This is a genomic window from Streptomyces sp. NPDC029159 (genome assembly GCF_055564055.1).
The window spans coordinates 394,450-506,318 of record NZ_JBVHWT010000004.1 but is presented as its reverse complement, the minus strand read 5'-3'; the positions used below and the strand labels follow the sequence as shown (position 1 = coordinate 506,318).

Sequence of the window (111,869 nt, the reverse complement as noted above, 5' to 3'; positions counted from 1 at the left end):
AGTCCGTGGGGGATTCCCGGCGGCTGACGTGGCGTCGTGCTGCCCGTAACGAGGGAACGCACCACTCAGGGGAGAAGTAATGACAGACCGGATACGGCGTACGCGGTACGCGGCGAGCGTCATGGTGGGCTGTGTTTCGCTGCTGGCGCTGGCCACCTCACCGGCCGCCGCCTCGGCGAAGGGGTGCACCGGCAATGCCGGTTCCACCGACGGCTCGGGTTCCGTCTGCCTCGACGTCAAGGGGACCAAGCTCAAGGTCAACACATTCACCCTCGACAAGAAGTCGAACAACCGCGCCTGGAAGGACAAGCCGGTTGTCACCGCGGGGAAATGGAAGTGGACGGGTGCGACCGTCAGCGCCCGCCGTGTCGAGAACAAGAAAGTCACCAAAACCATCAACAAGAGCTTCCCGAACAACACCGTGATGTGCGGTTACTGGAGCAAGTACCCGGGCACCAAGGCGTGCATCAAGATTCACAAATAATCCGGTGATTCCAGGCGGAATGTGATCCGGTAGTCTTGCCCGGCGGTGGGTGGGCCGCAGCCACCGCCGGGCGGACCCCGCCCACGCGCCGCAGGCGCCCGGAGCAGGTGACACGAGGAGGGCAGATGCTGACAGCCCGGAAGAGCGCGACGCCGACGACGCAGCCCCGAGGGGCCAAGCGAAAAAGCAGCCGCCTCCTCCTCCCGCTCGGCCTCGCCGTGTTCGCGGCGTGGATCGCCGTCGTGGTCGTGGGTATCGCGAAGGAGCCCGATCCCGGAGCCGCCTCGTACGAGAAACTCGCCTCCGGCGTGGCGGAGAATCTGCACAAGGGCGATGCGGAAAGCCTGGCCCGCTATGTCAACGGCGACGGCGCGGACGCATACGCGAAAAACCTGGTCGCCAAGGTGAAGGATTCCGGGGAATCCGGAAAGATTACGGTTTCCCGGGCGAGCGGGAAGCAGGTGCAGCTGAGTGCACCGCACCTCTGCCTGACATGGGACGTCGAGAAGAGCGACGGCCGTTTCTTTCTCGACCCCGTTCCGCCGGTGACGCCGGCGCCGTGCCCCGCGCCCTGACCCGCTGCATCCGGGAAATCCTCCACGCTTTTTCGGCCGGGCGAATTCCCGCAGCCCCGCCCCGCCCTGTACCCGCCCCGTCCCACCGGGCGCGGGCACCGGACCCGGGCACACAATGGAGGGGAGGCGTGCGGCAGGCGCGTCTCGGGGCAGCAGCCGACGTCGAGACGGCCCGGACGGGGGCGGGCGGCGGGGAGTGTGCCGATGCGGTACGTCACCGTGACCGCGCTCAGCCACACGGGGCTGGTCCGCGAGCAGAACGAGGACAGCCTGGTGGCCGGCCCCTGGACGCTCTGCGGCACCGTCACCGAGAACCCGCAGACCCTGGTCTTCCCGCTCGGCCACCCGCTGGTCGTGGCGGTCGCCGACGGGATCGGCGGCCAGCCGGGCGGTGAGGTCGCCAGCGAGCTGACCGTCCGCCAGCTCTCCCTGGCGGGCGCCTCGTTGCATTCCGAGGAGGCGCTGCGCGACGCGCTCGCCGTCTGCAACCGCGCGGTCTACGACGCCGCCGACCGCAACCGCGCCCTGGCCACCATGGGCACCACCGTCGCCGGGGTGGTCGCCCTGGCCGACTCCGTCCTCACCTTCAACGTCGGCGACAGCCGGGTGATCGACGCCGGCCCGGACGGCGCGCGGCGGCTGAGCGTGGACGACAACCCGCCGCTCACCCAGGGACGCCGCACCACCTCGCTCCTCACCCAGTCCCTGGGCGGCGGGCTGCACTTCACCCCCGTCGTCCCGCATGTCACCACCGTCCCGCACACCCCGGACGCGCGGTACCTGATCTGCACCGACGGCCTCACCGACCCCGTACCGGAGGAGGAGGTCGACGACGTGCTGCGCCGGTACCCGGACGACAACAGCAAGGCCGCGTTCGCGCTGTGGAAGGCCGCGATCGAGGCGGGCGGGCCGGACAACATCACCCTGGCGCTGGTCGGCATCGGCGGCCTGGACTGAACGTCCCCGGACACCCGTGAGGGCCGTCCGGGGACGGCCCTCACGGGTGGGACGGGGAAGGTCAGGCGCCGACGGTACCGGCGTGGTACAGCGCGTTCCAGGTCTCGGGGGTCACGGCGCCGTCCGGCACCAGACCGTAGTTCCGCTGGAAGTTGACGATGGCCACGAGGGTGGGGGCGTCGAACGTCCCGCTGAGGCGGTTCCAGCCCAGGTACTTGCGGTTGGCGAGCAGGCACTGGATCTGCGAGACGCGGTCGCCCTGATCACCGAAGGAGGTGGTCTGGCGGCCTTCGTAGAACGCGCAGGCGGCAGGACCGTCCACGAGGTTGTCGCCCATGGCGGCGAAGGCCGGGCCGGCGGAGAGGCCGGTGGTCAGCGCGCCCGCGGCGACGGTCAGCACGGCGGCGCGCTTGAGGGCGCGGCCGGAGCGGCGGATACGGGGGAGGGGGATACGGAAGGTACTCACGCCTGTCCCCGTTCCCCGCGACGCGCATTCCATGTGGCCCGATGGGCCAAGATGTTGATCTTCATGGTGATCTTTCTGTGGGTGATGTGCGGACGGTGTGAGCAGCCGCCGCGGCGGCCCCGGAAGCCCTCCCGGCGGTGCGCCGAACGGCACCCCGCCGTGGCCTCAGGAGGTGCGGTGGACCTTCGAGTTGGACGCCTGGGCGCGCGGGCGGACCACCAGCAGGTCGATGTTGACGTGCGGCGGGCGCGAGACGGCCCAGGCGATCGTCTCGGCGATGTCGCCGGCGTCGAGCGGCTCGGCCACGCCCTCGTAGACCTTCGCCGCCTTCGCGGCGTCCCCGCGGAACCGGGTGGTGGCGAACTCCTCGGTCTTCACCATGCCGGGCGCGATCTCGATGACCCGGACGGGCTGACCGCACAGCTCCAGCCGGAGCGTCTCGGCGAGGACGTGCTCCCCGTGCTTGGCGGCGACGTACCCGCCGCCGCCCTCGTACGTACCGTGCCCGGCGGTGGACGACACGACCACGACGGTGCCGTCGCCGGACGCGGTGAGCGCGGGCAGCAGCGCCTGGGTGATGTGGAGCGTGCCGAGGACGTTGACCTCGTACATGGCGCGCCACTCGGCCGGATCGCCGGTGGCCACCGGGTCGGCGCCGAGCGCGCCCCCGGCGTTGTTGACGAGGACGTCGCAGCGGTCGAGGGAGGCGGCGAACGCGTCGACGGCGGCGCGGTCGGTGACGTCGAGGACGTACGCCTCGGCGTTCGGCAGCGCGGCGGCCAGCTGCTCGATGCGGTCCCGGCGGCGCGCGGTGAGCACCACGCGGTACCCGGCGCCGGCCAGCTGCCGCGCGGTCGCGGCGCCGATCCCGCTGCTGGCTCCGGTGACGACGGCGGTACGGGCGCCGACGGCGCGCTCCTCGGCGGTCATGGGCACTCCTCGGGACGGGACGGCCGCACCCGTGGCGACGACGGGTGCACGGTGGGTGGTCCAGGATAGGCACGGCGATCTTGCGCCCGGGGATCCCGGTCGAGGGGTGAGACGCGACCGGCGGCCGGTCACCGGGCCTGCCGGGGAGGGGTGTTGGGCCGACGGCGGGCTTCCGTCCGGGCCCGGGTGCGCGGTGCCTTCCGACGAGGTCAGCGGCCCCGGGGCGCGTACATGATCACGGCCATGCCGGCCAGGCAGATGAGGGCGCCGGTGACGTCCCAGCGGTCGGGGCGGTAGCCGTCGGCGACCATGCCCCAGGCGAGCGAGCCCGCCACGAAGACCCCGCCGTACGCGGCCAGGATCCGGCCGAACTCGGCATCGGGCTGCAAGGTGGCGGCGAAACCGTAGATCCCCAGCGCGATGACGCCCGCGCCGATCCACAGCCAGCCCTTGTGCTCCCGCACGCCCTGCCAGACGAGCCACGCCCCGCCGATCTCGAAGAACGCGGCGAGGACGAACAGCAGCACGGAACGGGCGATCACCATGCGCACCAGCGTAGAAGCCGCCCCGCACCGGCCGGGACGGGCGGGCCCTGCGGCTACGGCCGCCGCGGGATCACGGCCACACCAGGCAGTACGCCTGGTGGCCCGCCTCGTGGAGGCGGTGGCTGAAGTCCTGCCACTCGTGGAGCAGCTGGTAGACGGTGTAGGCGTCGCGCGGGCCGCCGCGGTCGGGGACGGTGGACCATATGAACGCGGCGGCGCCGACGGACTCCTCGCCGATGCCGCGCAGCGGGTCGACGACCGTCATCGGCAGCTTGACCACCGCGTAGTCGGGGTGGAGGACGACGAGTTCGAGCGGCGGGACCTTGTGGAGCGGGACGCCCTCGATGCCGGTGAGGACCATGGCGGCCATGGTCTCCGGCTTGATCTTGGTGAACATGCCGCCCATGCCCAGCTCGTCACCGCCGAGCTCCTCGGGACGCATCGAGATCGGCACGCGGGCAGCGGTGGCGCCGTTGGGCGCGCCGAAGTACTTGTACGTCACCCCCATGCGGCCGCCTCTGCTGTCCCCACCCTTGATCCCGTCGCGCCGGTGGCGGCCGCGCTGGGCGCGCTCAGGACCCCGGTCATCGGTCCCCTCGCCCAGTCCGCCACCGCGATGCATATCTCCCACCCGACCACTCGCGGCCTCAGCCGCGCAACCCGATCATCGTCTCAGAATCTCCCCCGTCGCGGGCGCGCGAAACCGCCCCGCCGCACGCCCCCGCGCGCCTCTGAGACCATGGATGGCGTGACCCATTCGTACGATGCCCCAGTTTTGCAGACGCGCGGGGGCTGACGCCCGGCCGGGAACGGGAGGATTCCGAAGGGATCGGCAGGGGACGGCGAGGGCCGTACCGGTCGTGCGCCAGGGTCTCCCGCACCGTTGTCAGCCGGGCCGTGTCCGTGTGGCGCCGCCCTTCCCCACCCCGTATAGGCAGGTCAGGATCGCTGTGACTTTTCCTTATGAAGCCCCTGTTTCGCAGTCGCTGTTCGACCGTGCGTCCCAGGTGACGCCCGGTGGCGTGAATTCGCCGGTGCGGGCGTTCCGGGCCGTGGGCGGTACGCCCCGGTTCATGGTGTCCGGTACCGGCCCGTATCTGACGGACGCCGACGGCCGCGAGTACGTCGACCTCGTGTGCTCGTGGGGACCGATGATCCTCGGACATTCCCACCCCGAGGTGATCGCGGCGGTCCAGGAGGCGGTCGCGCGCGGTACGTCGTTCGGTACGCCCGGCGCCGGTGAGGTGGAGCTGGCGGAGGAGATCGTCGCCCGGATCGCCCCCGTCGAGCAGGTGCGGCTGGTGTCGTCCGGCACCGAGGCGACGATGTCCGCGATCCGGCTGGCGCGCGGCTACACCGGCCGGGCCAAGGTCGTGAAGTTCGCCGGCTGCTACCACGGCCATGTGGACGCGCTGCTGGCCGCGGCCGGTTCGGGCGTGGCGACCTTCGGTCTGCCGGACACCCCGGGCGTGACGGGGGCGCAGGCGGGCGACACGCTCGTGCTGCCGTACAACGACATCGAGGCGGTCCGGGCGGCGTTCGCGGCCTACCCGGGCGAGATCGCCTGTGTGATCACCGAGGCGTCCGCGGGCAACATGGGCGTCGTCCCGCCGCTGCCCGGCTTCAACCAGGGTCTGAAGGACCTCTGCGCGGACAACGGCGCGCTCTACATCTCCGACGAGGTGATGACCGGCTTCCGCGTCTCGAAGGCCGGTTGGTACGGCATCGACGGGGTCACCCCGGACCTGATGACGTTCGGCAAGGTGATGGGCGGCGGCTTCCCGGCGGCGGCGTTCGGCGGGCGCGCCGAGGTGATGGCGCACCTGGCACCGGTCGGTCCGGTCTATCAGGCAGGGACCCTGTCCGGTAACCCGATCGCGACCGCGGCGGGCGTCGCGCAGCTGCGGCTGCTGGACGATGCGGCGTACGAGAAGGTCGACGCGGTCTCCGCCGAGGTGCGGGCGCTGGTCGGTGCGGCGCTGACCAAGGAGGGTGTGGCCCACCACGTCTCGGTGGCGGGCAACATGTTCTCGGTGTTCTTCACGGACACCGAGGTGACCAACTACGACGAGGCGAAGGCGCAGGACTCGTTCCGCTTCACCGCGTTCTTCCACTCGATGCTCTCCCAGGGCGTCTACCTCCCGCCGTCCGCGTTCGAGTCCTGGTTCGTGTCGACCGCGCACGACGCCGCCGCGGTGGAGCGGATCGCCGCCGCGCTGCCCGCCGCGGCCCGTGCCGCCGCCGAGGCGACCGCCTGAGCCGGAGCGTGACGTGCGGCCGGCCGGCGCGTACCGGTCGGCCGCACGCCCCCGGCGGGGCTGTGCCTCCCTGCATGCACGGCCCTACGGCTCCACGGACCGACGATTGAATGAATGGGTGACATGAGCAGCGAAGACTTCACCGTTGTGCATCTGATGCGGCACGGCGAGGTGCACAACCCGGAGGGGGTGCTCTACGGGCGGCGTCCCGGGTACCACCTCTCGGATCTGGGCCGGAAGATGGCCGACCGGGTCGCCGAGCATCTGGCGGACCGCGACATCACGCATGTCGTCGCCTCGCCGCTGGAGCGTGCGCAGGAGACGGCGGCGCCGATCTCGGCGGCGCTGGGGCTGGAGACGGCGACCGACGAGCGGCTGATCGAGGCGGCCAACGTCTTCGAGGGGAAGACGTTCGGTGTCGGCGACGGCGCGCTGAAGAAGCCGGGCAACTGGAAGTACCTGACGAACCCGTTCCGCCCGTCCTGGGGCGAGCCGTACATCGAGCAGGTCGTCCGGATGATGGCGGCGCTCGGTGCGGCGCGGGACGCGGCGCGCGGGCACGAGGCGGTGGCGGTCAGCCATCAGCTGCCGATCTGGATCGTGCGCAGCTTCGCGGAGCGGCGGCGGCTGTGGCACGACCCGCGCAAGCGGCAGTGCACGCTGGCGTCCCTGACGTCCTTCACGTTCCAGGGCGACAAGATGATTTCCGTGGGTTACAGCGAACCGGCGCGGGACCTCGTCCCGTCTCACCTGCTGGCGGGCGCCAAGCCGGTCAAGGGGAAGGGCAAGGCGTTCGGCGCGTGAGCTGAGTGGAGGTGCTCGGGGCGGTCCCGCCGGGGGCCGCCCCGTCGCCGTTCCTGGGGTCGAATCCCCGGACGGGCTGACGGCTTGTCAAGGATGACTCGCCGGATGTGCCAAAAGTCATGAGATATAACCGAATAGCACGGAACCCCCTTGTTCGTCGGGCCATCTAACCGATTGTCCATTTATATGGAAATCGGAATCAGCGAGCACGGATGGGGACGACGTTATGCGCGCAATCAGTCGGCGGAACCTGCTGGGAATGGGTATCGGGGCGGCTGCGGCGCTGGGCGTCGCCGGCTGCTCGACCGGCACGGACACCGCCTCCGACAAACAACGGGCGAAGAACGCGATCCAGGCGCGGCCCAAACTCATCGGCGACGGCTCGACCGCCGACTACGGACGCCAGCCCAACCAACCCAAGGCCCCGGAACGATTGGAACCGGGCCAGACACCACCACAGTTCGTGATCTTCTCCTGGGACGGCGCGGGCGAGATCGGCAACGGCCTCTTCCCCCGCTTCCTGCAACTCGCCCGGGACCACGGCGCCGCCATGACCTTCTTCCTCTCCGGGCTCTACCTCCTCCCGGAGAGCAAGAAGCACCTCTACCTCCCGCCCAACAACGCACCCGGCGCCTCCGACATCGGCTACCTCACCGACGAGCACATCAAGGCGACCCTCCGGAACGTCCGGCAGGCGTGGCTCGACGGCCACGAGATCGGCACCCACTTCAACGGCCACTTCTGCACCGGGTCCGGCACCGTGCAGAAGTGGACGCCCGACCAGTGGCGCTCCGAGATCGACCAGGCCGTCGACTTCGTGACGAAGTGGCGGACGAACACCGGCTTCACCGACCTGGAGCCGCTCCCCTTCGACTACCGCAAGGAGCTGATCGGCGGCCGCACCCCCTGCCTCCTGGGGCAGGAGAACCTGCTGCCCACCGCCGAGAAGCTCGGCTGGCGCTACGACGCCAGCTCACCCGGCGGCCTCCAGATGTGGCCCCGTAAGAAGGGGAACATCTGGGACTACCCGCTCCAGCAGATCCCGTTCCCCGGCCACACCTTCGAGGTGCTGTCGATGGACTACAACATCCTCGCCAACCAGTCGAAGAACTCCACCCGGGCCCCGTCCGCCAACTACCCGGGCTGGCGCCGCCAGGCCACCGACTCGTACATCTCCGGCTTCCAGCGGGCGTACGAGACCAACCGGGCGCCGTTCTTCATCGGCAACCACTTCGAGCAGTGGAACGGCGGCCTCTACATGGACGCCGTCGAGGAGGCGCTCAAGCACATCGCCAACGAGCAGAACAAGGAGGTGCGGATGGTCTCCTTCCGGCAGTTCACCGACTGGCTCGACGCCCAGGACCCCGCGGTCCTCGCCAAGCTCCAGGCGCTCCAGGTCGGCCAGCGGCCCACCGGCGGCTGGAAGAGCTACCTCGCCGCCTGACGGCCGGCCCGAAACGGTGCGTGCGCGGCCCGTCCGACGGGCCGCGCACACGCCGTGACATGCCCTTTCGTGGCGGGATCCGTCCGGTGAGGGGGGCGCCAAAGATCCGGAATCCGCCCATGCGAAACTTTTCACATGAGTGCCTGCCGCGCCCCACGCCGCCTCACCGGCCGCCGTCGCCTCACCCTGCTCGCCGCGGGGACGGCGCTCGCGTCGCTGACGCTGAGCGCCTGCGGTGAGGGCACCTCGGGCGGCTCCTCGCAGACCCGGTTCGTCCAGGGCAAGAACGGCATCGCCCGGGTCGACGCGGCCGACCGGCAGAAGGTGCCGGACATCTCCGGCGAGACCACCACCGGCAAGCAGCTCGACCTCTCCTCCTACAAGGGCAAGGTCGTCGTCCTCAACGTCTGGGGCTCGTGGTGCGGCCCGTGCATCGCGGAGGCGCCGAACTTCGCGAAGGTCGCCAAGGACACCGAGAAGCAGGGCGTCCAGTTCGTCGGGATCAACACCCGCGACAACAAGACGCAGGCGACCAGCTTCGAGGACCAGCACAAGATGCCGTACCCGAGTCTCTTCGACCCGACCGGCAAGCTGATGCTCCGCTTCCCCAAGGGCAGCCTCAACCCGCAGTCCATCCCGTCGACCATCGCCATCGACCGGCACGGGAAGATCGCCGCGCGCTCCCTCGGCCCGCTCGCCGAGGACGATCTGCGCGCGATGCTCAAGCCGCTGATCGCCGAGAAGTGATCCCGTGATCACGCTCGCCGCCGCGTACAACGACACCGTCATGACCGGCGCCCTGCTGGCGGCGGTCCCCCTCGCCCTCCTCGGCGGGCTGGTCTCCTTCTTCTCGCCCTGCGTGCTGCCGCTCGTACCGGGCTACATGTCGTACGTCACCGGCGTCACCGGCACCGACCTCGCGGAGGCCAAGCGCGGCCGGATGTTCGCCGGGGCGCTGCTCTTCGTCCTCGGCTTCACCGCAGTCTTCGTCTCCGGCGGCGCGCTCTTCGGCTTCTTCGGGCAGCGGCTCCAGGAGAACAAGGAGATCATCTCCCGGGTCCTCGGCGCCCTGATGATCCTGCTCGGGCTGGCCTTCGCCGGTGTCCTCAAGCGGTTCGGCCAGCGCGAGATGCGCTTCCACAAGAAGCCCGCGATGGGGCTGGCCGGCGCGCCGCTGCTCGGTGCGCTCTTCGGCGTCGGCTGGACGCCGTGCCTGGGCCCCACCCTCACCGCCGTCAACACCCTGGCGCTCAACCAGGCGAGCGCCCCGCGCGGCGCGCTGCTCACCGTCGCCTACTGCCTGGGCCTGGGCTTGCCGTTCATCGCCGTGGCGCTGGCGTTCCGCCGGATGCTCGGCGCGTTCGGCTGGGTCAAGCGGCACTACGTGTGGGTGATGCGGATCGGCGGCGGCATGATGGTCGCGCTCGGCATCCTCCTGGTCACCGGCGTCTGGGACGGAATGATGTCCGGGCTGCAGAGCTGGACGCAAAGCTCCACCGTTGGGATCTGAACCGATGTCCACCACGACCGACACCTCTCGCGACGCGGAGTCCGGCGCCCCGCGCGACGGCGACGCGGGCTCCGACCTCGGCGCGGCCGGATCGCAGCTCTCCACCGCCCCCAAGGAGGAGATCAGCTTCCCCTCGCTCGGCCCGATCGGCTGGGTGCGGTGGTTCTGGCGCCAGCTCACCTCGATGCGGGTGGCGCTGCTGCTGCTCTTCCTGCTGTCGATCGGCGCCATCCCCGGCTCGCTGATCCCGCAGACCTCCATCGACCCCACCAAGGTCGACGCGTTCAAGGCCGACCACCCCTCGCTCGCGGGCATCTACGACAAGCTCGGGATGTTCCACGTCTACAGCTCGGTGTGGTTCTCCGCGATCTACCTGCTGCTCTTCATCTCCCTCATCGGCTGCATCGTGCCGCGCACCTGGCAGTTCGTCGGCCAGCTCCGTGGCCGCCCGCCGGCCGCGCCGCGCCGCCTGACCCGGCTGCCCGCGTACGCGACCTGGCGTACGGAGGCGGAGCCGGAGGCGGTGCTCGACGCGGCGCAGCGGCTGCTGAAGAAGCGGCGGTTCCGGGTCCACCGGGCCGGTACGGCGGTGGCGTCCGAGAAGGGGTACCTGCGGGAGCTGGGCAACCTCGTCTTCCATGTCGCGCTGATCGTGATGCTGGTGGCGTTCGCCGTCGGCAGCCTGTGGAAGTCCGAGGGCGGCAAGCTCGTCACCGAGGGCGACGGCTTCGCCAACAACCTCACGCAGTACGACGACTTCAAGTCCGGCCCGTTCTACGACCCGGACGCGATGGAGCCCTTCGGCTTCACCCTCAACAGCTTCGACGCGACGTACGAGCGCACCGGCCCGGAGCGCGGCACGCCGCGGACCTTCCGCGCCAACGTCACGTACTACACCGGCGCGGAGGGCACCGAGCACCGCACCAAGATCGAGGTCAACGAACCGCTCGACATCGCCGGCTCGCGGGTCTACCTCCTCAGCCACGGCTACGCGCCGCAGGTGAAGGTCAAGGACGGCCGCGGCAAGACCGTCTACGACGGCGCGGTGCCGTTCCTGACGCAGGACCCGAAGAACTTCACCTCCACCGGTGTGGTGAAGGTGCCCGGCGCGCAGACCAAGGACGGCAAGCGCAATCAGCTCGGCTTCCAGGGCTTCTTCGTGCCGACCTTCGGCGGCAAGGGCTCCGGCTCGATGTTCTCGACGTTCCCGGCGCTGGACTACCCGGTCCTCACGCTCACCGCGTACCACGGTGACCTCGGGCTGGACTCCGGGCTCTCGCAGAGCGTCTACCAGCTCGACCAGAAGCACCTCAAGCAGTACACGGTCAAGGACCGCAAGCTCGCGAAGATGATGCTGCCGGGCGAGACGATGAAGCTGCCGAACGGCGACGGCTCCATCACCTTCACCGGCGTCAAGACCTGGGCCAGCTTCAAGATCACCCACCAGCCGGGCAACGGTCTCGCGCTGACCGGCGCGGTGGCGGCGCTGCTGGGCCTGGCGGCCTCGCTCTTCGTCCAGCGCCGCCGGGTGTGGGTCCGCGCCGAGCCGGGTCCGGACGGCACCACCGTCGTCGAGATCGCCGGTCTGGGCCGCAGCGAGTCGGCCCGGCTCCCGGAGGAGCTGGCCGACCTGGCCGCCGCCCTGACCCCGGCCGCACCGGTCGCGCCGGACGCGGAGCCGGACGCCGCACCGGACCCGGACGCCGCTCCGGCCGAGGACGAGGCGCCCGCCGCGGACGAGGCCCCCGGCAAGGCCCCGGCATCCCCCGACGAGGAGGCCCCCCGAGGCCCCGAAGACCCGGCGCAGCCCACCGACTCCGCCGACCCCGCTGATCCCTCCGAAGGAGCGCGCGCGTGAACATCGCGGCCGCAGCCAACGAGACACTGGCGCACAACAGCAATCTGCTGGTCTACGGTGCGATGGCCGTCTACACCCTGGCCTTCCTCGCGCACATGGCCGAGTGGGTGTTCGGCAGCCGCAGCAAGGTCGGCCGCACGGCCGCCGCGCTGACCGCCGAGGCGGAGCAGCCCGCCACCGTCACCGTCCGCGCCTCGGCCAAGGGCGGCACCGCGGTGCTGGACCGGCCCGTGGTCCACGCCCGCTCCGCGCCCGGCAGCCGGGACGTCCCCGACGGCCCCGGCGCGGCCGGCGGCACCGAGCAGGGCGACCTCTACGGCCGGATCGCCATCTCCCTGACGGTGCTGGCCTGGGCGCTGCACGTCGGCGGCGTGATCACCCGCGCCCTGTCGGTGCAGCGTGCCCCCTGGGGCAACATGTACGAGTTCTCGACGACGTTCGCCGCCGTCGCGGTCTCCGTGTACCTGATCCTGCTGGTGCTCAAGAAGAACGTCCGCTGGCTCGGCCTGCCGCTGGTCACCACCGTCCTGCTCGACCTCGGCCTCGCGGTCTCCGTCCTCTACACCGCCAGTGACCAGCTCGTCCCGGCGCTCCACTCGTACTGGCTGTGGATCCACGTCAGCTGCGCCATCATCTCCGGCGCCGTCCTCTACATGGGCGCCGTCGCCACCCTGCTCTTCCTCTTCCGCGACCGCTACGAGGACCGGCTCGCCGACGGCCGGGTCGCCGCGCTGCACGAGCGGCTGGACACGCTGCGCCGCTCCGGCAAGGACAAGGAGCAGTCGACGTTCTGGCTGCGGGTGCGGATCGCCGGCAACGACGTGATGTCCCGGCTGCCCGCCGCCGCCTCGCTCGACAAGTTCGCCTACCGGGTCAACGCCACGGTCTTCCCGCTGTGGACGTTCACCATCATCGCGGGCGCCATCTGGGCCGAGGCCGCCTGGGGCCGCTACTGGGGCTGGGACCCCAAGGAGGTCTGGTCCTTCATCACCTGGGTCGCGTACGCCACCTACCTGCACGCCCGCGCCACCGCCGGCTGGAAGGGCCGCAAGGCCGCCTGGCTGGGCCTGATCGCCTTCGCCTGCTACCTCTTCAACTACTACGGCGTGAACATCTTCGTCACCGGCCTGCACTCGTACGCCGGGGTCTGACCCACCCGTACGCACACCTTCGGAGGCGGTCCCGGCACGGGGCCGCCTCCGGGCGTTTCCGAAAGGCCGCGCGCGGCCCGGGCACTCCGCCTACGGTGTCCGCATGGAGCAGCGCATCACCCTGATCACGCTGGGCGTCACCGATCTCGCCCGCGCCAAACGGTTCTACGAGGCCCTGGGCTGGCACGGCCAAGAGGTCGAGGAGACCGTGTTCTTCCAGGCCGGCGGCCTCGGCCTGGTCCTGTGGAGCCGGGCGAAGCTGGCCGCGGACGCCGGCCTGGCCCCCGGGACGCCCGGCGCCTTCGGCGGCATCGCCCTGGCCCACAACGTCCGCTCCGACACCGAGGTCGACGCCCTGCTGACAGCGGCGGAACGGGCCGGCGCCACGATCACCAAGCCCGCCGCGGTCAACCCGATCGGCTTCTACTCCGGCACCTTCACCGACCCGGACGGCCACCCCTGGGAAATCGCCCACAACCCGGGCTTCCCCCTGGCGGCGGACGGGTCGGTGACGTTGCCGGATTTCGGGGCCTGAGCCGGTGCGCACGAGAACGGACGCGGAGCGGCCGGCCCCGGGGAACGGGCCCGGCCGGCCGTCGCCCGCCCTACCCTGCGCCCCATGACGATCACTTACGCATGGCGCGACGACGTCGCCAACGTGGCCGTCGAGGCCCTGCACGCGGAGGCGTTCGGCCACGCCCCGACGGCCACCGACTGGCATACGCGGCTGCACCGCCACAGCCTCGGCTGGGTCTGCGCGCAGCGGGCGGGGCGGCTGGTCGGGTTCGTCAATGTCGCCTGGGACGGCGGCGTCCACGCCTTCCTCCTCGACACGATGGTCGCCCGGGACGTGCGCGCGGCCGGCGTCGGCACCGCGCTGGTGGCCGCCGCCGCCCGGGGCGCCCGCGCCGCGCACTGCGATTGGCTCCACGTCGACTTCGAGGAGCGGCTGCGCCCCTTCTACACCGGCGCCTGCGGCTTCCGGCCCACGGAAGCGGGGCTCCTCGCTCTGCGCTGAGCAGGCCCCGCCGGGCCGCCGCGCTCACTCCGCCCCCGTGCCCCCGATGTCCTCCCGCCACAGCTCCGGCCGGGAGCGGGTGAACTCCTGCATCAGCGCCAGGCACTCCGGGTCGTCCAGGACCACGATGCGGACGCCGTGGCGGGCCAGCCAGTCGTGGCCGCCGTGGAAGGTGCGGGCCTCGCCGACGACGAGCCGGGAGATGCCGAACTGCCGCACCAGACCGCTGCAGTACCAGCACGGCGAGAGGGTGGTGACCATCGTGGTGCCGCGGTAGCCGGGGCGGCGGCCGGCCGCGCGGAAGGCGGCGGTCTCGGCGTGGGCGGACGGATCGCCGTCCTGGACGCGGCGGTTGCGGCCGCGTCCCCAGAGCGTGCCGTCGGGCCCGTAGAGCGCCGCGCCGATCGGCACGCCGCCCTCGTCCCGCCCGGCGCGCGCCTCGGCCAGCGCGGTCGCCAGCATCGTCCGGGCCTGCTCCTGGAGGTGGCGCGGGTCGCCCGGCAGTGCGGGGGCGGGGTGGTCGGCCGTGCCGTCGCGCATCAGCGCGTCACGGTCGCGCGCCCATTCCGTACGGCCGGACTCCGAGGTGTCGTCCATGCCGTAAGGGTGTCAGTCCTTCGACGGCGGCGGGGTCTGGCCGGGGCCGTTCGGAGTGCCGTCGTCGTCGCGGCGGCGCAGCTCCTCCTCGCGGCGGCGCAGATCGGCCTCCCAGTCCTTGAGCAGCGCCTCGTCCCGCTCGTGAGCGTCCTTCTTGTTCCCGTCCTTGAGGGAGTCGAGGAACTCGGGGTTGTCGTCGGGGGCCACCCAGGTGGCGCGCCCGCGCGGCGCGCCGCCGCCGGCGGTCTCGCGGACCTTGCCCGCGACGAGCCAGGCGATCGGCCCGACCAGCACCTCGCCGAAGAGCAGGATGATGAGCACCCAGATGACCTTGGGCAGGCCGCGGATCTGCGACTCGGGGGTGTTCACGCAGTCGATGAAGGCGTAGATCCACAGTGCCAGGATCAGAAGGAACGGCAGATACCTGAGCATGGTGGAAGCGGCCCCCTGGACGCGGCGGCGGGCCCGCTCCGGGGCCCGGTGACCTGTCCAGGGTAGTGCGTACCCGATACTGGGACGTATGGCTTATGACGATCTTCGCTCGTTTCTGCGCGCGCTCGACCGGGAGGGCGACCTCAAGCGCATCAAGGCCGAGGTCGACCCCCATCTGGAGGTCGGCGAGATCGTTGACCGGGTCCAGAAGGCGGGCGGCCCCGCGCTCCTCTTCGAGAACGTCAAGGGCGCGGCGATGCCGCTGGCCATGAACGTCTACGGCACCGACCGCCGCCTGCTGAAGGCCCTCGGCCTGACGTCGTACGGCGACATCAGCGACAAGATCGGCGGTCTGCTCCGGCCCGAGCTGCCGCAGGGCTTCGTCGGGATGCGCGAGGCGTTCGGCAAGCTCGCGGGGATGACGCACGTCCCGCCGAAGAAGGTCAAGGGCGACGACGCGCCCGTCCAGGAGGTCGTGCTCCGCGGCGAGGACGTCGATCTGGACGCGCTCCCGGCGCTCTTCACCTGGCCGAAGGACGGCGGCTCCTTCTTCAACCTGGGCCTGACGCACACCAAGGACCCCGAGACCGGCATCCGTAACCTCGGTCTCTACCGTCTCCAGCGTCACGACAAGCGCACCATCGGGATGCACTGGCAGATCCACAAGGACAGCCGGAACCACTACCAGGTCGCCGCCCGCCGCGGCGAGAAGCTGCCGGTCGCCATCGCCTTCGGCTGCCCCCCGGCCGTCACGTACGCGTCGACCGCGCCGCTCCCCGGCGACATCGACGAGTACCTCTTCGCCGGGTTCCTCCAGGGCAAGCGGATCGAGATGGTCGACTGCAAGACCGTCCCGCTCCAGGTCCCGGCGCAGGCGGAGGTCGTCATCGAGGGCTGGCTGGAGCCCGGCGAGATGCTGCCGGAGGGCCCGTTCGGCGACCACACGGGCTTCTACACGCCGCAGGAGCCGTTCCCGGCACTGACGATCGACTGCGTGACGATGCGGAAGCGGCCGCTGCTCCAGTCGATCGTGGTGGGCCGCCCGCCGACGGAGGACGGACCGCTGGGCCGGGCGACGGAACGCTTCTTCCTCCCGCTGCTGAAGATCATCGTCCCGGACATCGTCGACTACCACCTGCCGGAGTCCGGCGGCTTCCACAACTGCGCGATCGTCTCGATCGACAAGAAGTACCCCAAGCACGCGCAGAAGGTCATGCACGCCATCTGGGGCGCCCACATGATGTCGCTGACCAAGCTGATCGTCGTCGTCGACGCCGACTGCGACGTCCACAACCTCCACGAGGTCTCCTGGCGGGCGCTGGGCAACACCGACTACGCCCGCGACCTGACCGTCGTCGAGGGCCCGGTCGACCACCTCGACCACGCCTCCTACCAGCAGTTCTGGGGCGGCAAGGCGGGTATCGACGCGACGAAGAAGTGGCCCGAGGAGGGCTACACCCGCGACGGCGGCTGGCCGGACATGGTCGAGTCGGACGCCCGGACGGCGGCGCTGGTCGACCGCCGGTGGAAGGAGTACGGCCTGTGAGCAGCGAAGCCCTCCCCGGCACCGGCGGCGCGCAGGCGCCCGCCGCGCCCCCGCGCCCCGGCCGGACCAGGGCCTTCCTGCGCCTGGTCATGATCGAGCACTCGGTCTTCGCGCTGCCCTTCGCCTACATCGCGTCGCTGACCGCGATGTACGAGTGGGACCGGAACATCCACTGGGGCCGGCTGCTGCTGGTGACGGTGGCGATGGTCGGGCTGCGGACGTTCGCGATGGCCGCCAACCGCATCATCGACCGCGAGATCGACGCCCGGAATCCGCGCACCGCCGGCCGTGAGCTGGTGACCGGCGCGGTGTCGGTCCGCTCGGCGTGGACCGGCGCGCTGATCGCCGTCGTCGTCTTCCTGGGCGCCGCGGCGCTGCTCAACCCGCTGTGCCTGGTGCTGGCGCCGGTGGCGGTGGTGCCGATGGTGGTCTATCCGTACGGCAAGCGGTTCACCAACTTCCCGCACGCGATCCTCGGGCTGGCGCAGGCCATAGGGCCGATCGGCGCCTGGCTGGCGATCACCGGCAGCTGGTCGTGGGACGCGGTCATCCTGGGCCTGGCGGTCGGCGTGTGGATCGGCGGCTTCGACCTGATCTTCGCCTGCCAGGACGTGCAGGCCGACCGGGCGCACGGCGTGAAGTCCGTCCCCGCCCGCTTCGGCATCCCGGCGGCGCTGCACGGCGCCCGCGCCTGCCACGCCGTCACCACCGCGCTGCTGGTCTGGTACGCGCTGGCCACCGGCGCCGGGGTGTTCTTCTGGATCGGCCTGGTGATCGTCGCCGGTGCCTTCGTCTACGAGCACACGATCGTCCGGCCGCACGATCTGTCGCGCCTGAACCGCGCGTTCTTCAGCGTCAACAGCTTCATCGGCATCGCGCTCTTCGTCTGCGCCCTGGCGGATCTGGTGGTCCGCGGTCTGACGGTGTGACGGAACGGGACCGACACGGCGTACGGCCCGGAGCTTTTCGGCTCCGGGCCGTACGTGTGTCCGGCGCCCCGCCGTCACCGGTGGGGCGGGCGGCTCACGGCTTGAGCATCGGCCAGGCGATCAGGCGGGGGTAGGTCCACCAGTCGCCGCGGTTGGCCTTCACGGTGGCGAGGATCGCGCAGACGATGCTGCTGAGGCCGTAGCCGGCCATCATCACGACGACCGTCAGCATCGGGATGGCGAGCCCGGAGGATTCGAGCTGCTCCGGGGTGGCCACCATGCCGTAGACGATCATCGTGCTGAAGTAGAGCACGGTGCCGATGACGGCCATGATCGCCTGGGTGAGGCCGAAGTTCAGCGCCTCGGTGGTGTGGTGGCGCAGGTACGGGTCGTTCTTGTTGCGGGCGTCGTTGCGCATCGACATCGGGCCGATCCAGCCGAGGAACGCGCCGATCCCGCAGCAGATCGCCGATCCGGCGGTGACCGTCAGCAGTGCGCTCAGATGCGCCCACATCGCGGTGGAGTGGGACGGCGCCGACGGCGGTGGCGGGGCGTATCCCGGGTTCGGGTACGGCCCGGCGGAGGGGTAGCCGTAGCCGCCGGGCGGGGCGGACTGCTGCTGCCATCCCTGGGCGCCGTAGGGCTGCTGCGGCTGGCCCTGCGGGCCGTAGCCGTAACCGGGCTGCTGGTCGGACATCTGCTCACCCCGTCGAACTGCGGCCGGACGGTCGTCCCCGCCCGGCGCTCTGCCTTTACCGAGAGATTACGGGACGGGTCCGACAGCGGGACGGGCGGTGCGCTGCGGCAGCGCGCGCAGCGCGAACGCGGCGAGCACCCCGCCGGCCAGTCCGAAGAGGTGGCCCTGCCAGCTGACGTCCCCGGCGCCGGGCAGCACGCCCCACAGCAGCGAGCCGTAGACGACCAGCACGCCGAGTCCGATGAGGACGTCGGGCAGCGAGCGGTCGGTGAAGCCACGGACGAGGAGGAAGCCGAGGATGCCGAAGATGACGCCGGAGGCGCCCGCGGTGTTGCTGTGCGGAAAGGCCGTCAGCCAGACGCCGAGTCCGCTGACGACGGTGATCAGCGCGACGACCCACAGGAAGCGGCGGACGCCGAGGCGGAGTGCGGCGAGGAAGCCGAGGACGAAGAGCGGCAGGGTGTTGGCGGCGAGGTGGTCGAAGCCGAAGTGGATGAAGGCGGCGGGCACGATGTCGGTCAGCTCGGACAGCTCCCGCGGCCGGATCCCGAAGGTGTCGAGGGCGTGGCCGCTGACGGTGTCGGCGATCTCCAGGACCCACAGGAGGGCGGTCCAGCCCAGCATCAGGAAGAGCGCGGGCTTCGCTCGGCTCACGTCCGGCCTCCTCGGTGCGCCCGCCCGGGCGGCGGGGGTCTTGGGGGAGAACGGCCGTGACGGGGCCGGTGGTTCCGCCGGATAGGGTCGATGTCGTGGAGTTCACGCCCAGCGACACCAGTTCATCCGGCGCCCCGGAGCCGGCTCCCGGCCCGCGCCGCCCGTGGGTCGTCGGGGTCTCCGGCGCCTCCGGCACACCGTTCGCCGCCTCGGTGCTACGCGCATTGCTCGCCGCGGGGGAGGCGGTGGATCTGGTGGTGAGCCGGGCGTCCCGGCTGACGCTGCTGGACGAGACCGGCATCGCCTTCCGTGACGCGCACTGGAAGGCGGACCTGCGGAAGTGGCTGACGCGCGGCGCCGACGGCGGGCCGGAGACGTTCCCGGTGATCGAGGCGGATCTGGCGGAGGTGCGGTGCTGGCCGGCCGGGGATCTGGCCGCGGGCCCGTCGTCGGGTTCGTATCCGGCGAAGGGGATGTTGATCGTCCCGGCGAGCACGGCGTGCGTCGCCGGGGTGGCGCTCGGGCTCTCGAAGGATCTGCTGCAGCGGACGGCGAGCGTGACGCTCAAGGAGCGGCGGCCGCTGGTGGTCGCGGTGCGGGAGACCCCGCTGAGCGGACCGACGCTGAAGCAGCTGGTGGCGCTGGACGAGGCGGGCGCCGTGGTGCTGCCCGCCTCTCCGGCGTTCTACGCGGGGGCGACGCACATCCAGGATCTGGTGGATTTCGTCGCCGGCCGGGTGCTCGATGCGGCGGGTGTGCCGCACGGCCTGTACCGGCGCTGGGAGGGGGAACTGGGGCGGGCCTCCCGTGAGGAGGGCCCCGGTGCCCGTCGGTGAGTGGTGGTCCGCGGGGGTCGGTCCGGCCGGTGGCGCGGCGTCCGCGGGGCGCGGATCAGCGCTTCTTGGCGGCGCGCAGCGTACGGCGCCGGGCCCGCGGGGCGGCGGGCTGGTGAGCACGGGAACGATTGGCCCGGTCCTGCAGCTCGCGCATGCGGGCGTAGGCCATCTCGATCGAGTACACGGTGACAGCTCCTGTGAAGATCGTCGTTGATCATTTTAGAGAATCGCAGGACATCGGGCCCTGTGTGCCTTAGATTCTACATGCAGGACTCGAAAATTCATAAAGATTGGAAGGCTAGAGGGCATGGACGCGGTGGATAGGCAGCTCATCCAGGCACTTCGCGAAAACGGGCGGGCCTCGTACGCGGAGCTGGGCCGGCTCGTCGGCCTCTCCGGGCCCAGCGTCACGGACCGCATCAACCGTCTGGAGGCGGCCGGAGTGATCACCGGCTACCGCGCGACGATCGACGCCAAGTCCCTCGGGCTCGGCGTCACCGCGCTGGTCGGCATCTCCCTCTCGGACGCCGCCGACCACGAGGACGTCGCCCAGCGGCTGCGCGACCTGGAGGAGATCGAGGACTGCTGGTTCATCGCCGGGGACGACTCCTACATGCTCAAGGTCCGCGTCGGCGACGTCGACGGCCTGGAGACCACGATCCGGCGGCTCTCCGGCACCAAGGGCGTCTCCCGTACGCGCACCACGATCGTGCTCTCCACCAAGTGGGAGAACCGCGTCGGCGAGCTGCCCGAGGAGCCCGCGTAGCAGACGCGGGGAGGGCGGGGGCCCGTCAGGGGCCCCCGTCCGCCTCGCGCGCGGGGGAGTAGGCTCGGTCCGGCTCGGCCCCTGGGGCCGGAACGGGGCAGGAACGGACACGGCAGGGACTGGGAGGCGACCGGATGGCTGCGTCGATGGATGCGGGGCTCAAGCGCGAGCTGGAGGCGAAGGTCCACGCCGGTGAGCGGCTGACCCGCGAGGACGGCATCGCCCTCTACGAGTCCGACGATCTGGCATGGCTGGGCGGGCTCGCCCACGAGGTGCGCACCCGTAAGAACGGCGACGTCGTCCACTTCAACGTCAACCGCCACCTCAACATGACGAACGTGTGCACCGCGTCGTGCGCCTACTGCTCGTTCCAGCGCAAGCCGGGCGAGAAGGACGCGTACACCATGCGCATCGAGGAGGCCGTCCGCCTCGCCAAGGCGATGGAGAACGACAATCTCACCGAGCTGCACATCGTCAACGGGCTCCACCCGAACCTGCCGTGGCGCTACTACCCGCGCTCCCTCAGCGAGCTGAAGAAGGCGCTGCCGAACGTCTCGCTGAAGGCGTTCACCGCCACCGAGATCCACCACTTCGAGACCATCTCCGGCCTCTCCGCCTCCGAGATCCTCGACGAGCTGATCGAGGCGGGTCTGGAGTCGCTGACCGGCGGCGGCGCGGAGATCTTCGACTGGGAGGTCCGGCAGCACATCGTCGACCACCGCACCCACTGGGAGGACTGGTCGCGCATCCACCGCCTCGCGCACGAGAAGGGTCTGAAGACCCCGTGCACGATGCTCTACGGCCACATCGAGGAGCCGCGCCACCGCGTCGACCACGTGCTGCGGCTGCGCGAACTCCAGGACGAGACCGGCGGCTTCCAGGTCTTCATCCCGCTGCGCTACCAGCACGACTTCGTCGACATGCAGGACGGCAAGGTCCGTAACAAGCTCCAGGCGCGGACGACGATGGCCACCGGCGCCGAGGCGCTGAAGACCTTCGCCGTCTCCCGGCTGCTCTTCGACAACGTCCCGCACGTCAAGTGCTTCTGGGTGATGCACGGCCTCCAGACCACCCAGCTCGCGCTCCAGCACGGTGCGGACGACATGGACGGCTCGGTCGTCGAGTACAAGATCACGCACGACGCGGACAACTACGGCACGCCCAACAAGCTGACCCGTGAGGACCTTCTCGACCTGATCCGCGACGCCGGCTTCCGCCCCGTCGAGCGCAACACCCGCTACGAGGCGATCCGCGAGTACCCGGGCCCGGACCCGGACCGCCGTGAGACGCCGCAGGCGATGCGCGTCTGACGCCGTTCACCGACAACGCCCCCCGGCCCCGGCCGGGGGGCGTTCTCCGTGGTCAGCGGCGTCCGCCCCGGGGTGCGGCAACGGCCGCCGGGGCCACGGAAGATCGCCCCTGGCGCTGTGCTTGACTGGTTGGCGACCCTTTGGTTGCCGTTGAGAAGAAGGTTCCGCACCGTGAGCAGCCCCAAGTACGCCACACTCCGCTACACCGCGCTTCGCCTCGGCCTCTTCCTCGCCTGCTTCGTGGTGGCGTGGGGGCTCGCCTGGCTCGGGGTCATCCCGCTCGCGACCAAGGGTTCGCAGGTGATCTGGCTGCTGCTGGTCGCCATCGTGGTCTCCGCGCCGCTCAGCCTGGTGCTGCTGCGCAAGCAGCGGGACGCGATGTCCGTGCAGATCGTCGACAAGGTCGACCGGCAGCGCGAGCGACTGGCCGCCAACCGCAGCCAGGAGGACGGCCTCCTCTGACGCCGCCGGGCCGCGCCCCGGCCCGTCCGCCACGGGTGTCGGACACCTCACACCCGCACCACACCGCCTTGGACGCCCCGCCCCGGAATTTCCTTTCCGTGGCGGGGCGTTCGGTATGTGTGACCGGTTCCGTGGGCGCTGAGACCAAAGATTTTCTTTGGGTTCCTCAAAGCTTGAGTGTTAACGTAATCGACATGAAGACAGCAGCCGCGCACACGTCCCCGCCGGGCCTCCGGCTCGTGGCGCGCCTGCACGTCGATCTTTGCCGCTGTGTCTCCGCGGCCTGTTGCCGCCGCTGACCTCTCCGAGCGGCCGGAGATCCGCGTACGGACCTCCGGGCGGCCTGACGCCCCCCACCTTCACTTTTCACCGACGCCTGACCTGTCCCAGGAGTGTGTCCGTTGTCCACGTCCTCCGAGACCTCCGCGCCCGTGGCGCCCAAGTCCCGCATACCGAAGATCCCGTTCTGGGCCCAGATCCTGGGCGGTCTGGTCCTCGGCGTCCTGCTCGGCTGGGTCGCCAAGAGCGGTGACGTCGCCTGGCTGACCTCGACGCTGGGGCACATCGGCGACCTCTTCGTGCAGCTGCTGAAGCTCGCCGTCGCGCCGCTGGTCTTCTTCGCGATCCTGGTGTCGATCACCAACCTGCGGCAGGTCAACAACGCCGCCCGGCTCGCCACCCGCACCCTGCTGTGGTTCATGGTCACCTCGCTGATCGCGGTCGCCATCGGCCTCGCGATCGGGCTGCTGACCCACCCCGGCGCCGGCACCGGCCTGACGCCGAAGGACGGCCAGGCGCCCGAGCACGCCGGCTCCTGGATCGACTTCCTGACCGGCATCGTCCCGACGGACGTCATCACGCCGTTCACCGAGCTCAAGGTCATGCAGATCGTCTTCATGGCCGCCGTCGCCGGTATCGCCGCCCTCCAGCTGGGCGAGAAGGCCGAACCGGTCCTCAAGATCAGCCGCTCCGCCCTGGAGCTGCTCCAGAAGACCCTGTGGTGGGTCATCCGCCTCGCCCCGATCGGCACCGTCGGCCTCATCGGCAACGCCATCGCGACGTACGGCTGGAACCTCATCGGCAAGTACGCGACGTTCACCGTCGACATCTACGTCGGCTGCGCCCTGGTCCTCTTCGGCGTCTACCCGCTGCTGCTCTCGACGGTCGCCAAGGTCAACCCGCTCCAGTTCTTCAAGGGCGCCTGGCCCGCGATCCAGCTGGCCTTCGTCTCCCGCTCCTCGGTCGGCACCATGCCGGTCACCCAGAAGGTCACCGAGCGCCTCGGTGTGCCCAAGGAGTACGCGTCCTTCGCGGTGCCGTTCGGCTCGACCACCAAGATGGACGGCTGCGCCTCCATCTACCCCGCCATCGCCGCGATCTTCATCGCCCAGATCTTCGATGTGCCGCTGGGCATCGGCGACTACGTCCTGATCGCCTTCGTCTCCGTCATCGGCTCGGCGGCCACCGCCGGTCTGACCGGCGCGACGGTCATGCTGACCCTGACGCTGTCCACCCTGGGCCTGCCCCTGGAGGGCGTCGGCCTGCTGATGGCGATCGACCCGATCGTCGATATGATGCGCACCGCCACCAACGTCGCGGGCCAGTCGGCGATCCCGATCATCGTCGCCGCCAAGGAGAAGATCCTCGACCGCGAGGCGTACGCCACCGCACACGGGAGCACGCTGGAGGCGGACGTGGTGGACGTCGTCGCCGAGCAGCCCGCCCCGGTGCCCGCCGCGGCCGCCGTGAGCTGACCCGCCCGCGCAGGCCGTCCGTCCCCCGGCCCGCGCACACGACGGCGCCCCCGGAACCCCACGGTTTCGGGGGCGCCGTCATGTCCGCACGCTCAGCCGGTCGCTCCGGTGTGCTCCAGAAGCGCCGCCACGAGCGGCCCCTGGACGGCCGGCGGCAGCGCATGGCCCATCCCCGCGATCTCCGTGATCCGCACGGCGTTGAGGCACTGCGCGAGGTGCTGCGGATGCGGCGGCGGGAACACCGGCTCCTCCGGGGCCACGATGACCTGCACCGGGACGCGGTTGGCAGCCAGTTCCCCGGTGCGCAGCAGCCCGTCGGGGTCGGCGCGGGAGTGGGCGCTCGGCGGGGTGTACGTCCCGGTGTGCGCGATGATCCGCCGCTCCAGGTCGCGGTACCACTCCGGGTCGAAGGGGAGCTGCCCGCCGGCGAGCAGCCGCCAGTGTTCGACGCGCCGGTCCAGTTCGGCCGCCTCGCCCAGGTCCTCGACCGGCCGCGCCCAGAACTCCAGGACCTCCGGCGCGATGCCCGGCAACTCCTCCACGGGCGTCTCGGTGCCGTCCGGTGCGGTGTACGGGCGGGTGCTGAGCGCGTTGGTGCCCATCAGGGTGGCGGAGCTGACCCGCTCGGGGTGGTCGGCGAGGACGAGCTGGCTCAGCATCCCGCCGAGGGAGAGCCCGGCGAGGTGGGCGCGGGCGATGCCCAGCCCGTCGAGCACGGCGACGACGTCCTCGGCGAGGACGGAGATCGGATAGGGATCGGTGTCGTACGCCCAGGTGGAGCGGCCGGTGTCGCGATGGTCGTAGCGGATCACGCGATGGTGCTCGGCGAGCGCGTCGACGAACGGCTCGGGCCAGCCGATGCCGGACGCCTGCGCGCCCATGACCAGCAGCAGCGGCGGCGCGTCGGCCGGGCCGCGCTGCTCGGTCCACAGGCGGATGCCGGGGGCGGCTTCGACGTACTGCTGCATGGGGGACCTCCGGGTCGGTTACGGGAAGGGGCGTGCGGGCCCGTCCGCAGGGCAGGGTGCGGCGGCACCAGGCGAGACGCGGCGTCTCGCTTCGCAACGAGACGTATCGTCTCGTTTAGTGGAGGCGACGTCAAGGGAATGGGTGTGCGAGCCGAAGATCGTAAACTTCGGTGCGGTCGAGGGGTGGGACGGAAGGGCGTTCGGCGTGGGTGCGGTGAAGGGGAAGCGGGTGCCGCGTGCGGTCCGCGAGCAGCAGATGTTGGACGCGGCGGTGATCACCTTCGCCCGGCACGGCTACCGCGCCGCCTCGATGGACGGCATCGCGGAGCTGGCCGGCGTCTCCAAACCGCTCGTCTACCTCTATCTGCACTCCAAGGAAGCGCTGTTCAGCGCCGTCATCCGGCGGGAGGCGGCGGCGCTGACCGCCGCGGTGACGGCGGCGGTCGAACCGCACGCACCCGCCGACCGCCAGCTGTGGAGCGGGCTGACCGGCTTCTTCGCGCACACCGCGGCGCACCCCGACAGCTGGGCGGTGCTCCACCAGCAGGCGCGCACCCAGGGCGAGCCGTTCGCGCACGAGGTGGCCGCGATGCGCGCCGGTCTCGTCGACTTCGTGACCGACCTGATCGGCGCCGCGGCCCGCGAGTCGGAGTGCACCGCCGAACTGCCCGCGCGCGAGGTGGCCGGCCTCGCCCATGCGCTGGTCGGCGCGGCGGAATCGCTGGCCGAGTGGGCCAACGTCCCGCCGGAGGGTGCCGGTTCGGACGGCGCATCCCCGGTGGACCCGCAGGTGGCGGCGGAGCGGACGGCCGCCACGTTGATGAACTTCGCCTGGACCGGGCTGCGTCGGATGATGGCGGGGGAGCGGTGGGGGGCCGGAGGCGAGGCCGGAGCCGGGGCCGAGGTCGCGGAGCGGCCGGGCGCTGACGGCTGAGGGGCGCCCGTAGGGGGCGTGGGGCGGCAGGGGTGCCGGTGGTTCGGCTCCCCGTCGCGTGCGTGGAGTTGAAGAGTCGCCCGCCCGGCGGGGGATCCGCCGGAGGTCCGACGCATCTCCGTACACGAAGGCGGTCACCAGGCATTGGCCAACGCGTCGACCTCACGTAAATTTACCGAGAAGTAAGGTTACCGTCCGGTCGGCGAGCGGGTGATCGGTGCGATGCTGCCCGGGGGCTGTGTCGATACCGGCGCCGACCTCATCAACTGCCTTGCAGTACCGGGGAGTTGGAGTCAGCCGACCGCCCTCCCGCGTGAGCCGAACGGGCTCCACGCAGGCACCCTCCGCTCCACCCGACCGCCCGCTCCCCGTACCCCCACCCCCTCCCCACGCAGCGCACCCGGCCACATCCCGCGTCCGTCCCCGCGTACGCGGTGGTGGCCGCCGCCGTCGGGTTCGTCCGTGCCCGGCGGCGACTCCACCACCGACGAGGAGCCGCTCGTGTTCAGCCAGGATTCCGCTCCGCCCCCGCCCGCCGCGCCCGCGCTGACGGTCCACGACGGCACCGTCCGCGAGGTCGCGGTGCCCCCGCTGGTGGCGCCGCTCGCCCGCGGCTGCCTGGGTGACCTGCCGTTCGTCAACGCCGCCCAGGCGCCCGGGGCGGTCGCGCTGGCCCGGCGGCAGGCCGACGGCGGCTGGACCGACCTGACCTGCGCGGCGTTCGCGGACGAGGTCCGGGCCGTCGCCAAGGGCCTGATCGCCCACGGGCTGCGCCGCGGCGACCGGCTGGCCCTCATGGCCCGCACCACCTACGAGTGGACCCTCATCGACTGCGCCGCCTGGGCCGCCGGACTGATCACCGTCCCCGTGCACCCCACCGCCTCCGCCCACCAGGTGGCGTGGATCCTGTACGACTCCGGGGCCGCCGCCTGCGTGGTGGAGGGCGTCACGGAGACCCGGCTGATCACCGGCGTCCGCGGCGGACTGCCCGGCCTCGTCCACCTGTGGCAGTTCGACACCGGTGCCGTCGCCCAACTCGTCGCCGCCGGACGGGAGGTGCCCGACGCGATGGTGGACGAGCGGCGCGCCGCCACCGGCCTGTCGGACCTCGCCACCCTCGTCTACACCTCCGGCACCACCGGTCGCCCCAAGGGCTGTGCGCTGACCCACGGCAACGTCCACGCCGAGATCGACAACGCGGCGGCGCTGCTGGGCCCCGTCCTCCGCCCCGACGGCGCCGAACCGGCGTCCACCCTCCTCTTCCTCCCGCTCTCCCACGTCTTCGGCAGGATGGCCGCGCTCGTCTGCCTGCGCGCCCGGGTGCGCCTCGGCCACGCGCCCAGCCTCCGCACCGCAGACCTCCTCGCCGACCTGGCGCACTTCCGCCCGACCTTCCTCTACGCCATCCCGTACGTCCTGGAGAAGGTCTGCCGCACCGCACGCTCCGCCGCCGAGACCGCGGGCCGGGCCGCCGCCTTCGACCGCGGGGTCCGCGTCGCCCGCGCCTACGGGGAGGCCGTCGCCGCCCGCGACCTGGGCACCGGAAAAGGGCCGGGTCCCGGCCTGAAAGCCGCCCGCCGCCTCTACGAGCCGGTGGCCTACCGCCCCTTCCGCGACACCCTGGGCGGCCGCGTCCGCCAGGTGATCTGCGGCGGCTCCCCGCTCGACCGCGACCTCGCGCACTTCTGCGCCGGTGCCGGCGTCGAGATCCTGGAGGGGTACGGCCTGGCCGAGACCTGCGGCGCCGCGACCGCCACCCCGCCGCTGCGGCCGCACCCCGGCACGGTCGGACAGCCGCTGCCCGGCAGTGCCGTACGCATCGCGGACGACGGCGAGGTGCTGCTGCGCGGCGGCCAGATCTTCGCCGGTTACTGGGAGGCGTCCCGCGCCGCGGCCGTCCCCGCCACCACCGACGGCTGGTTCGCCACCGGCGACCTCGGCACCCTGGACCCGGACGGCCACCTCACCCTCACCGGCCGCAAGACGGACATGATCGTGACCACCGGCGGCAAGCGGGTCGCCCCGGCGCCCCTGGAGGACCGCGTCCGGGCGCACCCCCTGATCGCCCACTGCCTGGTCACCGGCGACAACCGCCCCTACGTCACCGCCCTCCTCACCCTGGACCCCGAAGCCCTGGCCCACTGGCGCCGCCGCACGCGGAAGGCGGACGCCCCGCTCGCCGCCTTGGTCGACGACCCGGACCTCCGCGCCGCCCTCCAGCGCGCCGTCGACGACGCCAACCGCCTCGTCTCCCGCCCGGAGTCGATCCGACGCTTCGCGATCCTCCCCGTGGAGTTCACCGAGCGATCCGGCCACCTGACGCCGTCCCACAAGCTCCGCCGGTCGGCGGTGACGCAGCACTTCGCCGACCGGATCGAGGAGCTGTACGAGGCGGGGCCGGGGCCGGAGTGACCCCGCGGGATGCGCGGCGCGGCCGTACGCCCCCCGTACGGCCTCTGCGTGGCCCCCGTACGGCCCGGGCGCGCCCCGTCCGCTCCGATCGGGCGACCCGCGCGAGCCACCCGGAGTGACCCACGCGACCTGACTCTTCCGTAAGAAACCCGCCACCCCCTATGGAGCCACGGCGCGCGGCGCGTCAGACTGGAACCCCGTGTCACTTCTGTGGGGGAGGTGGCACGGGGCTTTCCGTAGCGGCCGGAGGGCACGAAACCCGAGGTCGGGGGCGTGCCTGGGGGGCCCGGGGGGCGGTGCCTAGGACGGGGAACGGCATGGACTGGGGAACGCTCGCGGGGGCGGTCAGTGGTGGGGCGTTGGCGATGGCGGGGACCGTGCTCGCCGATCGGTTGCGGCATCGGTACGAGGCCGATCGGGGGACCGGGGAGCGGCGGCGGGGCGTGTATCTGGAGTTCATCACGGCGGCGGAGGCGTGCCATACGCGGTTGCGGGCGCTCGCCAAGGAGCCCGGGGCCGCCGATCTGGAGGCGGCCGGGCGGGCGGCGCTGAGCGAGGCGGGGATCTACGAGGCGCGGGAGCGGCTGTTCCTGGAGGCGACCACCGGGGTGGCCGGGGCCGGGCAGGCGATGTTCGAGCGGCTGCGGGCGCTTCAGCGCGCGGTGTCGGGCGGCGCGGGGACGGACTCGGCCGCCTTCCACGACGCCCATCACCCCTACATCGGCGCGGTGTGGGCCTACCGCGTCGCCGTACGCGAAGAGTTGGAGGGTCAGCCGCTCGCGCCCGCCGATTTCGGCTGGGGCCGGTGGGACGGTACGGACCGGTGCCCGAGGTGCCGGGAGGTGGCCGCGGCGGGGGTGTGAACGGGCGGGCGTCGTACGGGCGTCGTACGGACGTTTCGGCCCCGCGCCGCCGGTCGCCAGGTGATGCTGGGGCGATGAACGAGGTGAGCGACGGTGCGCGTGCCCGGGTGTTCGACGCGGATGCCGTCCACTACGCGGTGAGCAGGCCCTCGTATCCGCCCGCGCTGTTCGACTTCGTGGCGGAGCGCCTGGGTCGCCCCCTGGCGGGCGTCCGGGTCGCCGATGTCGGGGCGGGCACCGGGATCGCGACCGCGGTGCTGCGGGAGCGCGGCGCCGAGGTGATCGCGGTGGAGCCGGGGGCGGCGATGGCGGCGGAGCTGCGCCGGGCTCTGCCGGACGTACCGCTGGTCCGGGGCGACGGCAACGCGCTGCCGCTCGCGGATGCCTCCTGCGATCTCGTCACGTATGCGCAGTCCTGGCAGTGGACCGACACCGCGCGTTCCGTACCGGAGTCGCGGCGGGTGCTGCGCGGAGGCGGGGCGTTGGCGGTCTGGTGGAACACCACCGCCTTCGACGTGCCGTGGCTGCACGCGCAGCACGAGCGGATCGCCCGCCACTGCGGGGTGGCACCGCGGTCCGCGACCCGGCCCGACGACGCGACGGCGACCCGGCTGGCGGGCCTCGCGGGTCTGCGCGTCGCGCGGCGGCTGCTCCCCTGGGGCCGGGCCGTGCCGCTCGGCACCCACCTCGCCAACATCGGCAGCCGCTCGGCCCTCCTCGTCCTCGAACCGGCCGCGCGCCGCGCTTTTCTCGACGCGGAGCGCGAGCGGTTGGAGGTGGAATTCCCCGGTGGGGTGGTGGAGGAGCGGTACGTGGTGGATGTGCTGGTGGCGGGGGAGCGGTGAGGGCCGGCCCGTCTCAGATCGCGCGGCGGGCCACGGCGCCGACCGCGCCGCCCGCGTCGAGGCGGGGAATGCGCTGCTGGGCGGCGTGGATGGCGGCGCGGTAGCGGGGGTCGGGGCGGAGCGCGTACTCGCGCAGGCACGCCTCGGTGAACTTGATGACGTGTTCGTCGCCGTGATCGGCGGCGCGTCCGGCCTGGTCGGCGAGGGGCGGCAGGTCGGGGACCTCGTCGCGCCAGGCGTCCGTGCCCTCGCCGCGCCGGTCGGTGGTGAACGCCAGCAGGAACGCGGTGTGGACCTGCCAGAGCCGGGCCAGCGTCGGTTCGTACAGCTCGTACGGGAGGTGGGGCAGGACGAGGCGGACGGCGGCGGGGGCGGTGACGCCGTGGATGAGGGGGACGGGTGGGACCTCGGGGTGGCCGAGGTAGACGTCGGCGAACTGGAGTGTCATGTCGCCGAGCAGGCGCGGTGCGTGCTCGGGGGCGAGGCGGTCCAGGCTCTCGTGGTAGCCGGGGTGGTCGGTGAGGGCATCGAGGCGGTGGCGGACGACGTCCGGGGTGAGGCCGCCGTTCCGCGGGTCGCGGGGGAGCGCGGCGACGGCGGACGGGAGGGTGAAGGTGCCGTGCAGGTGGGGCACGCCGGGGAGTTCGGTGTAGCGGGCGGCCCAGTAGGCGAGGCCGCGGGCGAGTTCGGTGAGCTGGAGGCGGGTGGCGTCGGCGCCGGCCGCGTGGAGGCCGCGGACGGCGTGGGCGGTGCGGATCAGGCCGTGCGTCAGGCCCGCGAACAGGCCGGGGAGCAGCCGCGGCCACCAGCGGACGAGGACGTCGCGCCAGGGGGCGTCGGTGAGTTCCCGGGTGAAGAGGGCTTCCCAGTCGCCGGCCCGGTCGAAGGCGCCGAGGGCGGGGCGCCAGGACGACGGGTCGGCGGGGTCGAGGGGGAAGCGGGCGGCAGGCGGGGCGTGGTGGTCGAGGGCGCTGCGGTAGCGGCCGACCCAGCGGGCGACGTCGTCCTCGTGGCCGAGTGCGGCGAGCGCCTCGGCGCCCATGGGGCCGTGGCTGGCGAGGTCGACGCCCTGCCCGCGCTCGTAGCCGAGGTCGTCCATCCGCTCCAGGGCGTCGTTGAGGGCATCGCGGTATCCGGTCGACGGCATGGTCTCCCCGTTCTGGGTGGTGGAGTGCGAGGCAACTTCATTCGGATTCCTGAATAGTTTGGATATCCGAAGCGTCTAGGATCGGAGTATGCCTCATACGCACGAGCCGGGGAAGAGTCCCCGGGTGCCGGACCCCGCGGAACTCGAAGTCATCGGTCTCGTACCGCTGTTGGCGCCGTTCTTCCGGGCCGGCGCCGTCGCCGACCTCATGCCGGAGAAGATGCGGGAGACGATGGCGGCGCACGGGCTGACCGCCCGGCACGGCGCGGTCCTGCCGCAGCTGCTGTCCGGCGGCCCGCTGACCGTCGGCGAGATCGCGCGGCGGCTCCAGGTGTCCCTGCCGACCGCGAGCGAACTGGTCGGCGCCCTCAACCGCGCCGGGATGGTCACCCGCACGGAGGACCCGGCCAACCGCCGCCGCATCCTGGTCGCGCTCGCCGACGCCTACCGCCCGGCCCTCGAAACGTTCGTCGCCCGCCGCTCCGAACCCCTCCTGCGCGCCCTCGACGGACTCACCCCCGAGGAACGCGCAGGATTCCTGGCGGGGTTGACGGGATGGGTGCGGGAGATCAGGGAGAGCTAGGGGGTTAGGGGGAGAACCGGCAGAGTGGGGAGAGGGATCAGGGAGATCTCGGGGTCCCGTCCGCCGTACCTCAACTCCCCGCCGGGCAGGGATCAGCCCGGGGGCCCACCCACCCCCTACGGGACATCCCGCACCCCCACCCCGCCCCACCCCCTCACCCCGTAAGGGCCCCTCGCCCCGCCCCCGTACGGGCCCCCGCTACACCCCCACATCCCTCCGCTGCACATCCTCCAGGCACTCCCGTCGCACCAGCAGCCGGGCCTCGCCGTCGCGGACCGCGGCCACCGGGGGCCGGCCCACCAGGTTGTATCCGGAGGCCATCGACAGCTGGTACGCCCCGGCGACGGGGACGGCCAGCAGGTCGCCGGGGTGGATGTCGGCGGGCAGCGGGACGCCGGCGGCGAGGATGTCGCCCGCCTCGCAGTGCCGTCCGACGACCGTGGTGGGCCGTACGGCGGCCTCGGGGCGGCGCCCGACCAGCCGGGGCGCGTACCGCACGCCGTACAGCGCCGGGCGCGGGTTGTCGCTCATCCCGCCGTCGACGGCGACGAAGGCCCGGCCGCCGGTGTCCTTGACGGCGAGGACGCGGTAGAGCGCGACGCCCGCGGGTCCGGCGACGGCGCGGCCCGGTTCGATGAGCAGGCGGGGCACGGTCAGTCCGGCGACCGCGCAGCTCTCGACGAGTTCGGCACGGAGCCGCCGGGCCAGCGTGGTCAGGTCGAGCGCGGGGGCGCCGGGGCGGTAGGCGATGCCGTGGCCGCCGCCCATGTCCAGCTCCGGCAGGGCCACGCCATGGGTGTCACGGACCCGGGCCATCAGGCCGACGACGCGGCGCAGCGCCGCGAGGTAGGGCCGGACGGAGGTGATCTGGGAGCCGATGTGGCAGTGCAGGCCGGTCAGTTCGAGCTGGGGCTGGCCGAGGATGCGGGCGATGGCGTGCTGCGCGGAGCCGTCGGTGAGGGAGAGGCCGAACTTCTGGCCGTCGGTGCCCGTACGGATCTTCTCGTGGCCGCCGGCGGAGATGCCGGGGACGACCCGCACCATCACCTTCTGGTGGCCCCTGGGGCCGACGAGGGCGGCGAGGCGGGCGATCTCGGACGGGTTGTCGATGACGATCCGGCCGACGCCGAGCCGCAGCGCGCTGTCGAGGTCGCGGGGGGATTTGGCGTTGCCGTGCAGCAGGATGCGGCGCGGGTCGAAACCGGCGGCGACGGCGAGTTCCAGCTCGCCGGCCGAGCAGACATCCAGGCCGAGCCCTTCCTCGTCGATCCAGCGGACCAGGGCGCGGCAGAGGAACGCCTTGGCGGCGTAGTGGACGTCGGCGTCGGGGAACGCGTCGCGGTAGGTGCGGCAGCGGGCCCGGACCTCCGTCTCGTCGAGGACGTAGACGGGGGTGTCGAAGCGGCGGGCGGCCTCGGTGAGGGGGACGCCGCCGACGGCGAGGTCGCCGTCGGGCAGGCGGGTGGTGGTGGACGGCCAGACGGAGAGGTCGTCGGCGTCGGCGGGGAGGACGGGGAGGGCCGCGGTGGTCATGGCGGCGCCTCTCAGACGGTCCGGGCGGCGCGGCGGACGGGCTGCGGCGGGACGCTCGCGCGGGTGGGCGGGGTGGCGCGGGGGGCGGTGAACGTCGGGTCGACGGTCAGCCGCGGGGCGCCGGACGGGGCGGCGAGGGCGCGCAGCGCGGCCTCGGACAGCCGGATCCAGGGCTGTGCTCCGCCGAGGGTGGCGGCCAGCCGGCCGGGGCTGGTGAAGCCGACGGCGGTCCGGGCACCGAGCGGGGTGCGGAAGAGGCGGAGTGCGGGCCCGGTGGCTCCCGGCCGGACGGGTACGCAGAGCAGTCCGGCCGGGGACGGTTCGTGCGGCTCGGCGTCGTCGTCGTACGAGTGCAGGCACATGCGTCGGTCCTCCGAGGTGTCGGGTGGCCCCGGACGCGGGGAGGCCGCCGGGGCGCACCGAACGTATCCCCGGGCGCGGCGGCCAACGGTCCTGCCCTGACGCCTCCTTGATGGTGGACGGCCCGGCCCTTGCGGATCGCTGACGGGGGGGGGGGGCGGCGGGGTGTCGTCGGGTGCGCTTCGTGGAAGCGGGTGTTAACACCCGGCCGGTACGGTGTGCTCACGTCAAGAGCAGGTCAGCGAGCGGGAAGAGTGGTGTACAAGGTGTTCGGTGACGTAGGGCCCTTGCTGGCCGTTGTGCTCGCGGTGGTGGCGTTGGTGATCTTCCTGATCCCGACGTACGTGGCGTTCCACCGCAAGGTCGAGAACCGCTGGTTGGTGCTGGCGATCAACGTGCTGCTCGGCGGCTCGCTCGTGGGCTGGGTGATCGCCCTCATCCTGGCGACCCGGAAGCCCGCCGTGCAGCAGCAGGCGGCGTGACGGGGTGACGGCGTGAGCGGGGCGCCGGTGCCGGGCGGGGCGTGTGACGGCTCCGCCCCGGGGCGCCCTGACGCGTGGCCCGTCCGGTGCCCGGTCGCGGACATGGGGCGCCGGGAACCATGACGGAACCTTTACGGAAAGGCCCGGGGGAAGAAGTGCGGCGGAGCGCTCCGCCCGGAAGATTCGGCTTCCCGCGGAACAGGGCCCGGGAACTCACCGGAATTCCGGCGGACACGCGCGTCGACTGACTCGGGAGTCAGGAAATCCTCTGCCGTCGGGCCGTCGGCCGCAGATCCGTTTCCGCGCCGGTTTCCCTTGGTGTTTCCATCCGGTGCATGCCCGGTTTGCGCGCCGTATGTCGCGGCTTCGGCGAGGGAATCGGAAATCCGGTGGCGGAGCGCGGGGAACCCGGGAAAGCAGAAAAAGCAGGAGCCCCACTCTCCGCCGAAGTGGCGGCGCGGGGCTCCTTGGGTACTGCTCTTGAGAACTCCTACCAATGGCCGTTACCGGCCGACCCAGGTGCTCAGACCGGGGTGACGTTCTCCGCCTGCGGGCCCTTCGGGCCCTGCGTGACGTCGAAGTTCACCTGCTGGTTCTCCTCCAGGGAGCGGAAACCAGAGGCGTTGATCGCGGAGTAGTGGACGAAGACATCCGGGCCGCCGCCGTCCTGGGCGATGAAGCCGAAGCCCTTTTCAGCGTTGAACCACTTGACGGTTCCGGTAGCCATAAGCCCTCCTTGGGCCAAAGGGTTGCCCTGCTCCAGAACCTGCAAACAAGTCTGAAAACGACAAAAGCCTGCGGGTCACATGCTCCGCAGGCTCTGTACTGCAAGGGAAACCAAACTGCAACTTGCGCTGAGCGTAGCATGGTGCGCTCGTGCGGTGGAAGAGCCAAAGATCACGTTTACCCGAAGGGGTCAGCAGCACCCATCCGGCGCCCGGCGAGCCATATGCGCCCCCGCCGTGCCCGTTCCCGACCCACGGGTCTAGCCTCCGCATGTGGACAATTCAACCTTTGGAGACGCCCCCGCCGAAGCCGCTGCCGAGGCCCGTCGCAGCCGGCCGCGGGTGGGCCACATCCAGTTCCTGAACTGCCTGCCCCTTTATTGGGGCCTGGCCCGTACGGGCACGCTGCTGGATCTGGAGCTGACCAAGGACACCCCGGAGAAGCTCAGCGAGCAGCTGGTCCGCGGGGAGCTGGACATCGCTCCGGTCACCCTCGTGGAGTTCCTGCGCGCCGCCGACGACCTCGTGGCCTTCCCCGACCTCGCGGTCGGCTGCGACGGCCCGGTGATGTCCTGCGTGATCGTCTCGCAGAAGCCGCTGGACCAGCTGGACGGCGCCCGGGTGGCCCTCGGGTCGACGTCGCGCACCTCGGTGCGGCTGGCGCAGCTGCTCCTCGCCGAGCGGATCGGCGTCAAGCCGGACTACTTCACCTGCCCGCCGGACCTGGGCCTGATGATGCAGGAGGCGGACGCCGCCGTCCTGATCGGGGACGCCGCGCTCCGCGCCAACCTCCACGACGGGCCCCGGCTCGGCCTCCAGGTCCACGACCTGGGGCAGATGTGGAAGGACTGGACGGGCCTGCCGTTCGTCTTCGCCGTCTGGGCCACCCGCCGCGACTACCTGGCGCGCGAGCCGGAGGTCGTGGAGAAGGTCCACGAGGCGTTCCTCGCCTCCCGGGACGTGTCGCTGGAGGAGGTCACCAAGGTCGCCGAGCAGGCCGCCCGCTGGGAGTCCTTCGACGAGTCGGTCCTGGAGAAGTACTTCACGACGCTGGACTTCCGCTTCGGCCCGGACCAGCTGCGCGGTGTCACCGAGTTCGCCCGCCGGGTCGGGCCGACCACCGGTTTCCCCGCCGATGTGGCGGTGGACCTCCTGGGCCGCTGACCGGCCGGGCCACCGGCGCGCGCCGTACCGCCGCGCGCCCCTGACGTCGGCGCCGCGCGGCCCTGACGTCCGCCGCCCGGCCCGCCTCCCGCCGCCCGCCCGGCGGGAGGCCCCCGGGCCGCCGCGGACCCCTGGCGTAGGCTGGGCCGGTCCGTCAATACCCCTCCGAAAGGGACGCTCCGGTGACCGAGAACGCCGACCTCCAGTCCGTACTCGACCGCGCCGCCGAGGGCGGCCGCATCACGCCGGAGGAGGCGCTCGACCTCTACCGTTCCGCGCCGCTGCACGCCCTCGGCCGGGCCGCCGACGCCGTACGCCGCCGCCGCTACGCCGGCACCGAGCACATCGCGACGTACATCATCGAGCGGAACATCAACTACACCAACGTCTGCGTGACAGCCTGCAAGTTCTGCGCGTTCTACGCGGCGCCGAAGGACACCAAGAAGGGCTGGACCCGCGACCTCGACGACATCCTGCGCCGCTGCGCGGAGACCGTCGAGCTGGGCGGCACCCAGATCATGTTCCAGGGCGGCCACCACCCGGACTACGGCGTCGAGTACTACGAGGAGCACTTCTCCGCGATCAAGAAGGCGTACCCGCAGCTGGTCATCCACTCGCTGGGCGCCTCCGAGATCGAGCACATGGCCCGCATCTCCAAGGTCTCGGTCGACGAGGCGATCCGCCGGATCCACGCCGCCGGCCTCGACTCGTTCGCCGGCGCCGGTGCCGAGCTGCTGCCGGAGCGGCCCCGCAAGGCCATCGCGCCGCTGAAGGAGTCCGGCGAGCGCTGGCTGGAGATCATGGAGATCGCCCACAACCTGGGCGTGGAGTCCACCTCCACCATGCTGATGGGCACCGGCGAGACCAACGCCGAGCGGATCGAGCACCTGCGGATGATCCGCGACGTCCAGGACCGTACGGGCGGCTTCCGCGCCTTCATCCCGTACACCTACCAGCCGGAGAACAACCACCTGAAGGGCCGGACGCAGGCGACGCTCTTCGAGTACCTGCGGATGATCGCCATCGCGCGGATCTTCCTCGACAACGTCGCCCACATCCAGGGCTCCTGGCTGACCACCGGCAAGGAGATCGGCCAGCTGTCGCTGCACTACGGCGCCGACGACCTCGGTTCGATCATGCTGGAGGAGAACGTCGTCTCCTCCGCCGGTGCCAAGCACCGCTCCAACCGCCAGGAGATCATCGACCTGATCCGCAAGGCGGGCCGCGTCCCCGCGCAGCGCGCCACCACGTACGAGCACCTCGCCGTCCACGACGACCCGGCGAACGACCCGGTCGACGAGCGCGTCGCCTCGCACATCTCCTCCACCGCGATCGAGGGCGGCACGGCGCACCCCGAGCTGAAGCTCGTCGAGGCGAACTGAGCGCGCGGTGCTGACCCTGCACGTCGCCGAGTCCTCCCCGCAGACCGCGGTGCTGGTCGACGGCGCATCCGTCGCCGCCGTCGGCCCGTACGAGGAGCTGGCCGCCGCCCGCCCCGCCGCGCGGGTGCGGCGGTGGCCCGGCATCCTCACCCCGGGGCTGCTCAACCCGTACGCGCCCGAGTTGCTCGAAGGCGCCTACCACCCGGACCCGCGCGAGGCCGGTGAGTTCGGTACCGAACCGATCACCGGGGAGCGCGCCCAGGCACTCTTCCGGGCCGACCCGGCGCGGCGCGGTGCCAGCGCCCGGCGCGGGGTGCAGCGGATGCTGGCGCACGGCACCGTCGCCGTCGCCGGGGAGCTGCGCCACCGGGCCGTCGTGGACGCGGTGCGCCGGGCCCATCTCGCGGTCGGGCAGCGCCCGGAGAATCTGCCGGGCCCGGCGTCCTTCTCGCCGTCCCCGCTGGTCCTGCTGCCGCCGCTGACGGCGGGCGGGCCCGCCCGGTTCGCGGTGTTCGACGTGCCGGACCGGGCCGCCCTGGTCCGGCTCGGGGCCGCCACCTGCGTCGCCACGGTCATCGACGGGCGGCTGGTGCACCGCCGCCGCTGACCGCCGCGGTGCCCGGCCCGGCGTCCCTTCCGTCCCGGTGCGTGCCCGGTGCCGGGGGCCGCGGGGCGACGGTGGACAATGGCCGGGTGACCCGAGCATCCCTGGACAAGCAGCCGCACGAAGTCGCCGCGATGTTCGACGACGTGGCGGCGCGCTACGACCTCACCAACGACGTGCTCTCCCTGGGGCAGGCCCGGCTGTGGCGCAAGGAGGTGGACCGGGCGGTCGCCGCGCGGCCCGCCGAGCGCATCCTCGACCTCGCCGCCGGCACCGGCACCTCCTCGCTGCCCTTCGCCCGCACCGGCGCCCACGTCGTGCCGTGCGACTTCTCCGTCGGCATGCTCCGCGAGGGCAAGAAGCGCCACCCGTGGCTGCCGTTCACCGCCGGCGACGGCACCCGGCTGCCCTTCGCGGACGAGGTGTTCGACGCCGTCACCATCTCCTTCGGCCTGCGCAACATCCAGGACACCGACGCCGCCCTCGCCGAGCTGTACCGCGTCACCAAGCCCGGCGGCCGCGTCGTGATCTGCGAGTTCAGCGAGCCGACGTGGGGCCCGTTCCGCACCGTCTACACCGAGTACCTGATGCGGGCGCTGCCGCCGGTCGCCCGCGCGGTCAGCAGCAACCCGGACGCGTACGTCTACCTCGCCGAGTCGATCCGCAGCTGGCCCAACCAGCCCGCGCTCGCCGCCCGCCTCCAGGGCGTCGGCTGGTCGAAGGTGGCCTGGCGCAACCTCACCGGCGGCATCGTCGCCCTGCACCGCGCCACCCGCCCCGCGCACTGACGCCGCCGCCCCGCACACTGACGCCGCCGGCCGGGGCGGTCACGACACCTGCCCCGGCCGCCGGCTCACCTCACAGCGTCAGCCGGTAGCAGTACGCCGTGACCCCCGGCTTCTCGTACGTCTCCGCCCGCCGCATGCCGAGCCGTTCGGCGACCGCGATCGACCGGGCGTTCCGGGTGTTGATCATCGCGACGACCTCGGGGACACCGGCCGCCCGGACGTCGTCCAGCGCCGCGCGTGCCGCGGCGGTCGCGTACCCCTTGCCCCAGTGGTCGCGCCCCAGCCGCCAGCCGATCTCGATCTCGCCGACCGGGCCCCACGCCTCCTGCGGCCAGGGCTGGGCGCCGGTGAAGCCGAGGACCGTGCCGACCGGATCGAGCAGCGTGTAGAAGCAGTAGCCGCGTTCGGCGTGGTGGCGGCGCTGGCGGGCCGTCCATTCGTCGTAGAAGGAGAGTTCGGCCGGGGCGCCGCCGTGGAACTCCATGACCTCGGGGTGGGCGAAGACGTGGTGCCAGTTCCAGGCGTCCTCCTCGGTGGGTACCCGCAGTGCGACGGCGGGAGGTGCGCCGTCCGTGCTCGTCTTCGTCATCGGCTTCACGGCCAACCCTTCAGGATCTGATCACCAAGGCCCCCATAGACTGCCCATGCCCGGTGCCGTTCGGCACCCGGATATGCAGAAATCCAGATATCGACTTCCCTGGAGATCCCCCGTGACCGAGTCCGCGCCCGTGACCGAGTCCGCGCCCGCCGCCGAGCGGCGCTCAGAGCACAGCGCGGATGTGATCGTCGTCGGCGCCGGTCCCGCCGGATCCGCGACCGCCTACCACCTCGCCCAGGCCGGACTCGACGTCCTCCTCCTGGAGAAGACCGCGTTCCCCCGCGAGAAGGTCTGCGGCGACGGTCTGACGCCGCGCGCCGTCAAGCAGCTGGTCGCGATGGGTATCGACATCTCCGAGGAGGCGGGCTGGCTGCGCAACAAGGGCCTGCGCATCATCGGCGGCGGCTCCCGCCTCCAGCTCGACTGGCCCGACCTCGCGTCCTTCCCGGACTACGGACTCGTCCGCAAGCGCGACGACTTCGACGAACAGCTCGCCCGCCAGGCGCAGAAGGCCGGCGCCCGGCTGTACGAGCGCTGCAACGTCGGCGCGCCGATCGTCCACGAACTCACCGGCCGCATCACCGGCGTCCACGCCAAGCTCGGTGAGGAGAAGACGCCGGTCACCTTCCACGCGCCGCTGGTCGTGGCCGCCGACGGCAACTCCACCCGCCTCTCCGTCGCGATGGGCCTGCACCGCCGCGAGGACCGTCCGATGGGCGTCGCGGTCCGTACGTACTTCACCTCCCCGCGCCACGACGACGACTACCTGGAGTCCTGGCTGGAGCTGTGGGACCGCCGCGGCGAGCAGGACCGGCTGCTGCCCGGCTACGGCTGGATCTTCGGCATGGGCGACGGCACCAGCAACGTCGGCCTCGGCATCCTCAACTCCTCGTCCGCCTTCAAGGAGCTGGACTGGCGCGAGATCCTCAAGGCGTGGTGCGCCTCCATGCCCGAGGAGTGGGGCTACACCCCCGAGAACATGACGACGACGATCCGCGGCGCGGCCCTGCCGATGGCCTTCAACCGCCAGCCGCACTACACCCGCGGTCTGCTGCTCGTCGGCGACGCGGGCGGGCTGGTCAACCCGTTCAACGGCGAGGGCATCGCGTACGCCATGGAGTCCGGCGCGCTGGCCGCCGAGGTCATCGTGCAGGCCCACGCCCGCACCACCTACCTCCAGCGTGAACGGGCCCTGGAGCGCTACCCGAAGGTCCTCAAGGAGACCTACGGCGGCTACTACTCGATGGGCCGCGCGTTCGTGAAGCTCATCGGCAATCCGAAGGTCATGCAGATCGCCACCCAGCGCGGGCTGACCCACCCGCTGCTGATGCGCTTCACCCTCAAGATGCTCGCCAACCTCACCGACCCCACGGGCGGCGACGCGATGGACCGCATCATCAACGGGCTGAGCAAGGTGGCCCCGAAGGCGTGAACCGCCGGGCGCCGCACGGCGCCCCGCGTCACCTCACCGGGTACGCCTGACCCCGAGAACGTCCTCTTCCGAGCAGGTCACGCATGGTCCGTGCGGGGCGGGGGGAGGACGGAGGGGATTCATTCGCCCGTGGAGTGTGAGGTCAAGAGTTGGACGCGATGATCAGGGACGCCGAGGGAGCGCGCGACGAGCTGCGGGCCGCGCTGCTGGGGGTCGGTGTCGTCCTGCCCACCCTGCGGCTCGACGCCGCGTCGGTCGCCGGGGAGGACCCCCGGCCGCTGGTGGAGCTGGGACGCTGCTCGCCGGACGTGGCGCGGCAGCTCGCCGCTGTACTCCGCCGCTGCGCGCTGCACAGCACGTACGAGCGGAACCGGCAGGGCGCGGGCAGCGCCCCGTGACCGCGGACGGCCCGCCCGGGAAACCAGGCGGGCCGTGAGCCGGGGCGGTGCGCCCGGGGACGGTCCGTCAGGGGCGCGCCGCCCCGCCGTCGGGGCGCCCGGCCGCGCCGCGCTCCCGGCGCCGGGACAGCAGATATCCGCCGGCCGCGGTCGCCGCGAGGACGGCGCCGCCCGCCGCCAGCAGGGTGGCGGCACTCCGGTCCCCGGCGGTGATCCGCGCCAGCTCCGCGAACCGCACCTCGGTCGTCGGACGGTGCTCCGCCGCGCCGCCGCCACCGGCGGCCACCGGTCCGTGCGGGGCACCGGGGCGTGAGGTGTCGGGACGTGAGGTGCCGGGGCGTGCCGCGTCCGGGCCGCCGGAGGCCGGGCCTTTCGGGCCCGGCTTCTTCGTGTCCCGGGCCCCGGGGCGCGGTGCCGTGCCCGGTGCCGGGGCGTTCCCGGCGGGCGGACCGGACGGGGTGGTGTGCGGCGCGGTGGACGGCGCACCGGACGGGGCGTGCGCCGGGGCGTGGTCCGCGACGGTGGTCCGTACGGTGACGCTCCAGGGCGCGCTGTCCGGACAGACGCCCTCGATCGCCCACGCCGCCCGGGCGTCGGCCCGCGCGGCGGCGGCCTCGTCGATCGGCCCGAGGCCCAGCGGCACCCGGGGGGCGGTCTGCGCCGCGCCCCGGTAGGTGCCGGTGTTCCCCTGGCGCTCCAGGGTGACGGTGCCGTCCCGCAGCACCCGCCCCTCGCCGCTGATGTTCCGCGGCATCCGCTCCTCGTCGCGTACCGCGCAGGTCACCGCCACGGTGACGGACCGGCCGCGGCGTACGGACGCCGGGCTGACGGAGGCGGACGGTCCGTCGGCGGAGGCGGCCGCCCGGGATATGGCGGCGTCGGCGGATATGGTCCGCGCCGGTGTGGCCGCGGCCGACGGGGCGGTGAGGGCGACGGCGGCCGCGCCGAGCGCGGAGGCGGCCAGGGTGCACGCGGCGCGGGACATGCGGGTCCTCCTGGGACGGCGTGGGGGAGCGCCCGGTCGGGCGCCCGGGCCCCGCACACCGCCGGTGTGCCGGGCCCGCTTCCGTAGCCATGTCAGCCGAGCCGCGGCCGGGGCGCACGCGGAGCGGCGCGGGGGAGGGGCGCCCGTGGGCCGAACGGGCGGTGTGCCGGGTGGGCGCGTTCCCCGGTGCGCCGCCCGGTGCCGCCCGTGGCCGTCCGTCAGCCGTCAGCCATCAGCCGGTGGCCGGGACCGTGGCCGGTGCGGACGGCGGCCCGGACCTGCGGGCTGATGGAGCGTTCGGCCGCGGCGTCGGCGGCGGCGTCGAGGCGGAGGCCGCCGCCGGGTCACTCGTGCGGGTGGAAACCGTCCGAAACTCTGCGGCCCACGGTGCGAAGAGCCCACCACGCACGCCAAGGGCCGCCCCTCCCGAGCGGTGGGAGGAGCGGCCCGAGCAGGACGCGCTACGGAGCGGTCGGTCCGTCAGAGAGGGTGACGGCGGTGCACCGGTGGGAGTGGGTGCCGGTGGGCGTCACGGACGGGTGTGCTCCGTGGGAGGTGCCGGTCTCAGAGGACGCGGACGGCACCGGTGGGCTGGTCGTAGCTGAGCGGGCGCTCGACCACGCCGGTGCTGGAGTTCTGGGCGCCGATGAAGTTGCCGTTCCCGACGTAGACGCCCACGTGGTAGGCGCTGCCCGCGCTGCCCCAGTAGAGGATGTCGCCGACCTGGAGGTTGCTCAGGCCGACCTGGGTGCCGGCGGTCGACTGATCCTGCGAGACGCGCGGCAGCTGGATGCCGATCTGGCGGAACGCGGTCTGGGTGAGGCCGGAGCAGTCGTACGCGGAGGGGCCGGTGGAGCCCGAGATGTACGCCTTGCCGACCTGGGCACGGAGGAAGGAGAGCAGCGTGGCGGTGGAGCCGGTGGCACCGGTGGACGGCGTGCTGTCGCCGGAGCCGGTGGAGCCGGAGTCCGAGGAGTCACCACCCGTCAGGCTGGTGCGGTCGGCGGAGCGGGAGGCCCGCACCTGCTCGGCCTCGGCGGCCTTCTTCTTGGCCTCCGCCGCCTTCTTCTTCGCCTCGGCGGCCTTCTTCTCGGCCTCGGCCTTGTCCTTCTTCGCGGCCTTGGCGGCGTTCGACACCGCCCGGTCCTGCGCGGCCTGACGCTCGTACACCTCGGCGACCTGCTGGGTCGCGTCGGCGCTCTCGGCGAGGTCGACGGTGAGCGCCGTCGTGATGGTCGGCAGCTCCTGCGTCTCGGCCACCGGCTTGTCGGCGGCGTTGGCCGGAACGGTCGCGCCGGTCACCGCGAGGGTGAGGAAGCCACCGGTCACGCCCGCACGCAGGGCCCGCGAGGACGCGGAACGGCGGGGCTTCCGGTGGCTGGGTATGAGTGCGTTCGGGGACATGGCACCACGGCTATCAAGAGTCACAGGTTGCTGCCAACAAAGGTGGCCTGTGCCACACTTGACGCGTTCATGGTGAACAAAAGGGATTTATTTCCGCGCGCAATGCCGCTCGAACGGTGTCCGAAAATCGCGATCATGCACCTAGCCACGGCTTTTACGGCCGATACGGGTGCGGAGGGGCGCCTATCACCTCTGCGGGCGCCACGCCAAGGCTTCCCGGCGGTCAAGGAGTTATGGCGCGAAACCGCGTGGGATAGCTCACTCGTGAGTGCCCGTTATGTTCCCGTGACCCGGCCGTGCCTCGGCGCTCGTGAAGGCGTGCACGTACGAACGATCACGAGCGGTCCACGGGATGGCCACATCATCGGCTGGGCGGCTTATAGCAGTTGGCCGCGTCCAGCACCAATTTGCTTGCACGGTCCCTGTCTTGATAGTGACGCAGCCGCTTTGACCAGCGGTAACCCGTATGAATGTCACCTCTCGTGATCACTCGCGCGCTTCACGTGCGTAGATCACCGCTCATCCGACTTCATGATCCTTCGTCAGGTGGTGGAGATCACAAAGGCGTTGGTGTACCCCGTGTCGCAGATCACAGGAGGACGGGCATAGGATGCAGGCGGTCCGGGCTTGTGAACTGCCTCACATGCGCACGATCTCTGTGGGGCGAGCCCGGGCGGACCGCCATCCAGTCATCGTCGACTGAAGGGAGCGAGGACGGTGAACGCCTATGCGCCCATCCTCGTACTGGGAGCCCTCGGGGCAGGCTTTGCGATCTTCTCCGTCGTGATGGCCACGCTCGTCGGACCCAGGCGCTACAACCGGGCCAAGCTCGAAGCGTACGAATGCGGAATCGAGCCGACCCCGCAGCCGGCCGGCGGCGGTCGCTTCCCGATCAAGTACTACCTGACGGCGATGCTCTTCATCGTCTTCGACATCGAGATCGTCTTCCTCTACCCCTGGGCCGTCACCTTCGACGCCCTGGGGCTGTTCGGGCTCGTCGAGATGCTCCTCTTCGCGCTCACCGTCTTCGTCGCCTACGCCTATGTATGGCGTCGTGGCGGCCTGGAATGGGACTAGGGGTCACCCATGGGACTTGAAGAGAAGCTGCCCAGCGGCTTTCTGCTGACCACCGTCGAACAGGCCGCGGGCTGGGTACGCAAATCCTCCGTCTTCCCCGCCACCTTCGGGCTCGCCTGCTGCGCCATCGAGATGATGACGACCGGCGCCGGCCGCTACGACCTCGCCCGCTTCGGCATGGAGGTCTTCCGCGGCTCCCCGCGCCAGGCCGATCTGATGATCGTGGCCGGCCGGGTCAGCCAGAAGATGGCGCCGGTGCTGCGGCAGGTCTACGACCAGATGCCGAACCCGAAGTGGGTGATTTCCATGGGGGTTTGCGCATCGTCGGGCGGGATGTTCAACAACTACGCCATTGTTCAGGGTGTCGACCACATTGTCCCCGTTGACATCTATTTGCCGGGATGCCCGCCGCGCCCCGAGATGCTGCTGGATTCCATCCTCAAGCTCCACCAGAAGATCCAGGAGTCCAAGCTCGGCGTCAATCAGCGGCAGGCGGCCCGTGAGGCGGAGGAAGCCGCGCTCAAGGCACTCCCGACGATCGAGATGAAGGGACTGCTGCGGTGAGCGAGCAGGACGACCCCAACGCACCCGGCCAGAACGTCCCGGCCCAGCGCGACGACACCGGCGACCTCATCGCCACCCGCCGCGGCATGTTCGGCGCCGCCAATGGCGGCGACACCTCCGGCTACGGCGGCCTCGTCCGCACCGTACGGCTGCCCGGCGCGAGCACCCGCCCCTACGGCGGCTGGTTCGACGAGGTCGCCGACGAGCTGGAGGGCGCCCTGGAGGAACAGGGTCTGGTCCCCGAGAACGTCATCGAGAAGACCGTCGTCGACCGCGACGAGCTGACCTTCCACATCGAGCGGGAGTACCTCCCGGCCGTCGCCCGCACGCTCCGCGACGACCCCGCGCTCCGCTTCGAACTGTGCACCGGCGTCAGCGCCGTCCACTTCCCGGATGACAAGGGCCGCGAGCTGCACGCCGTCTACCACCTGCGCTCGATCACCCACAACCGGCTGATCCGGCTGGAGGTCTCGGCCCCCGACGCCGACCCCCACATCCCGTCGGTCGTCGACGTCTACCCGACCAACGACTGGCACGAGCGCGAGGCGTACGACTTCTTCGGCATCGTCTTCGACGGCCACCCGGCGCTCACCCGGATCATGATGCCCGACGACTGGCAGGGCTTCCCGCAGCGCAAGGACTACCCGCTCGGCGGCATCCCCGTCGAGTACAAGGGCGCCCAGATCCCGGCTCCCGACCAGCGGAGGTCGTACAGCTGATGACTCCTTCCCCTTCCCCCGCCGAAGCGTCCGCCGCCCCCGGGCCGCGCGAGACGACCGAGGGCGCCGTCTACACCGTCACCGGCGGCGACTGGGACGAGATCGCGACGGCCGCCGCCGCGTCCGACGACGAACGCATCATCGTCAACATGGGCCCCCAGCACCCCTCCACGCACGGCGTGCTGCGGCTCATCCTGGAGATCGACGGCGAGACCGTCACCGAGGCCCGCTGCGGTATCGGCTACCTCCACACCGGCATCGAGAAGAACCTCGAATACCGGACGTGGACCCAGGGCACGACGTTCGTCACGCGCATGGACTACCTGACGCCGTTCTTCAACGAGACGGCGTACTGCCTCGCGGTGGAGAAACTCCTCGGCATCACCGACCAGATCCCCGACCGGGCCACCGTCATCCGCGTGCTGCTGATGGAGCTCAACCGCCTCTCCTCCCACCTCGTGGCCATCGCCACCGGCGGTATGGAGCTGGGCGCCACCACCATCATGATCTACGGCTTCCGCGACCGGGAACACGTCCTCGACCTCTACGAGTTGATCACCGGCCTGCGGATGAACCACGCGTACATCCGCCCCGGCGGGCTCGCCCAGGACCTCCCGCCCGGCGCCGTCGACCAGGTCCGCGCCTTCGTCAAGAAGATGCGCAAGAACCTCCCCGAGTACGACAAACTCGCCAGCGGCAACCCGGTGTTCAAAGGCCGCATGGAGGGCATCGGCTACCTCGACCTGGCCGGCTGTCTCGCCACCGGCGCCACCGGCCCCATCCTCCGCGCCGCCGGCCTCCCGCACGACCTGCGCAAGACCCAGCCGTACTGCGGTTACGAGACCTACGACTTCGAGGTGCCGACCGCCGACACCTGCGACGCCTACGGCCGTTTCCTGATCCGGCTGGAGGAGATGCGCCAGTCGCTGCGGATCGTCGAGCAGTGCCTGGACCGGCTGGAGCCCGGGCCCGTGATGGTCGCCGACAAGAAGATCGCCTGGCCCGCGCAGCTCGCCCTCGGGCCGGACGGTCTCGGCAACAGCCTCGACCACATCAAGAAGATCATGGGCACCTCGATGGAAGCCCTCATCCACCACTTCAAGCTGGTCACCGAGGGCTTCCGGGTCCCCCCGGGCCAGGCGTACACCGCCGTGGAGTCCCCCAAGGGCGAACTGGGCGTGCACGCCGTCAGCGACGGCGGCACCCGCCCCTACCGCGTGCACTTCCGCGATCCGTCCTTCACCAACCTGCAGGCCATGGCGGCCATGTGCGAAGGCGGCCAGGTCGCCGACGTCATCGTCGCCGTCGCATCCATCGACCCCGTGATGGGAGGCGTCGACCGGTGACCGAGAACGCTGCGACGAGCCTGGGCATGCCCTCGCTCCCCGCCCCCGACTACCCGGACGACGTCCGCACCCGGCTGGAGGCCGACGCCGCGGAGGTGATCGCCCGCTACCCCGGCTCCCGCTCCGCGCTGCTGCCGCTGCTCCACCTCGTCCAGGCCGAGGAGGGGCACGTCACCCGCACCGGCATCCGCTTCTGCGCCGACCGGCTCGGGCTGACCACCGCCGAGGTCACCGCCGTCGCCACCTTCTACTCCATGTACCGGCGCGCGGACGGCGGCGACTACCAGGTCGGCGTCTGCACCAACACGCTCTGCGCGGTGATGGGCGGCGACGCCATCTTCGAGCAGCTCCAGGAGCACCTCGGCATCGGCAACGGCGAGACCACCGGGGACGGCGCCGTCACCCTCGAACACATCGAGTGCAACGCCGCCTGCGACTACGCGCCCGTCGTGATGGTGAACTGGGAGTTCTTCGACAACCAGACCCCGCAGTCCGCCAAGCGCCTCGTCGACGACCTGCGCGCCGGACGCACCGTCGAACCCACCCGCGGCGCCCCGCTCTGCACCTTCAAGGAGACCTCCCGGATCCTCGCCGGTTTCCCCGACGCGCGCCCCGGCGCCGTCGAGGCCACCGGCGGCGCCGGACACGCCTCCCTCATCGGGCTCCGCCTCGCGAAGGGCGAGGCGGCACCGGGCCGCGGCGCCGACCACGTCATCGCGCCGCGCGGCACCGCCGACGGAGGCGACCACTCCGCCGAACACCCGCCGGGCGAACCGCCGTCGGGCGACCCGGGTGAGCAGGCGTCCCCGGCGCACCCCAGCTCCCACGACGCACCCCGGCCGACCTCGGCCTCCGACGAGGACCACCCGGCCGGGCCCGAAGCCGAGGAGGGGAAGTGATGACGGTGGCAGCCGAGGTCGACGAAACCAGCCCGCAGAAACTCCTCGCGCCGGTGCTCTCCGCCTTCTGGGACCAGCCCGGCTCCTGGACCCTGGACACCTACCGCCGCCACGACGGCTACGAAGGTCTCCGCAAGGCCCTCGCCATGGCCCCCGACGACGTCATCGCGTACGTCAAGGACGCCGGGCTGCGCGGACGCGGCGGTGCCGGTTTCCCCACCGGGATGAAATGGCAGTTCATCCCGCAGGGCGACGGCAAACCGCACTACCTCGTCGTCAACGCCGACGAATCCGAACCGGGCACCTGCAAGGACATCCCCCTCCTCTTCGCCAACCCGCACTCCCTCATCGAGGGCATCGTGATCGCCTGCCACGCGATCCGCTCGCACCACGCCTTCATCTATCTGCGCGGCGAGGTCGTCCCCGTCCTGCGCCGGCTGCACGAGGCGGTGCGCGAGGCGTACGCGGCGGGCTTCCTCGGCAAGAACATCCTCGGCTCCGGCCTCGACCTGGACGTCACCGTGCACGCCGGCGCCGGGGCGTACATCTGCGGTGAGGAGACCGCGCTGCTCGACTCGCTGGAGGGCCGTCGCGGACAGCCCCGGCTGCGTCCTCCCTTCCCCGCGGTGGAGGGCCTCTACGCCTGCCCCACCGTGGTGAACAACGTCGAGTCCATCGCGTCGGTTCCCGCCCTCATCCACCGCGGCAAGGACTGGTTCCGCTCGATGGGCAGCGAGAAGTCACCCGGCTTCACGCTCTACTCCCTCAGCGGCCATGTCGCGAGCCCCGGCCAGTACGAGGCGCCGCTCGGCATCACACTGCGCCAACTCCTCGACATGAGCGGCGGGATGCGCCCCGGCCACCGCCTGAAGTTCTGGACGCCGGGCGGCTCCTCCACCCCGCTGTTCACCGACGAACACCTCGACGTCCCCCTCGACTACGAGGGCGTCGGCGCCGCCGGATCGATGCTCGGCACCAAGGCCCTCCAGTGCTTCGACGAGACCACCTGCGTGGTCCGCGCGGTCACCCGCTGGACGGAGTTCTACGCCCACGAGTCCTGCGGCAAGTGCACCCCGTGCCGGGAGGGCACCTACTGGCTCGTCCAGCTGCTCCGCGACATCGAGGCGGGCAAGGGCAGGCCGAGCGACCTCGACAAGCTGAACGACATCGCCGACAACATCAACGGCAAGTCGTTCTGCGCCCTCGGCGACGGCGCCGCCTCGCCGATCTTCTCCTCCCTCAAGTACTTCCGCGAGGAGTACGAGCAGCACCTCAACGGCAGGGGCTGCCCCTTCGATCCCGCCAGGTCGACCGCCTGGGCCGACAACGACGCTCACCTGGGGGTGAACGCATGACCGTCACCACGAACGCCCCCCATGACGGGGGCGGCGAGGCGGCGAAACCGCCCGAGGACCTCGTCACGCTGACGATCGACGGCGTGCAGCTCTCCGTCCCCAAGGGGACCCTGGTCATCCGCGCCGCCGAACTCCTCGGCATCGAGATCCCGCGCTTCTGCGACCACCCGCTGCTCGACCCGGCGGGCGCCTGCCGCCAGTGCATCGTCGAGGTCGAGGGCCAGCGCAAGCCGATGGCCTCCTGCACCATCACCTGCACCGAGGGCATGGTCGTCAAGACGCAGCTGACCTCGCCGGTCGCCGAGAAGGCCCAGCGCGGTGTGATGGAGCTGCTGCTCATCAACCACCCGCTGGACTGCCCGGTCTGCGACAAGGGCGGCGAGTGCCCGCTGCAGAACCAGGCGATGCAGGTCGGCGACCCGGACAGCCGCTTCGAGGGCCGCAAGCGGACGTACGAGAAGCCGGTCGCCATCTCCACCCAGGTCCTGCTCGACCGGGAACGCTGTGTGCTCTGCGCCCGCTGCACCCGCTTCAGCAACCAGATCGCCGGCGACCCGATGATCGAGCTGCTCGAGCGCGGCGCCCTCCAGCAGGTCGGCACCGGTGACGGCGACCCGTTCGTCTCGTACTTCTCCGGCAACACCATCCAGATCTGCCCGGTCGGCGCCCTCACCTCCGCCGCCTACCGCTTCCGCTCCCGCCCCTTCGACCTGGTGTCGTCGCCGAGCATCTGCGAGCACTGCGCCGGGGGCTGCGCCACCCGCACCGACCACCGCCGCGGCAAGGTCATGCGCCGCCTCGCCGCCGACGACCCGGAGGTCAACGAGGAGTGGATCTGCGACAAGGGCCGCTTCGCCTTCCGGTACGCGCAGCAGCGCGACCGGCTGGAGAGCCCCTTCGTCCGCAACGCCGAAACGGGTGAACTGGAGCCGGCGAGCTGGCCCGAGGCGCTGGCCGCCGCCGCCCGCGGCCTGGCCGCCGCCCAGGGCCGTACCGGCGTGCTGACCGGCGGCCGCCTCACCGTCGAGGACGCCTACGCGTACGCCAAGTTCGCCCGTACCGTCCTCGGCACCCACGACATCGACTTCCGGGCCCGCCCGCACAGCGCCGAGGAGGCGGAGTTCCTCGCCTCGCGCGTCGCGGGGCGCGGGCTCGACCTCGATGGTGGGGGCGTCACGTACACCGCGCTGGAGCAGGCGCCCGCCGTCCTCCTCGCGGGGATCGAGGCGGAGGAGGAGGCGCCCGGCGTCTTCCTGCGGCTGCGCAAGGCGAACCGCAAGCGCGGCCAGCACACCTACGGGCTCGCCCCGTACGCCACCCGCGGTCTGCTCAAGACCGGCGGCACGCTGCTGCCCGCCGCCCCCGGCACCGAGACCGAATGGCTCGACGCGCTCGCCGGCGGCGTCGGCCTCGACGGCGACGGGCGCGAGGCCGCCGAGGCGCTGCGGGCCGAGGGCGCCGTCCTCGTCGTCGGCGAACGCCTCGCCACCGTGCCCGGCGCCCTGACCGCCGCGGTCCGCCTGGCCACCGCCACCGGCGCCCGCCTGGTGTGGATCCCGCGGCGCGCCGGGGAACGCGGCGCCGTCGAGGCGGGCGCCCTGCCCGGCCTGCTGCCCGGCGGCCGTCCCGCCACCGACCCGCGGGCCCGTGAGGAGACCGCCGCGATCTGGGGCGTGGCCGAGCTGCCGTCCGGTCACGGCCGCGCCACCGGCGAGATCGTCGAGGCCGCGGCCACCGGTGAGTTGGGCGCCCTGCTCGTCGGCGGCGTCGAGGTCGCCGACCTGCCGGACCCGGCCCGCGCCACCGCCGCCCTCGACGCCGTCGGCTTCCTGGTCAGCCTGGAGCTGCGGCCGTCCGCCGTCACCGACCGCGCCGACGTCGTCCTCCCCGTGGCCGCCGTCGTCGAGAAGTCCGGCACCTTCCTCAACTGGGAGGGCCGGGCCCGGATGTTCGAGGCCGCGCTCAAACCGGACCAGATGACCCGGCGCCACGTCCAGGCCGACGCCCGGGTCCTCCACATGCTGGCCGACGCGCTCGGTACGCCGCTGGGGCTGCCCGATGTGCACGCCGTCCGCCGGGAGCTGGACCGCTTCGGCGGGCGCCGCGGCCCGTACGCCGCCGACCCGCTGGCGAGCGGCCGCCCGGTGCCGCGCCCCGAGCCGGGCGAGGCGGTGCTCGCCGGGCACCGTCTTTTGCTCGACCAGGGCAGGCTCCAGGACGGCGACGAGGCGCTGGCCGGCACCCGCCATCCGGCCGCGGCGCGGCTCTCCGCCGCCACTGCGCGGGAGACCGGCGTCGCCGACGGCGAGCTGCTGGCCGTCACCGGCCCGGCGGGCACCGTCCACCTGCCGCTGCACATCACGCCGATGCCCGACCGGGTCGTCTGGTTGCCGCTGAACTCCACCGGCGGTGGCGTGGCGGCCGACACCGGCGCGCGCCCCGGCGAACTGGTCACGATCGCCGCCGTCACCGGTGCCCCGGCGACGGCCGAGGAGGTGGACGCATGATGCCGCAGCTCGCCCTCGGCACCACGGCGCTGGCCCAGGAAGACCTGTCGATGTTCGGCCGCGACCCGTGGTGGCTGATCCTCATCAAGGCGGTCTTCTGCTTCGCCTTCCTGATGCTGACCGTGCTGTTCTCCATCGTCTGGGAGCGCAAGGTCGTCGCCTGGATGCAGCTGCGCATCGGCCCCAACCGGCACGGCCCGTGGGGCATGCTCCAGTCCCTCGCCGACGGCATCAAGCTGATGCTCAAGGAGGACCTGGTCGTCAAGCGGGCCGACAAGGCGGTCTACATCCTCGCGCCCGTCGTCGCCGCGATCCCCGCCTTCATGGCCATCGCGGTGATCCCCTTCGGTCCCGCGGGCAACGAGATCTCCATCTTCGGCCACCGCACCCCGATGCAGCTGACCGATCTGCCGATCGGCGTCCTCTACATCCTCGCCACCGCCTCCGTCGGCATCTACGGCATCGTCCTGGCCGGCTGGTCGTCCGGCTCGACGTATCCGCTGCTCGGCGGGCTCCGCTCGTGCGCGCAGATGATCTCGTACGAGATCGCGATGGGCATGTCGTTCGCGGCGGTCTTCCTCTACTCCGGTTCGATGTCGACGTCGACGATCGTGGAGTCGCAGCAGAGCCGCTGGTACGTGCTGCTGCTGCCGGTGTCGTTCATCATCTACATCGTCGCGATGGTCGGTGAGACCAACCGTGCGCCGTTCGACATGCCGGAGTCCGAGGGTGACCTCGTCGGCGGTTTCAACACCGAGTACTCGTCCATCAAGTTCGCGATGTTCATGCTCGCCGAGTACATCAACATGGTCACCGTCTCGGCGGTCGCCATCACGCTCTTCCTCGGCGGCTGGCGCGCCCCGTGGCCGATCTCCACGTTCTGGGAGGGCGCCAACCACGGCTGGTGGCCGCTGCTGTGGTTCACGCTCAAGGTGCAGCTGCTGCTGTTCTTCTTCATCTGGCTGCGCGGCACGCTGCCCCGGGTCCGCTACGACCAGTTCATGAAGCTGGGCTGGAAGGTCCTCATCCCGGTCTCGCTGCTCTGGCTGATGCTCGTCGCCACCGTCCGCGTACTGAAGAACGAGGGCCACGACTTCCAGCAGATCGTCCTGTACGTCGCCGGAGCCGCCGTCGCCCTGCTGCTGATCTCCCTGGTCGCCGACTTCTTCCGGCGCGGCTCCGCACCGGACGGCAAGGAGCCGGACGGCGCGGAGGACGGCGCCTTCGACCCGATGGCGGGCGGATTCCCCGTCCCGCCGCTGCCCGGACAGGAGGTGCCGCCGGTGCCGCGCCGACGGCCGCGCCAGGAGCGCGAGTTGATTGTCAGTGGTCGGGTGGACACTGTCAGTGACGTTGAGGGAACGGACGGAAAGGGGGGCGACGGTGCCTGAGTTCCAGAACCCTGTGGCCGGCTTCGGCGTGACCTTCAAGGCCATGTTCAAGAAGCGGCTGACCGAGCAGTACCCGGAGGAGAAGAAGCCGACGGCGCCCCGCTTCCACGGCCGCCATCAGCTCAACCGCCACCCGGACGGCCTGGAGAAATGCATCGGCTGCGAGCTGTGCGCCTGGGCCTGCCCCGCCGACGCCATCTATGTCGAGGGCGCCGACAACACCGACGAGGAGCGCTACTCCCCGGGCGAGCGCTACGGCCGCGTCTACCAGATCAACTACCTGCGCTGCATCCTGTGCGGCCTGTGCGTGGAGGCGTGCCCGACCCGCGCGCTGACCATGACCAACGAGTACGAACTCGCCGACAGGTCCCGCGAATCGCTCATCTACACCAAGGAGGAGCTGCTCGCGGGCCTGGAGGACACCATGGTCGACACCCCGCACGCGATCTTCCCCGGGATGACGGAGAAGGACTACTACAGGGGCCTCGTCACCGAGGCCGCCCCCGGTACGGTCCGTCAGACCGCCCACAGCAAGGGCGAGATGCCGCAGGAAGCGGCCCACACCACCGGGGAGAACGAACCGGCATCCCCGGAGGTGATCGAACGATGAACTCCCTCGCCGCCGCGGCCTCCACCGGCGAGGCCGTGCAATTCTGGATCCTCGGCACCGTCGCCGTCGTCGGCGCGCTCTGCACGGTCCTGATGAAGCGCGCCGTCCACAGCGCCCTCTCGCTCGCCGGCACCATGATCGTCCTGGCGGTCTTCTACCTCGCCAACGGCGCCTACTTCCTCGGCGTCGTCCAGATCGTCGTCTACACCGGCGCGATCATGATGCTCTTCCTCTTCGTCGTGATGCTCGTCGGTGTCACCGCCGCCGACTCCCTCAAGGAGACGCTGAAGGGCCAGCGCTGGCTGGCCGCCGCGCTGGGGATCGGCTTCGGCATCCTCCTCATCGCCGGTATCGGCAACGCCTCGTTGAAGGAGTTCAACGGCCTGGGTGACGCCAACGCCGGGGGCAACGTCCAGGGGCTGGCCGCCCTGATCTTCACCAAGTACGTCTTCGCCTTCGAGGTCACCGGCGCCCTGCTGATCACCGCGGCCGTCGGCGCGATGGTCCTCACCCACCGCGAGCGCACCGAGCGCACCCCGTCCCAGCGGGAGCAGTCGCTCGCCCGCATCAAGGACGGCAAGCAGGTCACGCCCCTTCCCGCCCCGGGTGTCTACGCCCGCCACAACGCCGTCGACATCCCGGGCCTGCTGCCCGACGGCACCCCGTCCGAGCTGACCGTCAACCCGACGCTCCGCGGCCGCGGTCAGATCCGCGACGTCTCCCAGGAATCCCTCGCCGAGCTGAAGGCCCTGGAGCAGCGGTCGGAGGAGTGGCTCGGCCGCAGCGGATCCCGGTCCTCGACCGCCCCGACCACCACACCGGCGGCACCGAAGGAGGAAGCCGGAAAATGAACCCGGTCTACTACCTCTACCTCGCCGCCCTGCTGTTCACCATCGGCGCGGCCGGCGTGCTGATCAGGCGGAACGCCATCGTGGTGTTCATGTGCATCGAGCTGATGCTCAACGCCTGCAACCTCGCCTTCGTCACCTTCTCCCGTCTGCACGGCAATCTCGACGGCCAGATCATCGCCTTCTTCACGATGGTCGTCGCCGCAGCCGAGGTCGTCGTCGGGCTGGCGATCATCGTGACGATCTTCCGCACCCGTCATACGGCCTCGGTCGACGACGCCAGCCTGATGAAGCTGTAAGGGGTCGCACAAAGTGGAGAACTTGATCGCGCTGCTCATCGCGGCACCGCTGGTCGGTGCGGCCCTGCTGCTGTGCGGCGGGAAACGCCTCGACCGCACCGGCCACTGGATCGGCACGCTCCTCGCGGTCGCCTCCTTCGCCGTCGCCGCCGTCCTCTTCACCGACATGCTCGGCCGGGCCGCCGATGACCGCGCCCTGCACCAGCACCTGTTCACCTGGATCCCGGTCGGCGGCTTCCACGCCGACATCGCCTTCCAGCTCGACCAGTTGTCGATGACCTTCGTCCTGCTGATCACCGGGGTCGGTTCGCTGATTCACCTCTACTCGGTCGGCTACATGGCGCACGACGAACGGCGCCGCCGCTTCTTCGGCTATCTCAACCTCTTCCTCGCGGCGATGCTGCTGCTCGTCCTCGCCGACAACTACCTGCTGCTCTACGTCGGCTGGGAGGGCGTCGGCCTCGCCTCGTACCTCCTCATCGGCTTCTGGCAGCACAAGCCCAGCGCCGCCACCGCCGCGAAGAAGGCGTTCCTCGTCAACCGCGTCGGTGACATGGGCCTCTCCATCGCGATCATGCTGCTGTTCACCACCTTCGGCACCTTCGCGTTCGGCCCGGTCCTCGACGCCGCGGGCACGGCCACCTCCGCGGGTGAGGGCAAGATCACCGCCATCGCGCTGATGCTGCTGCTGGCCGCCTGCGGCAAGTCCGCCCAGGTGCCGCTGCAGTCCTGGCTCGGGGACGCGATGGAGGGCCCGACCCCGGTCTCCGCCCTCATCCACGCCGCCACCATGGTCACCGCGGGCGTCTACCTCATCACCCGCTCCGGGGCGCTCTTCGACGCCGCGCCCGCGGCCCAGACCGCCGTCGTCGCGGTCGGCGCCGTCACGCTCCTCTTCGGTGCGATCGTCGGTTGCGCCAAGGACGACATCAAGAAGGCCCTCGCCGGGTCCACGATGTCGCAGATCGGCTACATGATCATGGCCGCCGGGCTCGGCCCGATCGGATACGCCTTCGCGATCATGCACCTCGTCACCCACGGCTTCTTCAAGGCCGGGCTCTTCCTCGGCGCAGGTTCCGTGATGCACGGCATGAACGACGAGGTCGACATGCGGCGGTACGGCGGACTGCGCACGCACATGCCGGTCACCTTCGTCACCTTCGGCCTGGGCTATCTCGCGATCATCGGGTTCCCCGGCCTCTCCGGCTTCTTCTCCAAGGACAAGATCATCGAGGCGGCCTTCGCCAAGGGCGGCACCGAGGGCCTGATCCTCGGCGGCGCGGCCCTCCTCGGCGCCGCGATCACCGCGTTCTACATGACCCGCGTGATGGTGATGACCTTCTTCGGCGAGAAGCGCTGGGATCCGAACGAGGTCCATCCGCACGAATCCCCGAAGACGATGACCATCCCGATGATCGTCCTCGCCTTCGGATCGGTCTTCGCCGGTGGCCTGTTCAGCATCAACGAAGCCTTCGTGCACTGGCTGGAGCCCGTCACCTCCCTCGCCCACGGCCACCCGCCGTTCGGCGCGACGGTCACCACCACCGCCACCGTCGTCGTCCTTCTCCTCGGCGTCGCCGCCGCCTGGCTGATGTACGGCCGCAAGCCCGTACCGGCCACCGCGCCCCGCGGCTCGGTGCTCACCCGCGCCGCCCGCCGCGATCTCCTCCAGGACGACTTCAACCACGTCGTCCTGGTCCGCGGCGGCACCCATCTGACCGACACCCTCGTCCGCCTCGACCACACCCTCGTCGACGGCGCCGTCACCGGCACGGCCGTCACCATGGGCGGACTCTCCGGACTCCTGCGCCGGCTGCAGAACGGCTTCGTCCGTTCCTACGCCGCCCAAATGGTCGGCGGGGCCGCCGTCCTCGTCGCCGTGACCCTGCTGATGAGGGGTGTCTGACCCGTGGCAGATCTCTCGTTCCCCCTGCTGACCTGCGCCGCGGCGCTCCCGGCGGTCGGCGCCGTCGCCACCGCCGCGCTCCCCGCGGCCCGGCGCACCGCCGCCAAATGGGTCGCGCTGCTCTTCTCCGTCGCCACCTTCGCGCTGGCCCTGGTCATCGCGTTCCGCTTCGACCCCGGCGCCAAGGGACCGTTCCAACTCACCGAGTCCCACGCCTGGATCGCCGACTTCGGCGTCCGCTACGAACTCGGCGTGGACGGCATCGCCGTCGCCCTGATCGCCCTGACGGCGCTGCTCATCCCGTTCGTCATGCTCGCGGGCTGGCACGACGCGGACACCCTGGAGGAGGCCAGGCCCAACCGCCGCTGGCGTCCCACGCAGGGCTTCTTCGCGCTGATCCTCGCCGTCGAGGCGATGGTGATCCTCTCCTTCGAGGCCACCGACGTCTTCCTCTTCTACCTCTTCTTCGAAGCCATGCTCATCCCGATGTACTTCCTCATCGGCGGCTTCGGCGACGGCGCGAGCGGCGCCGGTGAGGGCGAGGCGGCGTCCCGGCGGGCGAGCGCCGCGGTGAAGTTCCTGCTCTACAACCTCGCCGGCGGACTCATCATGCTCGCCGCGGTCATCGGCCTCTACGCCGTCACCGCCGACCAACTCGGCACCGGTACCTTCTCGCTCCAGCAGATCGTCGAGGCGCGCGCCTCCGGCCATCTCACCCTCGGCACCGGCACCGAACGCCTGCTGTTCCTCGGCTTCTTCTTCGCCTTCGCGGTGAAGGCGCCGCTGTGGCCGCTGCACACCTGGCTGCCGGGCGCCATGGGCGAGTCGACGTCACCCGTCGCCGTGCTGATCACCGCGGTGGTCGACAAGGTCGGCACCTTCGCGATGCTCCGCTTCTGCCTCCAGCTCTTCCCCCAGGCCAGCAGCTGGGCCACCCCGGTCATCCTGATCCTGGCCCTGATCAGCATCCTCTACGGCGCGCTGCTCGCCGTCGCCCAGCGGGACATCAAGCGTCTGATCGCGTACGCCTCGATCTCCCACTTCGGCTTCATCATCCTGGGCATCTTCGCCATGACCTCCCAGGGCCAGGGCGGCGCCACCCTCTACATGGTCAACCACGGCATCTCCACCGCCGCGTTGATGCTGGTCGCCGGGTTCCTCATCAGCCGCCGCGGCTCCCGGCTCATCGCCGACTACGGCGGGGTGCAGAAGGTCGCGCCGCTGCTCGCCGGCACCTTCCTCGTCGGCGGTCTGGCCACCCTGTCGCTGCCGGGGCTCGCCCCGTTCGTCAGCGAATTCCTCGTCCTCGTCGGCACGTTCAGCCGCTATCCGGTCATCGGCATCATCGCCACCGTCGGCATCGTCCTCGCCGCGCTCTACGTCCTCGTCCTCTACCAACGGACGATGACGGGCCCGCCCAAGGACGACGAGATCCGCGCCCTCCCGGACCTGCGCGTCCGTGAGTTGGTCGTCGTCGGTCCGCTGATCGCCCTGCTGCTTTTCCTCGGCGTGTACCCCAAGCCGCTGACCGACCTCGTCAACCCCGCGGTCGACCACACCCTCTCCGTCGTGGACAAGCAGGACCCCAAGCCCGAGGTGCGGGTGGACGCGGTGCCCGGGCACCACCGGGCCGGTCACCCCGCGCACCACCACGATGCGGAGGCCGCGAAGTGAACCCCGTGACAGACATCCACACCCTGTGGACAACGGCGGCCGAGGCGCCCGGGCGGATCCCGGCCCCGCACATCGAGTACGCCCAGCTCTCCCCGACGCTGATCGTCTTCGGCGCCGCGATCATCGGCGTCCTCATCGAGGCGTTCCTGCCCCGCCGCCACCGCCACACCGCGCAGCTGCTGCTCTCCGTCCTGGCGCTGGCCGCCGGCTTCGCCGCGGTCATCGGCCTCGCCGCGGGCGGCTTCGCCACCACCAAGGCGCACCTCGCGGCGATGGGCGCGCTCGCCGTCGACGGCCCCGCGCTCTTCCTCCAGGGCACCATCCTGCTGGTCTCCCTGGTCGCGGTCTTCACCTTCGCCGAGCGCCGCCTCGACCCGGCGGCGCACGGCAAACGCGTCGACTCGTTCGCCGCGCAGGCGGCCGCCGTGCCCGGCGGCACGGCCGAGCAGGCGGCGGTCAAGGCGGGGTTCACCACCACCGAGGTCTTCCCGATCCTGCTGTTCGCCGTCGGCGGCATGCTGATCTTCCCCGCCGCCAACGACCTGCTGACCCTCTTCGTCGCGCTGGAGGTCTTCTCCCTCCCGCTCTACATCCTCTGCGCCCTCGCCCGCCGCCAGCGCCTGCTCTCCCAGGAAGCCGCCCTCAAGTACTTCCTGCTCGGCGCGTTCTCCTCGGCGTTCTTCCTCTTCGGCATCGCCCTGCTCTACGGCTACGCCGGCACCGTCACCTACGCGGGCATCGCCGAGGTCATCGCGGACGGCACCAAGCAGATCGACCCGGCCCTCGCGGGCACGATGGGCAATGACGCGCTGCTGCTCATCGGCGGTGCGCTCGTCCTGATGGGCCTGCTCTTCAAGGTCGGCGCCGTCCCCTTCCACATGTGGACGCCGGACGTCTACCAGGGCGCCCCGACCCCGGTCACCGGCTTCATGGCCGCCGCCACCAAGGTCGCCGCCTTCGGCGCGCTGCTGCGGCTGCTGTACGTGGTCCTGCCCGGGATGCGGTGGGACTGGCGGCCGGTGATGTGGGGCGTCGCGATCGTCACGATGCTGGGCGGCGCGATCGTCGCCATCACCCAGACCGACATCAAGCGGCTGCTGGCGTACTCCTCCATCGCCCACGCCGGGTTCATCCTGGCCGGTGTCCTCGCGACCACCCAGGACGGCATCTCGTCCGTCCTCTTCTACCTCGTCGCGTACTCCTTCGTGACGCTCGGCGCGTTCGCCGTCGTCACGCTGGTCCGCGACGCCGGGGGAGAGGCGACGCAGCTGTCCAAGTGGGCGGGGCTCGGCCGCCGTTCACCGCTGGTCGCCGCGGTCTTCGCGGTGTTCCTGCTGGCCTTCGCCGGGATTCCGCTGACCTCCGGCTTCGCCGGGAAGTTCGCCGTCTTCAAGGCGGCGGCGCAGAGCGGCGCCGGCTGGCTCGTCGTCATCGGTGTGCTGTCGTCGGCCATCGCGGCGTTCTTCTACATCCGCGTGATCGTGCTGATGTTCTTCAACGAGCCGAAGACGGACGGTCCGACGGTCGCGGTGCCCAGCCCGCTCACCACGACCGCCATCGCCCTCGGCGTGGTGGTCACGCTGGTGCTCGGTCTGGCGCCGCAGTACTTCCTCGATCTCGCGGGGCAGGCGGGCACCTTCGTCCGCTGACCCGCCGGCCGCGGCTCCCGCGCCGCGACCGGACCGCTCCCATACGGCCGCCGCCCGGCCCCTGCGGAAGGGGCCGGGCGGCGGCCGTGTGCGGATCGGGCTCAGCCGCCGTTCGGGGCGCCGCTGGGCAGCTCCGGCAGGTCGGGGATCTTCACCTTGCCGTCCGCGGAGCGCTGGTACTTGTCCGTCGGGCCGCCCTTCCAGGCGACGGTCAGGCTCTTGCCGTCCGTGCCGGGCTTGAGGGTGCCCATGGTGCGGCTGGTGTCGCCGTCGGTGCACTTCAGCGCCACCATCGACATGCCACCCATCTGCTGGACCTTGCCCAGGCACCCGGCCTTGTGGCCGCGGCTGAGGGCGGCGGTGCCGTTCTTGAACACCAGGATGAGCGGCTCGCCGCCCTCCTCGGTCTCCCAGGCGCCCTCCACCGCCGCGCCCTCGGCGGGCTTGCCGCCCGCGTCGGGTGCCGACGGCGCGGTCGTCTCCCCGGCCGGCTTGTCCTCGGAGCTGCCGCTGCTGCCGCAGCCGCTGAGCAGCATCGCGGCGAGGGCGGCCGCTCCGGCGATCTGCGCTGCCTTGCGCACCTACGTCTCCTCGTTCGGTGGTGAGTGGGGAGCCGAGAGGCTAGCAGGAGGGGTGTGGAGGCGGAGTGACGATCGTGCGCCCGCCGTCACCGCTCCCGCCTCCCTCTTCGCCCACGGGGACGGGGACTTGGGGTCAGGGCGTGGCCGGGGCGGGGAGGATGCGGCCGGTGACCTCGCCCAGGCCGATGCGGGCGCCGTCCGGGCCGGGGGCCCAGGCGGTCAGGGTGACCTCGTCGCCGTCCTGGAGGAACGGGCCCTTGCCCTCGGTGAGTTCGAGGAGGCAGCCGCGCTGGTCCGGCTCGGGGCCGGAGACCGTACCGGAGGCGTAGAGGTCGCCGGTGCGCAGCGAGGCGCCGTTGACGGTCATATGGGCCAGCTGCTGGGCGGCCGTCCAGTACATCGAGGCGAACGGGGGCCGGGAGACCGTCTCGCCGTTGATCCGCACCTCGATGCGCAGGTCGATGCCGCCGGGCTCGGCCGCCGCGTCGTCGAGGTAGGGCAGCAGCGGGAAGTCGCGGGCGGGCGGGGCGGTGCGGGCGTCGTCGAAGGCGTCGAGCGGGGTGATCCACGCGGAGACGGAGGTGGCGAAGGACTTGCCGAGGAACGGGCCGAGCGGGACGTACTCCCATGCCTGGATGTCGCGGGCGGACCAGTCGTTGACCAGGCAGACGCCGAAGACGTGGTCGCGGAAGGACTCCAGGGCGACCGGCTCGTGGAGCGTGGAGGGGGCGCCGACGACGAAGCCGACCTCGGCCTCTATGTCGAGCCGGCCGGAGGGGCCGAACGTCGGCGCCGCATCGGCGGGGGCCTTGCGCTGGCCGTGGGGGCGGACGACGGGGGTGCCCGAGACGACGACCGTGCCGGCCCGGCCGTGGTAGCCGATGGGCAGATGCTTCCAGTTCGGCGGGAGGGCGGCGTCGTCCGGGCGGAAGATCTTGCCGACGTTGGTGGCGTGGTGCTCGCTGGCGTAGAAGTCGACGTAGTCGGCGACGTCGAAGGGCAGGTGGAGGGTGACGCCGTCCAGGGGGTGCAGCAGCGGGGCGACGGCGGAGCGGTGCGCGGGGTCGGTCAGCGCGGCGCGGACGGCGGTCCGGACCTCCGTCCACACCGGCCGCCCGGCGGCCAGCAGGGGGTTGAGGGTCGGGGCGGCGAGCACCTCGGCACGGGCGGGGCACAGCGGCTCGGGCAGTGCGCTCAGATCGAGGACGTACCGGCCGAAGCGGACGCCGAGGCGGCGCACCGCGGGCTCCGCGGCGGTGCTGAACACGCCGTAGGGCAGGGTGTGCGGGCCGAAGGGATCGCCTTCGGGGAGGTCGAACGGGCTCTGCTCGGACATGACAGCTCCTCGCGTTCGTCGTCACCGGCGGGCGCGGCGTGGTGGCCCCGCCCGCCCGGCCGGTGGCCGTGGGGTCGATCAGCAGACTACGGCCCGTCCCGCGGTTGCCGTGGGCCCTGTGGACAACTCCCCGGGTGCCTGCTCAGGTGGGGGAGCGGGGGATCGGGCGCCGGACGGACGGGGGTTCGCACGCGCGCCGCCCGCGCGGAATCGGAACCGCCTCGGATTCCCGGGTCCGCGGATCCGCCCGGGCCCGTCCCGGTCGCCGTCAGACGCGGTCCCTACCCCCGCCTAATTCATTCCATACAGGGAGAAAGGGGACTCCGGAACATACCGGGCACAGGGCTGGTCGGCTGCCGATGGGGTTCGGGGGGCGGGCGCTCACGGTGATCGAACTGGGACCGGATACGCTGGCGGGCGGTGGAGACAGCGACAGATCGACATTCCGTTTGATCGTCAGCAGACAGGAGTACCCCTCGTGACCGTCGTCGGGCCCTTCGGGCTGAGCGTGCGGGACCAGGCTCTTGAGGCCGATGTCCAGGCCGGGTTGGCGGCTGTCGAGGAGGGCCTGCTGGAGGCCACCAAAAGCGACGTGCCGTTCATCACCGAGTCCGCACAGCATCTCGTCCGCGCGGGCGGCAAGCGGTTCCGGCCGCTGCTCGTCACGCTCGCCGCACAGTTCGGCGATCCGTACGCCCCCGGCGTCGTGCCTTCGGCCGTCGTCGTGGAGCTGACGCATCTGGCGACGCTGTACCACGACGACGTGATGGACGAGGCGGACGTGCGCCGCGGCGTGGCCAGCGCCAACGCCCGCTGGGGCAACTCCCTCGCCGTCCTGACCGGCGACTTCCTCTTCGCCCGGGCCTCGCACATCCTCGCCGACCTCGGGCCCGACGCGGTCCGTATCCAGGCCGAGGCGTTCGAGCGGCTGGTGACCGGCCAGATCCTGGAGACCGCGGGGCCGCGCGACGGGCGCGACCCGGTCGACCACTACCTCGACGTCCTGGCCGGGAAGACCGGTTCGCTGATCGCCGTGGCCTGCCGGTTCGGCGCGATGATGTCCGGCGCCGACGAGAGCGCCGTCGACATCCTCACCCAGTACGGCGAGCGGCTGGGCACCGCCTTCCAGCTCGCCGACGACGTGCTCGACATCGCCAGCGACTCCCACGAGTCCGGCAAGACGCCCGGCACCGACCTGCGGGAGGGCGTCGCCACCCTGCCGGTGCTGCACCTGCGGGCCCGCGCCGAGGGCCCGTCCGGCACCGCCGAGGACCGCGCCCTGTGCGAGCTGCTCGCCGGAGACCTCACCGACGACGCCCGGCACGCCGAGGCGCTCGCCGCGCTCCGCGCCCACCCGGCGCTGGAGCAGGCCCGCCGCGACACCGTCCGCCACGCCCAGGAGGCCCGCGCCGTGCTGGCGCCGCTGCGGGAGTGCACGGCGAAGACGGCGCTGGAGAGCCTCTGCGACGCCGTGGTGCACCGGGCCGGCTGACCGGAGCGGACGGCGACGGCACGGCACGTCCGGTCCTTGGGAGCGGACGGTCCCTCTCCCGTTGCCCCGGTCTCAGGGGTCGTGTCACCCTCCCGGTGTAGGTGTGCCGCCGTGTGCTGACCGGATGTCATACCCCAGCAGGAGGACGGGTTGGCTCCGTGGGTTGACGCGGTGTTCCGGTCGTTTTGGTGGGATGAGGTCACCACAACGCGGCGGTACGGCCACGAAGAGGGCCGGGGGGACCGGTGCGCAGCGCGGGCCCGCCGCTCATGACCGGAGGTAGGCACATGCCACGGAACGAACCGACAGACGCCACCGCGGGCCGCCCGGCCCCGGAGGGGGACGCGCCGGTGAAGCGCCGCAAGGCCGTCCGGTACGGGGTCCCCGTCGCGGTGGCGGGAGTGGTCGCGGCGACGGTCGGGCTGGTCCCGGCGTTCGCCGGATCCGGCTCCCCGGACCTGCCGAAGATCACGGCGCAGCAGCTCCTCGCCAAGATGGCAGGGTCCGACACCCAGCAGCTGTCCGGCACCGTCCGCGTCACCACGGACCTGGGCCTGCCGTCGCTGCCGGGCGCGGGCGGTGCGCTGCCGGGCCTCGGCGGCGAGGGCGGCTCCGGCGAGGGCGGCGGCGCCCCGCAGTCGCCGCGGAACAAGCTGCTGGAGCTGGCGTCCGGCTCCCACACCCTGCGCGTCGCGGCCGACGGCCCCGACCGGCAGCGCGTCACCTTCGTCGACGGCCGCGCCGAGTACAGCCTGATCCACGACGGCGACCGCAGCTGGGCTTACGACGGCGGCAGCAACACCGCCGTCCGCTCCGAGCGGCCCAAGGGCGCGGCGCACGCTCCGCGGCCCGGTGCGGGGCTGCCGCGGGATCTGGCCGGCGCCACCCCGCAGGAGCTGGCCCGGCAGGCGCTGAAGGCCGCGGGGGACACCACCTCCGTCACCGTCGGCGGTACCGCGAAGGTCGCCGGGCGGGACGCGTACCAGCTGGTGCTGACGCCCAAGCAGGCCGGATCGACCGTCGGATCGGTCCGGATCGCGGTGGACGCCGCCAACGGCGTGCCGTTGAAGTTCTCGCTGCTGCCCCGGAGCGGCGGCGCCGCGGTCGTCGACGCGGGCTTCACCACCGTCGACTTCGCCCGCCCGGCCGCCTCGTCGTTCGCCCCGCCCCGCGGCGCGAAGATCGTCGACGGTGCGCAGCTGCAGCCGGGCAAGGACCACGGCCTCCAGGGGCCGCACGGCTCCAAGGGCTTCGAGGGCTTCAAGGAGTTCCGCGGCGAGAAGGGCCCGCGGAACGCCACCGGTCCGCACGGCGTCACGGTCCTGGGCAAGGGCTGGACGGGCGTCGCCGTGCTCAAGGGCGGCGGCTCGCTGCCGACCGGCAAGGGCGGTGCGGCCGCCTTCCTCGACAGCCTCGGCGAGAAGGTCCACGGCGACTTCGGCTCCGGCCATGTCTTCAGCACCCGCCTGGTCAACGCCCTGATGACCGACGACGGCACGGTCTACGCCGGCGCCGTCGACCGGCAGACCCTCGTGAAGGCGGCGAACACGGCCCACATAGCCAGCGCCGCCGAGTAGGCCCTCGGCCCCGGGGCGCGCTGCGGAACGGCGCGCCTCCGGGGCGGTACGGGGCTCAGGCCGAAGGCTCGTCCGCAGCCGCCGGCAGCGGGGCCCCGGCCGCCTCGCCGGGGCCGTCCGCGGCCACCGTGGCTGCGCCCGCCGCGCCCGCCGCGACCGCGGCTCCGGCGCGGCGTCCGGCGGCCGCCACCGCCGCCCGTGCGGTGCGGGCGGTCCGCAGCGCGTCCCAGGTCAGCAGGGCCAGCGCCAGCCACACCAGTGCGAAACCGGCCCACCGTTCCGGCGGCATCGACTCGTGGAAGACCAGCAGGCCCAGCGCGAACTGGAACGTCGGCGCCAGATACTGCAGCATCCCGATCACCGTCAGGGGCAGCCGGACCGCCGCGGCGCCGAAGCAGATCAGCGGCAGCGCCGTCGCCACCCCGCACCCCGCGAGCAGCAGCGCCGTCCCGATGCCGCCGCTCACGAACACCGAGTCGCCGCGTACGCCGAGGAAGATCAGGAAGCCCACCGCCGGTAGGAACTGCATCGCCGTCTCGGCCGCGAACCCGTCCACGCCGTCGAGCTTGATGCCCTTCTTCAGCAGTCCGTACGTCGCGAACGACAAGGCCAGCACCAGCGAGATCCACGGCACCCGGCCGTAGGCGACGGCCATCACCAGCACCGCGAGGGTGCCCACGCCCACCGCCGTCCACTGCAACGGCCGCAGCCGCTCCCGCAGCACCAGCACTCCGAAGGCGATGCTGACCAGCGGATTGATGAAGTATCCGAGCGACGCCTCCAGGACGTGCCCGGCGTTCACCGCCCAGATGTAGACGAACCAGTTCACGGAGATGACCGCCGCGCACACCGCGACCAGCGCCATCCGGCGCGGTTGCCGCAGCAGCGGGCGCACCCACGACCAGCGGCGCAGCACCCCCAGGATGAGCGCTGCGACCGGCAGCGACCACGCCATGCGGTGCGCCAGGATCTCGGCGGACGAGGCGGTGTCCAGCAGATGCCAGTAGAGCGGCAGCAGCCCCCACATGCCGTAGGCGGCGAGACCGTACGCGAGCCCTGTGCGCTGCGTGTTCCCTGACTCCAAAGGACCCTCCCGAGGCTGCTCGGCCGCCCCGGACGTGCGGCGCCGTCCTGCGACGGTAGCGCCGCACCGGTCCGCCTGTCATGTGTGTACCGGCATACGGTCATGACCACCGACCGGCGCGGCGGTGCCCCCGAGCCACCGCCGAAGGCCCTGGTCACGGGCCCGAACGCACCGGTGCCCCCACCGGACGAGCCGGATGGGGGCACCGTGCGGACGCGCGGGCGCGGACCGTCAGCCGACGACCGTCCAGGTGTCGTTGCCGGCCAGCAGGGCGCCGAGGTCGCCCTTGCCCTGCTGTTCGACGGCGGCGTCGAGCTGGTCGGCCATCAGAGTGTCGTAGACCGGGCGCTCGACGTCGCGCAGCACACCGATGGGGGTGTGGTGCAGGGTGTCCGGGTCGGCGAGGCGGGAGAGGGCGAACGCCGTGGTGGGCGACGGGCTGTGCGCGTCGTGCACCAGGATCGTGTCGGTGCCCACCTCCGCCACGTCCACGACCTTCAGATCGCCGGTGGCCACCTCGCGGACGACGCCCTGGGAGCCGAGGCCGTCCTCGCCGGGCACGCCGAAGCGGATCGGCTGCCCGTGCTCCAGCCGGATCACCGCTTCCTGGGCCTTGTCCTTGTCCTTGAGGGCCTCGAAGGCGCCGTCGTTGAAGATGTTGCAGTTCTGGTAGATCTCCACCAGCGCGGTGCCCGGGTGGTCGGCGGCGGCGCGCAGCACGGAGGTGAGGTGCTTGCGGTCGGAGTCGACGGTGCGGGCGACGAACGACGCCTCCGCGCCGAGCGCCAGCGACACCGGGTTGAACGGCGCGTCCAGCGACCCCATCGGCGTCGACTTGGTGATCTTGCCGACCTCGGAGGTGGGGGAGTACTGGCCCTTCGTCAGCCCGTAGATCCGGTTGTTGAACAGCAGGATCTTGAGGTTGACGTTGCGGCGCAGCGCGTGGATGAGGTGGTTGCCGCCGATGGACAGCGCGTCGCCGTCACCGGTGACGACCCATACGCTCAGGTCGCGGCGGGAGGAGGCCAGGCCGGTGGCGATCGACGGGGCGCGGCCGTGGATCGAGTGCATCCCGTAGGTGTTCATGTAGTACGGGAAGCGGGAGGAGCAGCCGATGCCGGAGACGAAGACGATGTTCTCCTTCGCCAGCCCCAGGTCGGGCATGAAGCCCTGGACGGCGGCGAGGACGGCGTAGTCACCGCAGCCGGGGCACCAGCGGACCTCCTGGTCCGACTTGAAGTCCTTCATGGACTGCTTGGCCTCGGCCTTGGGCACCAGCGCCAGCGCCTGCGGTCCGGCCGCCGGCCCCGCGATCGTCTCAGTCATTGATGGCCTCCTTGAAGACCTCGGCGAGCTGCTCGGCCTTGAACGGCATTCCGCTGACCTGGTTGTACGAGCGCGCGTCCACCAGGAACTCGGCGCGCAGCAAGGTGGCGAGCTGGCCGAGGTTCATCTCCGGCACGATCACCTTGTCGTAGCGCCCCAGGACCTCGCCCAGGTTCTTCGGGAAGGGGTTGAGGTGGCGCAGATGGGCCTGGGCGATGCGCTGCCCGGCCCCGCGTACGCGCCGCACCGCGGCGGTGATCGGGCCGTACGTCGAGCCCCAGCCCAGGACCAGGGTGTCCGCGCCGGCCGGGTCGTCGACCTCCAGGTCCGGGACCTCGATACCGGCCACCTTGGCCTGGCGGGTGCGGACCATGAAGTCGTGGTTGGCCGGGTCGTAGGAGATGTTGCCCGTGCCGTCCTGCTTCTCGATACCGCCGATCCGGTGCTCGAGCCCCGGCGTGCCCGGCACCGCCCACGGGCGGGCGAGGGTCTGCTCGTCGCGCTTGTAGGGCCAGAACACCTCGGTGCCGTCGGCCAGGGTGTGGTTGGGGCCGGTGGCGAACTGCACGCGCAGGTCGGGCAGTTCCTCGACCTCGGGGATGCGCCAGGGCTCGGAGCCGTTGGCGAGGTAGCCGTCGGAGAGCAGGAACACCGGCGTGCGGTAGGTCAGCGCGATCCGGGCGGCGTCCAGGGCCGCGTCGAAGCAGTCCGCGGGCGTCTTCGGCGCCACGATCGGCACCGGCGCCTCACCGTTGCGGCCGTACATCGCCTGGAGCAGATCGGCCTGCTCGGTCTTGGTCGGCAGACCGGTGGAGGGGCCGCCGCGCTGGATGTCGACGACCAGCAGCGGGAGTTCGAGGCTGACGGCCAGACCGATGGTCTCGGACTTCAGCGCCACACCCGGGCCGGAGGTCGTCGTCACCGCGAGCGAACCGCCGAAGGCGGCGCCGAGTGCGGCACCGATACCGGCGATCTCGTCCTCCGCCTGGAACGTCCGCACCCCGAAATTCTTGTGCTTCGACAATTCATGAAGGATGTCGGAGGCCGGGGTGATCGGGTATGAACCGAGGTAGACCGGCAGATCCGCCTGGCGGCCCGCGGCGACCAGCCCGTAGGACAGTGCAAGATTTCCGGAGATATTGCGGTAGGTACCCGTCGGGAAAGCCGTCGTCGCGGGGGCGACCTCGTACGAGACGGCGAAATCCTCCGTCGTCTCACCGAAATTCCAGCCCGCCCGGAATGCCGCGACATTCGCCTTCGCGATATCCGGCTTCTTGGCGAACTTCGCCGCGAGGAACTTCTCCGTACCCTCCGTCGGCCGGTGGTACATCCACGACAGCAGGCCCAGCGCGAACATGTTCTTGCTGCGCTCGGCCTCCTTGCGGGAGAGCCCGAAGTCCTTCAGCGCCTCGATCGTCAACGTCGTCAGCGGCACCGGATGGACGCGGTACGCCTCCAGCGAGCCGTCCTCCAGCGGGCTGGTGGCATAGCCGACCTTCGCCATCGGACGCTTGGTGAATTCATCGGTGTTGACGATGATCTCCGCGCCGTGCGGAACATCCGCCAGATTCGCTTTGAGGGCCGCCGGATTCATCGCCACCAGAACGTCGGGGGCGTCCCCGGGGGTGAGGATGTCGTGATCGGCGAAATGCAGCTGGAAACTGGAGACACCGGGCAGGGTGCCGGCGGGGGCGCGGATCTCGGCGGGGAAATTCGGCAGCGTCGACAGATCATTACCGAAGGACGCGGTCTCCGAGGTGAACCGGTCACCCGTGAGCTGCATGCCGTCACCGGAGTCACCCGCGAACCGGATGATCACCCGGTCCAGACGCCGGATCTCCTTGTCTGTGCCCCCGTCACCGAGGGAGCGCTGCTCCCCGACGTGCGCTCCGTCGGCCTGTTCGGCGGTGCTGCTGACCTGGCTGGTCACTGCTTCGGACCTCCCTAGAGGGGTACGGCTCCCCGCCGGAGGGCGGGTTCGGGACGTGTCGTGCCGACCGGACGGTCCCCTCACCATCGTACGGGGGTAAGGGTCGCCTTCCCTGGGTCGATCACATGATGGACGGGGGTATGAGATGGCGGCTGCTCATGAATCGTCATGAAAACACTGGATCCGTCCCCTTCTTTGAGGCCGCTCCGCATGGCGGTGACGCTCCGACAATGGTGGTAGGACCACGGACCTACGGCCCCGGTGGCGCGCGGTGCGTGCCTGGTCCGGGGCGGGGCGGCGGGGGCGTCACGGGCGGAGATAGGTCAGGACGGCGAGCACCCGGCGGTGATCCCCGTCACTCGGCGCCAGGCCCAGCTTCAGGAAGATGTTGCCGATGTGCTTCTCCACCGCGCCGTGGCTGATCACCAGCTCCCGGGCGACGGCCGCATTGGTCCGGCCCTCCGCCATCAGGGCCAGCACCTCCCGCTCCCGCGGGGTCAGCCGGTCCAGCGCCTCCTGCCGGCGGCTGCGGCCCAGCAGCTGGGCCACCACCTCGGGGTCGAGCGCGGTGCCGCCGCCCGCGACCCGCTCCACCGCGTCGACGAACTCCCGCACCTCGGCGACGCGGTCCTTGAGCAGATAGCCGATACCACGGGTCGACCCGGCCAGCAGCTCGGTCGCGTACTGCTCCTCGACGTACTGCGACAGCACCAGCACCCCGACCTCCGGGTGCGCCCGCCGCAGGGTGAGGGCGGCCCGGACCCCCTCGTCGGTGTGGGTCGGCGGCATCCGGACGTCGGCCACCACGACATCGGGCGGGGTACCGGCTGCGGCCAGCTCGCCGACCGCCGCGACCAGCGCGTCGCCGTCGCCGACACCGGCCACCACCTCGTGCCCGCGGTCGGTCAGCAGCCGCGTCAGCCCCTCCCGCAGCAGCACCGAATCCTCGGCGATGACCACCCGCACCCTGTCCTCCACGTCGCCCGTCTCTCCCGAACCGTCCACACGCCGCCGCCCCGCTCACTCCCGGGACGGCACCTCAGCATCCCAGCATCCGGACGCGTCGGGGCAGAAACGGGTGAGCGGGGCGAGGAGCGTGAGGTTCCCGGGGCGGTCAGCGCTCCTGGTGCGCCGGGCCGTCCCCGGGCGCCGCGCTCCGTACGGTCTCCGGGACGCCGCCGTACGGGGCGGTCACCGCGGGCCCGGCGCCCGTCCCGGACTCCGGCGCGGTCACCGGCCAGGGGCCGAGCAGCACCCGGATCAGGCCCCGGTCCGGGGCGGTCAGCGCGTGCGTCACCGGGGGCAGGGCGAGGACGAGCAGCAGGCCCACCACGGCGGTGACCGCGATCTCGGCGGGGGTGTCGAGGTACCCGGAGGCATCGCCCGGGACGGCGCCCGGCCCCCACAGCTGGATGCCCGGTTGGCCCAGGTAGCGCGGGAACGTCCACTGCCACAGCGGATACGTCAGCAGCGACCAGGCCAGCACCCAGTACGTGACCGCGATCGAGAAGGCGGCCACCGCCCAGGGGAAGCGCAGGAGGCAGAAGAGCAGCTGGCGCCAGGCAGCACCGTTGCGCAGCAGCGCGCCGGTCCACCGCACCACGCCCTCGCCGGCCGGCCGCACCGGTGGCGGCGACGCCACCGTCGTCCCCAGGAGCGCCCGGGCCCGCGCCCGCTCCATGGCGCCCAGCCCCCGCGCCCCCGCCAGCGTCGCCGCGAACACCGGGATGCCCGCGACCGTGACCAGCAATCCCGCGCTCAGGGAGACCATCGTCGTCGCGTACGCGAAGAGCGCGACGGCCACCGGGAGACTGCTGAGGAGGTAGAGGAACGCGCGCCAGGTACGCCCCGAGAAGGGGGCGCGCAGCGCCAGAAGTACGCGGGGGGCGCCCGCCCGCCGCTCAAAAGCCGTGGCCATCGTCATGCCGTCCGTCCTGTCGGTGGGGCTGAAGTCGTCGTGCCGGAAGGGGTGGTGCCTGTTTTCGGGATGCCTGATCCGCCGGACGCGCCCGAGGGCGGTCCGGGTGTCGGAATGGGGCGGGGCGGCGGGTCAGGTGGTGGTGCGGCCGCGCCAGGGGAGGGCGGCGGTGATCCGGGTGGGGCCGCCCGACGGCGAGTCCAGGGTGAAGGCGCCGTCCACCGACGCCAGCCGGTCGGCGAGCCCCGCCATACCGCCGCCCGGCACCTTCCGGGCGCCGCCGTGGCCGTCGTCGGTGACCGTCACCAGCAGCCGCCCGCCGGATCGCCGCACCTCGACGGCGGCGGACCGCGCCCCGGCGTGCTTGGAGACGTTCTGCAGCAGCTCGGAGACGGTGAAGTACACGATGCCCTCGATCGCCGGCACCGGGCGCTCCGGCAGCTCCACGGAGACCTCCACCGGGGCCGTGCAGCGCCCCGCCAGCGACGTCAGGGCCGGGCCGAGACCGCGGTCGGTGAGGATCGCCGGATGGATGCCCCGGGCCAGGTCCCGCAGCTCCTGGAGGGCCAGCTTCACCTCGCCGTGCGCCTCGTCCACCATCACGGCGGCCGCCTGCGGATCCTCCGTCAGCTTCTCCTTCGCCAGCCCGAGCCCCATCGCGAGCGCCACCAGCCGGGCCTGCGCGCCGTCGTGCAGATCCCGCTCGATGCGGCGCAGATCCGCCGCGGCGGTGTCGGTCACCTTCTCGCGGTCCGCCTCCAGCTCGGCGATCCGCCGCTCCAGCGCGTCCGACGGCGACAGCAGCCCGCGCACCATGGCCCGGTCGACATCGGTCAGCAGCCGTGCCGCCCAGGGCAGCAACGGCCACCCCGCGACGAGCAGGACGAGGGTGAGCCCGAACGTCACCACCACCCACGGCAGCCGGACGAGCGCGAACAGCGCGTGCCGCCACCCCACCGGGTCCGTCAGCCGCGCCCACAGCCGGGGGAAGAGCCCCGGCTCACGGGTGCGCAGCGGGGACGGCTCCGGCACCCGCAGGCCCAGCAGCGCCCGGGCCCGCGCCCGCTCCAGCCGCCCGTACCACCGGCACGCCGTCAGCCCCAGGGCCAGCAGCGGCAGCCCGATCACCGTGATCGACAGCCCCAGCCCCGTCGCCAGCCACAGCAGCGCCACGTCGAAGGCGAGCACGCCCAGCGGCAGATTGGCCAGCAGGTACCCGATCTCCCGCCAGGTCTCCGGGGAAAGGGCGGCGCGCGGACGGGGCAGGGGCGCCCCCTCGTCCTCGCGTGCGCCGGCCGGGGTCACTGTCTGTGTCATACCGGCAAGCCTGCCCGGACGCCGCGCCATCTGCCATGGGGTGCACGGGCCGGGTGGGGGTGGGGTTCTCCCCACCCCCACCGACCACCGGGCCGCCCCGGGTGGGACCGTCCCCCTGCCTCCCCCGGGGGAAGCCCTTCGCACACCCCTCGGGCCGACTTGCCCCTGTGCGGGGGTGCTCGCCCCGGTACCTGCTCTGACCTGCCCTTTTGTCGATTCCCTCGCCGCTTCCGATGGGCCGGGGAGACGGAAATCGCCGTAGGGTGTCGCCGTGCGTACAGGGGAGGGGCGAGGGGCGATGGCGCAGAACGACGGCGGCCGGCCGCCGGGGGCGGACACCATGCGGCGGCGACAAACCCGGCACACCTCTCCGTACGGGGCCGAAATCCCGGCGGGCGGCGGCCGTGGGGCAGGGAACCACCGCCGGACGGAGGCCCCGGCGTGAGCGCGACCGTGGGCGCCCCCGAGGAGCGGCGCACCACCCTGAGCCGGGTCACCCTCGTCACCGACGGGGGCCGCCGCACCGCACTCGTCGTCCCGTCCGGGGAACCCGTAGGGGCGCTCCTGCCGGAGCTGCTGCGGCTGCTCGGCACGCGCCCGGCCGGGCCCGGCGCGCAGCAGCTGGTCACCGCCGACGGCACGGCCCTCGCCCCGCACGACACCCTCGCCGCGGCCCGCCTGCCGGATGGCGCCGAACTCCATCTCGTCCAGGGCCCGTTCACGCCCGGCACCCGCCCCGGTGGCGGCCCCGGCGCCGAGGCCGCCGCGCCCCTGGAGCTCCGCGGCCGGGGCTGGGGCCCATGGGCCGCCGCGGCGGCCGCGGGTGCGGCAGGCGTGCTGCTCGGCGCCGTCGCGGGCACCGGCGCCGACCGCTGGTACGGCGCCGCCGCCGCGCTCTGGCTCGGTGTCGCCGCGGTGCTGTGCGGCGGCGCCGGTGCCGCCCTGGCCGCTACCCGGCCCGCCCGACGCGCCCCCGGGGCGGCCCTGTTGCTGCTCGGCGGCACCTTCGGGGCGTACGCCTCCTGGTACGCGACACCGGGCGGCGCGGCCCGCCTCGCGGCCCTGGCCGGGACCGCCGCCGCCCTCCTCGGTCTCTTCGGACTGTGCGCCCCCTGGCGGCGCGCGGCGCACCTGGGGGCCGCCGCGGTCCTCGTCTCCCTGGGGGCGTGGGAGGCCGGACTCGCCCTGACGACGCCCGCCAGGACCGGCGCGGTCCTCGGCCTCCTGGGCGTCCTCGTCCTGGGCCAACTGCCCCGCCACGCCCTGACGTCGGCAGGCCTCACCGGGCTCGACGACCGGCGCGCGGGCGCCACCCCGGTCAGCCGCCACCGGGTGGCCGCGGCCCTCGGCGCCACCCACCGGACGCTCGCGCCGGCCACCGTGGCCGTCGCCGTCTCCACGGGCGCCGGCGGCTGGCTCGCGGCCGGTCAGGGCGGCGCCTGGGCGGTCGCCGCCGCGCTGCTGCTGGGCCTGGTGCTCTGCGCCCGGGCCCGCGCCTACCCGCTGGCCGTGCAGGTCGCCGCGGTCGCCGCCGCCGGGTGCGCCGCCTGCCTGCACCCGGTGCTGCACTGGGCCGCGACGGGCCCGGCCCCCGCCGCCGCGGGCGCCCTCCTCTGTCTCCTGGCGGCCCTCCCGGCCGCGCTCCTCACCCTGCGCGCCCCTGACGCACTGCGGCGCGCCGTCGCCCGCGCCGAGCCGGTGGCGGTCGTGGCCCTGCTCCCGGTGACGGTGGGCGCCCTCGGCGTGTACGCCCTGCTGCGGGACGCGTTCTGACGATGAACGGTACGGAACGGGTGACCCGGGACCCGGGTCCGCCGGTTACGGAGGTGGCGGACCCGTCGGCGGCGTCCGACGGCTCGGAACCGCCGGTGGCACCCGGGAGGACGGAACCATCGGCGGCCCCCGGGGGGTCGTGGCGGACGGGCCCGGAGAAACGGCCAGAGGCAACGGGAGCACTCGGGGAAGAGGGGCGGCGGGGCGTGGCGGCGCAGACACGGAAGCAGGACGGAACGGGCGGTCCTTCGGCGGTGCCGGGAGCGCCGCCCGTTCCGGGGGAACCCGGAGGGGACCTCTCAGGGGCGCCCGCGGGGGCGCCGGGGGCGCCCGGGCAGGCGGCGCGCGCCGGGGGTGACGTGGCGGCGGAGACCCGTCCGGGAGCCGGACCGGACGCCGTGCCGGGTACGGGTCCGGGGCCGGGCACTGCGGCCGGTGCCCCGGGGGGGACGGGCGGGGCGCTGCCGCTGCCTGCGGCTGTGCCTGCCCCTGCGCCCGCGGCTCCGGGGGCGGCGACGGCTGGTCCCGGGCCTTCGGGCGGGGCGCAGGCCGCGCCCGCGGCTTCCGGTCCGGCTCCGGGGGCGGCGGCACCGGCGGCTCCCGCACCGGCCCAGGCTCCGGCCGCTCCCGCACCGGCTCCCGCTGCCTCCGGCCCGGCTCCGGCCGCGCCCGCCCCCGCCTCGTACGGCCGCCCAGGTCTTCCCGCCCGTACGCCCGTGTCCGTACCGCTGTTGCCGCCGGAGCTGGCCGACGGGCAGTCCAAGCCGCGGCGTGGGGATCCGCTGGGGCGGCGGGCCGGGCGGGCGTTGCGGAAGGTGTTCGCCTCGTCGCCCGCGAGCGAGACGGCGGCGGTCACGGAGGCGGCGCGCGCCATCCAGCAGCCGGTCGTCACCGGACGGCAGATCGCGGTCTCCAGCATCCGGGGCGGCGCCGGCAAGTCCACCGTCGCGGCGCTGCTCGCGCTGACCTACGCCCACTACCGGCCCGATCCGGTGCTCGCCGTCGAGGCCGATCCGGCGCTCGGCACCCTCCCGCACCGGCTGGGCGCGCGCGAGGTGCGCTGGTCCGGCAGCGATCTGGCGGAGATCGTCGACCCGTCGATGCTGATCACCGACCTGACCGGCTATCTGCTGCCGTTCGCGGGCGGCGGCTGGCTGCTGCCCGGCAGCCAGGGCGCGATCGGCACCCGGCTGGACCTCGACACGTACCGCATCGTCATGACCTCGCTGCGGCGCCACTTCGCCGCCACCGTCGTCGACTGCGAGACCCTGCCCGCCGAGGTGGCCCGCACCGCGCTGGTCACCACCCAGGCCCGGGTGCTGGTCACCCCGGCCACCCCGGAGGGCGTCGCGGCCACCCGCTCCGTACTGGACTGGGTCGGCGGTCTGCACCCGGGACTGCTGCCGACCACCGTCGTGGTCCTCACCCACCTGGCGCCCGACACCGGCGTCGACGCCCGCACGGCCGCCGCCCACCTCGGCTCGGGCGGCGCGGCGGTGCTGGAGCTGCCCTACGACCGCCATCTGGCCGCGGGCGGCGCGATCCGTACGGAGCTGCTGGGCGAACGGACGCTGTCGGCCACGGCCCGGATCGCCGCCGAGGTGATGGACCGCGCGGTCTCCCGGGAACCCGGCCGCCGCCCCTCCGACCCCACCGCCCGCGGCGGCGAACCGTACGTCACCCACGGCGTCGTCCGCCCCGCCGCGGCCCCGACCGCGCACCCGCGGTCGGCCCCGGACGCGGCGCCGACGGTCGTCCCCGGGGCCGCGGGGACGGTCGCCGGTCCGGTCGGGCACGTCCCCGGGCCGGTCGTTGCCGGGTCGCCAACGGTGATCCCCGCGGGGCCGGCCGCCGCCGGGCCCGCCGCCCCCGGTGCCGGACCGCTCCCCGCCGCCGGGGCGCAGCCTCAGACATCACCAGGCCCGCAGCCGCCTCTCGTTCCGCAGCCGCAACCGCAGCCCCACGCACCGCTCGGCCCGCAGCCACCGCAACAACCCCAGGGCCGGGCCCCGCACCAGAGCCACCAGCAGCCCCTGCCCCCGCAGCAGCCCCTACCTCCGCAGCAGGCCCGGCCACCGCATCAGGCGCAGGCGCCTCAGCCAGCGCAGATGGCGCAGCTGGGGCATATGACACAGCCGGGACAGGCACCTCAGTCAGCCCAGATGACACAGCCAGGCCAGACGGCACAGCCGCACCACGCCCCGCAGCGGCCCCTGCCCCCGCACTCACCCGCCGCGCCTCCCACGTCTCCGCAGACGCCCGTGCCCCCGCACACCAACCCGTACATGCAGCCCCACCCGCCGTACGCCACCCAGCAGCCGCCCCCGGCGCAGCATCCCCAGGCGAACCCGTACGGGCAGCCACCACACCAGCCCCAGGCCACTCCCTCTCCGCACCCGCACCCGGAGCCGCTGCGGGCCACCCGGCAGCCCCAGGTGTCACCCCCGGGCGCGGAGCGGAGCCCGTTCGACGCTCCGCCGGACGACCGGAGCCCCTTCGACGGCGGCCCGCTGCCTCGCCCGTACGGCGCCGGGGCCTGACCGCCCGGCGCGGCCCGGCCCGTCCGGATGGTGGGCAGCACCGTCCGGCAGCCGGTTGCAGAGCCGGGACGAAGTGGGGTCAACGCCACCGTCGACGAGACGCGGCTGCTCAGCGCGGGGAGGTCAGGGCCTAGACTCCGGAGGTACAGATCGTCGAAGTCGTTGAACAAGCGCAGTCAGGGAGCGAGGGGCGGACGTGCCGGACGACACGACCGTGCGCACCATCACCAGCGCCGCGGAGTACTTCCAGGGGTATTCCTTCGTCGGCCTGGTCGCCGTCGTCGGTGTCCTCTTCGTGGCCGTGGCCTTCGGCGCCGGGCGGTTGCTGCGGCCCGTGGTGCCGACGCCCGAGAAGCTGCTGACGTACGAATGCGGCGTGGACCCGGTCGGCGAGGGCTGGGCGCACACCCAGGTCCGCTACTACGTCTACGCCTTCCTCTACGTGATCTTCGCCGTCGACTCGATCTTCCTGTTCCCCTGGGCGACGGTCTTCGCCGCCCCCGGTTTCGGCGGCGTCACGCTCGTGGAGATGTTCGTCTTCCTCGGCTTCCTCACCGTCGGCCTGCTCTACGCATGGAAGAAGGGCGTCCTGGAATGGACGTGACCCCCGCCCCCGGCGGCGCGTCGGCTGCGGCCGAGGGCTCCGCCCGCGCCGATCTGCCGATGCCGCGCCGCCTGGGCACGCTCTCCCGGCTCGCGCCCGAACCGATGAAGGTGGTCCTCAACTGGGGCCGCCGCTACAGCCTGTGGGTCTTCAACTTCGGCCTCGCCTGCTGCGCCATCGAGTTCATCGCCGCGTCCATGGCGCGCCACGACTTCATCCGGCTCGGCGTCATCCCGTTCGCGCCGGGCCCCCGCCAGGCCGACCTGATGATCGTCTCCGGCACCGTCACCGACAAGATGGCCCCGGCCGTCAAGCGGCTCTACGAGCAGATGCCCGAGCCGAAGTACGTCATCTCCTTCGGCGCCTGCTCCAACTGCGGCGGCCCCTACTGGGACTCGTACTCCGTGACCAAGGGCGTCGACCAGATCATCCCCGTGGACGTGTACGTACCGGGCTGCCCGCCCCGCCCGGAGGCGCTGCTCCAGGGCATCCTCAAGCTCCAGGAGAAGATCGCCCGCGAATCGCTGGGCGAGCGGTACGGCTCCGCCGGCGCGCCCGCGCCCTCGGCGAACGCGCTGCGCAGCGGCCTGGTGGCGCCCCCGGCGCCCGGCCCGGCCACCCCGGCGGAACCCGGCGGTCCGGGGGAGGAGCCCCGATGAGCGAGCCGACGCACGACCCGGCGAACGGCCCGGCCGAGGAGCCGGTGCACGCACCCGCGGACGGCGCGGCCGAGGTGGCCGAGCCCGTCGTCGGCTGGCTGCCCGGCCCGGCGAGCGCCCTCTTCGGCGCCGGCGCCACCGCGGAAGCCGCCTACGACCTGCTGACCGTCGACGTACCGGCCGACCGCTGGATCGAGGCCCTAACCGTCGCCCGCACCGCCCTGAGCTGCACCTTCTTCGACTGGCTGAGCGCCGTCGACGAGCCCGGCACCGGCTTTCGGATCTGCGCGCACCTCGCCGACGTCTCCCGCCCCGGCACCGTCCGGCGGCTGCTCGTCCGCACCACCGTGCCGCACGACGCACCGGCGCTGCCCACCGCCACCGGCGTCTACGCGGGCGCCGCCTGGCACGAACGCGAGACGTACGAGATGTTCGGCGTGGACTTCACCGGCCACCCGCACCTCGTCCCGCTGCTGCTCCCGGAGAACTTCGAGGGCCACCCGCTGCGCAAGGACTTCGTCCTCGCCGCGCGGGTCGCCAAGGCGTGGCCGGGCGCCAAGGAACCGGGCGAGTCCGAGCACGGCGGCCCCAAGCGCCGCCAGATGCTGCCGCCCGGTGTCCCGGACCCGAACGAATGGGGCCCGCTCAAGGGCCAGCTGCCCCCGGCTCCGGCGCGCCCGGCACGCGGTGCCCGCGCGGCCGGCGGCGCCCGGGCCGCCGGTGCCGGACGGACGGCCGGTGCCGGACGCGCCGGCGCGGCGGCGGAGCGCCCGGCCGCGGGCGAACGCCCGGCCCGCCGCACCCGCTCGGCGAGCGCGGGCTCCGCCAGCCAGCGCCCGGCCACCCCGGAACAGCCCGCGCCGCCCCAGCCGCAGCCCGTGCCGGAACAGCCCGCACCGGAAAAGCCTGCGTCGGAACGGTCCGCGTCGGAGCAGCCTGCGGCCGGTGGCCCTGCTGCACCGGCCGCACCTGCGGCTCCGGCGCAGCAGGGAACGCCGGCCGAGCCGGAAGCGGGGGCGAAGCCCGAGGCGTCCGCCGGGCCCGAGGCGTCGGCGAAGCCGGATGCGGCCGCCGGATCCGAGGCGTCGGCCGGGGGTGCCGCCTCCCGCCCGTCCGAGCCCGCGGCCACCTCCTCGGACGCCCCCTGGCACCACGCCCGCCCGGCCTTCGAGGAACCCGAGCCCGAGCAGGCGGACGCGGCTCCCGAAGCCACCGGCACCGGCCCGGACGAGGAGACCGGCCCGGACGAGGAGACCGGCCCCGGCAAGGAGACCGGCCCGGACGAGAAACCCGACACCGGTAAGTCCACCGGCACCGGCGACGAATCCGGCCCCGGCCAGGACGCCGGAACCGACAGCGGCACCCCCACCCAGGACCCGGCAGGAGGCGACACCCCATGAGCGACGCTCTCGACCTCGTGGTGCGCCTGCTCGCCGTCTTCGTCGCCTTCCTCGTCCTCCCGCTGGTCGTCGGGCAGACCGAACACAAGGTCATGGCCCATATGCAGGGCCGCCTCGGACCGATGTACGCGGGCGGGTTCCACGGCTGGGCGCAGCTCGTCGCCGACGGGGTGAAGTTCGCGCAGAAGGAGGACATCGTCCCGGCCGGAGCCGACCGGCGGGTCTTCCAGCTCGCGCCCGCCGTCGGCCTGCTGCCGTATCTGCTGGTCCTCGCCGCCATCCCGATCGGCCCGCGCAACGCGGTCGGCCAGAGCCTGGACGCGGGCCTCTTCTTCGTCCTCGCGGTGATGGGCGTCGGCGTCCTCGGCTCGATCATGGCGGGCTGGGCATCGGCCAACAAGTTCTCCCTGCTCGGCGGCTTGCGCACGGCCGCCCAGCTGCTCGCCTACGAACTGCCGATGCTGCTCGCCGCCGCCTCCGTCGCGATGGCCGCCGGCACCCTCTCGCTCCCCGGGATCCTCGACTCCTTCCACTGGTGGTGGGTGCCGTGGCAGCTGATCGGCGGGGTGGTCTTCTTCGTGGCCGGTCTCGCCGAGCTGCAGCGGCCGCCGTTCGACATGCCGGTCGCCGACTCCGAGATCATCTTCGGTGCGTACACCGAGTACACCGGCCTGCGGTTCGCGCTCTTCCTGCTCGCCGAGTACGCGGGCATCGTCGTGCTCTGCGCGCTGACCTCCGTCCTCTTCCTGGGCGGCTGGCACGGACCGTTCGGCGCCGACGGCCTCGGCTGGCTGTGGACCCTGCTGAAGACCGCCGTCCTCGCCTTCCTCATCATCTGGCTGCGGGTCACCTATCCGCGGCTGCGCGAGGACCAGCTGCAGAAGCTCGCCTGGACCGTCCTGATCCCGCTCGCCCTCGTCCAGATCGCCCTCACCGGCGTCGTCAAGGTGGTGACCTCCTGAGATGGCCGCGGACAAGAAGTCCAAGCCGTCCGGCTTCCCCGGCTCCGGGCTCGCCAAGGGCCTCGCCGTCACCCTCCGGACGATGACGAAGCGCAGCGTCACCGCGCAGTACCCCGACGTCCAGCCCGACCTGGCGCCGCGCACCCGCGGCGTCATCGGGCTGTTCGAGGAGAACTGCACGGTCTGCATGCTCTGCGCCCGCGAATGCCCCGACTGGTGCATCTACATCGACTCCCACAAGGAGACGGTGCCGCCCGCCGCCCCCGGCGGCCGCGAGCGCAGCCGTAACGTCCTCGACCGTTTCGCCATCGACTTCTCCCTCTGCATGTACTGCGGTATCTGCATCGAGGTCTGCCCCTTCGACGCGCTCTTCTGGTCACCGGAGTTCGAGTACGCCGAGACCGACATCCGCGAGCTGACCCACGAGCGCGACAAACTCCGCGAGTGGATGTGGACCGTGCCCGAACCGCCCGCCCTCGACCCCGCCGCCGAGGAGCCCAAGGAGATCGCCGCCGCCCGTAAGACGGCCGACAAACTCGCCGCCCAGCAGGCCGCCGCCGACGCCGAGAACTCCGGGGAGGACGCGTGACGCTCGCCGCCGCAAGCCACGGCTTCCTCACCCCCTCCGGCGTCGAGATCGCCTTCCTCCTCGTCGGCCTCGTCACCCTCGGCGCCGCGGTCGTCACCGTCACCACCCGGCAGCTCGTCCACGCCGCGCTCTGGCTGGTCGTCGCCCTCGGCGGCATCGCCGTCGAGTACCTGCTGCTGACCGCGGAATTCATCGCCTGGGTCCAGGTCCTGATCTACGTCGGCTCCGTCGTCGTCCTCCTCCTCTTCGGGCTGATGCTCACCAAGGCGCCCATCGGCCGGTCGCCCGACGCCGACTCCGGCAACCGCTGGGCCGCCGTCGCCGTGGCCGCCGCCTCCGCCGCCGCCCTGGTGTGGGTCGTCGTCGACGCCTTCCGCGCCACCTGGATCGAACTCGGCACCCCGCAGGGCACCACCGAGACCACCGGCCGCAGCCTCTTCCAGTACTGGGTCCTCCCCTTCGAAGCCCTCTCCGTCCTGCTGCTCGCCGCCCTGGTCGGCGCGATCGTCCTCTCCCGCAAGGGCACCGACACGGCGGCCGGGTCCGACGGGGGCGGTACGGCACCGATCCCGGCACCCGGCGCCCCGGCCGGTGAGGCCCCGGCGGCCCCCGCCGGCGCGGCGCACGCCCCCGGCACCGCCCTGCGGGAGGAACAGCGCTGATGCATCTCGTCTATCCGGCCGTCCTCGCCGCCCTCCTCTTCTGCACCGGTCTGTACGGCGTGCTCGCCCGCCGCAACGTGATCCTGGTGCTGATGTCCGTCGAGCTGATGCTCAACGCCGTCAACCTCAACCTCGTCGCCTTCGACGCCTGGCTGCGCGACACCCTCCACGCCGGGCAGGCACTGACCCTCTTCACCATCGCCGTCGCCGCCGCCGAGATCGGCATCGGTCTGGCGATCGTGCTGCTCGTCCACCGCCACCGCGGCACCTCCGACCTCGACCGGCTGCGCGACCTCGCCGACACGCCGGGCACCCCGGACGCCGCCACCGCGGAACCGCAGCCGCAGCCGGACACCAAGGCGGAGGCCACCGCGTGACACCCACGACCACCGCCGTCCTCGTCCCCCTCCTGCCGTTCCTCGGCGCGGTCGCGGGATTCCTCCTGGGCCGCCGCGCCCCCGGCTTCGTCCGGCCGCTCGCCGTGCTGCCCACACTCGCCGCCGCCGCGCTCGCCGCCGTCACCGCGGCCGGAGTGGGCACCGGGCCCGCCACCGACGTCGCCACCCGGCTCACCCCGACCGGCTCCGTCCCCATCGACCTGGCACTGCACCTCGACGGCTTCGCCGTCCTGATCGCCGTCCTGGTCGGTGTGGTCGCGACCTGCGTGCAGATCTACTCCACCGGCTATCTGCGCGACGACCCGCGCTACCCCTCGTACGCCGCGCTGGTCTCGCTCTTCACCTCCGCGATGCTGCTCGTCGTCTACACCGGCGACCTGATGGTGCTGCTGGTCGGCTGGGAAGTCATGGGCATCTGCTCCTACTTCCTCGTCGGCCACTACTGGGAGACCGAGGCCGCCCGCGCCGCCTCCCTCAAGGCGTTCCTCGTCACCAAGCTCGGCGACGTCCCCTTCCTCTTCGGCATCTTCGCGCTGGCCGCCGACACCGGAACCTTCCGCATCACCGGCATCGTCGGCTCGATCGCCCGCGACGGGCTCGACCACCCGACGCTGATCGCGCTGCTGCTGCTCGCCGGTGTCGCGGGCAAGTCCGCGCAGTTCCCGCTGCACACCTGGCTCCCCGACGCCATGGCCGGCCCCACCCCCGTCTCGGCGCTCATCCACGCCGCGACGATGGTCGCCGCCGGTGTCTATGTCGTCGCCCGGCTCCTCCCCGTCTTCGCCGCCTCCGCCGCGGCGCTGGTCGTCCTCGCCGTCATGGCCGCGGTCACCATGATCGGATCCGGTCTGGCCGCGCTCGCCCAGGACGACGTCAAACGCGTCCTCGCCTACTCGACCATCGGGCAGCTCGGCTACATGACCGGTGCCCTGGCCGTCGGCGACCGCGGCGCGGCCGTCTTCCACCTCATCTCCCACGGCGCCTTCAAGGCCCTCCTCTTCCTGGGCGCCGGAGCGCTCATCCACGCCGCCGGCACCAACTCGCTCTCCGCCATGTCCCGGATGCGCGGCCTGGACCGGCGCGTCCCCGACGCCTACTGGACCGTCACCGTCGCCCTCCTCGCGCTCGCCGCCATCCCGCCGTTCTCCGGCTTCTTCTCCAAGGAAGCCGTCCTCGGTGCCGCGGAGCACGCCGCCACCGGCGGGGCCGCGGGCATCCCCGGCGCGGCCGGCTGGACCGTGCTGATCTCCGGGCTGATCGCCGCCCTCCTCACCGCCGGGTACGCCACCCGGCTGTGGCTGCTCGCCTTCCGCGGCAGCGGCCCCGAGGCCCCCGACCACGGCCCGCAGCCGCTCGCCATGAAGGCCGTGCTCTGGGTCCTCTTCGTCCCCACCGCCGCCTTCGGCCTGACCGCCCCCTTCCTGCCCGACTGGTTCGACGGGCGCTCGCTCACCCCGACGCTCACCACCTCCGTCCTGGGCACCGGCATCGCCCTCGTCGGCGGCCTGGTCACCTACGCGACCTGGCGCCACACCACCGCCCCGGCCACCCGCACCGCGGCGGACGGCGCCGCCACCGACCCCGGCCGGGTGCTGCTCGGGCCGCTCCACCGCCCCGCGGCCGCCGGCTTCCACCTCGACGCCGCCTACCGCGCGCTGTTCGTCCGGCCGGTGCGCGCCGCCGCGGTCCTCGTCCGCTTCCTCGACCGTGAGGTCGTCGACACCTACGTCCGCGCTGCCGGAACCGGCCCCCGCTGGCTGGGCGCCGCCGTCCGCCGCGCCCAGACCGGCAACGTGCAGACCTACCTCGGCGCGCTGCTCGCGGGCGCGCTCGTCCTGGCCGTCGCCGCGGTCCTCGTCGCCACGGGCACCGGAGCCTGACCATGAATCACACCGCTATGCAGCTGCTCCTCGCGGGCGTCGTCGTGCTCCCGCTGCTGGGCGCCGTCGGCGCGCTGCTCCCGGCCCCGCCCGGCCTCCGCGGCCGCGGCCCCGACCAGGCCGTGCTGCGCCACGGCGTGACCGTCACCGGCGTCGTCCTCGCGGCGACCGTGGCCCTCGCCATCGGCTTCGACCACAGCCACCCGGCCCGGATGCAGGCCACCACCGACATCAGCTGGATCCCCGCGCTGGACATCCGCATCCACCTCGGCATCGACGGCATCTCGCTCCCCCTCGTCGTCCTGACCGCGCTGCTGACCTTCCTCTGCGCGCTCTACAGCTACTTCTCGATGCCCCAGGGGCCGTCCCCCAAGGCGTTCGTCGCCCTGCTGCTCCTGCTGGAGTCCGGCACCCTCGCCACCTTCGCCGTCCTCGATCTCGTGCTGTTCTTCCTGGCGTTCGAGATGGTGCTCATCCCGATGTACTTCCTCATCGCCCGCTGGGGCGGCAATTCCGGAGGGGCGGCGCCCGGCGCTCCGTCCGGCCGGGAGTCGGGCGGCCGGCAGGCGGCCGCCTGGAAGTTCATCCTCTACACGCTGCTCGGCTCCGTCGTCATGCTGCTCGGCCTCCTCCTCGTAGGAGTAAAAACCGGCACCTTCGACATGGTTGCACTCGCCGCTGACAACGGTCCGAAGTCCCAGCTCAGCCACACCGTTCAGCTCGTCGCGGTGCTCGCCGTCGGCGTCGGACTGGCGGTCAAGTCGCCGCTGTGGCCGCTGCACAGCTGGCTGCCGGACGCCCACACCGCGGCCCCCACCGTCGGCTCGGTGCTGCTCGCCGGAGTCCTGCTGAAGATGGGCACGTACGGCTTCGTGCGGATCGCGCTGCCGATCGCGCCCGAGGGCATGCACACCTTCGCGCCCTACCTCGCCGCCCTCGCCGCCGTCGGCATCATCTACGGCTCCCTCGCCTGCCTCGCGCTGGTCCGCAAGGGCGCCAAGGGCGATCTGAAGCGGCTGATCGCGTACAGCTCCGTCGGCCACATGGGCTTCGTGCTGCTCGGCATCGCCTCCATGACGCCCACCGGCGTCAACGGCGCGCTCTTCGCCAACATCGCCCACGGCCTCATCACCGGCCTGCTCTTCTTCCTGGTCGGCGCCCTCAAGGACCGCACCGGCACCACCGACCTCGACACCCTCGCCGGCACCACCGGCGCAGCCCTCTACGGGCGCGCGCCCCGCTTCGGCGCCCTCCTCGCCTTCGCCGCCGTCGCCTCCCTGGGCATCCCCGGGCTCGCCGGTTTCTGGGGCGAGATGCTCGCCATGTTCGGCGCGTTCCACCCGGCGCCCGGCCTCAGCCGCCCCGCCTTCCTCACCTTCATGGCGCTGGCCGGGCTCGGCACCCTGCTGACCGCGGCGTATCTGCTGCTCGTCGTCCGCCGGGTCTGCATGGGCGCCACCCCGGAGGCCGACGAACCCGCCGCCGCGATCGAGGAGGGCACCGCCTCCCCGGACGAGGCCGCGCACCACGCCGCCCCGGACACGCCGCGGAACCGGCCGGCCACCGGAGGCCCGGCCGGGCCCGTGATCCCCGACATCGCGCGCCACGAATACGCGGCCTGGACCCCCCTGGCCGCCCTCACCGTCCTCGCCGGACTGTGGCCCGCGGCCCTCCTCGGCCTCACCGACCCGGCCGTCCAGCAGCTCCTCGGAGGCGGCAAGTGACCAGCCCGATGATCCCGACGGCCGCGAGCGGAGCGGCCTCCCTGGTGCAGTCCGTCGACTGGACCGCCCTGGCGCCGCCCCTCCTCACCGCCCTCGTCGCCCTGGTGGTGCTCGTCGCGGACCTGTTCCTCCCGGTGGCGCGCAAGCCGCTCCTGGGGTGGCTCGCCACCGGCGGCCTCGCCCTGGCCGGGCTCTCCCTGCTGCCCCTGGTGGGCGGCGGCCGCCGCACCTTCTGCGTCGGCGGCGGGGACGTCTGCAGCTATGTCGCGGACCCGTTCGCCCTGGTCATCCAGTTCCTCGTACTGGCCGGTGCGCTGCTGACCGCGCTGCTGTCCATCGACACCGTCAAGGACGGCGGCCTGCCCGCGGGCGAGTACTGGTTCCTGCTGCTCTCCTCGGCCTCCGGCGCCGCCCTGCTGCCCGCCTCCCGGGACCTGGCGACCCTCGTCCTCGCCCTGGAGGTGGCCTCGCTGCCCGCCTTCGCCCTGGTCGGCCTGCGCCGCGGCGACCGGCTCTCCTCCGAAGCGGCCCTGAAGTTCTTCCTCTCCTCGGTGGCCGCCACCGCCGTGATGCTCCTGGGCGTGAGCTTCCTGTACGCCGCCACCGGGAGCCTCCACCTGACCCGCGTCGCCCATGGGCTCGCCCACCTCCCGGACCCGCGCCTGGCCACCCTCGCGGCCGCCGGCGTCGCCCTCACGCTCGTCGGCTTCGCCTTCAAGACCGCCGCCGCGCCCTTCCACTTCTGGGTGCCCGACACCTACATCGGCGCCCCGCTGCCCATCGCCGCGTACCTCTCCGTCATCGGGAAGGCCGTCGGCTTCTCCGGCCTGATCCTCGTCACGGTCAAGGGCTTCCCCGCGTATGCGCACGTCTGGGGCCCGGTGCTGGCGGTGCTGGCCGCGCTGACCATGACCGTCGGCAACGTCGCCGCGCTGCGCCAGGACCCCGCCCGCACCCACAGCGCCGTCCGGCTGCTGGCCTGGTCCTCCGTCGGCCAGGCCGGGTACCTCCTGGTGCCGATCGCCGCCGCCGGGTACGCCGACGCCCCGGGGCGCGCCATCGGGTCGACCGTCGCGTACGCCCTGATGTACGCCGCGGTGAACCTCGGCGCGTTCGCGGTCGCCGCCCTGGTGGCCCGCACCAGCCCGGCCAATCGCCTCACCGACTACCGGGGCCTGGCCACCCGCCGCCCCCTGGTGGCGCTGGCGCTCGGTTTCTTCCTGCTCTGCCTGGCCGGGCTGCCGCCGGGCGTGATCGGCCTGTTCGCCAAGGTCACCGTCTTCGCCTCGGCCGTCGACGCGGGCCTGGGCTGGCTCGCCGTGGTCATGGCCGTCAACGTGGTGATCGCGCTCTACTACTACCTCCGCTGGACGGCCGTGCTCTTCCAGCGCGCCCCGCAGGCCGACGGGGTCTCCGTGGACGTGACGGCGGGGGGCGCACTCGCCGCCCGCCCTGCGCCCGCCCGGATCCCCGCGCCGCTCGCCGTCGCGCTCACCCTGGCCACCGTCCTCGGTGTGGCCCTCTCCGGCGCTCCGCAGCTGGTCCTGCGCTTCGCCGCGGGCACCCTGCTGTAGTCCGGCCGGGGCCGCCCCCGGCCGGAACGCGGCGCTCCGCCGTCGCCGCCCGCGCCCGCCCGGACACCGCAACCTGCCCTCCCCGGGTGCGGAGGGTGAGGGAACCTGCCCTGCTCATCCCGCGTTGACCAGTGAGTAAAGGTCCACCGGAGAGTGGATGTCGCAGCAGCGGGTTCCCCTGCCGGATCGCTTGGAGGGCGTACGGTGCACCGCCGGCACAACGGGCTCAGAACCGCCGTACTCCTCGGTGGTCTGTCCGCCCTCATCGTCGTCATCGGCAGCTTCTTCGGCCGTACGGGCCTGATCGTCGCCGTGCTCGTCGCGGTGGGGACGAACGCCTACGCGTACTGGAACAGCGACAAGCTCGCGCTGCGGGCCATGCGCGCCCGACCGGTGAGCGAATTCGAGGCGCCCGGCCTGTACCGCATGGTCCGTGAGCTGTCGACCGCCGCCCGCCAGCCGATGCCGCGCCTCTACATCTCCCCGACCCAGGCGCCCAACGCCTTCGCCACCGGCCGCAATCCCCGCAACGCCGCGGTCTGCTGCACCGACGGCATCCTCCAGCTGTTGGACGAACGGGAGCTGCGCGGGGTGATCGGCCATGAGCTGAGCCATGTCCACAACCGCGACATCCTCATCTCCTCGGTGGCCGGGGCGCTCGCCTCCGTGGTGCTGTTCCTGGTGAATTTCGCCTGGCTGATCCCCGTAGGCCGCTCGGACGACGACGACCGCCCCGGGGTGCTCGGCATGCTGCTGATCATGATCCTGGGGCCGCTCGCCGCCTCCCTGATCCAGCTCGCCGTCAGCCGCTCCCGGGAGTACCAGGCCGATGCGTCGGGCGCGCGGCTCACCGGCGACCCCCTCGCCCTGGCCTCCGCGCTCCGTAAGCTGGAGAGAGGCACCCAGCAGCTGCCGCTGCCCCCGGAGCCGCGGCTGGAGACCGCGGGGCACATGATGATCGCCAACCCGTTCCGCGCGGGGGACGGCATGTCCCGCTTCTTCGCCACCCACCCGCCGATGGGCGAACGCATCAGCCGCCTGGAGCGGATGGCCGGGCCCCACATATGAAGGCGCGGCCGGGCACATCCGGGGCGCCCGCGCCGCAACGTTTCCCACCGGCCGCCGCGTCTACCCGGGCGTACCTCTGTCGCCCTGCCGTGGAAGGCTGTCGATCATGAAGCTCATCCTCAACGTCATCTGGTTGGTTCTCAGCGGCTTCTGGCTGGCGCTCGGCTATGTGCTCGCGGGAATCATCTGCTGCATCCTGATCGTCACGATCCCGTTCGGCATCGCGTCCTTCCGCATCGCGGGCTATGCGCTCTGGCCCTTCGGCCGCACCACCGTCGAACGCCGGGACGCGGGCGCCGGATCCACGATCGGCAACGTCATCTGGATCATCTTCGCGGGCTGGTGGCTGGCGCTCGGCCACATCTGCACCGGCATCGCCCTCTGCATCACGATCATCGGCATCCCGTTCGGCATCGCCAACTTCAAGATGATCCCGATCTCCCTGATGCCCCTCGGCCGCGAGATCGTCCCCACGGACGAGCCCTTCGCCACCCGCTGACCACCCCGGCGGCCCGGCGCGGGCCACGGCCCGCCCCGTGGCGCCCGCCCGTTGCCCCGTCCGGGTGACGGCCGGATACGCCGGTGGGGCGGCGCGCCCATGGCCCGCCGCCCCACCCGGTTGCCGCGTGTTCTCCGCCGACGGAACGCCCCGGCCCGCGGGCCCGTGCCGTCGCACGCCGGTGATTACCGGTAGTTCACGAACTGGATCGCGAAGTCCAGGTCCTTGCCCTTCAGCAGCTGCTGGACGGCCTGGAGGTCGTCGCGGCTCTTCGAGCTGACCCGCAGCTCATCGCCCTGGACCTGCGCCTTGACGCCCTTCGGGCCCTCGTCGCGGATCATCTTGGCGACCTTCTTGGCGTTCTCCTGCGAGATGCCCTCCTGGATGGAGGCGAAGATCTTGTACATCTTGCCGGAGAGCTGCGGCTCGCCCGCGTCCAGCGCCTTCAGCGAGACCCCGCGCTTGACCAGCTTGGACTGGAAGATGTCGAGTACGGCCTTGGCCCGCTGCTCGCCGTTGGCGCGCATCTCGATCTTCTCGCCCGACCACTCGATCGACGCGTCCACGCCCTTGAAGTCGTAGCGCTGCGAGATCTCCTTGGCGGTCTGGTTGAGGGCGTTGTCGACCTCCTGCCGCTCGACCTTCGAGACGATGTCGAAACTGGAGTCGGCCATGGTGAGTTGGCTCCTCGTGGATAGGTCCGTCAGGGAAACGGCCCGTCCCGGACCGCCCCGCCAGCCTAGAGGAGGCGGCCCCCGCACCCGCGCCCCCGGCCACGGGATCCGAGTGGCGGAGCACCCCCTGCCATCAGGTATGGTTTACGTCGTTGCCACCGAGCACCGCAGCAAGCGGGTCTCCGGCAGCAAACCCTGGCGGTGTGCCCGAGCGGCCAAAGGGAGCAGACTGTAAATCTGCCGGCTTCGCCTTCCCAGGTTCGAATCCTGGCGCCGCCACAGTGGAGGAAACCCCCTCCGAACTGCATCACAGCAGTTCGGAGGGGGTTTTCGTTTACCTGAACGGGTCAGCCGCGACCGCTACGGCCGGGCCGGCCGATCAGCCTTCTTCCCAGCTCGCGCTGCCGACGCCGGTGCCGCCGCACGGGAATCCGGACTTGCCGCGCTGGCCCGGGTCGAGGCTGACCCAGTTCCCCGCGCCGTCGGGGGCCCAGCCGCACACGGCCGTCACACGGAAGGCCACCCGCTGGTTGGTGTTGTTGGTGCAGTCGGCGATGGCCAGGTGGCTGCCCTCGGTGTACGTGGTGCAGTTGAGGACGTTCGCGGTGTGGACCCCTCCGGCGGTCGCGGCGACGGCGGGCGTGGCGGCGGCCGAGGCGGAGAGCAGACCGGCGGTCACCGCGACAGCGGCGGCAGCCTTCTTGAACAGGGACATACGAATTTTTCCTTCCCCCGTGAGGTGGTTTCGTTCGGTACGTGCTTCAGTCTGCTGAGGCGCCGCACCCGCAACAAGGGATCTTTGATCGGCTTTCCGACCCGATCCATAACCCCCTCGTAATGACGCCCCGGGCGCACCCACAAGGCCGTTCGCCCGGCCACACGCGTCAGGTCAGCCAGAACGCCGCCCGGTCCCGCCACAGGGCCAACAGCTCCCGGTCGCCGGTGACGTCGAGGGCGCCGTCGGGGAGCGGACGCCCGTAGAGGAAGAGCAGGAGAGCCGTCGGGGCGGCGCGGACCATGACGGCGGCCGGTGCCGCGGTGCGGTGGAGGACGGGGACGGCGCCGGTCAGGTCGATGAACCACCGGGCGGGCGTGGTCGGAGAACCGCCGTCGGGGGAGAGGCTGTCGTCGGTCGTGCCCAGGGTGGCCGCCGTCGTGTCGAACGCGAGGGTGCGGCCCGGGCCGAGGACGGCGGGGGAGTCCGGGAGCGGCGCGTGGGCCTCCGGGTGGTCGCAGAAGGAGAGCCACTCGTCGATCGCGTCGCGGGCCGCCTCGTCGGTGGCGGTGAGCTCCGCGCCGACGGCGAGCGCCGCGTCCGCGCGGTGGACGAGCGTCTCGCCCGCCATCCGCCGGGCCCAGAACGCCGGGGATGTCTCGTCGGGCAGCACCGTCCACACCCGGGCGCCGGGCCCGGCCGCGTGCAGCTGCTCCACCAGGCGGCCGGCGCCCTCGTCGAGCCAGGCGCCCAGGGCGGCCATGTCCTCGGCCCGGCGCGGCGCGACCGCGTTCACCAGGTCGTCCGGCACCTCCCGGGTGGCGCGGGTCCGGATGATCTCCTCGACCCGCGGTGCGCGCCCCCGACGTGCCGCACCAGCTGTCCCAGGTGCCAACCGGGGCAGCCGGGGACGGGCGTGAGCGCGTCAGCGGTTGCGACGAGTTGCCTCAACTCCGCGGTCTGACGGGTGATTTCGGTGCATCGGCGGGTGAATTCCGGTGTGCTCATGCGCGGATGGTAGGGCGGGCCGAAGGTATCGCCCTGCGATTTACGGGGCGGTGGTGCGGCCCCGGGGCGAGGGCGCCCGGGGCCGCGGCAGCGTCTTACGGCTCACCGTGCGCCCGCCGCCGGTTCCTCAGTAGGTATCCGCATCAGGCGCCCGCGTACACCCGCCCCGCGAACTCGGCCACCTGGGCGTCGCTGAGGCTCTTGGCGAGGTCCGCCTCGGTGATCATGCCGACCAGGCGGTGACCTGCGCGGACGTCGATCACCGGGAGGCGCTTGATCCGGTGTTCCTCCATGGTGTCGAGGACTTCCCTGGCGTCCGCCGCCGCGTCGATCCAGTGGATCGGACCCTCCAGCGTCCCGGCCTGCACCGTCGCCGGGTCGATGTTGTCGGCGCAGCACCGGACGACGATGTCGCGGTCGGTGATCATGCCGATGAGCCGGTTGTTGTCGCCGCAGATGGGCAGACAGCCGACGTCCATGTCGCGCATCATCCGCGCCGCCGCGTGCAGCGTCTCGTGGGCGCCGACGCAGTGCGCCCCGCCGGTCATGATGTCCTGGGCGCGCAGCGGACCGGCCGCGTCGCGTGTGCCGGGCATAACAGCCTCCTTCCGGGTGGCGGAGCACCGCGACGCCCCCCGGCGGCGCTCCCGGAGCGGCCCCCTCCGCCCCTCTCGTGCCGTCTTCTCCTTCCATCACACCACCGATGGCCGGGCCCCGCCGCCCGCCCCTGACGCGCCCCTCGGAGACGGGCGGCGAACCCTCAGGGGGAACCCCGAGAGATCCCTGAACTTCACATAAAGTGTGTGACTTTCATGGGCTGCGTCTTATGGTCGAAGGAAGCCGCGAGCGACGTTCCGGGAACGCGTCGAGCCAGCGAAGGGGGGCGGCCGGCCGTGCGACCGAGCCGTGGGTCAGAGGCAGAGGTGGAGGAGCGCCGCCGGACGGTGCTGCGCCAGGTCGCCGATGAAGGCGAGATACGGATAGCCGATCTCGCCGAGCGCCTGGGCGTCAGCGTGATGACGATGCACCGCGATCTCGACAACCTCACCGAACGCCAACTCCTCCACAAGGGCCGCGGGGTGGCCACCGCTTTCCCCGTCGTCACCATGGAGAGCGCGGTCCGCTTCCGTGAGCACGACGACCTCGACATCAAGACGGCACTCGCCGACGCCCTGGTCGAGGAGGCCACGCCGGGCAGCACGGTCTTCGTCGACTGCGGCTCCACGCTCTTCCCGCTCGCCCGCCGCCTGGCCGCCGTCGAGGGCCTGCACGTCGTCACCAACTCCCTGCGCGTGGCCTACCTGTTGTCCGGCTCGTCCACCGAGGTCACGCTGCTGGGCGGCAGGTTCCACGAGGACTTCGAGTCCTGCGCGGGCCCCCGCTGCCGGCGGGAGCTGCGCGGGCTGCGCGCCGCCGTCGCCTTCGTCACCGCCACCTCGATCAGCGCCGGACGGCTCTACCACCCGGTCCGCGAGTACGCCGACAACAAACGCGCCTACCTCCACTCAGCCGACCGCGCCGTACTCGCCGTCGGCCACCGCAAGTTCGGCCGTACCGCCACCTACGGCTACGGCGACGTCGGCGGGTACGACCTGCTGGTCACCGACGACCGCGCACCCGCCGACGAGCTGCGCGCCGTCCGCGACCTCGGCGTCGAGGTCCGCACCGTCACCGCCGTCCCACCGCCCTGAAGGGCCCCGCACCGCCACCGCCGCACCACCGCACCCGTCATGAGAGAGGCCGACCCATGCGCGCCGTCGTCGTCGAAACGCCCGGTACCCACACCCTCGCCACCGTCGACGATCCGACGCCCGGGCCCGGCGAGGTCGTCGTGGCGCCCGTGGCCGTCGGTATCTGCGGGACCGATGTGCACATCGTCGAGGGCGAGTTCGCGCCCACGCCGTACCCGATCATCCCCGGGCACGAGTTCACCGGCGAGGTCGTCGCCCTGGGGGAGGGGGTGACGGGCCTGCCCACCGGCACACAGGTCGCCGTCGACCCCTCGCTGTTCTGCGGCGCCTGCCGCTTCTGCGCCATCGGCCGCGGCAACCTCTGCGAGCACTGGGGCGCCATCGGCGACACCGTCGACGGCGCGATGGCCGAGTACGTCACGGTGCCCGCCGCCAACTGCTACCGCCTCCCCGAGAGCGTCGACACCGTCCAGGGCACCCTCATCGAGCCGCTGTCCTGCGCGGTCCGCGGCTTCGACGTCCTGCCGCGCCGCCTCGGCGACCACTACCTCATCTACGGTGCCGGGACGATGGGCCTGATGATGCTCCAGCTCGCCCGCGCCGCCGGAGCCGCCTCCCTCTCGGTCGTCGACGTCAACGAGGGCCGGCTCGCCGTCGCCGCCCGCCTCGGCGCCGACGCCACCGCCACCGACGCCGCCGCGCTGGAGCGCCCCGGGGGCTGGGAGACGGTCATCGACTGCACCGGCGCGATCCCCGCCATCGAGGACGGCCTCACCCGGGTGCGCCGCGGCGGCACGTTCCAGCAGTTCGGCGTCGCGCCGTCGGCGGTCAAGGCGTCGTTCTCGCCGTTCCAGGTCTACAACGATGAGATCACCATCGTCGGCTCGATGGCCGTCCTCCACAGCTTCGGCCGCGCCGTCGACCTCATGGCCAAGGGCGTCATCGACGCCGACACCATGCTCACCCACCACTTCGGCCTCGCCGACTTCGCCACCGCCCTGGACACCTTCCGGGCCGGGACGGGACGGAAGATACAGATCCACCCGGGGAGTTGACGGGGAGCCTGATCGGCGGCGGACGGGAGCTCGTACGGGGGAGAGGGCTCGGCCGAGGGCGGGCGGTTTTCCCGGTTCGGTCCGGGCTCGGTGCGGGGAGCGCTCGGGCCGGGACCGGTGATGCTCGGGCCGGGCCCGGCGACGTGACCGAGGCGGTCCGGCGCGCCCGGCACCTGGCGCAGGACGGGCGCAGCCTGGGTCCGCTGGAGCGGAGGCCAGGCGCAGGCTGGGCCCACGGGAGCGGAGACCGGTCTCGCCGGAGCACAGGCCGGTCCCGCCGTTGCCGACCGATTCAGCCCCCGGCCACCGCCCGGACCGCCTCCGCGACCGGCGTGCCGCCGTTGATCAGCTCCAGCGTGCGGTGCGCCGTGCCGGGGGCGTCCAGCAGGGCCAGCAGGGTCGCCGCCACGTCGTCGCGGGTCACCTCCGCCCGGCCCGTCGACTCCGCCAGCGCCACCAGGCCCGTCCCCGCGTCGTCCGTCAGCCGCCCGGGGCGCAGGATCGTCCAGTCGAGCCCGGCCCGCGCCCGTACGTCTGCGTCGGCCGCGCCCTTGGCCCGCAGATACGCGGCGAACACCGGGTCGGTGCCCTCCGGCGGTTCCCGGTCCGCACCCATCGACGAGACCACCACGAACCGCTGGACGCCCGCCGCCTCCGCCGCATCGGCGAACAGCGCCGCCGCACCGCGGTCCACGGTGTCCTTACGGGCCGCACCGCTGCCCGGCCCCGCACCCGCGGCGAACACCGCGGCGTCCGCGTCCTCCAGATGCCGCGCCACGTCCGCCACCGACGCCGACTCCAGATCGCACACCACCGGCTCGGCACCCGCCGCCAGCAGGTCACCCGCCTGCTCCGGCCGGCGGATGATCCCGGCCACCTCGTCCCCGCGCCCGGCGAGCAACCGCTCCAGCCGCAGCGCGATCCGACCATGTCCACCTGCGATGACAATGCGCATGCCGCCGACCGTAAACGACCCCGCCCCGAAACCCGCCCGCCGCGACGCCCCCACGCCCGCCCCGGGCCCACACGGACGAAACCCACCGCGGCGCAGCCCTGCTGGGCAACCATCAGGAAGGCTCCCTGAACGCCCGCCCCCGCCCGGTTTCCTTCAGGAAGCCTGCCTGAACGTCCGCGCCGCGCCCGGCTTTCATCAGGCAGCCTGCCTGAACGAGCGCCTGCTCCTGACCGGCATTCATCAGGGAGGCTTCCTGAACGTCCGCGCCGCCCCCGTATTCATCAGGAACCCTCCCTGAACGCGCCACCCCCGCCCGGTTTCCTTCAGGAAGGCTCCCTGAACGCTCGCCCCGCCCCGCCCCACCCACATCCATCAGGAACCCTCCCTGAACGCCGCCAGCCCCGCCCCCGCTCCCTGCCTATCGCCCCGCCCACACAAGTCCCACCCCCTCCCTCACCGCTGCGACTGCCGGGGCAGCTCCAGCGCCACCGCGACCGCCGCGTCGCAGTACTCGCGTACCGCGCTGGTCCGGGCCACCACCCGCCCCCGGTGGATCACCACCCGGCTGTACGCCAGCGACAGCACCCCGGCGATCCGCTCGCCCCGTACCGCCAGCAGCTCCGCGGGGAAGCCCGCCTCGACGCGGACCTCCGGCAGCCCCTGGACCGCCCGTGCCGCGCCGCTCACGGCCTCGTACGCGGCCTCCGGGGTGGCCTCTCCCAGGGACGCCAGCAGATACGCCGCCTCCAGGGGGTCGCCGCGCCCCACCGGGTTCGCCGCGTCCCGTAGCGCGCCGCTCCCCGCCGCCACCCGTACGCCCGCCGCCCGCAGCAGCCGGACCGGCGCGGGCCGGGCCACCCGGGACCCGTACCGCTCCAGCGCCGCGCAGTCGCCCTGCGGCAGGCAGACGACGGTGACCTCGGCCGCCGCGAGCTGCTCGGCGACCCGGCCCGCCACGCTCCGCGGCATCCGCGCCATCCCGGCGCACGGCCCGATCGCCACCCCGGGCCGCAGCCCGCCGGCCATCGCCGCCAGCCGGGCCAGCCGCGCCGGATCGTCGCCGTCCGTGTGCAGATCCACCGGCGCGCCGTGCTCCGCGGCCACCGCCAGCACCGCCTCGACGTGCCCGGCGGGATCCGGGTCCAGATCCGGACAGCCGCCGACCACCGACGCGCCCATCGCCACCGCGTCCCGCAGCATCGCCAGCCCGTCCGCGCCCGCCACCCCGGTCAGCACCCGCGGCACCGCCACCGCCGACAGATCCGCCAGCCCCCGCAGCGACCGCCGCGCCTTGAGCACCGCCTCCAGCGCCCGCAGCCCCCGCACCCCGCCGACCCGGACATGGGTGCGCGAGGCGGTCGCACCGTGCCCCAGCTGGAGCAGTGCCGCCTCGGTGGTGCGCCGCTGGACGTCGTCGGGGGAGTCGGACGCCGGGCCCGCCGCGTCCGCGGTGAGCGCCGTGTCGCAGTGCGCGTGGGGTTCGGCGGGCGCCGGGAGCAGCAGATAGCCGGAGAGGTCGACCCGGGCGCCCTGCGGGGCCAGCGCCCCGGCCGTCCCGACCGCCTCGATCCGGCCACCGCCGAGCCGTACGTCCACCGCGCGGCCGTCGGCGAGCCGGGCGCCGCACAGGGCCAGCGAGCCGGAGTCGGAGCCGCCGTCCGGCTTGCCCGGCCGCGGGGACGGCTGCGGTGAACTGCTGTCGGACATCGCGCTCCTCGAAGCCACGGGCGTGCAAGATCACGCAGCGTGCCCCGAGCCTAGGACGCGCCCCCGGGCGCCTCGCGCAGGCGCGGAATAGTCGTACCGGCGTGGTGCGGACCGCCGCGGCGGGCGCCACCCGGATACGGATTTCACGTTTGGCGGCGGGCCGTGTAATGTCTTCATCGCTCGCCCCAATAGCTCAGTCGGCAGAGCGTCTCCATGGTAAGGAGAAGGTCTACGGTTCGATTCCGTATTGGGGCTCTGGTGTGAGGTTTCCTCGCCTTCGGGCGAGGTTTCCCTCGCATCGCAGCGGTGTAGCTCAGTCGGTAGAGCAAGCGGCTCATAATCGCTGTGTCACCGGTTCAAGTCCGGTCACCGCTACTTACAGTAGCCGATTGTGGGGTCGGTCCTTCGATCGGCTACTCTTTTATGCGTTCATCCATCCGTCCGTCCGTCAAGGAGCACTCACGTGGCTGCCACCGACGTCCGCCCGAAGATCACGCTGGCCTGCGTGGAGTGCAAGGAGCGGAACTACATCACCAAGAAGAACCGGCGTAACGACCCGGACCGTCTTGAGATGAAGAAGCACTGCCCCCGTTGCAACTCGCACACCGCGCACCGCGAGACGCGATAACACAGGCTCGTACGTGAGGCCGTCCCCAGATAATGGGGGCGGCCTTACGGCGTTATCACCCCAGTAGTCAGGGAGGTTGCGAGCCAATGGCGCTCGACCCGTCATTCATCGGTCGTACGTACCCGCCCACCGACCCGTACGAGGTCGGGCGGGAAAAGATTCGGGAATTCGCCGAGGCGATCGGTGATCGGAATCCCGTGTACACCGACACCGAAGCGGCCAAGGCGCTCGGCCACCCCGAGGTGATCGCCCCGCCGACGTTTGTGTTCGCCATCACTTTCCAGGCCGCGGGCCGGGTGATCGAGGACCCGCAGCTCGGTCTGGATTACAGCCGCGTGGTGCACGGCGACCAGAAATTCGCCTACACCCGCCCCGTGCGCGCCGGTGACCGGCTCACCGTCACCTCCACCATCGAGGCGATCAAGTCGATGGCCGGCAACGACATCATCGACATCCGCGGCGACGTCCACGACGAGAACGGCGAACACGTCGTGACCGCCACCACCAAGCTCGTCGCCCGCGCCGTCGAGGAGGCATGACATGACCGCGAAGATCTCCTACGACGACGTCGAGGTCGGCACCGAACTCCCGGCGCAGTCCTTCCCGGTGACCCGCGCCACCCTCGTCCGCTACGCGGGCGCCTCCGGCGACTTCAACCCGATCCACTGGAACGAGAAGTTCGCCAAGGAGGTCGGGCTGCCGGACGTCATCGCGCACGGCATGTTCACCATGGCCGAGGCCGCCCGCGTCGTCACCGACTGGGCCGGTGACCCGGCGGCCGTCGCCGAGTACGGCGTCCGCTTCACCAAGCCCGTCGTCGTCCCCAATGACGACACCGGCGCGGTCATCGAGGTCAGCGGCAAGGTCGCGGCCAAGCTCGACGACGACGCCCGTACCGTCCGCGTCGACCTCACCGCGACGAGCGGCGGCCAGAAGGTGCTGGGCATGTCCCGCGCCGTGGTCCGCCTCGCCTGAGCGGACACCTCCGGGGGCGGCCGGTGCCGGGCCGCCCCCGTACCCTTGGGCGCGTGCAGGAACGCCACGAGGAACACCAAGCCCCGCTCGCCCCGCTGACCACCTTCCGGCTCGGCGGCCCGGCGAACCGACTGATCACGGCCGTCACGGACGACGAGGTGATCGCCGCCGTCCGGGAGGCCGACGCCGCCGGGACCCCGCTGCTGATCATCGGCGGCGGCTCCAACCTCGTCATCGGCGACAAGGGCTTCGACGGCACCGCCCTGCGCATCGCGACCCGCGGCTTCACCCTCGACGGCACCCGCCTGGAGCTGGCCGCCGGTGAGAACTGGTCCGACGCCGTCGCCCGCACCGTCGAGGCAGGTCTCGCCGGCATCGAGTGCCTCGCGGGCATCCCCGGCTCGGCCGGCGCCACCCCGATCCAGAACGTCGGCGCGTACGGCCAGGAGGTCTCCGCGACGATCACCGAGGTCGTCGCCTACGACCGGCGCGCCGAGGAGACGGTCACCCTCACGGGCGCCGAGTGCGCCTTCTCCTACCGGCACAGCCGCTTCAAGGCCGAGCCGGACCGCTACGTCGTGCTGCGCGTCCGCTTCGCCCTGGAGGACGCGGGCGGGCTCTCCGCGCCGCTGAAGTACCCCGAGACCGCCCGGGTCCTCGGCGTCGAGGCAGGTCAGCGCGTGCCCGCGGCCACCGCCCGGGCCACCGTCCTCGCGCTGCGCGCCGGCAAGGGCATGGTCCTGGACGCGGACGACCACGACACCTGGTCCGCCGGCTCCTTCTTCACCAACCCCGTCCTGACCGAGGCCGAGCACACCGCGTTCGTCGCCCGCGTCCACGACCGCCTCGGCCCGGACACCGCCCCGCCCGCCTTCCCCGCCGGCGACGGCCTGGTGAAGACCTCCGCGGCCTGGCTGATCGACAAGGCAGGATTCCCCAAGGGCTACGGCACCGGCCCGGCCCGCATCTCCACCAAGCACACCCTCGCCCTCACCAACCGCGGCGAGGCCACCACCGAGGACCTGCTCGCCCTCGCCCGCGAGGTCCGCGACGGCGTCCACGCCGCCTTCGGCGTCACCCTCGTCAACGAGCCGGTGACGGTCGGCGTCAGCCTCTGAGACGGCCACCGGCGGCTCCGGGCGACCCGGGGCCGCCGGGCCACGGGCGCTCCCGGACCCGCCCCGCCTCAGCCGCGCCCCGGGGCCGGGCCGTCGCCGGGGCCCGCCAGCCAGGCGTCGATCCCCGCCAGCAGCCGCTCCCGCTCCGGCTGCGGCGCCCGTGAACCGCGCACCGACTGCCGGGCCAGCTCCGCCAGCTCCGCGTCCGCGAAGCCGTGCGTACGCCGCGCGATGTCGTACTGCGCAGCCAGCCGCGAACCGAACAGCAGCGGGTCGTCGGCGCCCAGCGCCACCGGCACCCCGGCCGCGAAGAGCGTCCGCAGCGGCACGTCCGCCTGCTTCTCGTACACCCCCAGCGCCACGTTGGACGCCGGGCACACCTCGCACGTCACCCCGCGCTCCGCCAGCCGCCGCAGCAGCGCCGGGTCCTCCGCGGCGCGCACCCCGTGGCCGACCCGCCCGGCGTGCAGATCGTCCAGGCAGTCCCGCACGCTCGCCGGGCCCGCCAGCTCCCCACCGTGCGGCGCCGCCAGCAGCCCGCCCTCGCGCGCGATGGCGAAGGCCCGGTCGAAGTCCCGCGCGAAACCCCGGCGTTCGTCGTTGGACAGCCCGAACCCGATCACACCCTGATCCGCGTAGCGCACCGCGAGCCGGGCCAGCGTCCGGGCGTCCAGCGGATGCTTCATACGGTTGGCGGCGATCACCACCCGCATCCCCAGACCGGTCTCCTGCGAGGCGGCGCGCACCGCGTCCAGGATGATCTCCAGCGCCGGGATCAGCCCGCCCAGCCGGGGCGCGTACGACGTCGGGTCGACCTGGATCTCCAGCCACCCCGAGCCGTCCGCGACATCCTCCTGCGCGGCCTCGCGGACCAGCCGCTGGATGTCCTCGGGGGCCCGCAGACACGACCGGGCGATGTCGTACAGCCGCTGGAAGCGGAACCAGCCGCGTTCGTCCGTCGCCCGCAGCTTCGGCGGCTCCCCGCCGCGCAGCGCCTCGGGCAGATGGACGCCGTACTTGTCGGCCAGCTCCAGCAGGGTCGTGCTCCGCATCGACCCCGTGAAGTGCAGGTGCAGATGGGCCTTCGGCAGCTGACGCACGTCACGAACGCTCTCCATTCACCGATCTTGCCGCACACACCCGCCACGCCGATAGCCCGGTCCCCGAACGAGCTGACCGGGGAAAACGCGTACGGGCCACCGGGAAGCCCCGGCGACCCGGACGGACGGCCCTCGCGCGGCTACCGCGCCTCGGCCAGCAGCTGCTGGATCCGCGTCACGCCCTCGGCGAGATCGTCGTCCCCGAGCGCGTACGACAGCCGCAGGTAACCGGGGGTGCCGAACGCCTCGCCCGGGACGACCGCGACCTCCGCCTCCTCCAGGATCAGCTCCGCCAGCTCCGCGCTGCTGCCCGGCCGCCGCCCGCGGATCTCCTTGCCCAGCAGCCCCTTCACCGACGGATACGCGTAGAACGCCCCCTCCGGCTCCGGACACACCACGCCGTCGATCTCGTTCAGCATCCGCACGATGGTGCGGCGCCGCCGGTCGAAGGCGGTCCGCATCGCGTCCACGGCCGTCAGATCGCCGCTCAGCGCGGCGACCGCCGCCGCCTGCGAGACGTTCGCGACGTTGGACGTGGCGTGCGACTGGAGGTTGGTCGCCGCCTTGACGACGTCCTTCGGCCCGAGCATCCACCCCACCCGCCAGCCGGTCATGGCGTACGTCTTCGCCACGCCGTTGACGACGACGCACCGGTCCCGCAACTCCGGCACGACTACCGGCAGCGAGCAGAACTCCGCGTCGCCGTAGACCAGATGCTCGTAGATCTCGTCGGTGAGCACCCACAGCCCGTTGCGCGCCGCCCACCGGCCGATCGCCTCGACCTGCTCGCGCGGGTACACCGCGCCGGTCGGGTTCGACGGCGAGACGAACACCAGCACCTTGGTCCGCCCGGTGAGCGCCGCCTCCAGCTGCTCGACGCCGACCCGGTACCCGGTCGTCTCGTCGGCGACCACCGGTACGGGCACGCCCCCGGCCAGCCGGATCGACTCCGGGTACGTCGTCCAGTACGGGGCGGGGACGATCACCTCGTCGCCCGGGTCGAGCAGCGCGGCGAACGCCTCGTAGATCGCCTGCTTGCCGCCGTTGGTGACCAGGACCTCGGACGGTTCGACCGCGTACCCCGAATCGCGGCGGGTCTTCACGACGATCGCCGACTTCAGCTCGGGCAGCCCGCCGGCCGGGCTGTAGCGGTGGTACTTCGGTGTGCGGCAGGCGGCGACGGCCGCCTCCACGATGTAGTCGGGCGTGGGGAAGTCGGGCTCCCCGGCGCCGAACCCGATCACCGGGCGGCCGGCGGCCCGCAGGGCCTTGGCCTTGGCGTCGACGGCGAGCGTGGCGGACTCGGAGATGGCCCCGACACGGGCGGACACGCGGCGGATCCCGCCCGCGGCGCCGGTCGGTTCTGAGGGGGAGAGCGCACTCATGGCGGCATCGTCGCAGACCTCCGGCGGCCCGGCGCGGTGCTCCACCGGCGCCGCTCGGGACGTTTCTGTTCGACGCCCGGCCTCGGAACACGTACACTCGCTGACCGTTGGCTCTCAACCGGGCAGCGCGGTCCACGCACTTGGTGCGTCGGACACATGAGGTAGGTTGGGGGACGCACAAAGGGTCGTAGCTCAATTGGTAGAGCACTGGTCTCCAAAACCAGCGGTTGGGGGTTCAAGTCCCTCCGGCCCTGCTACACGCACTTCTTCACCGCAGTGCGTGCACGCGTACGTACTGAAATGCACCGCCGTGCGGCCGGGCCGGACGCTGTACGGCCCCGACCCGGATTCAGGTGAGGACGAGTGACGGACGCCCTGGGCTCCATCGACATGCCTGAGCGTGGTCGTTCGGAGGACGACGCAGCGGAATCCAAGAAGAAGCCCCGTCGCGGCGGTAAGCGCGGCAAGAAGGGCCCGCTCGCACGCATGGCGCTCTTCTACCGCCAGGTCGTCGCGGAGCTCCGCAAGGTCGTCTGGCCCACCCGCAGCCAGCTGTCGACGTACACCACCGTGGTGATCGTCTTCGTCGTCATCATCATCGGTCTCGTAACCGTGATTGACTTGGGAATCAACCGAGTCGTCGGGTACGTCTTCGGCTGATCCCGCGGAGGGCACCTCAGCGGGGTGCCCTTTCGCATGTTCAACCCCTTGAAGCCAGGAAGAAGCAGCCACGTGTCTGACCCGAACCTGAACGACGCCGCCGAGCCCGTCACGGCCGCTGAGGCCGACGTGGACGCGGCCGTCCCGGCCGAGGTCGAGGGCGACGCTGCCGCCGTCTCCGATGGCGAGGGCGCCGTCGACATCGTCGAGAACGCCGACGGCGCCGACGAGATCGACGCCGAGGACACCGAGGCGGGCGAGCCCGCCGAGGCCGCCGCCGTGCACGTCGAGGACGACGCCGAGGAAGCAGCGGCCGAGGCCGACGAGGAGCCGATCGACCCGATCGCCGCCCTCCGCGACGAGCTGCGCGGTCTGCCCGGCGAGTGGTACGTCATCCACACCTACGCGGGCTACGAGAAGCGCGTGAAGGCCAACCTGGAGCAGCGCGCCGTCTCGCTCAACGTCGAGGACTTCATCTACCAGGCCGAGGTCCCCGAGGAAGAGATCGTCCAGATCAAGAACGGCGAGCGGAAGAACGTCCGCCAGAACAAGCTCCCGGGCTACGTGCTCGTGCGCATGGACCTGACGAACGAGTCCTGGGGCGTCGTCCGCAACACCCCCGGTGTCACCGGCTTCGTCGGCAACGCCTACGACCCGTACCCGCTGACGCTGGACGAGATCGTCAAGATGCTCGCCCCGGAGGCCGAGGAGAAGGCCGCCAAGGAGGCCGCCGCGGCCGAGGGCAAGCCCGCACCGCAGCGCAAGGTCGAGGTCCAGGTGCTGGACTTCGAGGTGGGCGACTCCGTCACCGTCACCGACGGCCCGTTCGCGACGCTGCAGGCGACGATCAACGAGATCAACGCCGACTCGAAGAAGGTCAAGGGCCTCGTCGAGATCTTCGGTCGCGAGACCCCGGTCGAGCTGAGCTTCGACCAGATCCAGAAGAACTGACGCTCTTCCGGACCCCCGCTTCCGAACAGGTCAGACCGGCTGTCGCAGCCGGTCTGACCTGCTCGGTTTTTGGCCGCACGACCCTACCCGTTATCGTGGTGCGGTATGCCTCCATCCGGATGACCGGATGGCATGGCGAAACCTCTCACTAGGACCCGGAGAGAGCATGCCTCCCAAGAAGAAGAAGGTCACGGGGCTCATCAAGCTCCAGATCCAGGCCGGTGCCGCGAACCCGGCCCCGCCGGTCGGCCCCGCGCTGGGTCAGCACGGCGTGAACATCATGGAGTTCTGCAAGGCCTACAACGCCGCGACCGAGTCGCAGCGCGGCATGGTCGTGCCGGTGGAGATCACGGTCTACGAAGACCGTTCCTTCACCTTCGTGACCAAGACCCCGCCGGCCGCGAAGCTGATCCTCAAGGCCGCCGGTGTGGACAAGGGCTCCGGCGAGCCCCACACCAAGAAGGTCGCGAAGATCACCGACGCTCAGGTGCGCGAGATCGCCACGACCAAGATGCCCGACCTGAACGCCAACGACCTGGACGCCGCCGCGAAGATCATCGCGGGCACCGCCCGGTCCATGGGCGTCACGGTCGAGGGCTGACCAGCTCGTACCGGCGTAGTCGCCACCCGTGGCAGGGCCAGGCGCTGGCCCGCACCACGACTCCATCCTCCGCGCGGTGAGAACCGCACGGTCGCATCTGTTCAGGAGCAGCAGTGAAGCGCAGCAAGACTCTTCGCAACGCGGACGCGAAGATCGACCGGGAGCGTCTGTACGCCCCGCTCGAGGCCGTCCGTCTCGCCAAGGACACCTCGTCCGCCAAGTTCGACTCGACCGTCGAGGTCGCCATGCGTCTGGGCGTTGACCCGCGCAAGGCCGACCAGATGGTCCGCGGCACCGTGAACCTCCCGCACGGCACCGGTAAGACCGCCCGGGTCCTGGTCTTCGCGACCGGCGACCGTGCTGCGGCCGCGGAAGCCGCGGGCGCCGACATCGTCGGCTCCGACGAACTGATCGACGAGGTCTCCAAGGGCCGTCTGGACTTCGACGCCGTCGTCGCCACCCCGGACCTCATGGGCAAGGTCGGCCGCCTCGGCCGCGTGCTCGGTCCCCGTGGTCTGATGCCGAACCCGAAGACCGGCACCGTCACCCCGGATGTCGCCAAGGCTGTCACCGACATCAAGGGCGGCAAGATCGAGTTCCGCGTGGACAAGCACGCGAACCTCCACTTCATCATCGGCAAGGTCTCCTTCGACGAGACCAAGCTGGTGGAGAACTACGCCGCGGCGCTTGAGGAGATCAACCGTCTCAAGCCGTCCGCCGCGAAGGGCCGCTACATCAAGAAGGCGACCATCACCACCACGATGGGCCCCGGCATCCCGCTGGACGCCAACCGCACCCGCAACCTCCTCGTCGAGGAAGAGGCCGTCTGATCCTCGTGATCGACGTGCTCTAGCGCGCGCAGCATGACGCAGGCCCCGCCGCCCGGTTTCCGGACGGCGGGGCCTGTTGCATGCGGTGTCGGTGGGCTGCATTAGAGTCACCACCGCACTCGCACAGCGATCCAAGGGGGAGCCTCAGATGCGTAGCACGCGAATCACCGCCGTGGTGGCGGGGGTAGTTCTGCTGGTGGGCGGTCTCAGCGCCTGTAACGACGGCGCGAAGGCGTCCGGCAGCGGCAGAGGCGGTGACGCGGCGGGCGGCGACAAGGCGGCCCAGAGCCCGGTGGACGCCCTGAAGGCGGCCAAGGAGGCCACCGCGGCCAAGAAGTCCGCGAAGTTCGACGGCTCGACGGAGACGACGACCTCCAGCGGCCGGTTCAAGCAGACCACCAAGGGCGGTCTCGACTGGTCGCAGGGCATGCAGATGAACGTCGAGAACACCCTGACCGGCGCCAAGAGCCCCGCCGCCGGCAAGCCGATCAAGGCGCTCTACACCCAGGACGCGGTTTACATGAACGCGGGCTCGGCCATGCCCGGCTCGAGCGGCAAGCCCTGGGTGAAGTACTCCTACGAGGCGCTGTCGAAGCAGATGGGCGCGTCCGGCACGGCGGTCAAGGACGTCCTCGACAACGCCAACCCGAGCCAGCCGATCGACGTCCTGATCGCCTCCGGCACGGCCAAGGTCGTCGGCAAGGAGAAGGTCAACGGCGTCGAGGCGACGCACTACACCGGCACCGTCTCCATGGCCGACCTCAGCAAGAACCTCGGCAAGGCGGTCCGCGACGCCGTCCAGAAGCAGCTGGAGCAGGGCGGCGCGAAGAGCGAGAAGCTCGACCTCTGGATCGACGGCGACAACCTCCTGGTGAAGAAGGAGGAGCACGTCGAGGGCAAGATGCCGATCAACGCGACGGCGCTCTACACCGACTACGGCACCAAGGTCGCCGTCGAGCCGCCGCCGGCGAGCCAGACGATGACCGCTCCCGGCGCCTGACCCGGGGGACGGAACCGCAGGCGAGGGGCGTTCTCTGCGCCCCTCGCGGCGGATTTGCCTGAGCGTGGGCCGTTCGCGTACCGTACCGAAGAAGCCAAAGACCGCTGGTTGTCTCTGCGCGTCCCTTCCGGGGCGCGTGGTGGCCGAAGGATCCGCTAGCTGCGGACGGCCTGCGCAGGTATGTGTGGATGAACTCCCGGACGATTCGTCGGACGGTCGAGTCACGCCCCGTGCGCCTGCGCCGGGGCGTTTGTTTTGCCCAGCCCCTTCTGCGCGGTCCTCATCACCCGGAAGGAGGCCGAGGCTCATGGCAAGTCCCGACAAGGTCGTAGCTGTCGAGGAGATCACGGACAAGTTCCGCAACTCCAACGCTGCTGTCGTCACCGCGTACACCGGACTTACCGTCGCGCAGATCAAGGATCTGCGCCGTTCGCTCGGTGACAACGCTCAGTACCGTGTGGTGAAGAACACGCTGACCAAGATCGCGGCCCACGAGGCCGGGATCTCCGTGCTGGACGAGCACCTTCAGGGCTCGACGGCCGTCGCCTTCGTCACCGGTGACCCGGTCGAGGCGGCGAAGGGTCTTCGTGACTTCGCCAAGGAGAACCAGAACCTCGTCATCAAGGGCGGTGTCTTCGAAGGGAAGGCGCTCTCTGCTGACGACATCAAGAAGCTTGCGGACCTCGAGTCCCGCGAGGTTCTGCTCAGCAAGCTGGCCGGTGCCATGAAGGGCAAGCAGTCGCAGGCTGCCTCTGTCTTCCAGGCGCTGCCGTCGAAGCTCGTCCGCACCGTGGACGCGCTCCGTGCCCAGCAGGCCGAGCAGGGCGGTGCCGAGTAATTCGGCTCGCACATTGGCGGCTTCCGTCTAGGCGTGCCTAGGCGAAGCGGCCACAGCGGGCCCGACGTACGCCCGCCTCACATGTACATCCGGCACCAGCCGAATTAGTGGAAGGACCGCCACCATGGCGAAGCTCAGCCAGGAAGACCTGCTCGCGCAGTTCGAGGAGATGACCCTCATCGAGCTCTCCGAGTTCGTGAAGGCGTTCGAGGAGAAGTTCGACGTCACCGCCGCCGCTGCCGCGCCGGTCGTCGTCGCCGGTGGCGCCGCCGCCGGTGGCGAGGCTGCCGCCGCCGAGGAGCAGGACGAGTTCGACGTCATCCTCACCGGCGCCGGCGACAAGAAGATCCAGGTCATCAAGGTCGTGCGTGAGCTGACCTCCCTGGGTCTGAAGGAGGCCAAGGACCTCGTGGACGGCACCCCGAAGCCGGTCCTGGAGAAGGTCGACAAGGCTGCCGCCGACAAGGCCGCCGAGGCCCTCAAGGGCGCCGGTGCCTCCGTCGAGGTCAAGTGACCTCACTGAGTCTCCGACTCAGGTCCTGAGCGCCCTCGTGGCGTAGCTGGACCAGCGAAGGGCGATCACCCAAGCGGGTGGTCGCCCTTCGGCATGCTCGCCACGGCTGCGGCGCCCCGCGCGACGTGCGAGTATGGTGATCTTCGTTGTCCGGACGTCGGCCGTGTGACGTTCCCGCCGGGGCAGGGGGCCTTGACGAACCGCACGCGGCGCGCAATTCTCGGGACGCGATGCAGAAGCGGTCCTGGCTCCGAGGCATGGATCGCAGGCGAAGAGGGAAGCATCGATGTGCGCCACAGGCGCAGGGCTTTCGGCAGGCGCAGGGTAGTGAACGCACAGCAGAACAACGAGGAGCTCCTCCGGTGTGGAGGTGCCACCTCCCGGAGGGAGAAGAGCGGTATCACGGCGTTGAACCGGTCTTCCGGAAACTCGCTCTGGACATCAGTGGGCCAAGTGGCTACACTGACCCTTTGCGCTGCCTGTTAGCTGCTCCCTGCCCGTCACCAGGGGCATACCCGAAGTCGAACATCACTGATTGAGCGGCCCTGACCTGGGCTTTCCCTCAGTCTGTTCCTCTCGGGGCCGGTACGCGCGTAGTGAGTCCGAGCCCTCGGAAGGACCCCCTCTTGGCCGCCTCGCGCAACGCCTCGACTGCCAATACGAACAACGGCGACAGCACCGCCCCGCTGCGCATCTCCTTTGCGAAGATCAAGGAGCCCCTCGGGGTTCCGAACCTCCTTGCGCTGCAGACCGAAAGCTTCGACTGGCTGCTCGGCAACGCCGCATGGAAGGGTCGCGTCGAGGCTGCGCTGGAGAGTGGGCAGGAAGTTCCCACCAAGTCCGGTCTGGAAGAGATCTTCGAAGAGATCTCCCCGATCGAGGACTTCTCCGGGTCGATGTCGCTGACGTTCCGCGACCACCGCTTCGAGCCCCCGAAGAACAGCATCGACGAGTGCAAGGAGCGCGACTTCACGTACGCGGCTCCGCTCTTCGTCACCGCCGAGTTCACCAACAACGAGACCGGCGAGATCAAGTCCCAGACGGTCTTCATGGGCGACTTCCCGCTCATGACCAACAAGGGCACCTTCTGCATCAACGGCACCGAGCGTGTCGTCGTCTCGCAGCTGGTCCGCTCGCCGGGCGTCTACTTCGACAGCTCCATCGACAAGACGTCCGACAAGGACATCTTCTCCGCCAAGGTCATCCCGTCCCGCGGTGCCTGGCTGGAGCTGGAGATCGACAAGCGCGACATGGTCGGTGTGCGCATCGACCGTAAGCGCAAGCAGTCCGTGACCGTTCTGCTCAAGGCCCTCGGTTGGACGACCGAGCAGATCCTTGAGGAGTTCGGCGAGTACGAGTCCATGCGCGCCACCCTGGAGAAGGACCACACCCAGGGCCAGGACGACGCGCTGCTCGACATCTACCGCAAGCTGCGTCCGGGCGAGCCGCCGACCCGTGAGGCCGCGCAGACGCTGCTGGAGAACCTCTACTTCAACCCGAAGCGCTACGACCTCGCGAAGGTCGGCCGCTACAAGGTCAACAAGAAGCTCGGTGGCGACGAGCCGCTCGACGCCGGCGTGCTGACCACCGACGACATCATCGCCACGATCAAGTACCTGGTGAAGCTGCACGCCGGTGAGACCGAGACGATGGGGGAGTCGGGCCGGACGATCGTCGTCGAGACCGACGACATCGACCACTTCGGCAACCGCCGCCTGCGCAACGTCGGCGAGCTGATCCAGAACCAGGTCCGTACGGGTCTCGCCCGTATGGAGCGCGTCGTGCGTGAGCGCATGACCACCCAGGACGTCGAGGCGATCACGCCGCAGACCCTGATCAACATCCGGCCGGTCGTCGCCTCCATCAAGGAGTTCTTCGGCACCAGCCAGCTGTCGCAGTTCATGGACCAGACGAACCCGCTGTCGGGTCTGACCCACAAGCGCCGTCTGTCCGCGCTGGGCCCCGGCGGTCTCTCCCGTGAGCGGGCCGGTCTGGACGTCCGTGACGTGCACCCCTCGCACTACGGCCGCATGTGCCCGATCGAGACGCCCGAAGGCCCGAACATCGGTCTGATCGGTTCGCTCGCCTCGTACGGCCGGGTCAACGTCTTCGGCTTCATCGAGACGCCGTACCGCAAGGTCGTCGACGGCCAGGTCACGGAGGAGGTGGACTACCTCACCGCAGATGAGGAGGACCGCTTCCTGATCGCCCAGGCCAACGCGAAGCTGACCGACGACATGCGCTTCGCCGAGCAGCGTGTGCTGGTCCGCCGCCGTGGCGGCGAGGTCGACCTCGTCCCCGCCGACGAGGTGGACTTCATGGACGTCTCGCCGCGCCAGATGGTGTCGGCCGCGACCGCCATGATCCCGTTCCTGGAGCACGACGACGCCAACCGCGCGCTCATGGGATCGAACATGATGCGCCAGGCCGTTCCGCTGATCAAGGCGGAGTCGCCGCTGGTCGGCACCGGCATGGAGTACCGCTGCGCGGTCGACGCCGGCGACGTCATCAAGGCGGAGAAGGACGGTGTGGTCCAGGAGGTCTCCGCGGACTACATCACCGTCGCCAACGACGACGGCACGTACACCACGTACCGCGTCGCCAAGTTCACCCGCTCCAACCAGGGCACCTCCTTCAACCAGAAGGTCGTCGTGGACGAGGGCGCGCGGGTCATCGAGGGCCAGGTCCTCGCCGACGGTCCGTCCACGGACGAAGGCGAGATGGCGCTCGGCAAGAACCTGCTCGTGGCGTTCATGCCGTGGGAGGGTCACAACTACGAGGACGCGATCATCCTGTCGCAGCGCCTCGTGCAGGACGACGTCCTCTCCTCGATCCACATCGAGGAGCACGAGGTCGACGCCCGTGACACCAAGCTCGGCCCGGAGGAGATCACCCGGGACATCCCGAACGTCTCCGAAGAGGTCCTCTCCGACCTCGACGAGCGCGGCATCATCCGCATCGGTGCCGAGGTCGTCGCCGGCGACATCCTCGTCGGCAAGGTCACGCCCAAGGGTGAGACCGAGCTGACCCCCGAGGAGCGTCTGCTCCGCGCGATCTTCGGTGAGAAGGCGCGCGAGGTCCGTGACACCTCGCTGAAGGTGCCGCACGGTGAGATCGGCAAGGTCATCGGCGTCCGCGTCTTCGACCGCGAAGAGGGCGACGAGCTGCCCCCGGGCGTGAACCAGCTGGTCCGCGTCTACGTGGCGCAGAAGCGCAAGATCACCGACGGTGACAAGCTCGCCGGCCGTCACGGCAACAAGGGCGTCATCTCGAAGATCCTGCCGGTCGAGGACATGCCGTTCCTGGAGGACGGCACCCCGGTCGACATCATCCTCAACCCGCTGGGTGTCCCGTCCCGAATGAACCCGGGACAGGTCCTGGAGATCCACCTCGGCTGGCTCGCCAGCCAGGGCTGGAAGGTCGAGGGCGTCGACGAGGAGTGGAAGAAGCGTCTGCACGCGATCTCCGCCGACGAGGTCGCCCCCGGCTCCAACGTCGCCACCCCGGTGTTCGACGGTGCGCGCGAGGACGAGATCTCCGGTCTCTTCGAGTCGACGATCCCGAACCGCGACGGCGAGCGGATGGTGAAGGGCTCCGGCAAGGCGCAGCTGTTCGACGGCCGCTCCGGTGAGCCGTTCCCGGACCCGATCTCGGTCGGGTACATGTACATCCTCAAGCTCCACCACCTGGTCGACGACAAGCTGCACGCCCGGTCGACCGGCCCGTACTCGATGATCACCCAGCAGCCGCTCGGTGGTAAGGCCCAGTTCGGTGGCCAGCGCTTCGGTGAGATGGAGGTGTGGGCGCTGGAGGCGTACGGCGCCGCTTACGCCCTCCAGGAGCTGCTCACGATCAAGTCCGACGACGTCACCGGCCGCGTGAAGGTCTACGAGGCCATCGTCAAGGGCGAGAACATCCCCGAGCCCGGCATTCCCGAGTCCTTCAAGGTGCTCATCAAGGAAATGCAGTCGCTCTGCCTGAACGTGGAGGTGCTGTCCTCGGACGGTATGTCCATCGAGATGCGCGACACCGACGAGGACGTCTTCCGCGCGGCGGAAGAGCTCGGTATCGACCTGTCCCGGCGCGAGCCGAGCAGCGTCGAAGAGGTCTGACGGGTCTGGCCGGGGCCTCCCTGCG

The 111,869-nt window shown here is 71.9% G+C and carries 110 protein-coding genes and 4 tRNA genes; 79 read left to right on the top strand and 35 right to left on the bottom strand.

Annotation, left to right across the window (positions count from 1 at the left end):
- Positions 1–79 precede the first annotated feature (79 nt).
- The 3 genes from ACZ4U4_RS11995 to ACZ4U4_RS11985 all read left to right on the top strand — a co-directional run bounded on the left by ACZ4U4_RS11995 (position 80) and on the right by ACZ4U4_RS11985 (position 2,016).
- A complete protein-coding gene (locus ACZ4U4_RS11995) occupies positions 80–484 on the top strand; it encodes a hypothetical protein (protein ID WP_467871983.1) in 405 nt (134 codons plus the stop codon).
- 125 nt (positions 485–609) lie between these two features.
- Positions 610–1,059: a hypothetical protein gene (locus tag ACZ4U4_RS11990; protein WP_467871981.1), complete on the top strand. Its 450-nt coding sequence runs from the start codon at positions 610–612 to the stop codon at positions 1,057–1,059.
- A gap of 204 nt (positions 1,060–1,263) precedes the next feature.
- A complete protein-coding gene (locus ACZ4U4_RS11985) occupies positions 1,264–2,016 on the top strand; it encodes a PP2C family protein-serine/threonine phosphatase (protein ID WP_467871978.1) in 753 nt (250 codons plus the stop codon).
- A 61-nt stretch (positions 2,017–2,077) separates the two neighbouring features.
- Here the strand turns inward: ACZ4U4_RS11985 and ACZ4U4_RS11980 are convergent, their stop codons facing one another.
- The 4 genes from ACZ4U4_RS11980 to ACZ4U4_RS11965 all read right to left on the bottom strand — a co-directional run bounded on the left by ACZ4U4_RS11980 (position 2,078) and on the right by ACZ4U4_RS11965 (position 4,579).
- Positions 2,078–2,482 (bottom strand): peptidoglycan-binding domain-containing protein, encoded by a 405-nt coding sequence (locus ACZ4U4_RS11980; RefSeq protein ID WP_467871976.1) that lies wholly within the window; start codon positions 2,480–2,482, stop codon positions 2,078–2,080.
- Between the two features lie 165 nt (positions 2,483–2,647).
- Complete coding sequence (locus ACZ4U4_RS11975; RefSeq protein WP_467871973.1) at positions 2,648–3,412, bottom strand: SDR family oxidoreductase; 765 nt, start codon at positions 3,410–3,412, stop codon at positions 2,648–2,650.
- Positions 3,413–3,621: 209 nt separating this feature from the next.
- Positions 3,622–3,957, bottom strand: coding sequence for a YnfA family protein (locus ACZ4U4_RS11970; RefSeq protein ID WP_467871970.1), 336 nt, complete (start codon positions 3,955–3,957; stop codon positions 3,622–3,624).
- Positions 3,958–4,027: 70 nt separating this feature from the next.
- Positions 4,028–4,579, bottom strand: a complete 552-nt coding sequence (locus ACZ4U4_RS11965; RefSeq protein ID WP_078654258.1) for a hypothetical protein — start codon at positions 4,577–4,579, stop codon at positions 4,028–4,030.
- Positions 4,580–4,907: 328 nt separating this feature from the next.
- Between ACZ4U4_RS11965 and hemL the strand changes: the two genes are divergently transcribed.
- From hemL to ACZ4U4_RS11920, 9 genes are all read left to right on the top strand, one after another.
- On the top strand, positions 4,908–6,215 hold the full coding sequence (gene hemL, locus ACZ4U4_RS11960; RefSeq protein ID WP_467871967.1) for a glutamate-1-semialdehyde 2,1-aminomutase: 1,308 nt from the start codon (positions 4,908–4,910) through the stop codon (positions 6,213–6,215).
- 123 nt (positions 6,216–6,338) lie between these two features.
- A complete protein-coding gene (locus ACZ4U4_RS11955; RefSeq protein WP_467871965.1) occupies positions 6,339–7,019 on the top strand; it encodes a histidine phosphatase family protein in 681 nt (226 codons plus the stop codon).
- 226 nt (positions 7,020–7,245) lie between these two features.
- Positions 7,246–8,463, top strand: a complete 1,218-nt coding sequence (locus ACZ4U4_RS11950; RefSeq protein WP_467871962.1) for a polysaccharide deacetylase family protein — start codon at positions 7,246–7,248, stop codon at positions 8,461–8,463.
- Positions 8,464–8,598: 135 nt separating this feature from the next.
- On the top strand, positions 8,599–9,210 hold the full coding sequence (locus tag ACZ4U4_RS11945; protein ID WP_467871960.1) for a TlpA family protein disulfide reductase: 612 nt from the start codon (positions 8,599–8,601) through the stop codon (positions 9,208–9,210).
- Between the two features lie 4 nt (positions 9,211–9,214).
- Complete coding sequence (locus ACZ4U4_RS11940) at positions 9,215–9,973, top strand: cytochrome c biogenesis CcdA family protein (protein WP_467871957.1); 759 nt, start codon at positions 9,215–9,217, stop codon at positions 9,971–9,973.
- 4 nt (positions 9,974–9,977) lie between these two features.
- Entirely contained in the window at positions 9,978–11,831 is a 1,854-nt protein-coding gene (resB, locus tag ACZ4U4_RS11935; protein ID WP_467871954.1) for a cytochrome c biogenesis protein ResB, read from the top strand.
- Positions 11,828–12,982 carry a c-type cytochrome biogenesis protein CcsB gene (gene ccsB / locus ACZ4U4_RS11930; RefSeq protein ID WP_467871951.1) on the top strand — a complete coding sequence of 385 codons (1,155 nt, stop codon included), beginning with the start codon at positions 11,828–11,830 and terminating at the stop codon, positions 12,980–12,982. The genes resB and ccsB overlap by 4 nt, the downstream gene beginning before the upstream one ends.
- Before the next feature lie 103 nt (positions 12,983–13,085).
- Entirely contained in the window at positions 13,086–13,517 is a 432-nt protein-coding gene (locus ACZ4U4_RS11925; protein ID WP_467871948.1) for a VOC family protein, read from the top strand.
- 84 nt (positions 13,518–13,601) lie between these two features.
- Complete coding sequence (locus ACZ4U4_RS11920; RefSeq protein WP_467871945.1) at positions 13,602–14,000, top strand: GNAT family N-acetyltransferase; 399 nt, start codon at positions 13,602–13,604, stop codon at positions 13,998–14,000.
- 24 nt (positions 14,001–14,024) lie between these two features.
- Here the strand turns inward: ACZ4U4_RS11920 and ACZ4U4_RS11915 are convergent, their stop codons facing one another.
- Together ACZ4U4_RS11915 and ACZ4U4_RS11910 are read right to left on the bottom strand one after the other, a co-directional pair.
- Positions 14,025–14,462, bottom strand: a complete 438-nt coding sequence (locus ACZ4U4_RS11915) for a nucleoside deaminase (protein WP_467872133.1) — start codon at positions 14,460–14,462, stop codon at positions 14,025–14,027.
- Positions 14,463–14,609: 147 nt separating this feature from the next.
- On the bottom strand, positions 14,610–15,029 hold the full coding sequence (locus tag ACZ4U4_RS11910; protein WP_467871942.1) for a PLD nuclease N-terminal domain-containing protein: 420 nt from the start codon (positions 15,027–15,029) through the stop codon (positions 14,610–14,612).
- Between the two features lie 88 nt (positions 15,030–15,117).
- Between ACZ4U4_RS11910 and ACZ4U4_RS11905 the strand changes: the two genes are divergently transcribed.
- Positions 15,118–16,575 (top strand): menaquinone biosynthesis decarboxylase, encoded by a 1,458-nt coding sequence (locus ACZ4U4_RS11905; protein WP_467871939.1) that lies wholly within the window; start codon positions 15,118–15,120, stop codon positions 16,573–16,575.
- Positions 16,572–17,504 (top strand): menaquinone biosynthesis prenyltransferase MqnP, encoded by a 933-nt coding sequence (gene mqnP / locus ACZ4U4_RS11900; protein ID WP_467871936.1) that lies wholly within the window; start codon positions 16,572–16,574, stop codon positions 17,502–17,504. Before ACZ4U4_RS11905 ends, mqnP begins: the two co-directional genes overlap by 4 nt.
- Before the next feature lie 94 nt (positions 17,505–17,598).
- Here mqnP and ACZ4U4_RS11895 read toward each other — a convergent pair whose 3' ends face one another.
- Both ACZ4U4_RS11895 and ACZ4U4_RS11890 read right to left on the bottom strand, forming a co-directional pair.
- Entirely contained in the window at positions 17,599–18,201 is a 603-nt protein-coding gene (locus ACZ4U4_RS11895) for a DUF4870 domain-containing protein (RefSeq protein ID WP_467871934.1), read from the bottom strand.
- Between the two features lie 66 nt (positions 18,202–18,267).
- Positions 18,268–18,825, bottom strand: coding sequence for a rhomboid family intramembrane serine protease (locus ACZ4U4_RS11890; protein WP_467872131.1), 558 nt, complete (start codon positions 18,823–18,825; stop codon positions 18,268–18,270).
- 125 nt (positions 18,826–18,950) lie between these two features.
- Here ACZ4U4_RS11890 and ACZ4U4_RS11885 point away from each other — a divergent pair, with 125 nt between their 5' ends.
- A complete protein-coding gene (locus tag ACZ4U4_RS11885) occupies positions 18,951–19,691 on the top strand; it encodes a UbiX family flavin prenyltransferase (protein ID WP_467871931.1) in 741 nt (246 codons plus the stop codon).
- A 55-nt stretch (positions 19,692–19,746) separates the two neighbouring features.
- Here ACZ4U4_RS11885 and ACZ4U4_RS11880 read toward each other — a convergent pair whose 3' ends face one another.
- Positions 19,747–19,875 (bottom strand): hypothetical protein, encoded by a 129-nt coding sequence (locus ACZ4U4_RS11880; RefSeq protein WP_281180012.1) that lies wholly within the window; start codon positions 19,873–19,875, stop codon positions 19,747–19,749.
- A gap of 123 nt (positions 19,876–19,998) precedes the next feature.
- Here ACZ4U4_RS11880 and ACZ4U4_RS11875 point away from each other — a divergent pair, with 123 nt between their 5' ends.
- The 4 genes from ACZ4U4_RS11875 to ACZ4U4_RS11860 all read left to right on the top strand — a co-directional run bounded on the left by ACZ4U4_RS11875 (position 19,999) and on the right by ACZ4U4_RS11860 (position 23,983).
- The gene (locus ACZ4U4_RS11875) at positions 19,999–20,457 is read left to right on the top strand and encodes an Lrp/AsnC family transcriptional regulator (RefSeq protein WP_030287666.1); all 459 of its coding nucleotides are present in this window, start codon (positions 19,999–20,001) and stop codon (positions 20,455–20,457) included.
- 146 nt (positions 20,458–20,603) lie between these two features.
- On the top strand, positions 20,604–21,767 hold the full coding sequence (gene mqnE / locus ACZ4U4_RS11870) for an aminofutalosine synthase MqnE (protein WP_467872129.1): 1,164 nt from the start codon (positions 20,604–20,606) through the stop codon (positions 21,765–21,767).
- A 171-nt stretch (positions 21,768–21,938) separates the two neighbouring features.
- Entirely contained in the window at positions 21,939–22,229 is a 291-nt protein-coding gene (locus tag ACZ4U4_RS11865; RefSeq protein WP_391643600.1) for a DUF4229 domain-containing protein, read from the top strand.
- A 401-nt stretch (positions 22,230–22,630) separates the two neighbouring features.
- Positions 22,631–23,983, top strand: coding sequence for a dicarboxylate/amino acid:cation symporter (locus ACZ4U4_RS11860; protein ID WP_467871926.1), 1,353 nt, complete (start codon positions 22,631–22,633; stop codon positions 23,981–23,983).
- A gap of 92 nt (positions 23,984–24,075) precedes the next feature.
- Here the strand turns inward: ACZ4U4_RS11860 and ACZ4U4_RS11855 are convergent, their stop codons facing one another.
- The gene (locus tag ACZ4U4_RS11855) at positions 24,076–24,951 is read right to left on the bottom strand and encodes an alpha/beta fold hydrolase (protein WP_467871923.1); all 876 of its coding nucleotides are present in this window, start codon (positions 24,949–24,951) and stop codon (positions 24,076–24,078) included.
- Positions 24,952–25,207: 256 nt separating this feature from the next.
- Here ACZ4U4_RS11855 and ACZ4U4_RS11850 point away from each other — a divergent pair, with 256 nt between their 5' ends.
- The 4 genes from ACZ4U4_RS11850 to ACZ4U4_RS11835 all read left to right on the top strand — a co-directional run bounded on the left by ACZ4U4_RS11850 (position 25,208) and on the right by ACZ4U4_RS11835 (position 30,005).
- Positions 25,208–25,885 (top strand): TetR/AcrR family transcriptional regulator, encoded by a 678-nt coding sequence (locus tag ACZ4U4_RS11850; protein ID WP_467872125.1) that lies wholly within the window; start codon positions 25,208–25,210, stop codon positions 25,883–25,885.
- Between the two features lie 501 nt (positions 25,886–26,386).
- Positions 26,387–28,297 (top strand): AMP-dependent synthetase/ligase, encoded by a 1,911-nt coding sequence (locus ACZ4U4_RS11845; protein ID WP_467871920.1) that lies wholly within the window; start codon positions 26,387–26,389, stop codon positions 28,295–28,297.
- A 317-nt stretch (positions 28,298–28,614) separates the two neighbouring features.
- On the top strand, positions 28,615–29,160 hold the full coding sequence (locus tag ACZ4U4_RS11840; protein ID WP_467871917.1) for a CchlQ: 546 nt from the start codon (positions 28,615–28,617) through the stop codon (positions 29,158–29,160).
- A 74-nt stretch (positions 29,161–29,234) separates the two neighbouring features.
- Positions 29,235–30,005 (top strand): class I SAM-dependent methyltransferase, encoded by a 771-nt coding sequence (locus ACZ4U4_RS11835; protein ID WP_467871914.1) that lies wholly within the window; start codon positions 29,235–29,237, stop codon positions 30,003–30,005.
- Positions 30,006–30,018: 13 nt separating this feature from the next.
- On the opposite strand, the gene ACZ4U4_RS11830 is transcribed toward ACZ4U4_RS11835, so the two are convergent.
- Positions 30,019–31,152: a questin oxidase family protein gene (locus tag ACZ4U4_RS11830; RefSeq protein WP_467871912.1), complete on the bottom strand. Its 1,134-nt coding sequence runs from the start codon at positions 31,150–31,152 to the stop codon at positions 30,019–30,021.
- Positions 31,153–31,276: 124 nt separating this feature from the next.
- Between ACZ4U4_RS11830 and ACZ4U4_RS11825 the strand changes: the two genes are divergently transcribed.
- Positions 31,277–31,735 (top strand): MarR family winged helix-turn-helix transcriptional regulator, encoded by a 459-nt coding sequence (locus ACZ4U4_RS11825; RefSeq protein ID WP_467871910.1) that lies wholly within the window; start codon positions 31,277–31,279, stop codon positions 31,733–31,735.
- A 198-nt stretch (positions 31,736–31,933) separates the two neighbouring features.
- On the opposite strand, the gene lysA is transcribed toward ACZ4U4_RS11825, so the two are convergent.
- Together lysA and ACZ4U4_RS11815 are read right to left on the bottom strand one after the other, a co-directional pair.
- Positions 31,934–33,268 carry a diaminopimelate decarboxylase gene (gene lysA / locus ACZ4U4_RS11820; protein WP_467871907.1) on the bottom strand — a complete coding sequence of 445 codons (1,335 nt, stop codon included), beginning with the start codon at positions 33,266–33,268 and terminating at the stop codon, positions 31,934–31,936.
- Between the two features lie 11 nt (positions 33,269–33,279).
- Positions 33,280–33,630, bottom strand: a complete 351-nt coding sequence (locus tag ACZ4U4_RS11815; RefSeq protein ID WP_467871904.1) for an SAV_915 family protein — start codon at positions 33,628–33,630, stop codon at positions 33,280–33,282.
- A 285-nt stretch (positions 33,631–33,915) separates the two neighbouring features.
- Between ACZ4U4_RS11815 and ACZ4U4_RS11810 the strand changes: the two genes are divergently transcribed.
- Positions 33,916–34,110, top strand: coding sequence for a superinfection immunity protein (locus tag ACZ4U4_RS11810; protein WP_467871902.1), 195 nt, complete (start codon positions 33,916–33,918; stop codon positions 34,108–34,110).
- 523 nt (positions 34,111–34,633) lie between these two features.
- Here ACZ4U4_RS11810 and ACZ4U4_RS11805 read toward each other — a convergent pair.
- Positions 34,634–34,837, bottom strand: a complete 204-nt coding sequence (locus tag ACZ4U4_RS11805; protein ID WP_003984261.1) for a cold-shock protein — start codon at positions 34,835–34,837, stop codon at positions 34,634–34,636.
- A gap of 271 nt (positions 34,838–35,108) precedes the next feature.
- On the opposite strand from ACZ4U4_RS11805, the gene ACZ4U4_RS11800 reads away from it, so the two are divergent.
- The 4 genes from ACZ4U4_RS11800 (at position 35,109) to ACZ4U4_RS11785 (ending at position 38,773) form a co-directional block, all read left to right on the top strand.
- Positions 35,109–35,999 carry a menaquinone biosynthetic enzyme MqnA/MqnD family protein gene (locus tag ACZ4U4_RS11800; protein WP_467871898.1) on the top strand — a complete coding sequence of 297 codons (891 nt, stop codon included), beginning with the start codon at positions 35,109–35,111 and terminating at the stop codon, positions 35,997–35,999.
- Positions 36,000–36,181: 182 nt separating this feature from the next.
- Positions 36,182–37,381, top strand: coding sequence for a cyclic dehypoxanthinyl futalosine synthase (gene mqnC, locus ACZ4U4_RS11795; RefSeq protein ID WP_467871896.1), 1,200 nt, complete (start codon positions 36,182–36,184; stop codon positions 37,379–37,381).
- Between the two features lie 7 nt (positions 37,382–37,388).
- Positions 37,389–37,988: a hypothetical protein gene (locus tag ACZ4U4_RS11790; protein WP_467871893.1), complete on the top strand. Its 600-nt coding sequence runs from the start codon at positions 37,389–37,391 to the stop codon at positions 37,986–37,988.
- A gap of 86 nt (positions 37,989–38,074) precedes the next feature.
- Positions 38,075–38,773, top strand: a complete 699-nt coding sequence (locus tag ACZ4U4_RS11785) for a demethylmenaquinone methyltransferase (RefSeq protein ID WP_467871890.1) — start codon at positions 38,075–38,077, stop codon at positions 38,771–38,773.
- Between the two features lie 70 nt (positions 38,774–38,843).
- Here ACZ4U4_RS11785 and ACZ4U4_RS11780 read toward each other — a convergent pair whose 3' ends face one another.
- Positions 38,844–39,362: a GNAT family N-acetyltransferase gene (locus ACZ4U4_RS11780; RefSeq protein ID WP_467871888.1), complete on the bottom strand. Its 519-nt coding sequence runs from the start codon at positions 39,360–39,362 to the stop codon at positions 38,844–38,846.
- Positions 39,363–39,483: 121 nt separating this feature from the next.
- On the opposite strand from ACZ4U4_RS11780, the gene ACZ4U4_RS11775 reads away from it, so the two are divergent.
- Both ACZ4U4_RS11775 and ACZ4U4_RS11770 read left to right on the top strand, forming a co-directional pair.
- Positions 39,484–40,803, top strand: coding sequence for a geranylgeranyl reductase family protein (locus ACZ4U4_RS11775; protein ID WP_467871885.1), 1,320 nt, complete (start codon positions 39,484–39,486; stop codon positions 40,801–40,803).
- A 158-nt stretch (positions 40,804–40,961) separates the two neighbouring features.
- Positions 40,962–41,201 (top strand): hypothetical protein, encoded by a 240-nt coding sequence (locus tag ACZ4U4_RS11770; protein WP_467871882.1) that lies wholly within the window; start codon positions 40,962–40,964, stop codon positions 41,199–41,201.
- A gap of 67 nt (positions 41,202–41,268) precedes the next feature.
- On the opposite strand, the gene ACZ4U4_RS11765 is transcribed toward ACZ4U4_RS11770, so the two are convergent.
- Together ACZ4U4_RS11765 and ACZ4U4_RS11760 are read right to left on the bottom strand one after the other, a co-directional pair.
- Positions 41,269–42,186, bottom strand: coding sequence for a hypothetical protein (locus tag ACZ4U4_RS11765; protein ID WP_467871879.1), 918 nt, complete (start codon positions 42,184–42,186; stop codon positions 41,269–41,271).
- 564 nt (positions 42,187–42,750) lie between these two features.
- Positions 42,751–43,590, bottom strand: a complete 840-nt coding sequence (locus tag ACZ4U4_RS11760) for a C40 family peptidase (RefSeq protein ID WP_467871876.1) — start codon at positions 43,588–43,590, stop codon at positions 42,751–42,753.
- A 717-nt stretch (positions 43,591–44,307) separates the two neighbouring features.
- Between ACZ4U4_RS11760 and ACZ4U4_RS11755 the strand changes: the two genes are divergently transcribed.
- The 14 genes from ACZ4U4_RS11755 to nuoN are packed head-to-tail and all read left to right on the top strand — an operon-like array spanning position 44,308 to position 60,434.
- Positions 44,308–44,667: an NADH-quinone oxidoreductase subunit A gene (locus tag ACZ4U4_RS11755; protein WP_345088450.1), complete on the top strand. Its 360-nt coding sequence runs from the start codon at positions 44,308–44,310 to the stop codon at positions 44,665–44,667.
- Positions 44,668–44,676: 9 nt separating this feature from the next.
- A complete protein-coding gene (locus ACZ4U4_RS11750; RefSeq protein ID WP_467871872.1) occupies positions 44,677–45,231 on the top strand; it encodes a NuoB/complex I 20 kDa subunit family protein in 555 nt (184 codons plus the stop codon).
- Complete coding sequence (locus ACZ4U4_RS11745) at positions 45,228–45,950, top strand: NADH-quinone oxidoreductase subunit C (protein ID WP_467871869.1); 723 nt, start codon at positions 45,228–45,230, stop codon at positions 45,948–45,950. Before ACZ4U4_RS11750 ends, ACZ4U4_RS11745 begins: the two co-directional genes overlap by 4 nt.
- Positions 45,950–47,296, top strand: a complete 1,347-nt coding sequence (locus ACZ4U4_RS11740; protein ID WP_467871867.1) for an NADH-quinone oxidoreductase subunit D — start codon at positions 45,950–45,952, stop codon at positions 47,294–47,296. The genes ACZ4U4_RS11745 and ACZ4U4_RS11740 overlap by 1 nt, the downstream gene beginning before the upstream one ends.
- 26 nt (positions 47,297–47,322) lie before the next feature.
- The gene (gene nuoE, locus ACZ4U4_RS11735) at positions 47,323–48,195 is read left to right on the top strand and encodes an NADH-quinone oxidoreductase subunit NuoE (RefSeq protein ID WP_467872123.1); all 873 of its coding nucleotides are present in this window, start codon (positions 47,323–47,325) and stop codon (positions 48,193–48,195) included.
- Positions 48,195–49,550 carry an NADH-quinone oxidoreductase subunit NuoF gene (gene nuoF / locus ACZ4U4_RS11730; RefSeq protein ID WP_467871865.1) on the top strand — a complete coding sequence of 452 codons (1,356 nt, stop codon included), beginning with the start codon at positions 48,195–48,197 and terminating at the stop codon, positions 49,548–49,550. Before nuoE ends, nuoF begins: the two co-directional genes overlap by 1 nt.
- Positions 49,547–52,057, top strand: a complete 2,511-nt coding sequence (locus ACZ4U4_RS11725) for an NADH-quinone oxidoreductase subunit G (protein ID WP_467871862.1) — start codon at positions 49,547–49,549, stop codon at positions 52,055–52,057. The genes nuoF and ACZ4U4_RS11725 overlap by 4 nt, the downstream gene beginning before the upstream one ends.
- On the top strand, positions 52,054–53,448 hold the full coding sequence (nuoH, locus tag ACZ4U4_RS11720; protein ID WP_467871859.1) for an NADH-quinone oxidoreductase subunit NuoH: 1,395 nt from the start codon (positions 52,054–52,056) through the stop codon (positions 53,446–53,448). The genes ACZ4U4_RS11725 and nuoH (ACZ4U4_RS11720) overlap by 4 nt, the downstream gene beginning before the upstream one ends.
- The gene (gene nuoI, locus ACZ4U4_RS11715) at positions 53,441–54,058 is read left to right on the top strand and encodes an NADH-quinone oxidoreductase subunit NuoI (RefSeq protein WP_467871857.1); all 618 of its coding nucleotides are present in this window, start codon (positions 53,441–53,443) and stop codon (positions 54,056–54,058) included. Before nuoH (ACZ4U4_RS11720) ends, nuoI begins: the two co-directional genes overlap by 8 nt.
- Positions 54,055–54,909: an NADH-quinone oxidoreductase subunit J gene (locus tag ACZ4U4_RS11710; protein WP_467871854.1), complete on the top strand. Its 855-nt coding sequence runs from the start codon at positions 54,055–54,057 to the stop codon at positions 54,907–54,909. Before nuoI ends, ACZ4U4_RS11710 begins: the two co-directional genes overlap by 4 nt.
- Positions 54,906–55,205: an NADH-quinone oxidoreductase subunit NuoK gene (gene nuoK / locus ACZ4U4_RS11705; RefSeq protein ID WP_030283548.1), complete on the top strand. Its 300-nt coding sequence runs from the start codon at positions 54,906–54,908 to the stop codon at positions 55,203–55,205. The genes ACZ4U4_RS11710 and nuoK (ACZ4U4_RS11705) overlap by 4 nt, the downstream gene beginning before the upstream one ends.
- A 13-nt stretch (positions 55,206–55,218) precedes the next feature.
- Positions 55,219–57,111 carry an NADH-quinone oxidoreductase subunit L gene (nuoL, locus tag ACZ4U4_RS11700; protein WP_467871851.1) on the top strand — a complete coding sequence of 631 codons (1,893 nt, stop codon included), beginning with the start codon at positions 55,219–55,221 and terminating at the stop codon, positions 57,109–57,111.
- A 3-nt stretch (positions 57,112–57,114) separates the two neighbouring features.
- Entirely contained in the window at positions 57,115–58,785 is a 1,671-nt protein-coding gene (locus ACZ4U4_RS11695) for an NADH-quinone oxidoreductase subunit M (protein ID WP_467871848.1), read from the top strand.
- A complete protein-coding gene (gene nuoN / locus ACZ4U4_RS11690) occupies positions 58,782–60,434 on the top strand; it encodes an NADH-quinone oxidoreductase subunit NuoN (RefSeq protein ID WP_467871845.1) in 1,653 nt (550 codons plus the stop codon). The genes ACZ4U4_RS11695 and nuoN overlap by 4 nt, the downstream gene beginning before the upstream one ends.
- Positions 60,435–60,535: 101 nt before the next feature.
- Here the strand turns inward: nuoN and ACZ4U4_RS11685 are convergent, their stop codons facing one another.
- Both ACZ4U4_RS11685 and fahA read right to left on the bottom strand, forming a co-directional pair.
- Positions 60,536–61,015 (bottom strand): hypothetical protein, encoded by a 480-nt coding sequence (locus ACZ4U4_RS11685; protein ID WP_467871843.1) that lies wholly within the window; start codon positions 61,013–61,015, stop codon positions 60,536–60,538.
- 133 nt (positions 61,016–61,148) lie between these two features.
- The gene (fahA, locus tag ACZ4U4_RS11680; RefSeq protein ID WP_467871840.1) at positions 61,149–62,351 is read right to left on the bottom strand and encodes a fumarylacetoacetase; all 1,203 of its coding nucleotides are present in this window, start codon (positions 62,349–62,351) and stop codon (positions 61,149–61,151) included.
- Positions 62,352–62,829: 478 nt separating this feature from the next.
- Between fahA and ACZ4U4_RS11675 the strand changes: the two genes are divergently transcribed.
- Both ACZ4U4_RS11675 and ACZ4U4_RS11670 read left to right on the top strand, forming a co-directional pair.
- Positions 62,830–63,843 (top strand): polyprenyl synthetase family protein, encoded by a 1,014-nt coding sequence (locus ACZ4U4_RS11675; RefSeq protein ID WP_467871837.1) that lies wholly within the window; start codon positions 62,830–62,832, stop codon positions 63,841–63,843.
- Between the two features lie 287 nt (positions 63,844–64,130).
- A complete protein-coding gene (locus tag ACZ4U4_RS11670; protein WP_467871835.1) occupies positions 64,131–65,420 on the top strand; it encodes a LolA family protein in 1,290 nt (429 codons plus the stop codon).
- A gap of 55 nt (positions 65,421–65,475) precedes the next feature.
- Here ACZ4U4_RS11670 and rarD read toward each other — a convergent pair whose 3' ends face one another.
- The 6 genes from rarD to ACZ4U4_RS11640 form a co-directional block, all read right to left on the bottom strand.
- The gene (rarD, locus tag ACZ4U4_RS11665; protein ID WP_467872121.1) at positions 65,476–66,447 is read right to left on the bottom strand and encodes an EamA family transporter RarD; all 972 of its coding nucleotides are present in this window, start codon (positions 66,445–66,447) and stop codon (positions 65,476–65,478) included.
- Positions 66,448–66,735: 288 nt separating this feature from the next.
- The gene (locus tag ACZ4U4_RS11660; protein WP_467871832.1) at positions 66,736–67,830 is read right to left on the bottom strand and encodes a 2-oxoacid:ferredoxin oxidoreductase subunit beta; all 1,095 of its coding nucleotides are present in this window, start codon (positions 67,828–67,830) and stop codon (positions 66,736–66,738) included.
- A complete protein-coding gene (locus ACZ4U4_RS11655; protein WP_467871830.1) occupies positions 67,823–69,760 on the bottom strand; it encodes a 2-oxoacid:acceptor oxidoreductase subunit alpha in 1,938 nt (645 codons plus the stop codon). The genes ACZ4U4_RS11660 and ACZ4U4_RS11655 overlap by 8 nt, the downstream gene beginning before the upstream one ends.
- A gap of 306 nt (positions 69,761–70,066) precedes the next feature.
- Positions 70,067–70,726 (bottom strand): response regulator transcription factor, encoded by a 660-nt coding sequence (locus ACZ4U4_RS11650; protein ID WP_467872118.1) that lies wholly within the window; start codon positions 70,724–70,726, stop codon positions 70,067–70,069.
- A gap of 148 nt (positions 70,727–70,874) precedes the next feature.
- A complete protein-coding gene (locus ACZ4U4_RS11645; RefSeq protein ID WP_467871828.1) occupies positions 70,875–71,684 on the bottom strand; it encodes a sensor domain-containing protein in 810 nt (269 codons plus the stop codon).
- Positions 71,685–71,810: 126 nt separating this feature from the next.
- Positions 71,811–72,995, bottom strand: a complete 1,185-nt coding sequence (locus tag ACZ4U4_RS11640; protein ID WP_467871826.1) for a sensor histidine kinase — start codon at positions 72,993–72,995, stop codon at positions 71,811–71,813.
- A gap of 441 nt (positions 72,996–73,436) precedes the next feature.
- Here ACZ4U4_RS11640 and ACZ4U4_RS11635 point away from each other — a divergent pair, with 441 nt between their 5' ends.
- The 14 genes from ACZ4U4_RS11635 (at position 73,437) to ACZ4U4_RS11570 (ending at position 89,327) form a co-directional block, all read left to right on the top strand.
- Positions 73,437–74,768 carry an EsaB/YukD family protein gene (locus ACZ4U4_RS11635; protein WP_467871824.1) on the top strand — a complete coding sequence of 444 codons (1,332 nt, stop codon included), beginning with the start codon at positions 73,437–73,439 and terminating at the stop codon, positions 74,766–74,768.
- Between the two features lie 716 nt (positions 74,769–75,484).
- Positions 75,485–77,308, top strand: coding sequence for a MinD/ParA family ATP-binding protein (locus ACZ4U4_RS11630; RefSeq protein ID WP_467871822.1), 1,824 nt, complete (start codon positions 75,485–75,487; stop codon positions 77,306–77,308).
- A gap of 196 nt (positions 77,309–77,504) precedes the next feature.
- The gene (locus ACZ4U4_RS11625; RefSeq protein WP_345088401.1) at positions 77,505–77,912 is read left to right on the top strand and encodes an NADH-quinone oxidoreductase subunit A; all 408 of its coding nucleotides are present in this window, start codon (positions 77,505–77,507) and stop codon (positions 77,910–77,912) included.
- Positions 77,903–78,571, top strand: a complete 669-nt coding sequence (locus ACZ4U4_RS11620) for an NADH-quinone oxidoreductase subunit B (RefSeq protein ID WP_467871819.1) — start codon at positions 77,903–77,905, stop codon at positions 78,569–78,571. The genes ACZ4U4_RS11625 and ACZ4U4_RS11620 overlap by 10 nt, the downstream gene beginning before the upstream one ends.
- Entirely contained in the window at positions 78,568–79,971 is a 1,404-nt protein-coding gene (locus tag ACZ4U4_RS11615; RefSeq protein WP_467871817.1) for an NADH-quinone oxidoreductase subunit C, read from the top strand. Before ACZ4U4_RS11620 ends, ACZ4U4_RS11615 begins: the two co-directional genes overlap by 4 nt.
- The gene (gene nuoH / locus ACZ4U4_RS11610; protein WP_467871814.1) at positions 79,968–80,933 is read left to right on the top strand and encodes an NADH-quinone oxidoreductase subunit NuoH; all 966 of its coding nucleotides are present in this window, start codon (positions 79,968–79,970) and stop codon (positions 80,931–80,933) included. Before ACZ4U4_RS11615 ends, nuoH (ACZ4U4_RS11610) begins: the two co-directional genes overlap by 4 nt.
- 1 nt (position 80,934) lies before the next feature.
- Complete coding sequence (locus tag ACZ4U4_RS11605; RefSeq protein ID WP_030283514.1) at positions 80,935–81,522, top strand: NuoI/complex I 23 kDa subunit family protein; 588 nt, start codon at positions 80,935–80,937, stop codon at positions 81,520–81,522.
- A complete protein-coding gene (locus ACZ4U4_RS11600) occupies positions 81,519–82,184 on the top strand; it encodes an NADH-quinone oxidoreductase subunit J family protein (protein WP_467871810.1) in 666 nt (221 codons plus the stop codon). Before ACZ4U4_RS11605 ends, ACZ4U4_RS11600 begins: the two co-directional genes overlap by 4 nt.
- Entirely contained in the window at positions 82,184–82,561 is a 378-nt protein-coding gene (nuoK, locus tag ACZ4U4_RS11595) for an NADH-quinone oxidoreductase subunit NuoK (RefSeq protein ID WP_467871808.1), read from the top strand. Before ACZ4U4_RS11600 ends, nuoK (ACZ4U4_RS11595) begins: the two co-directional genes overlap by 1 nt.
- Complete coding sequence (locus ACZ4U4_RS11590) at positions 82,558–84,462, top strand: NADH-quinone oxidoreductase subunit 5 family protein (protein WP_467871805.1); 1,905 nt, start codon at positions 82,558–82,560, stop codon at positions 84,460–84,462. Before nuoK (ACZ4U4_RS11595) ends, ACZ4U4_RS11590 begins: the two co-directional genes overlap by 4 nt.
- Positions 84,463–84,464: 2 nt before the next feature.
- Positions 84,465–86,186, top strand: coding sequence for a complex I subunit 4 family protein (locus ACZ4U4_RS11585; protein ID WP_467871803.1), 1,722 nt, complete (start codon positions 84,465–84,467; stop codon positions 86,184–86,186).
- An 8-nt stretch (positions 86,187–86,194) separates the two neighbouring features.
- Positions 86,195–87,760: an NADH-quinone oxidoreductase subunit N gene (locus ACZ4U4_RS11580; RefSeq protein ID WP_467872114.1), complete on the top strand. Its 1,566-nt coding sequence runs from the start codon at positions 86,195–86,197 to the stop codon at positions 87,758–87,760.
- Positions 87,761–87,964: 204 nt separating this feature from the next.
- On the top strand, positions 87,965–88,828 hold the full coding sequence (gene htpX, locus ACZ4U4_RS11575) for a zinc metalloprotease HtpX (protein ID WP_467871800.1): 864 nt from the start codon (positions 87,965–87,967) through the stop codon (positions 88,826–88,828).
- Positions 88,829–88,934: 106 nt separating this feature from the next.
- A complete protein-coding gene (locus ACZ4U4_RS11570) occupies positions 88,935–89,327 on the top strand; it encodes a YccF domain-containing protein (protein ID WP_467871797.1) in 393 nt (130 codons plus the stop codon).
- A gap of 185 nt (positions 89,328–89,512) precedes the next feature.
- Here the strand turns inward: ACZ4U4_RS11570 and ACZ4U4_RS11565 are convergent, their stop codons facing one another.
- A complete protein-coding gene (locus ACZ4U4_RS11565) occupies positions 89,513–90,001 on the bottom strand; it encodes a YajQ family cyclic di-GMP-binding protein (RefSeq protein WP_467871795.1) in 489 nt (162 codons plus the stop codon).
- Positions 90,002–90,198: 197 nt separating this feature from the next.
- On the opposite strand from ACZ4U4_RS11565, the gene ACZ4U4_RS11560 reads away from it, so the two are divergent.
- A tRNA-Tyr gene (locus ACZ4U4_RS11560) sits at positions 90,199–90,280 on the top strand.
- A 100-nt stretch (positions 90,281–90,380) separates the two neighbouring features.
- Here the strand turns inward: ACZ4U4_RS11560 and ACZ4U4_RS11555 are convergent.
- The 4 genes from ACZ4U4_RS11555 to ACZ4U4_RS11540 all read right to left on the bottom strand — a co-directional run bounded on the left by ACZ4U4_RS11555 (position 90,381) and on the right by ACZ4U4_RS11540 (position 92,320).
- On the bottom strand, positions 90,381–90,716 hold the full coding sequence (locus tag ACZ4U4_RS11555; protein ID WP_467871792.1) for a hypothetical protein: 336 nt from the start codon (positions 90,714–90,716) through the stop codon (positions 90,381–90,383).
- Positions 90,717–90,885: 169 nt separating this feature from the next.
- Positions 90,886–91,527: a maleylpyruvate isomerase N-terminal domain-containing protein gene (locus ACZ4U4_RS11550; RefSeq protein WP_467871789.1), complete on the bottom strand. Its 642-nt coding sequence runs from the start codon at positions 91,525–91,527 to the stop codon at positions 90,886–90,888.
- On the bottom strand, positions 91,509–91,724 hold the full coding sequence (locus tag ACZ4U4_RS11545) for a maleylpyruvate isomerase N-terminal domain-containing protein (protein WP_467871786.1): 216 nt from the start codon (positions 91,722–91,724) through the stop codon (positions 91,509–91,511). Before ACZ4U4_RS11545 ends, ACZ4U4_RS11550 begins: the two co-directional genes overlap by 19 nt.
- Before the next feature lie 143 nt (positions 91,725–91,867).
- Complete coding sequence (locus ACZ4U4_RS11540; protein ID WP_467871784.1) at positions 91,868–92,320, bottom strand: CBS domain-containing protein; 453 nt, start codon at positions 92,318–92,320, stop codon at positions 91,868–91,870.
- Positions 92,321–92,647: 327 nt separating this feature from the next.
- Here ACZ4U4_RS11540 and ACZ4U4_RS11535 point away from each other — a divergent pair, with 327 nt between their 5' ends.
- Both ACZ4U4_RS11535 and ACZ4U4_RS11530 read left to right on the top strand, forming a co-directional pair.
- Positions 92,648–93,415, top strand: a complete 768-nt coding sequence (locus tag ACZ4U4_RS11535) for a DeoR/GlpR family DNA-binding transcription regulator (RefSeq protein WP_467871781.1) — start codon at positions 92,648–92,650, stop codon at positions 93,413–93,415.
- Positions 93,416–93,471: 56 nt separating this feature from the next.
- A complete protein-coding gene (locus ACZ4U4_RS11530; RefSeq protein ID WP_467871778.1) occupies positions 93,472–94,470 on the top strand; it encodes a zinc-dependent alcohol dehydrogenase family protein in 999 nt (332 codons plus the stop codon).
- A 292-nt stretch (positions 94,471–94,762) separates the two neighbouring features.
- On the opposite strand, the gene ACZ4U4_RS11525 is transcribed toward ACZ4U4_RS11530, so the two are convergent.
- The 3 genes from ACZ4U4_RS11525 to ACZ4U4_RS11515 all read right to left on the bottom strand — a co-directional run bounded on the left by ACZ4U4_RS11525 (position 94,763) and on the right by ACZ4U4_RS11515 (position 97,132).
- Positions 94,763–95,425 carry an NAD(P)H-binding protein gene (locus tag ACZ4U4_RS11525; RefSeq protein WP_467871775.1) on the bottom strand — a complete coding sequence of 221 codons (663 nt, stop codon included), beginning with the start codon at positions 95,423–95,425 and terminating at the stop codon, positions 94,763–94,765.
- A gap of 112 nt (positions 95,426–95,537) precedes the next feature.
- Positions 95,538–95,666, bottom strand: a complete 129-nt coding sequence (locus tag ACZ4U4_RS11520) for a hypothetical protein (RefSeq protein WP_467871772.1) — start codon at positions 95,664–95,666, stop codon at positions 95,538–95,540.
- Between the two features lie 212 nt (positions 95,667–95,878).
- Positions 95,879–97,132, bottom strand: a complete 1,254-nt coding sequence (locus tag ACZ4U4_RS11515) for an amidohydrolase family protein (RefSeq protein ID WP_467871769.1) — start codon at positions 97,130–97,132, stop codon at positions 95,879–95,881.
- Between the two features lie 182 nt (positions 97,133–97,314).
- On the opposite strand from ACZ4U4_RS11515, the gene ACZ4U4_RS11510 reads away from it, so the two are divergent.
- The 6 genes from ACZ4U4_RS11510 (at position 97,315) to ACZ4U4_RS11485 (ending at position 99,853) form a co-directional block, all read left to right on the top strand.
- Positions 97,315–97,387 (top strand) — tRNA-Thr (locus tag ACZ4U4_RS11510).
- Positions 97,388–97,434: 47 nt separating this feature from the next.
- Positions 97,435–97,507, top strand: a tRNA-Met gene (locus ACZ4U4_RS11505).
- Positions 97,508–97,595: 88 nt separating this feature from the next.
- Positions 97,596–97,760: a 50S ribosomal protein L33 gene (gene rpmG / locus ACZ4U4_RS11500; RefSeq protein WP_006604855.1), complete on the top strand. Its 165-nt coding sequence runs from the start codon at positions 97,596–97,598 to the stop codon at positions 97,758–97,760.
- Between the two features lie 86 nt (positions 97,761–97,846).
- The gene (locus ACZ4U4_RS11495; RefSeq protein WP_467871766.1) at positions 97,847–98,299 is read left to right on the top strand and encodes an FAS1-like dehydratase domain-containing protein; all 453 of its coding nucleotides are present in this window, start codon (positions 97,847–97,849) and stop codon (positions 98,297–98,299) included.
- Position 98,300: 1 nt separating this feature from the next.
- Positions 98,301–98,735 (top strand): MaoC family dehydratase, encoded by a 435-nt coding sequence (locus ACZ4U4_RS11490; RefSeq protein WP_467871763.1) that lies wholly within the window; start codon positions 98,301–98,303, stop codon positions 98,733–98,735.
- A gap of 53 nt (positions 98,736–98,788) precedes the next feature.
- Positions 98,789–99,853 (top strand): UDP-N-acetylmuramate dehydrogenase, encoded by a 1,065-nt coding sequence (locus ACZ4U4_RS11485; protein WP_467871760.1) that lies wholly within the window; start codon positions 98,789–98,791, stop codon positions 99,851–99,853.
- Positions 99,854–99,921: 68 nt separating this feature from the next.
- Here ACZ4U4_RS11485 and ACZ4U4_RS11480 read toward each other — a convergent pair whose 3' ends face one another.
- Together ACZ4U4_RS11480 and ACZ4U4_RS11475 are read right to left on the bottom strand one after the other, a co-directional pair.
- Positions 99,922–100,971: an adenosine deaminase gene (locus ACZ4U4_RS11480; RefSeq protein WP_467871757.1), complete on the bottom strand. Its 1,050-nt coding sequence runs from the start codon at positions 100,969–100,971 to the stop codon at positions 99,922–99,924.
- Between the two features lie 122 nt (positions 100,972–101,093).
- A complete protein-coding gene (locus ACZ4U4_RS11475; RefSeq protein ID WP_467871754.1) occupies positions 101,094–102,338 on the bottom strand; it encodes a pyridoxal phosphate-dependent aminotransferase in 1,245 nt (414 codons plus the stop codon).
- Positions 102,339–102,519: 181 nt separating this feature from the next.
- Between ACZ4U4_RS11475 and ACZ4U4_RS11470 the strand changes: the two genes are divergently transcribed.
- From ACZ4U4_RS11470 to rpoB, 9 genes are all read left to right on the top strand, one after another.
- Positions 102,520–102,592: transfer RNA gene (locus tag ACZ4U4_RS11470), tRNA-Trp, on the top strand.
- Positions 102,593–102,701: 109 nt separating this feature from the next.
- A complete protein-coding gene (secE, locus tag ACZ4U4_RS11465) occupies positions 102,702–102,998 on the top strand; it encodes a preprotein translocase subunit SecE (protein WP_391643531.1) in 297 nt (98 codons plus the stop codon).
- A 72-nt stretch (positions 102,999–103,070) separates the two neighbouring features.
- Positions 103,071–103,949 carry a transcription termination/antitermination protein NusG gene (gene nusG, locus ACZ4U4_RS11460; protein WP_467871750.1) on the top strand — a complete coding sequence of 293 codons (879 nt, stop codon included), beginning with the start codon at positions 103,071–103,073 and terminating at the stop codon, positions 103,947–103,949.
- Between the two features lie 166 nt (positions 103,950–104,115).
- On the top strand, positions 104,116–104,550 hold the full coding sequence (rplK, locus tag ACZ4U4_RS11455) for a 50S ribosomal protein L11 (protein ID WP_030283474.1): 435 nt from the start codon (positions 104,116–104,118) through the stop codon (positions 104,548–104,550).
- 113 nt (positions 104,551–104,663) lie between these two features.
- Positions 104,664–105,380 (top strand): 50S ribosomal protein L1, encoded by a 717-nt coding sequence (gene rplA, locus ACZ4U4_RS11450; RefSeq protein ID WP_467871747.1) that lies wholly within the window; start codon positions 104,664–104,666, stop codon positions 105,378–105,380.
- A gap of 148 nt (positions 105,381–105,528) precedes the next feature.
- Entirely contained in the window at positions 105,529–106,380 is an 852-nt protein-coding gene (locus tag ACZ4U4_RS11445) for an SCO4651 family lipoprotein (protein WP_467871744.1), read from the top strand.
- A gap of 307 nt (positions 106,381–106,687) precedes the next feature.
- Positions 106,688–107,218 (top strand): 50S ribosomal protein L10, encoded by a 531-nt coding sequence (gene rplJ, locus ACZ4U4_RS11440; protein ID WP_030283469.1) that lies wholly within the window; start codon positions 106,688–106,690, stop codon positions 107,216–107,218.
- Between the two features lie 124 nt (positions 107,219–107,342).
- Positions 107,343–107,732, top strand: coding sequence for a 50S ribosomal protein L7/L12 (gene rplL / locus ACZ4U4_RS11435; RefSeq protein WP_467871741.1), 390 nt, complete (start codon positions 107,343–107,345; stop codon positions 107,730–107,732).
- A 626-nt stretch (positions 107,733–108,358) separates the two neighbouring features.
- On the top strand, positions 108,359–111,844 hold the full coding sequence (gene rpoB, locus ACZ4U4_RS11430; RefSeq protein ID WP_467871738.1) for a DNA-directed RNA polymerase subunit beta: 3,486 nt from the start codon (positions 108,359–108,361) through the stop codon (positions 111,842–111,844).
- Positions 111,845–111,869: the final 25 nt, after the last annotated feature.

Bases quoted from the DNA above. Each gene is read 5' to 3' on its own strand.
- ACZ4U4_RS11995 (WP_467871983.1), top strand. From the start codon at position 80: ATGACAGACCGGATACGGCGTACGCGGTACGCGGCGAGCGTCATGGTG.
- ACZ4U4_RS11990 (WP_467871981.1), top strand. From the start codon at position 610: ATGCTGACAGCCCGGAAGAGCGCGACGCCGACGACGCAGCCCCGAGGG.
- ACZ4U4_RS11985 (WP_467871978.1), top strand. From the start codon at position 1,264: ATGCGGTACGTCACCGTGACCGCGCTCAGCCACACGGGGCTGGTCCGC.
- ACZ4U4_RS11975 (WP_467871973.1), bottom strand. From the start codon at position 3,412: ATGACCGCCGAGGAGCGCGCCGTCGGCGCCCGTACCGCCGTCGTCACC.
- ACZ4U4_RS11970 (WP_467871970.1), bottom strand. From the start codon at position 3,957: ATGGTGATCGCCCGTTCCGTGCTGCTGTTCGTCCTCGCCGCGTTCTTC.
- ACZ4U4_RS11965 (WP_078654258.1), bottom strand. From the start codon at position 4,579: ATGCATCGCGGTGGCGGACTGGGCGAGGGGACCGATGACCGGGGTCCT.
- ACZ4U4_RS11955 (WP_467871965.1), top strand. From the start codon at position 6,339: ATGAGCAGCGAAGACTTCACCGTTGTGCATCTGATGCGGCACGGCGAG.
- ACZ4U4_RS11950 (WP_467871962.1), top strand. From the start codon at position 7,246: ATGCGCGCAATCAGTCGGCGGAACCTGCTGGGAATGGGTATCGGGGCG.
- ACZ4U4_RS11945 (WP_467871960.1), top strand. From the start codon at position 8,599: ATGAGTGCCTGCCGCGCCCCACGCCGCCTCACCGGCCGCCGTCGCCTC.
- resB (WP_467871954.1), top strand. From the start codon at position 9,978: ATGTCCACCACGACCGACACCTCTCGCGACGCGGAGTCCGGCGCCCCG.
- ACZ4U4_RS11925 (WP_467871948.1), top strand. From the start codon at position 13,086: ATGGAGCAGCGCATCACCCTGATCACGCTGGGCGTCACCGATCTCGCC.
- ACZ4U4_RS11920 (WP_467871945.1), top strand. From the start codon at position 13,602: ATGACGATCACTTACGCATGGCGCGACGACGTCGCCAACGTGGCCGTC.
- ACZ4U4_RS11915 (WP_467872133.1), bottom strand. From the start codon at position 14,462: ATGCTGGCGACCGCGCTGGCCGAGGCGCGCGCCGGGCGGGACGAGGGC.
- ACZ4U4_RS11910 (WP_467871942.1), bottom strand. From the start codon at position 15,029: ATGCTCAGGTATCTGCCGTTCCTTCTGATCCTGGCACTGTGGATCTAC.
- ACZ4U4_RS11905 (WP_467871939.1), top strand. From the start codon at position 15,118: ATGGCTTATGACGATCTTCGCTCGTTTCTGCGCGCGCTCGACCGGGAG.
- ACZ4U4_RS11895 (WP_467871934.1), bottom strand. From the start codon at position 18,201: ATGTCCGACCAGCAGCCCGGTTACGGCTACGGCCCGCAGGGCCAGCCG.
- ACZ4U4_RS11890 (WP_467872131.1), bottom strand. From the start codon at position 18,825: ATGCTGGGCTGGACCGCCCTCCTGTGGGTCCTGGAGATCGCCGACACC.
- ACZ4U4_RS11875 (WP_030287666.1), top strand. From the start codon at position 19,999: ATGGACGCGGTGGATAGGCAGCTCATCCAGGCACTTCGCGAAAACGGG.
- mqnE (WP_467872129.1), top strand. From the start codon at position 20,604: ATGGATGCGGGGCTCAAGCGCGAGCTGGAGGCGAAGGTCCACGCCGGT.
- ACZ4U4_RS11855 (WP_467871923.1), bottom strand. From the start codon at position 24,951: ATGCAGCAGTACGTCGAAGCCGCCCCCGGCATCCGCCTGTGGACCGAG.
- ACZ4U4_RS11850 (WP_467872125.1), top strand. From the start codon at position 25,208: ATGTTGGACGCGGCGGTGATCACCTTCGCCCGGCACGGCTACCGCGCC.
- ACZ4U4_RS11840 (WP_467871917.1), top strand. From the start codon at position 28,615: ATGGACTGGGGAACGCTCGCGGGGGCGGTCAGTGGTGGGGCGTTGGCG.
- ACZ4U4_RS11835 (WP_467871914.1), top strand. From the start codon at position 29,235: ATGAACGAGGTGAGCGACGGTGCGCGTGCCCGGGTGTTCGACGCGGAT.
- ACZ4U4_RS11830 (WP_467871912.1), bottom strand. From the start codon at position 31,152: ATGCCGTCGACCGGATACCGCGATGCCCTCAACGACGCCCTGGAGCGG.
- lysA (WP_467871907.1), bottom strand. From the start codon at position 33,268: ATGACCACCGCGGCCCTCCCCGTCCTCCCCGCCGACGCCGACGACCTC.
- ACZ4U4_RS11815 (WP_467871904.1), bottom strand. From the start codon at position 33,630: ATGTGCCTGCACTCGTACGACGACGACGCCGAGCCGCACGAACCGTCC.
- ACZ4U4_RS11805 (WP_003984261.1), bottom strand. From the start codon at position 34,837: ATGGCTACCGGAACCGTCAAGTGGTTCAACGCTGAAAAGGGCTTCGGC.
- ACZ4U4_RS11780 (WP_467871888.1), bottom strand. From the start codon at position 39,362: ATGACGAAGACGAGCACGGACGGCGCACCTCCCGCCGTCGCACTGCGG.
- ACZ4U4_RS11770 (WP_467871882.1), top strand. From the start codon at position 40,962: ATGATCAGGGACGCCGAGGGAGCGCGCGACGAGCTGCGGGCCGCGCTG.
- ACZ4U4_RS11765 (WP_467871879.1), bottom strand. From the start codon at position 42,186: ATGTCCCGCGCCGCGTGCACCCTGGCCGCCTCCGCGCTCGGCGCGGCC.
- ACZ4U4_RS11760 (WP_467871876.1), bottom strand. From the start codon at position 43,590: ATGTCCCCGAACGCACTCATACCCAGCCACCGGAAGCCCCGCCGTTCC.
- ACZ4U4_RS11750 (WP_467871872.1), top strand. From the start codon at position 44,677: ATGGGACTTGAAGAGAAGCTGCCCAGCGGCTTTCTGCTGACCACCGTC.
- ACZ4U4_RS11740 (WP_467871867.1), top strand. From the start codon at position 45,950: ATGACTCCTTCCCCTTCCCCCGCCGAAGCGTCCGCCGCCCCCGGGCCG.
- nuoE (WP_467872123.1), top strand. From the start codon at position 47,323: ATGCCCTCGCTCCCCGCCCCCGACTACCCGGACGACGTCCGCACCCGG.
- nuoF (WP_467871865.1), top strand. From the start codon at position 48,195: ATGACGGTGGCAGCCGAGGTCGACGAAACCAGCCCGCAGAAACTCCTC.
- ACZ4U4_RS11725 (WP_467871862.1), top strand. From the start codon at position 49,547: ATGACCGTCACCACGAACGCCCCCCATGACGGGGGCGGCGAGGCGGCG.
- nuoH (WP_467871859.1), top strand. From the start codon at position 52,054: ATGATGCCGCAGCTCGCCCTCGGCACCACGGCGCTGGCCCAGGAAGAC.
- ACZ4U4_RS11710 (WP_467871854.1), top strand. From the start codon at position 54,055: ATGAACTCCCTCGCCGCCGCGGCCTCCACCGGCGAGGCCGTGCAATTC.
- nuoK (WP_030283548.1), top strand. From the start codon at position 54,906: ATGAACCCGGTCTACTACCTCTACCTCGCCGCCCTGCTGTTCACCATC.
- fahA (WP_467871840.1), bottom strand. From the start codon at position 62,351: ATGTCCGAGCAGAGCCCGTTCGACCTCCCCGAAGGCGATCCCTTCGGC.
- ACZ4U4_RS11670 (WP_467871835.1), top strand. From the start codon at position 64,131: ATGCCACGGAACGAACCGACAGACGCCACCGCGGGCCGCCCGGCCCCG.
- rarD (WP_467872121.1), bottom strand. From the start codon at position 66,447: ATGTGGGGGCTGCTGCCGCTCTACTGGCATCTGCTGGACACCGCCTCG.
- ACZ4U4_RS11660 (WP_467871832.1), bottom strand. From the start codon at position 67,830: ATGACTGAGACGATCGCGGGGCCGGCGGCCGGACCGCAGGCGCTGGCG.
- ACZ4U4_RS11645 (WP_467871828.1), bottom strand. From the start codon at position 71,684: ATGACGATGGCCACGGCTTTTGAGCGGCGGGCGGGCGCCCCCCGCGTA.
- ACZ4U4_RS11640 (WP_467871826.1), bottom strand. From the start codon at position 72,995: ATGACACAGACAGTGACCCCGGCCGGCGCACGCGAGGACGAGGGGGCG.
- ACZ4U4_RS11620 (WP_467871819.1), top strand. From the start codon at position 77,903: ATGGACGTGACCCCCGCCCCCGGCGGCGCGTCGGCTGCGGCCGAGGGC.
- ACZ4U4_RS11615 (WP_467871817.1), top strand. From the start codon at position 78,568: ATGAGCGAGCCGACGCACGACCCGGCGAACGGCCCGGCCGAGGAGCCG.
- nuoH (WP_467871814.1), top strand. From the start codon at position 79,968: ATGAGCGACGCTCTCGACCTCGTGGTGCGCCTGCTCGCCGTCTTCGTC.
- ACZ4U4_RS11605 (WP_030283514.1), top strand. From the start codon at position 80,935: ATGGCCGCGGACAAGAAGTCCAAGCCGTCCGGCTTCCCCGGCTCCGGG.
- nuoK (WP_467871808.1), top strand. From the start codon at position 82,184: ATGCATCTCGTCTATCCGGCCGTCCTCGCCGCCCTCCTCTTCTGCACC.
- ACZ4U4_RS11585 (WP_467871803.1), top strand. From the start codon at position 84,465: ATGAATCACACCGCTATGCAGCTGCTCCTCGCGGGCGTCGTCGTGCTC.
- ACZ4U4_RS11580 (WP_467872114.1), top strand. From the start codon at position 86,195: ATGATCCCGACGGCCGCGAGCGGAGCGGCCTCCCTGGTGCAGTCCGTC.
- ACZ4U4_RS11570 (WP_467871797.1), top strand. From the start codon at position 88,935: ATGAAGCTCATCCTCAACGTCATCTGGTTGGTTCTCAGCGGCTTCTGG.
- ACZ4U4_RS11565 (WP_467871795.1), bottom strand. From the start codon at position 90,001: ATGGCCGACTCCAGTTTCGACATCGTCTCGAAGGTCGAGCGGCAGGAG.
- ACZ4U4_RS11555 (WP_467871792.1), bottom strand. From the start codon at position 90,716: ATGTCCCTGTTCAAGAAGGCTGCCGCCGCTGTCGCGGTGACCGCCGGT.
- ACZ4U4_RS11545 (WP_467871786.1), bottom strand. From the start codon at position 91,724: ATGAGCACACCGGAATTCACCCGCCGATGCACCGAAATCACCCGTCAG.
- ACZ4U4_RS11540 (WP_467871784.1), bottom strand. From the start codon at position 92,320: ATGCCCGGCACACGCGACGCGGCCGGTCCGCTGCGCGCCCAGGACATC.
- ACZ4U4_RS11530 (WP_467871778.1), top strand. From the start codon at position 93,472: ATGCGCGCCGTCGTCGTCGAAACGCCCGGTACCCACACCCTCGCCACC.
- ACZ4U4_RS11525 (WP_467871775.1), bottom strand. From the start codon at position 95,425: ATGCGCATTGTCATCGCAGGTGGACATGGTCGGATCGCGCTGCGGCTG.
- ACZ4U4_RS11520 (WP_467871772.1), bottom strand. From the start codon at position 95,666: ATGAATGCCGGTCAGGAGCAGGCGCTCGTTCAGGCAGGCTGCCTGATG.
- ACZ4U4_RS11515 (WP_467871769.1), bottom strand. From the start codon at position 97,132: ATGTCCGACAGCAGTTCACCGCAGCCGTCCCCGCGGCCGGGCAAGCCG.
- ACZ4U4_RS11495 (WP_467871766.1), top strand. From the start codon at position 97,847: ATGGCGCTCGACCCGTCATTCATCGGTCGTACGTACCCGCCCACCGAC.
- ACZ4U4_RS11490 (WP_467871763.1), top strand. From the start codon at position 98,301: ATGACCGCGAAGATCTCCTACGACGACGTCGAGGTCGGCACCGAACTC.
- ACZ4U4_RS11480 (WP_467871757.1), bottom strand. From the start codon at position 100,971: ATGGAGAGCGTTCGTGACGTGCGTCAGCTGCCGAAGGCCCATCTGCAC.
- ACZ4U4_RS11475 (WP_467871754.1), bottom strand. From the start codon at position 102,338: ATGAGTGCGCTCTCCCCCTCAGAACCGACCGGCGCCGCGGGCGGGATC.
- rplK (WP_030283474.1), top strand. From the start codon at position 104,116: ATGCCTCCCAAGAAGAAGAAGGTCACGGGGCTCATCAAGCTCCAGATC.
- ACZ4U4_RS11445 (WP_467871744.1), top strand. From the start codon at position 105,529: ATGCGTAGCACGCGAATCACCGCCGTGGTGGCGGGGGTAGTTCTGCTG.
- rplJ (WP_030283469.1), top strand. From the start codon at position 106,688: ATGGCAAGTCCCGACAAGGTCGTAGCTGTCGAGGAGATCACGGACAAG.
- rplL (WP_467871741.1), top strand. From the start codon at position 107,343: ATGGCGAAGCTCAGCCAGGAAGACCTGCTCGCGCAGTTCGAGGAGATG.